The sequence below is a fragment of the Kribbella sp. NPDC056951 genome (genome assembly GCF_042674205.1).
Classification (GTDB): domain Bacteria; phylum Actinomycetota; class Actinomycetes; order Propionibacteriales; family Kribbellaceae; genus Kribbella; species Kribbella yunnanensis.
The window spans coordinates 459,990-552,570 of the sequence record NZ_JBHUQZ010000005.1; the positions used below are offsets into that span (position 1 = coordinate 459,990).

The following is a 92,581-nucleotide window of genomic DNA, read 5'->3' on the forward strand; positions in this document are numbered from 1 at the left end:
TCGGTCGCGTACTCGAGCAGGAGCGTGAGGCGGCCGGACACATCCGACTCGTCCACGAAGGTGAAGTTCAGATCGAACTTGGCCGCACCGGTCTCCATCTCGTACCACTCCGCGGGCAGCCCGAGCAGAGCGTCGGGATCACCCTCAGGACGATGGTGGTACCCGAGCATCACCTGGAAGAGCGGATTACGACCGGTGACCCGCGGCGGGTTGACCGCCTCGACGACCCGGTCGAACGGCACGTCCTGGTGCTCGAACGCGCCCAGCGAAGACTCCCGGACCCGCGCCAGCAACTCCTCGAACGTCGGTGCGCCGGACAGGTCCGTCCGCAGTACCAGGGTGTTCACGAAGAAGCCGACCAAGTCATCCAGACCGCTGTCGGTACGACCCGCGATCGGCGCACCCAGCGGAATGTCGTCCCCTGCCCCCAACCGATGCAGCAGTGCGGCGGTAGCAGCCTGCACCACCATCCACATGCTCGTGCCGGTAGTTGTGGACAGTTCGCGCAACGCACGCGCCGTCGCGACGGGGAGTTCGTAGCGGACGATGGCGCCGCGGCCACTGGGGTCGGCCGGGCGCGGGCGGTCCAGCGGCAGGGTCAGCTCGTCCGGAGCACCGCGTAGCGCCTCACTCCAGTACGCGAGCTGGCGCTCACCCAGCTGTTCGAAGAGCTCTTCCTGCCAGAGCGTGTAGTCGGAGTACTGCACCGGTAGCGCGTCCCACACCGGTTCGCCACCAGCATTGCGGGCGGCGTACGCCGTGTTGAGGTCCGCCAGGAACGGACGGTCGGACCACTCGTCGGTGGTGATGTGGTGCAGAACCACAGCCACGACATGGTCTTCCGCACCGACCCGGAACACCTCTGCCCGCAAGGGGAACTCGCGCGTCAGGTCGAAGGTACGTCGCTGCGCGGACTCGACCAGCCCAGGCAGATCGCCCTCGGCACAGTCCACAGCGCTGAACGACAGCTGTGCCTCGTCACGAATCCACTGGAACGGCACACCGTCGTGTTCACCGACCAGAGTCCGCAGCGACTCATGCCGCGCGGCCACGTCCTGCAGCGCTGTCTGCAACGCGGGTACGTCGAGTGCCCCGCGCAGGCGGAACACCAACGGGAAGTTGTACGCCGCCCCTGCGCTCTCCAGCTGCTCCACCAGCCACAGCCGTCGCTGCGCCGCGGACAACGGGACGTACTCCGGACGCTCGCCGTACGGCGTCAGAGCGGGGCGCGCGGGCTTGCCGTTGTCGGCGCGTCCCGCCAGCAGTGCCGGGGTCGGTGCCTCGAACAGGTCGCGGATGGCGAGCTCAGCACCGAGTTCGGTGCGCGCACGGCTGACCAACCGGGTGGCGAGCAGCGAGTGCCCGCCGAGATCGAAGAAGTTGTCCTCGGCCCCTACCTCGGGCAGTCCGAGCACCTCCGCGAACAGCCGGCACAGCACCTCTTCCTGCGGAGTGCGCGGACCACGCCCACCGCCCAGCGCGACCGCCGGCTCGACGTCCGGCAATGCCCGGACGTCGAGCTTGCCGTTGGAGTTCATCGGTAGACCGTCGACCGTGACGAAGGCGGCCGGCACCATGTAGTCCGGCAGCTCACGCCCCAGGTCGTCGCGCAACCGCCGTACCAGCGCACTGGCTTCCCGTGCGGCGGTCGGATCATTCGCGTACGGCGCTGTGCCCCCGCCTGCGCGGTAGAGCCCACTGGTCAGCCGGGGCACCTCCGGGACGAACACCGCGTCGTACGTTCCAGCCTCACCGCTCCACGTCGTCAGCAACTGCTGACCGAGCGCGTGCAGGTCTTCTGGGTCAACACCGTCACCGACGCGACCATCCGGGATCCCGGTGACGCGCAGAGCTCTCCCGTCGGACGGTAGTGCGTCGAGCGTGGTCCACTCGACGGTCGGTACGTCGCCGAGCTGCAGGTCCGGGTCCCCGGCGTACAGGACGACGTCGTACCGGTGTCGGCTCAGCTCGTTGTGGTGCAGCGCGCGCTTGGTGCGCAGGTCGACCTCGTAGCCCAGCGTCGTGAAGTAGTCCGGGTCGACCAGGAGTTCCTTCTCCAGCTGCAGTCCGCGCTCCACAGCGCGCTCCAGGTCGCTCTCCACTGTTCCACGGGCCTGCTGGATCTCGGTGTGGAAGGTACGGGCCAGACGGAGGTTGCGGACGTCTCCGACGAACAGTGCGCCGCCAGGAGCCAGCAGTTCCATCGCACCGTTGATGACGGTGGTCAGGTACTCGATGCTCGGGAAGTACTGGATGACCGAGTTGATGACGATTGTGTCGAAGAAGCCGGTCGGCAGCTCGGACAGGTCGTCGGCGGGTCGGCAGCGCAGCTGCACCCGGTCCGCGAGCTCCGGGTCGTGAGCACGCAGCTCGGCGCCGATCTTGCGGATGACGGGCGCGGCGAAGTCAGTGCCCCAGTACGACTCGACCGCTGGCGCGAGTCGGGACAGCAGCAGGCCGGAGCCGATACCGATCTCCAGCACCCGGTGCGGCTGCAGCGACTCGATGCGAGCCAGCGTGGACTCGCGCCACTCGTGCATCTCCTCGAACGGGATGGGCTGTCCGTCGTACGAGCTGTCCCAGCCGTCGTACTGCTCGGTGAAGACGGCCGTGCCGATCTCCTCGTACTCGTCGGAGTAGATCTCCTGCCACTCGTCGACCTGGGCAGCCTCGGCGGCCTGCCGCTCGGCGGAGTCAGCCGCAGCCGGTACGACGTAGCCCACCAGCCGTTCGTCGCGGACCACCACGGCGGCCTGGGCGACCAGCGGGTGCCGGCTGAGCACGGTCTCGATCTCACCGGGCTCGATCCGGTAGCCGCGAATCTTGACCTGATCGTCAGTGCGGCCAAGGAAGTCGAGGTTTCCGTCGGCGGTCCGGCGTACCAGGTCGCCGGTGCGGTACATGCGCTCGCCTGACACTCCGAATGGGTCAGCCACAAAGCGTTCGGCGGTCAGACCGGGCTGGTCGAGGTAGCCGCGGGCCAGACCGATACCCGCGATGTACAACTCACCAGGTACGCCGTCCGGTACCGGCCGCAGCCACGTGTCGAGGATGTGCGCGCGGGTGCCGCGGATGGGCTTACCGACGGTCGGTGTGTCGCTGTCGAACGTGCCGCCACCAAGCGTGTTGATGGTGTACTCGGTCGGCCCGTAGAGGTTGTAGCCGTAGGTCCCCTCGGTGTCGCGCAGGGCTGCCCACACCGTGTCCGACACGGCCTCACCACCGAGCAGCACCAGCGGCGGGACGTGACCCTCCAGCAGACCCTGCTCGATCAGGAGCCGCGCGTACGTCGGCGTGACGTTCACGACGTCGATGCGGTGCTGCTCGCAGTAGGCAACGAGTGCCTCGGCGTCGCGCCGCAGCTCCTCGTCGCAGACGTGCACCTCGTGGCCCTCCACCAGCCAGAGCAGCTCTTCCCACGACATGTCGAAGGCGAACGACACGGTGTGCGCGATGCGCAACCGCCGTCCACCGGCCGAGGCCACCGCCGGGTCGAAGATCTCCTTCTGGTGGTTGAGCTGCATGTTGGTCAGACCGCGGTACGGCGTGACAACGCCCTTGGGGCGACCGGTGGAACCGGACGTGTAGATGACGTACGCCGGGTGCTCAAGACTGAAGCTGCACTGGACAGGTGCGTCGGAGAGTCCAGCCAGCTCGCTCTGCACCGCTGCTTCGTCCAGCAGGACTCGACCCATGTCGCCGTCCAGCGTTTCCGACACAGCAGTCGTGCTGAGCAGCAAGAGCGGACGGGCATCGGCCAGCATCAGCGACAACCGGTCGGCCGGGTGATCGAGTTCCAGCGGCAGATAGGCCGCACCGGTTCGCAGTACGGCGAACAGCGCCACAACCATGTCCAGCGAACGCGGTAGCCCCAGTGCGACAACCTGCTCGGGACCTGCGCCCCGGTCGATCAACAGTCGAGCCATGCGGTTCACGGCCGCGTCGAGTTCGGCGTACGTCAGTGTGCGGTCGCCGAAGACCAGTGCACGAGCATCCGGCGTACGGGTCGCCTGGGTGGCCAACAGATCAGCGATGGTCTCCTCGGGGTCCGGGACCTGGCTCGCGGTCCACTCCGCTTGCAATGCGGTGTGCTCGGCGGGCAGTAGCGGGTCGAGGGAGCCGACGGGCGCGGTGAGGTCGGAGGTGAGCCGATCGACCAGCAGGGCGAACCGGTCGAGCAGCACCTGCGCGTCGTGCGTCGGGACGAGGTCGGGGCGGTGCGTCAGCGTGACAGCGATCTCGCGGCCTGGAGTGATGACGAGGTTGACCGGGTAGTGAGTCGCGTCGACGTTGGCGACGGCGGTCGCGCCGTGCTGCGTGCGCAGCAGCTCCAGCCGTTCCTCGGTGTCGTTGTTGCGCAGCACGAACAACGTGTCGAACAGCTTGCGGTGGCCGGTCTCGGCCTGCAGTACGCCGAGGCTGAGGTGCTCGTACGGCATCAGGTCCAGGCGCTCGCCCTGGATCCGCTGCAGCAGCCCGAGCACCGGTTCGGCCGCGTCGAGACGGAGGCGGGTCGGGACCGTGTTCAGGAACAGACCGATGATCTCGCCGACGTCCGGAACCTCACTCGGGCGGCCGGCGACCGTCGTACCGAAGACGACATCCGGGCGGCCAGTTGCCGAAGCAAGTGTGAGCCCCCACGCCGCATTTAGCAGAGTGTTGAGGGTCAGACCGTGCACGCGACCCACCTCGCGCAGCCGCTCGCTGAGCGCAGCAGGCAACAGTACGTCGAGCTGGTCGGGGATAACGGGTTCCAGGCCGTCGGGTGCGGTCGGGGCGAGCAGAGTGGGCTCGTCCAGACCGGAGAGCGCGGTACGCCAGGCCGCGGTGGCAAGTGTGTCGTCCTGACGCTCCAGCCAGGTCAGGTAGTCGCGGTAGCTGCCCGGCTCAGGCAGTGCGGTTCCGGTCTTGTAGAGGCCGAACAGCTCGTCGAGGAACAGCCAAGCCGACCAGCCGTCCCACAGAATCAGATGCCGGCCGATGACGAGCCGGTCGCCCTGGTCCAGCCGCACCAGCAGCAGCCGGAACAAAGGCGGTGCCGAAAGGTCGAAGCGACGGTTGCGCTCGGCATCGGTCAGCTCTCGCAGCCGTGCGTCCTGTTCAGCGACCGGGAGACCGGAGAGGTCGACTTCTTCGAGCGGGATCGCCGGGTCCTCGACAATGAACTGCACCGGCTGGTCGAGGCCCTCACTGGTGAAGCCCGCGCGCAGACCGGGGTTGCGCACCAGCAGTGTGCGAACAGCGGCTCGGAGCCGGTCAGTGTCGAGGCGCTCCGCGAAGTCGAAGGTCTCATGGACGGTGTAGACGTCCATCGCACCCTCGTAGAACGCCGAGTGGAAGAACAGTCCCTCCTGCAACGGAGCGAGCGGCCAGACATCCTCCACGACCGCAGGGGACGCAAACGAACGCACGTGGGCGAGCTGCGCATCCGTGAGTGCAAACGCGACGCTGTGGTCCGCCACTGCCTCCACAACAGCAGGGGCGGCCGCAGCGAGCGCAGCAGGAGTGCGGTGCGTGAAAACGTCGCGTGGACTCAGCTCCAGACCACCTGCGCGGGCACGTGTTGCCACTCCGATGGAGCTGATGCTGTCGCCACCGAGGTGGAAGAAGTCGTCGTCAGGACCGAGGTCCTCGATCCCAAGGACTGCCGCGAAGATATCGGTCAGCAAGCGCTCCGACGGCCCCTCCGGCTCCCGGCGGACAGAGCGCTCGACTTCCGGTGCGGGTAGGGCAGCCTGGTCCAGCTTGCCGCTGGGGCTCAGCGGCAGGTCGTCCAATACGACGTAGGCCTCGGGCACCATCGATGCTGGCAACACCTCAGCCAGCGTGGCTCGCAGCTCGGCCATATCTACTGCAGCACCAGACACCGGTACCGCGTAGGCGACCAACCGCTGCTCACGCACCACAACTGCGCCACGTGCGACAGCCGGGTGACTGGTCAGCGCAGCCTCGATCTCACCGAGCTCTACCCGGTTGCCACGGAGTTTGACCTGCCTGTCGGTGCGGCCGAGGTAGTCGATCGTCCCGTCCGGACGGCGGCGTACCAGGTCGCCGGTGCGGTACATCCGTGCGCCAGTCGCATAGGGGTCCGCAACGAAGCGGTCCGCAGTGAGCGAGGGACGCTGGTGGTAGCCACGGGCCAACTGGACGCCGGTCAGGTACAGCTCACCGGGCACACCGTCCGGCACTGGCCGCAGACACGAGTCGAGTACGCGCAGACCGGTGTTCCACACCGGTCGGCCGATCGGCACGGTCGTGTCGAACGCGCCGTCGTACTCATGGAAGGTGACGTCGACAGCCGCCTCGGTGGGTCCGTACAGGTTGTGCAGCGGTACGCCGGTCAGTTCGCGCCACCGACGGGACGCCGTACCGGACAACGCTTCGCCGCTGCTGAGAACGCGACGCAGGCTGCGTGACCACACCGGATCCGCAGTGACCTCGTCGGTCACCAGGAACGCTTCCAGCATTGACGGTACGAAGTGCATTGTCGTCACCTGCTCGGCCTGGATCAGCCGGGCCAGGTAGGCGGGGTCGCGATGACCGTCCGGTACGGCGAGCACTACGGCGGCACCTTCGCACAGCGCCCAGAAGAACTCCCAGACACTGACGTCGAAGCTGGACGGCGTCTTCTGCAGCACGCGATCGTCGGCCGTCAGACCGTACGCACCCTGCATCCAGGCCAGCCGGTTGACGATGGCGCGGTGCGTCACGACAACGCCCTTGGGCCGACCGGTCGAGCCGGACGTGTAGATCAGGTACGCCGCGTCGTCGGGCTCGGCCTGAACCACAGCCGTGTCGGCCACGACCTCCACCGCGTCGGTCGTCAGAACGTCCAGCCCATCGACAGCAGGCACCCGAGCGGCATCACGATCGGTGGTGACCACAGTCGTCGCACCTGAGTCAGCCAGCATGTAGACAAGGCGATCCGCGGGATAGTCGAGGTCCAGCGGCAGATACGCCGCACCGGCCTTCAGAACACCCAGCAGCGCCACCATCAGCTCCGCCGACCGAGACGCCGCGACAGCGACGAACTGCTCCCGGCCAACGCCCCGAGCGCGCAACCGCCGAGCCAACGCCTCAGCCCGTACGTCGAGCTCGGCGTACGTGAGCGTCTCGCCCTCAAACACCACCGCAGTGGCGTCCGGCGTCTTAGCAACCTGTACGGCGAACGCCGCGGCCAGCGTGGTCGCCGGAACCGCACGCGTCTCCCCTACCGGATGCGCCCCGGCCAGCTCGCTCGGGGTCAGCAGCTCGAGATCGGCAACCTTGCGAGAGGGGTCACCGGCCAGCGCCTCCAGCACCAGTGTGAGCCGGTCGGCGAGTGACTGGACCGCATCGGCGTCGAGACGCTGCACGTGATGCTTGAGACGCAGGTCGAGCTGGCGGCCTGGCTTGACGATCAGAGCGAGCGGGTAGTGCACAGCGTCGTGGAAAGCGTGTCCAGCAAGGGCAATCGAGCCGGTGGGATCGGTGACGCCCTCGTTGCTGGGGTAGTTCTCGAACACCACCAGCGTGTCGAAGAGTTCACCTCCGCCCGCATGTCCGGCAGCCCGCTGGATGTCAGCCAGGCCCAGGTGCTGGTGGTCGAGCAGTGCGCTCTGCTCCTCCTGCAGCCGGTCCAGCAGCTCGCCAAACGTGTCGGCCGGCGTCCAGCGCAGCCGAGTCGGCAGTGTGTTGATGAAGAGACCGATCATCGACTCAATACCGTCAACGGCCACGTCACGGCCCGAGACAGTCGTGCCGAACAGCACGTCCTGCCGACCGGTCATGCGACCGAGCAGCAGACCCCAGGCGCCCTGCACGATCGTTCCAAGCGTGACAGCGCGTTCGCGGGCTCGCGCGGTGAGCTGGGCGGTCACGCGCTCGGACAGCTCGATGCGAACCTGGGCCGGCTCAATCGGACCAGCCGGCGCGGGTGCCTCCACCAGACGGGTCGGTTCGTCCACACCCTCCAATGCGGTCCGCCACGCAGCCCGAGCCGCCTCACGATCCGCACTGGCGATCCGGCCGAGATAGGCGCGGTACGGCGCAACCGCGGGCAGCGGGACCGGGTTGTCGCCGTACAGGGCCAGGAGCTCGCGGTGGAGGACGGGGAGCGACCATCCGTCCGCGATGATGTGGTGGAACGTCAGGACCAGCTGGCTGCGTTCCGCACCGAGCCGGATCAGCGCACAGCGCATCAACGGCGGACGGGACAGGTCGAAGCGCTGCGCCCGCTCTTCCGCAGCGGCAGAGGCGTCGTCAGTCTCACGCCACGGGACTTCCACACCGGATGCGATGAGCTGGACCGGACGACCGTCGGGTAGTTGCCGGAAGCAAGCACGCAGCGGCGCGTGCCGATCCAGCAGACGCTGCGCTGCAGTGCGCAGGAGCGATCCGTCGACCGGCCCGGTCAGCTCGATGACCTGCTGGACGACGTACGCGTCGTGTTCGGTGCCATCGACCAGAGCGTGGAAGAAGAAACCCTCCTGCAGCGGTCCGAGCGGCAGGACCTCATCCACCGACAGCTCACCCTGCAGCGCAGCGAGCTCATCCGCGGTCGGCTGCTGCCACGCGAGTACATCGGCGTCGTCGGACTGAGCCGCGCGAACGACCGTGGCCAGCTCGGCGACAGTGCGGTGCCGGAACACATCCCGGGTGGTCAGCTCCAGTCCGGAACGCCGGGCCAGGATCAGTAGCTGCACAGCGATGATGCTGTCGCCGCCAAGCGCGAAGAAGTCGTCGTCGATGCTGACCGACGGCAGACCGAGCGCACGGGCGTATAGGTCGCACAGCAACTGCTCCCGGGCCGACGAAGGCGCCCGACCGGCGCTGAGCCGCGTGTAGTCGGGCACTGGCAGCGCAGCCGCGTCGAGCTTGCCGCTGGGCGTGACCGGCAGCTTGTCCACCGGAACGAACGCAGCTGGCACCATGTAGTCGGGCAGGTACTCGGACGCATGCGACCGCAGCGCAGCCATCAACGCAGTGGCGTTCCGGAACGGCGCCGGGCGGTTGGTGAGCGGGTGCCGACCACCTGCCCGGTACGGCGCAACGACGTCCTCGCGTGCGAAGACCGCGTCCAGACTGCCGTCCTCCGCGTCCCCGTTCCACGTCAGTACGGCGGTGTACCCGTGCCGAGCCGCGGTCTCGTGCAGCTCCTCCGGATCGACGCCGTACGTCGCAATGGCCGGCCGGCTGCTGTCTTCGAGGGCCTCGAGCGCAGCCAGGTCCTCAGCGAGACGGGAGTTCGGGATACCGGTGACCCGCACCGGCGCGGCCGCACCGGCCAGCAGTTCGTCGAGCGAATCAACGGCGAACCAGTCCGACTCGGCGGCCGCTGGTGCGACAACCTCGCCAGCTCGCAGCACGACGTCGTACCGGTAGCGAGTGAGCTCGTTGTGGTGCTTACCGCGCTTGACGCGAATGTCGGCGGTGAATCCGTCGAGTGCTGCGAAGTAGTCGGGGTCAACGAGCAGCTCGCCCTCCCACGCGATTGCACGGTCCACAGCCGACCGCAGCGCCTCCTTGTCGCCGTCCTGAACCCGCCGCGTCTCAATGGCCGCACTGAGTGGTAGCAACAGCCGCAGGTTCCGCACGTCACCAACGAAGAGCGCACCACCAGGTGCGAGCAGTTCGGCAGCACCCCGCAGTACGTCGGTCAGGTACTCGCCTGTTGGGAAGTACTGGATGACGGAGTTGATGACGATCGTGTCGAAGTGGCCCGTGGGCAGTCCGGACAGGTCATCGGCGGGCCGGGCCAGCAGCTTGATCTTATCGGCCAGACCCGGCACTGCGGACACCTGCGTCTCCAGTGCACGCACGGCTTCCTCGGACAGGTCTGTACCCCAGTACTCCGCACAGTCCGGAGCCAACTGGGACAGCAGCAGTCCACTGCCGACACCGATCTCCAGAACCCGGCGCGGCTGCACTGCGCGGATCCGGTCCAGCGTCGACGCCCGCCACTCGCGCATATCCGCGAGCGGGATCGGCAGGCCGTCGTACATGCTGTTCCAGCCGGCGAAGTTCTCTTCGAACGCGTCGGAACCAGCAGCGGAGTAGAGGAGTTCGTGCAGGTCCTTCCAGTCGGCGACACCGTCGTCGTCGGAACCAGCGTCGAGCGACGGTACGACGTACGCGGCGAGGCGGCGCTCGCCCGGACGGTCCTCGCGGACGACGACAGCTGCCTGGTCGACCGAGGGGTGCGCACGCAGTACCGACTCGATCTCACCTGGTTCGATCCGGAACCCGCGGATCTTCACCTGGCTGTCGACGCGCCCGTGGAACTCCAGCCGTCCATCGGCCTTCCAGCGCACCAGGTCGCCAGTCCGATACAGACGCTCGCCAGGTGCACCGAACGGGTCCGCGACGAACCGCTCTGCCGTCAGTGCGGGGCGACCGAGGTAGCCGCGGGCCAGTCCGGCGCCACCGAGATAGAGCTCTCCCGTAACACCAGCAGGGACCGGCCGCAGTCGGTCGTCGAGGACGTAGGCCCGAGTACCAGGGTCAGGTACGCCGATGGGCACGATGCTGCCGGACGGGATGTCCGGATCGCACAGGCCGAGTGTGGAGTTGGTGGTGGCCTCGGTCGGACCATAAGCGTTGAACATCATCCGGCCGCGTGCGTAGCGACTGACGAGCTCGGGTGAGACGCGCTCTGTCCCAGCCAGCAGGGTCGCTGTCGGCGGCAAGAGGACGTCGTCCGGCATCGCAGCCAGCAGAGCCGGCGGCAGAATCATGAAGGTGATGCCGTGCTCGTTCGCGTAGTCCGCGAGCGGTGCACCCGGTACCCGGCGGTCTGCAGGTACGACGACCAGCCGGCCACCGGAGAGCAGGCCGAGGCACAGGTCCCAGAACGCCACATCGAAGCTGGGTGAGGCGAACTGCAGCACCCGGCTGTGCGGCCCGATCCCGAACCGCTCCTGCTGAGTGGCGACCAGCTTCGCCACACCAGCGTGTGAAAGCACCACACCCTTCGGCCGACCAGTGGAACCAGAGGTGTAGATCACGTACGCCGCATGGTCGATCGTCAACGCGGCTGCGGGGTCCTGTGTCGGATAGCCAGCCAGCTCAGCAGCAGTCTCGGGTGCGTCCAGCAGCAGCGAGTCCGGCGGCAGGTCCGCCGCTACCTCTGCAGTGGTGACGACACAGACCGGCTGTGCATCCGCAAGCATGTAGGCGATCCGGTCGGCCGGATAGTCCGTGTCGACCGGCAGATAGGCAGCGCCCGCCTTCAGTACGGCGACCTCCGCAACAATCATGTCCGCCGAGCGCGGTACCGCGAGTGCGACAACCTTCTCGGGTCCTGCGCCGCGCGCCACCAGCGCGTGCGCCAACTGCGCTGCCCGGGCGTCCAGCTCGGCGTACGTGAGCTGAATGTCGTCATGGATCAGAGCGATCTCATGCGGACGCGCAGCGACCTGGTCAGCGAACATCCGCGGCCAGGTCAACGCCGGTACGTCGTGCTCGGTGTCGTTCCAGCCCGCCAGGATCTGGTCCCGCTCCTCGTCAGCCAGGAGCTCCAGGTCAGCGACCGCAGTATCGGGGCGGTCGAGTGCGTCAGCCAGCAGCGTGCGGTAGTGACCGAGGATGCGGTCGACTGTTGCGGCCTCGAGGAGGTCGGTGCGGTAGTCCGCTTGCACCTGCCCGTCGGAGACCGACAGTGCGAGGTCCAGCGGCCCACCGTCGTCCCAGGGTGAGTCACCGAAGCCGGTGCCACACAGCAACGCACCGCCACGGAAAGGCTCAGGAGCCAACAGCTGCAGCAACTCGGCAACCGGGAGCCGGTGTGCCTCTGCCTGCGCACGCAGGTCGGCTATTTGGGCGCGCAGCTCACCAAACGCGACGCTGCCGTCGACAGCGATCCGCACCGGGAGCCCCGCGTGGGCGACCGCCACCTCGCTGGCCGACGCGCCGCCGTACCGGTGCAGCAGGGCCGTGAAGGCGGTGAGGCACGTCTCCTCGTCTGCGGCACCTGCCAGCTCCACTGACCGGAGTGCGCGCGGCTCCGGTCCGTCCGAGCGGGACGGGCGGGGGAAGTCCAGCGGGAGCGGTACCTCCGGGACCGGGGTGCCGAAGACACCCCGCCAGAAGTCGGCAGAAGACGGAGAAGAACCCAAGTTGCCCACTGCCGAATACTAAGGGAAGGCTTACCTTAATTGAACGATCAGGGGTGTGATGTGAGATAGCCACCCATGGTGCGGAAGTACTCGGTCGCCGCGTACTCGGTTCCGTCATCGGTCCGCACCCGGCGCACCAACAGTCCCGGACAACGACCGTTGAACGCGTCGGCACCGGCCACGATGACCACGCCGTCGCCCTCCCGAATGAAGATCCGGCCGGGCGTCCCGCCGTACCGGGCCTCCGAGACGGCCGCCTCGACGATCCGCAGCCGCTCGCCGCGATGGAACGCGTAGGCATTCGGGTACGGGTCCGACTGAGCCCGCACGAGCCGCTCCAGCCGCTCCGCAGGCCACTTCCAGTCGATCCGGCTGTCCTCGAGCGACCGCTTGTGGAAGAAGCTCGCCTCGGAGCGATTTTGAGGCACCCAGGTCCCGGCGCCTGAGGCGATGAGCTCGAGCGACTCCTGGACGATCGGACCGATCAGGTCAACGGTCCGGTGAAACAGACCGGTGGCCGTATCGGTCGGCCCGATCGGCACCGACCGCTGGATCAGGACGTCGCCGGCATCGAGCTCCGCGTTCATCCGGTGCGCGGTGACGCCGACGCTCTCCTCGCCGTTGATCAGCGCCCAGATGATCGGCGAGAAACCGGCGTACTTCGGGAGCAGTGAGTCATGGATGTTCAGAGTGCCGTGCGGCGGCAGATCGAAGAGCTCCGGCGGCAGCCAAGTCCGCCAGTTGTTCGCCACGATCAGATCCGGGCGGGCGGCCGCGATAGCGTCCAGCAGCTCGGCGTCATCGGGTCGATTGCGGAGCAACACCGGTACGTCGTGCTTCTCGGCGAGCTCGGCGACGTCGTCGTCCCAGATCTTCTCGTAGGCGTGCTCGCTCTTCGGGTGCGTGATGACGAGAGCCACCTCGTGACCCGAGTCCAGCAGCGCCTGCAGCGTGCGGTGGCCCCAGGTCTGATACCCGAGCATGACGACCCTCATCTGGCCTCTTCCTTTCGACGTCCCTATAAGGCAAGCCTTACCTTATAGAGCCCGTCGCAGTTTGAGGAGAGCCGGGCACCCATAGACGCCATGGGTGCCCGGCGGGGTGTCAGCAGTAGAGGTTGTCGCCCGGCGTCACGCCGAGCAGCCCGGTGAACCGCCGGTAAGCGCTGACCCGGGCCTCGACCTGCGCCGGATTACCGCCGTTGCACTCGATCGAACCGTTGATAGTGCGAATGGTCTGACCGAAGCCCTGGTTGTTGACCATCGCATTGTGCGCAGTCATCGTGCCGGCACCGGTCTGCGTGTTCCAGAACCACAACGCGGTCTTCCACGACACAGCCGAGTCCTGCTCAACCAGCCACGGATTCGTCAGCAACGGCAGCCCGAGCGCGTCACCGGCCGCCTTGTAGTTGAAGTTGTGGCTCAACTGAATCGGCCCGCGACCGTAGTAAGCATTCGGCCCAGCCGGGCAGCCGTACGGCAACTCCGGGTGGCAGTACGTCGGATAGTTCGCCTCGTTGATCTCCTTGATGTAGACCAACCCACCGGTCTCGTGATTGACGTTCGCCAGGAACGCAGCAGCCTCACGCTTCTTGGTCGTGTCATCACCGGTATTGGCGAACCCGGGATACGCCGAGATCGCAGTGGTCAGCCCGGAGTACGTGTAGAACGAGTTCCGGTTCGGGAACATCTGATTGAACAACGACTCACTCACCGGGAACCCACTCGTACTCCCGCCATCGCAGTTGTACGGATCCCAGTACCAGGTACTCACCGTCGGCGAATACCCCGGATTGTCATGCTCGGCGATGTAGTACGAGCCCTCGAACTTCACGATGTTGCCCGTCACATACCACTGCCCTTGCACCCAGTTCGTGTAGCTACAGGCAGTCGTAGCACCCACAGCCGAACCAACCGAAACGACTCCCGGCACCAGCAGCGCGACCAGCGCCACCACAAGACTGATCAACTTCCTCACAGCGACTCCTTAGTAGGGGCGGTTACTCGGAGCGCAGACCCCGGAGGGTGTCCACCTGCTCACGGTAAGCAGCTTTCCCGACTAAAGAAAGATCTCAGCAAAAAGATTTGATCAGATACGGCAACCGCCGCGACCCCTCAGGGGTCGCGGCGGTCAGGTGGCGCTGGGTCAGCCGACCTCGGCCATGATTTCGTCGGAGACGTCGAAGTTCGCGTAGACGTTCTGGACGTCGTCGCTGTCCTCGAGGGCGTCGATGAGGCGGAAGATCTTGTTCGCACCTTCGGCGTCGAGCTCGACCGTCATCGACGGGACGAAGGAGGCGTCGGCGGACTCGTAGTCGATACCGGCGTCCTGCAGCGCGGTGCGGACCTTGACCAGGTCGCTGGACTCGCTGATCACCTCGTAGGACTCGCCGAGGTCGTTCACCTCGTCGGCGCCGGCCTCGAGGACGGCCTCCATCACGTCGTCCTCGGTGTAGGACTTGCCGTCCTGCTCCTTGTTCACCACGATGACGCCCTTGCGGTGGAACAGGTAGGCGACGCTGCCCGGGTCGGCGAGCGAGCCGCCGTTGCGGGTCATCGCGGTGCGGACGTCGGCCGCGGCGCGGTTACGGTTGTCGGTCAGGCACTCGACCAGCATCGCGACACCGTTCGGGCCGTAGCCCTCGTAGGTGATCGACTGCCAGTCCGCGCCACCGGCCTCGGCCCCGGAACCGCGCTTGACCGCGCGGTCGATGTTGTCGTTGGGGACCGACGACTTCTTCGCCTTCTGGACCGCGTCGTACAGGGTCGGGTTACCCGCGAGGTCGCCGCCGCCCGTCCGGGCGGCCACCTCGATGTTCTTGATCAGCTTCGCGAAGAGCTTGGCGCGCCTCGAGTCGATGACCGCTTTCTTGTGCTTCGTGGTGGCCCATTTGGAGTGGCCTGACATCGCGAACCCAACCCTTCTACCGCCGAACAGACTTAGAGCTCCCGGACCAGCTCGGCGAAATAGCCGTGCAGCCGCGCGTCCCCGGTCATCTCCGGATGGAACGACGTGGCCAGCAGCCGGTCGTGGCGAACCGCGACGATCCTACCCGTGGCGGGGCCCGAGCTCACCGTCGACAATACCTCGACCTGCGGTCCGACCCGTTCCACCCACGGTGCCCGGATGAACACAGCGTGGTACGGCGCCTCGAACGCGGCGAAGTCCAGATCCGCCTCGAACGAGTCCACCTGCCGCCCGAACGCGTTCCGCCGGACCGTCACATCGAGCCCGCCGAGCGTCTCCTGGCCGGCGATCCCGCCGGTGATCTCGTTCGCGAGCATGATCATCCCCGCGCAGGTCCCGAACGCCGGCATCCCGTCCGCGATCCGCTTCTGCAGCGGCTCGAACAGCTCGAACGCCCGCGCCAGCTTCTCCATCGTGGTCGACTCACCGCCGGGCAGCACCATCGCATCCACCTGCGCGAGCTCGGACGGACGCCGTACCGGCCGTGCCTCCACCCCCACCTGCGTCAGCATCTCCAGGTGCTCCCGCACATTCCCCTGCAGCGCGAACACCCCGATCACCGGCTTGCCCATGTCAGTCCACCTTCCCGGTCTTGTCCACCGAGCCACTCGCTCCGACAAGCTCGTGTTCTTTCGGCCCGACCCACACGGTCTGGTAGATCCCGGTCCGCTGCCCCGCCGGCGCCGCACCAGTCGCGGCCGCCAGATCCGGATAGACAGTCGTCCCCACGACGCTGCCTTCCTGGATGCGGTACGACTCCCGCAGTACGACGTCGCCCGGGTGCAGGTCCTCGGCCGCCGAGTCACCGCCGGCAGCACTGAGCTGGACCACCTGACCGTCGTCGAAGTGCACGTACATGTCGAACCAGAGCGCGTTCTCCTCGGCGTACTTCGCCGCCTCGGCCCGTACCGCGAACTTCCTCGGCGGCTGGTACTTGTCCGGGACGGTCTCCCAGTACACCGCTTTCACCACCGACCCCACAGTCACGTACGTCACAACGACACCCGCCGCTGCCAGTCCAGCGTGACCTCGATCCGGCCCTCGTCGAAGACGGCCGGGAGCTCGCGCTCGTTGAGCAGTGCGAGCACGTCCTCGAGCAACGGCTCCCCCGGTGCCACGTTGGCGGTATCCGGGTGCCAGACCTTCAGTTCAAGCATGCCGAAGTCCACCGCGTGCCAGACGTCGGTGTCAGTGAAGAACACCAGCCCCTGCGGATCCGCAGCAGCCTCCAGCCCCTGCCGAGCCTCGTGGTGGTCGGCGGTATACCGAACCACCACCAGCCCCAGCGCCTCCAACTCAGCCAGTACGGCGTCCAGCCGGTCCGGGTCAGTCACCTCCGGCCAGGCCTTGGCCTCCTCGGTCACGTCGATCAGCGCCTCACCGATCAGCAGCGGCACCAGCGCGGACGCGTCTATCGCAGGAGCGTCCTCCTCGACCGCCTCGGTCAGCGCAGCAGTGATCGCCGCGTGGTCCGCATACCCGGACCGCACCAGCACACGAGCCAGCCCGCGCAGCTCCCGAGCGGTCCGCTCGGGGACGGCCAACAGCCCTCCGGGAGTCGTTACATCCATGGCGCCAGCGTAGTCGACAACACCTACTGCGAGTTATCCACAGATTCACGATCGGCCCGTTCGGGAGGCACCGAAACTGGCAGGCTTCTAAGTGTCGCAAGTCAGCGGCAACAGGTTCATCGAACGAGGGGAATCGCGATGAAGACGCGAGTAGGAATCGCCATGACCACAGGGCTTCTGGTCGTGGCCGGCTGTGGCGCATCCGGGCTGGAGACGGGCGCGGGCACGGTCGAGCAGGAGACCGCGTCCGCGTTCCTGACCACCACCGAGACCGACTGGCACCAACAGGTCGATGCCGAACCCAACAAGAACGTCCGTCCTTCGGCCCGGTGCTACTACGTGACCGGTGCCGACGGCAAGCAATCCCTCGGGACGATGGCCTGCGGCCCGCTACGACGCCTCGGTACGGCGGAGCGGCAGGTCTGGGACGTCATCCGGCTCGAGACGACCGGCAGCGACAAGCCGGGATTCAAGGTGCCGGATGACGAGCAGTGGAAGAAGTCTCAGCTCCGCCCGGACAGCAGCGCCTTCTGGCGCCCCGACGACAAACAGGCCGACGGCGATGCCGATGCCCTCGCCGCCCCGCCCGCACCAGCCGCCCAGTCCGGTCTCGCCACGGTGACCGACAAGAGCGAGAAGCTCGCCCTCAAACCCGCCACCGGCAAACTCGTTGTCCCCGACGGCACGCTCACTCTCAAGGGCATCGCAACCCCGGACACGATCGGCAGCGGCGTGGACGTCAAAGCCCCTGCCAGTGGGGAGAAGTTCATCGCGGCCGAGTTCACCACCAGCCCGACAATCGATCCACTGACCGATCGCCCGGCATTCATCGGTTCCACGGGCACTGCGGCAACCAAGTGGGCCGTCAAGGTCGGCAGCGAACAACGCCCGATCGAGGCCATCTCCGATGACCCCGAAGCCACCAACGCCGCACGGACTCTGGTCGTCTCGGTCCCGAAGGACGCCTCCGACGTAACGCTGACGGCCACCAGCGGGTCCGTCGTACAGAAGCTTTCACTCACCACCGGCGAGCGGACAACGCCCGACGTCGCCGCGGCCTACTACCGCACAAGCCTCTCCGCCGACCTGAACAAATCCTTCCCGAAGACCATCCGCAACGTCGGGCAGTACTTCAAGAGCTCCTACCAACTCTCCCTCCAGAAGGCAGCACTGACCCCGTGGGACCCAACCCGCGGCTGGGCCCCAGCAGGAAAGGCCTGGGTCCGGATCCAACTGAGCTCGCAGCTCAACTGGACCGACATCCTCTACAAGACCACCTGGGCCCCGCCGTTCCTGACAGCCACCGCCGACGGCGCCGCAATCCCTGCTGTCCAAAGCAAACACAGCGACACCGTCATCGCGATCCCCGTCCCGGCGGCCACCAAGACCGTCCAGTTGAGCGCCAAGAACGAGCTGTCCTTCAGCGCCACCGACCCAGGCGCCATCCCGACTTCAGGCACAGTCACGTTCCCACCGCTCACCGCGACGGCGAACTTTCACTAACGATGCAAGGCCGCAACTGCTCGGGCGGCGATGCGCTCGTTGTGTTCGGAACGGTCGGCTGCCCACGCCGGCCAACCGGCTTCCAGGGTTGGCGTGGTCCCACCGAGCACAGCCTGCCGGTACTCGATACAGCCCAGCCACACCGGCTTGATGTCGAGCACCTGGGGAAGCCTGTCGATTTCCTCATCGGTGAGCTGGACATGCTCGGAGTAGCCACGCACAACCTCGTCAACGAGTGCCAGGTCGGCCTCTGCCGCAGTTGTCAGAAGCCAAGCCAGCGCAGGCAATCGCGGGCCGCGACCCGATCCGGCCCAGCCGACGATGACGAGATCTCCCGGCGTCCCCACCGCAGACCAGGCGTGATAGTTCCCATGCGTGAAGGCTTCCGGGAGCCCCTCGCCGTCATCAGCGTTCTCGACACGATCACGCAACCACTCGAAACTTTCCCGCCCCTCAGACCCGACGGAATCTTCAACACTGACGAGAAAGCTCATGGCCGCAGCAAGATCCTCCTTGGGCCGACCGACATGGCGACCACCCCCGGATTCGTCTGAACCGCCGGCCCGAGCCACCGCCCCCTCCCCCGGAGGAAGACTGTGCAACCGCCCCAGCAGGCTCCCGAGTTCACGCTGGATTGTCGACCCGTCGGGACGACCACCCTCGACGAACTCAGTGACGATCACACCACTCCCGTCGTACACCGACACCGGCTCCTCATGAGCCACCCGCTCGGCCGGGAAATCGTGCGCGGCCAGGAACCGCAGAATCTCCGCATCACCCTCCACCCGGCTGACCTGGTCGGCCGGCGAAGAAAAGATTCGGGCGATCCACGGCGGCCCGTCCGCTCGCTTCACCAACAGTGTGGCCGGGTAGTGCCCGGGCCACGAGTCACGCGGACGCGTCTTCGGGTCGTCGTCGATCGACGCCAACGAGGTGATCCGAATCCCGTACCGCGCCTCGAGATGCGCAGTCAGCGACTCGTGCTCGAAGGGACGGTCGTGGACGAACGCCTGCGTCTCGGCGAGCTCCAGATCAGCCCGCGCCTCGGTGTACCGCTGACCGGTCCGCTCCGCATGGCGCCGTACCGCACGCTTGAAACTGCCCTGCTTGGTCATGATGACAAGCCTCCTCGACATGTCCTCGCTCCCCAGCAGCGCGACACTCGAATCAGGCCTGGACATTCAAGCGACAGTGAGGGCAGATTCCCCTTCGCCATCACGAAGACCCGGCTGGGGCAGATCCTCAGAGGCTGGGCGTCAGTCAACGCCTCCGTCGATCCTGCTACAGCCGACACGACCACGTCAACCAGTCGAACTGAGCAGTCAGCCAAGCACCTGCGGCCCCAGGACGGACAGCAGTCGCAGCTTCTCGTAGCTCTCGCTTCCCGGGATCGCGGTGTAAACGAGCAGCAGATGCGACTGCTCCGGATCGAGGAGCGTTTGGCAGGTCAGCTCGAGGGCACCGACCTCGGGGTGGACGAAGCGCTTTGTCTCGTTGGGACGCAGACCGACTTCGTGCTCCTGCCACAACTGCCGGAACTCCGCGCTCTCGGCGAGCAGCAGGTCGACGTACTGGGCCGCCCGGGAACCACGCCCCCGCGCCGTGAACACCGCACGCAGGCCGGAGACGAACATGCGGGCGAGGAAGGCATGCTCACTGGGCGCATACAGCTGCCTGCTCGCGGGGTCGGTGAACCAGCGGTAGCCGAGGCTCCGAGCCGGACCGCTGTAGGCAGTCAGATCTCCACTGAGCGCGATGCCGAGTGGGGTCTGTCGAAGCGTCTCGCCCAGCTCGGTGACAATCTCGGCGGGCGTGTCGTGCAGGCGGTCGAAGATCCGTAGCAGACCAGGGCTGACGTGCTCGCTGTCGGCGCCACGCGCCGGCGGGTGGTGCCCGGCAAGCCGGAACAGGTGGTCGCGCTCATCGAGGGACAGGTGGAGTCCTTGCGCGATGGAGGCGATCATCTGCTCCGAAGGATGCGGTCCACGCTCCCGCTCGAGCCGCGCGTAGTAGTCGGTCGACATATGGCACAGCGCGGCCACCTCTTCACGCCTCAACCCACTGGTCCTACGGCGCTGTCCACGCGGCAGGCCGACGTCATCAGGTTGCAGCGACCCGCGGCGGCGCCGGAGGAACTCCGCCAGACCGGCTCGATCGATCTCCATGCCTCCTTTCTACCGGCCCGGGATCCCGGCAACCACGGATCGCCGATCCCCCTTTGGCCGATTTGTTGCCGCTAGCACCCTTATCGGTGGATCGGGAAGTCCTGGATAGCACTGCCGGGGTCGGTGACAGTACTAGCAACGGCACCGACGCTCAGGAGCAGAAACCATGCCACGCAAGCCCATCGACATCACCGTCCCCGACCTCTCCCACCGGCGCGCCGTCGTCACCGGAGCCAGCGACGGCATGGGACTCGGCATCGCGATGCGCCTGGCCGCCGCCGGAGCCGAAGTCGTCCTGCCGGTCCGCAACCCTCGCAAGGGCGAGGCGGCGATCGCCACGATCCGCGATCAGGTCCCGCAGGCGAACGTATCGCTGCGCACTCTCGACCTGTCCTCACTCGCCTCGGTCGCAGAACTCGGCAAAGTCCTGCTGGAGGAGGACCGACCCATCCACCTCCTGATCAACAACGCCGGCGTCATGACTCCTCCAGATCGGCAGGTCACCGCCGACGGGTTCGAGCTGCAGTTCGGCACCAACCACCTCGGCCATTTCGCCCTCGTCGCTCACCTGCTGCCGCTGCTACGCGCCGGCCGGGCACGGGTAGCCTCCCAGCTCAGCGTCGCCGCGAACCAGCACGCCATCAACTGGGACGACCTGAACTGGGAACGCAAGTACGACGGCCGCCGGGCCTACAGCCAGTCCAAGATCGCCTTCGGGCTCTTCGGCCTCGAACTCAACCGTCGCAGCCACTCCTCCGATTGGGGCATCACCAGCAACCTGTCCCACCCCGGCATCGCCCCGACAAACCTGCTCGCGTCGCGTCCAGAACTCGGGCGCGACCACGACACCCTCGGCGTACGGGTCATCCGCACCCTGTCCGCCCGCGGGATCCTGGTCGGCACCGTCCACAGCGCCCAACTCCCCGCCCTCTACGCAGCCACGTCACCCGATGCCAAGCCCGGCGCCTTCTACGGTCCGAGCGGCCCCGGCCACCTCGGTGGCCCACCCGCCCAACAGAAGCTCTACTCCCGGCTCCACAGCACCCGACAAGCCCAGCGCATCTGGCAAGTCTCCGAGGAACTCACGGGCACCATGATCAGGCCGCCTCGATCAAACGGAGGTTGATCTCCGCTTTGTTTCCACAGTAGCGCGCTGGCGGAATACGGGCGAGGGGCCTCGTGTTACCTTAACTGGAGATTGATCTCCGGTTGAGAGGATCGCCGGCCACCTGGCCGGGATCACCGTTCGAAGACAAGGAACACTGCAATGTCATCAACACGCACCCCCCTCACCTGGTTCGTCACCGGCGCATCGCGGGGCCTCGGTTCTCACTGGGTCACTGCCGCCTTGGAGCGCGGTGACAAGGTTGCCGCCACGTCGCGGAGTGCCGCAGCACTCAAGCCTCTGGTCGCCAAGTTCGGCGAGCAGGTACTGGCGCTTGAGTTCGATGTCGCCGACGCCGCGGCGGCCAAGCAGGCGATTCATGCCGCCGAGGATCACTTCGACGGGATCGACGTACTCGTCAACAATGCCGGTCAGGCTCTGCTGGGGACGGTGGAAGAGGTCTCCGAGGAACAGGCTCGAGCCCAGTACGACGTGAACTTCTTCGGTCCGCTGTGGACGACGCGAGCGGCCTTGCCCGGTATGCGGGCCCAGGGCCACGGCCGCATCATCCAGGTTTCGTCGTACGGCGGCCTGGTGTCGTACCCGACCATGGGGCTCTACCACTCATCCAAATGGGCACTGGAAGCAATGAGCCAGGCACTCGCTGCCGAGGTTGCCGGCCAGGGCATCCACGTGACCCTGATCGAGCCGCTGACGTTCGCCACCGACCTCGGCGCCAAGGCCCCGGAGGTCAAGCCGATGCCCGAGTACGACGCGGTACGCCAGGGACTCATGGCGGGCGCAGCAGACAGCCCGTTCGTCACAGGCGACCCGGCCGCCACCGCCGACGCCATCCTCGCGATCGTCGACGCTCCCGAGCCGCCACTGCGGGTGCTCTTCGGTATCAACGGCATCGAGCCGATGCGAGCGGAGTACGCGAGCAGGATCGCCGAGTTCGAGAAGTGGGATCACGTTGCTCGCCTGGCGCAAGGCGCGGCGCCCGCCGGGCAGTAGCCTATTGGAGATGATTCTCCGGTAATCACTCCGGCCGAAGGGGGACGTGCGTGCGCAGCGATGCTGCTCAGAACCGTCAGGCGCTTGTCGATGCAGCACTGACGTTGTTCAACGAGCGTGGGCTCGCGCCGACCCTCGACGACGTCGCGCGCGCGGCGGGGGTCGGTGTCGGCACCGCGTACCGCCATTTCTCGGACAAGACCGAGCTGGCGTTCGCGGCGCTGGAATCGTCGCTGGAGTCGATGCTTCAGGCTGCCGAGGCCGCAGCCTTGGTGCCGGACGGCTGGGCCGGGCTGGCCGAGTTCTTCGAGGCCACGGTCGAGCCGCAGGCAACCCAGCAGGTACTCAGGGACATTCTGGCCACCGATCCCGAGTCGGCGCCGATGCTGGAGGTGCATCGACGGATCGGCGACAGCCTGAACACGCTGCTGGCGAAGGCCAAGAAGCAGGGCTCCATCCGCGACGATGTGGTGGTTTCCGATCTCGCGGTGCTCGCAACATTGCTGGGTGAGGTCGTGCGGCTGTTCGGTCCCGTGGCGCCGGATGTCTGGCGGCGGTTCTTGCCGCTGCTGCTTGACGGACTCCGGCCGGGAGCGACGACCGCACTACCTGTCGGGCCTCTGACCAAAGAAGACTTCGTTGCCGGCATGGCAGCACAGGCTCGCGCCACAGATGCTCGCCGCCCAGGCCCAAAGCGCCGCAGCGCCAAACAGCCAGCCTCCTAACCGACAGCGCCGCGGAGTCTCCTCCGCGGCGTTCGAGCACAAGTCCCGCCGATTACCAGCCGCGCTCGGCGAGGCGGTGGGGCTGGGGGATCTCGTCGACGTTGATGCCGACCATGGCCTCGCCGAGGCCGCGGGAGACCTTGGCGATCACGTCGGGGTCGTCGTAGAAGGTGGTGGCCTTCACGATCGCTTCGGCGCGCTGGGCCGGGTTGCCGGACTTGAAGATGCCGGAGCCGACGAAGACGCCCTCGGCGCCGAGCTGCATCATCATGGCGGCGTCGGCCGGGGTCGCGATGCCGCCGGCGGTGAACAGGACCACGGGGAGCTTGCCCAGGGTTGCGACCTCCTTGACCAGCTCGTACGGCGCCTGCAGTTCCTTGGCGGCGACGTACAGCTCGTCCTCGGGGAGGTTCTGCAGCTTGCGCAGCTCCTGGCGGATCTGGCGCATGTGCGTGGTGGCGTTGGAGACGTCACCGGTGCCGGCCTCGCCCTTGGAGCGGATCATCGCCGCGCCCTCGGTGATCCGGCGCAGCGCCTCGCCCAAGTTGGTCGCGCCGCAGACGAAGGGGACGGTGAAGTTCCACTTGTCGATGTGGTTGGCGTAGTCGGCCGGGGTGAGCACCTCGGACTCGTCGATGTAGTCGACGCCGAGGCTCTGCAGGACCTGCGCCTCGACGAAGTGACCGATCCGGGCCTTGGCCATCACCGGGATCGACACGGTGTTGACGATGCTCTCGATCATGTCCGGGTCGCTCATCCGGGAGACGCCACCCTGCGCGCGGATGTCGGCCGGAACCCGCTCCAGCGCCATCACCGCGACCGCGCCGGCGTCCTCGGCGATCTTGGCCTGCTCGGCGGTGACGACGTCCATGATCACGCCGCCCTTGAGCATCTCGGCCATGCCGCGCTTGACCTTCGCGGTGCCGGTCTGCGGGTTCACGTTCTCACTCACTGCGTTCCTCCTGGTCGTGGGGCTCGTCAACCAGGCTAGGTGGCCGAAGGCACCGACCTTCAGTCCACCTTGATTCAACTGGACTGAGCCAGCGCGTCGCCGAGGCGGGCAACCACCAGGCGCAGCGTGCTCGGCGGAGCGGTGAACGGGATCCGGATATGCCGCCGATCAGTCCCGTCCGGCGTGAACAGGTCGCCGGAACCGAGCAGGAGACCGTGTTCGCGAGCTGCGTCCAGCACCCGACGGGCCCGTACGTCGGTCAGTTCCAGCCAGAGCGTCATACCGCCTGTCGGCGTGGCCCAAGTCACGCCGTCCAGCGTCTTCAGCCCGGCCTCCAGTGCATTCAGGTTGGCCCGCAGGCGAGTACGGCGCCTGCTGATCACCTTGTCGAGCTTCTGCACGATCGCCTGTGCCAGCAAGTCATCCAGCGCACTCGGCGAGGCCACACTGAGTTGTGCGGCCGTGTTGATCCGCCTCCTGAGCTGCTTACCAGTGCGGACCCAGCCAACCCGGAGTCCGCCCCACACCGTCTTCGACAACGACCCGACGCTCACTGTGCGCGGATAGCGACTCAGCGGGTCCGCCTGCTTCCCGCTAGCCAGCCATAACGGTCGCATGGTCTCGTCACTGATCAGGGCCGCGCCATAGCGCCGGGCGATCTCGACGACCGTCGTACGGCGGTCTGCCGGGAGGCTGAGGCCGGTCGGGTTGTGGTTGTCGGCCTGGAGGTAGATGACCTTCGGCCGGTGCCGTCTGCACAGATGTGCGAGCTGATCGGTGTCCCAGACCCCAGCCGGCCACCCGGCAACGTCCAGCCGGTGTTTGCGCAGCAGATCAAAGGCGGCCGGGTACGTCGGTGTTTCGGTGATCGCCACGCCCGGTCCGAGGTCCAGTCCGGCCAGTGCGGCGTTCAGACCGGCTGCTGCACCGACAGTCAGCGTGAGCTGGTCCGGCTCAGTCGGTACGCCCTCAGAGGTGAGTCGCTCGGCCAGCGCCGTACGGAGCTCGAGAGAGCCACCCGACGGCGGACCGTCACCACCCATGGCCTGTGGCAGACCGTCCTCGACCATCTGCGCCGCGGCCTCGACCACGTCATGCGGTGCTGCGGTCGTTGCGAACCGCAGATCGAGCAGCGGCTTGTCCCCTGCGCTGACAGTCGATGCCGGCGCAATCGGGTCGAGCAGCCGGTCAGTCGGCCGCACGTGCGTCCCCGAACCCCGCTTGGTCTCCAGTACGCCGTCCGCCCGCAGGTGGTCGAGAGCGCGCACGACCGTCACCCGGCTGAGCCCGAGACGCTCGGCCAGCACCCGCTCCGAGGGCAACCGCGAGCCGATCGACAACTCCCCGCGCTCGATCCGCCGCAGTACCAGGGCCTCGACCTGTTCGGTCTTGGTCCCGTCCGCCGGTTCCAGATCCCCCGTCCGCCACATAAGTCCAGTCTCTCATCATTGGCCTGATAACGGCTTTCTGTCGGTGGCAGGTGTGAGGATGCGGACATGGACGAGCGGTGGGCGATTGCGCCGGAGGAGGGTGGCGGGGCGGTGCTCGTCGCCCTGCATCCGGACGGGCAGCCTGCCGGACCGATACTGCGTGAGCCGGATCTCGCCGCCGCGGTCGGCTCGCGGCCGCAGGTGACGCGGTGGGTGTGGCGGGCGTCGGCCGAGATCTACCCGCGCCTCCTCGCGAGCGGCGTCCGCGTCGAGCGCTGCTACGACATCGAGAACAGTGAGGGCCTGTTGCTCGGTCACGCGGGCCGCCTCGGCGAACCACGCTCGGCGGCGGCCGCCTGGGCCCGGATGACCGGTGCGCCGGTCCCACCCGACCCGCCGCTGCGAGCCGTCGTACCGGGTGAGCAGTCGTCGCTCTTCGAGATCCAGGAGGAGCCGATCGCGTTCGAGGCGCTGCTCCGGGTGTACGCCGATCAGCTCCGGCGGCACGGGGATGCGGAGCACCCGGATCGCATGCGGTTGCTGACAGCGTCGGAGTCGTCCGGGATGCTGGTCGCCGCCGAGATGGATCGGGCCGGTCTCCCGTGGAGTGCGTCGGCGCACCGCGAGATGCTGACCGAGCTTCTCGGTGAGCGGTTCGGTGGGACCGGTGAGCCGCGTCGGCTGACCGAGCTGGCCGACGAGGTGTCGGCCGCGTTCGGGCGCCGGGTCCGGCCGGACCTGCCGGCCGACGTACTGAAGGCGTTCAAACAGGCCGGGTACCAGCTGAAGACCACGCGCCGCTGGGAGCTCGAGACGATCGATCATCCGGCCGTCGAGCCACTGATCGAGTACAAGAAGCTCTACCGGATCTACACGGCGAACGGGTGGTCCTGGCTCAACGACTGGGTGCACGACGGCCGCTTCCGGCCCGGGTTCGTCCCCGGCGGCACAGTCTCGGGGCGCTGGATCACCAACGGTGGTGGCGGTCTGCAGATCCCCAAGGTGATCCGGCGCGCAGTGGTTGCTGACCCCGGCTGGAGTCTGGTGGTCGCCGACGCGTCACAGCTCGAGCCGCGGATCCTCGCCGCGATCTCCCGGGACCGCGCGCTGATGGAGGTGGCCAATGATCCCGGTGACCTCTACAAAGCCGTGTCGGACCAGGCGTTCTCCGGCGACCGCGCGATGGCCAAACTCGCCGTACTGGGCGCGATCTACGGCCAGACCTCTGGTGACGGGCTGAAGAACCTCGCCATGCTCCGCAAGCGATTCCCCCAAGCGGTCGCGTACGTCGACGATGCCGCCCGCGCCGGTGAGGAGGGCAAGCTCGTCCGCACCTGGCTCGGTCGCACCTGTCCGCCGGGCGGTGCGCCACTCGACGACGCCACCCTCGAAGGCCCACCGGTCGACGAGCCGCAGACCGACTCCCGGCATGCCCGAGCCCGCGGCCGCTTCACCCGGAACTTCGTCGTCCAGGGCAGCGCGGCCGACTGGGCGTTGCTGATGCTCGCGGCGCTGCGGCAGGCGCTGGGTCCGCTGAAGGCCGAGCTCGTCTTCTTCCAGCACGACGAGGTCATCGTGCACTGTCCGACCGACGAGGCCCCTGAGGTTGCTGCGGCGATCCAGACCGCCAGCGACCTGGCCGGCACGCTCACCTTTGGTCCAACTCCGACCCGGTTCGCGTTCAGCACCGCGACCGTCAAGACCTATGCGGAGGCCAAGTAGGGCGGCAGGTCATGGAGGTCGAAGTCCGTGCGTTCGAACGCGGTCAGCTCGGCGATGAGCCCGCCCTCGATCCGGAAGACGTCCAGACCGAACGGCCGGAAGACCGTGTCGCCCGGCCCACGCAGGTAGGCGGCGAGCGTGGGCTGACGGTTGACGGAGGTGATCAGGTAGCGCCAGTGACCCCGGTACGCCGGGTCCAGGTTCACGGTGATCGTCTGCCGCGCCACCTCACGCCCTTCGAACCAGAACGGGTACGGCGGCATCGTGATCCGCACGTCCTCGTGCATGAGCGCGGTCAGCGCATCCAGGTCGCCCGAGTCCCACGCGTCGACGTACTTGCGCAGCAACGCCTGCTCCTCAGTGGTCGACGGCGTAGCGGTCCACTCGACCCGGTGCGGTGGCAGCTGGTCGCGTAGTACCGGCCGTGCGCGCTGGAGTGCCGAGTTGACCGCAGCAATGGTCAGGTCCATCACCGCTGCGGTTTCCTTGGCGGACCAGCCGAGGACATCACGGAAGATCAGTACGGCGCGCTGCCGCGGTGGCAGGTGCTGAATCGCGACCAGAAACGCCAGTTCGATCGTCTCCCGTCGTACCAGCTGGGCGTCCGGCTCTTCGGCTCGGTCCAGCAACACATCGGGGAACGGCTGCAGCCAAGGCAGGTCGTCTCGGGCCGGCAAAGCCGCGGCCGGGAACGACGCGGGCTCAAGCTGGTACGGCAGGACTCGCTGCGGCCGCCGTACTTCGTCGATGCACGCGTTGGTCGCGATGCGGTAGAGCCACGTGCGGACGCTGGACCGGCCTTCGAAGGTGTCGCGTTTGCGCCACGCTCGGAGGAAGGTCTCCTGCACCATGTCCTCGGCCTCGTCGTACGAACCGAGCAGGCGATAGCAGTGCACCCGCAGCTCATGCCTGTAGCGCTCGAGCTCAGCTTCGAAGTCCGTCACCGCCCGTCCTCCAGCTCGATGGTGCCCGGCATCGGCGCGCGCCCGGCCAGGCGGAGCCACTGGACCAGACGGCGCTGCCGAAGGTCCCGAGTGGAGACGACGACGTCGTTGTGGAAGCGCCGGGCCAGCTGGACCCGGCGCATCGCCAGCGCCAGCTCACTCGACCATGGCTCGACGTTGGTCCCGGTCGCGTTGACTGCTCGGGTCAGCGCGGACTCGCATTGCTCGCGGTCGTCAGGCGACGCAGTGCGCGCTCGGTGGGCGGCATCGAGGAGCAGGAGCGACGAGGCCGGGTCGAGGATGCCGGCTCCGGCGAGCTCTGCGACCAGTGCGGCGCGGCGGACGAGTTCCGTCTCCAGTGCGGCGCGGGAGAGCTCGACGCGATGGTGCAGGCGGTCCAGGCGGCCCGCGGTCCAGCTCGCGTAGCCGCCGAACAGCAGCAGCACGAGGCCGATCGCGAGCAGTGCCGTGGTCACCTTCACTGCAACATTGGACCACCCCTTACGGAGCGCTCACGGTCCGGCCGAATCGCGTCATCGGCGGTCCGGACGCATTTAGCGTCGGATTCATGGCTGATATCGGTGTGCTCGGTGGTTCCGGCTTCTACTCGTTCCTGACGGACGCGCGCCCCGTCGAGGTCAGTACGCCGTTCGGGCCGCCCAGCGAACCCCCGGTCGTCGGGGAGGTCGCCGGTCGCTCGGTCGCGTTCATCCCGCGGCACGGCGCCGACCACCGCTTCCCACCGCACCGCGTCAACTACCGCGCCAACCTCTGGGCCCTGCGCGCACTGGGCGTCCGCCAGGTCCTCGCCCCGTGCGCGGTCGGCTCGCTGCGCCCCGAACTGACCCCCGGCGCCTTCCTCGTCCCTGACCAGTACGTCGACCGCACGTGGGGCCGGCCGCAGACCGTGTACGACGACGCGGCCGTGCACACGTCGGCCGCCGACCCGTACTGTCCGGTCGGCCGAGCGACGATCATTGCCACCGGCAACGTCGTACCGAGCGGAACGATGGTGGTCATCAACGGTCCGCGCTTCTCGACCCGCGCCGAGTCCCTGTGGCACGCCGCCCAGGGCTGGTCGGTCGTCGGCATGACCGGCGCCCCCGAAGCAGCCGTCGCCCGCGAGCTGGGGCTCTGCTACACGTCGCTCGCCGTCGTCACCGATCACGACGCGGGCTTCCAGCAAGGCGAAGGCGTCACCGAAGTCGAGGTCTACAAGGTCTTCGCCGAAAGCATCGACCGCCTCAAATCTCTTCTCACTCAGGTAATCCCTCGTCTCCCCTCCTCCACCACCGACTGCACCTGTCACCACGCCGTGGACCACACCGACGCTGCTCCAGAGAGCGCTCACCCAGCGACCCGCTCCCCCGAGGCCAGCTCGCCAGGAGTCGCTCGTTCAGAACCGGACGCCGTCTCCACCGATGCGGGCCGGCGTGATGAGGTGGTTGTGCGATGAGGGTTCTGTTGACGGGCGGTGCTGGTTTCATCGGGCGGCATGTGCACACCCAGCTGACCGCCGAGGGACACGACGTTCTCGTGCTCGACTCGCTTCGGCCCGACGTTCACCGGACGCCTCCGACCCCGAGCGACGATCTGATGGTCGGCGATATCCGGAACGCCGAAGATCTCCAGAGAGCGCTCCCCGGTATCGACACGGTGATCCACCTGGCCGCGAAGGTCGGCCTCGGTGTCGATCTGAACGACATTGACGACTACGTCTCCAGCAACAGCCTCGGCACCGCCGTCCTGCTCCGCGAACTCGCCCGCGCCAACATCCGCCACCTCGTCTACGCCAGTTCGATGGTCGTCTACGGCGAAGGCCGCTACGACTGCGACCGGCACGGCCAAGTCGCGCCGGGTCCACGCCGGCCGGAAGATCTCGACGCCGGCCAGTTCGACCCACCCTGCCCACTCTGCGACTGCCCACTGCGCCCCGGCCTGATCGCAGAGGGCGCTCCCCCGGATCCCCGCAACGCGTACGCCGCCAGCAAACTCAACGGCGAACACCTAGCCGCGTCCTGGGCCCGCGAAACCGGCGGCCGAGTCACCGCACTCCGCTTCCACAACGTCTACGGCCCCGGCATGCCGCGCAATACGCCGTACGCCGGTGTCGCCGCCATCTTCCGCTCAGCCCTCGAACGCGGCGAACCACCGAGGGTCTACGAAGACGGTCGCCAGCGCCGCGACTTCATCCACGTGCATGACATCGCCACCGCCGTGACCACGGCCGCGAGAGCGCTCCCCCAGCAGCCGCCCTTCACGGCGTACAACGTCGGCACGGACACCGTCCGCACCATCGGCGACCTGGCCGCCGAACTAGCCCGCGCCCACGAAGGCCCAGAGCCCATCGTCACCCGCCAGTACCGCCTCGGCGACGTCCGCCACATCACGGCCTCCTCCGCCAAGCTCCGCGACGAGCTCGGCTGGAAGCCCTCTCTCGATCTCCACACCGGCCTCGCCGATCTGCTTGCCAGCGGCAACTAGTACAGGTGCCCTGCATCACATCGAGTTGCCTCTCACATTAATGTGAGGGAATAGCTTCGCTTCGTCCGGCTCGATCGGCGGGCTCGGAGCGAGGAGGAGATCTGCGATGAGCAGGGCACTGGGGTACACGGCGTTCGGCGGACCCGAGGTTCAGGAGTTCTTCGACCGAGCCGATCCGGCGCCAGGTCCGAACGAGGTGTTGATCCGAGTCGCCGCCGCGGGCGTCAATCCGCTGGATCATCACCTGCGTTCCGGACACGTCCCCGGGCTGAATGGCGAGCTGCCTTTCCCGCAGGTGCTCGGCATGGAAGCCGCCGGCACCATCATCGCTCTGGGCTCGGACGTGAGCGGCCTGGCGGTCGGCGACCGGGTCACCGGCTTCGCCCTGACCGGCGCCGGCACGTACGTCGGTACGACGCTCCTGCTCGGTACGTCGACCGCCCGCATCCCCGACGCGTTGCCGGAGACCTGGGCGGCAACGATCCCGGTCGCCGGCACGACCGCGCTCGACATTCTCGACCAGCTCGAACTGCCTGCCGGCGCATCCCTGCTCGTGAACGGGATCGGTGGTGGCGTCGGACTCGCCCTGGCGCAGCTCGCACGCAATCGCGACCTCGTGGTGACCGGCACAGCCAGTGCCGCCAAACGGGATCTCGTGGCTACCACCGGGGCGAAGTTCGTCGACTATGGATCCGGCGACGTAATCGCTCAGCTCCGAGCCCTGGCTCCCGACGGCTTCGACGCAGTCGTGGACGCGGTCGGCGGAGACTCCCTGCGCAGCATCGCCGACCTCGCGAAGAAGCCGGAACTGCTGGTCGCCGTCGGCGATCCGTCGGTCACCGAACTCGGTGGCGTCACGGTCCACCGTCGCCTCGACCGCGACAGCCTCGAACGGGTCGCCGAGCTGATGGTGTCCGGCCAACTCGATCCCAACATCACCGCCACCTACCCACTTGACCGCGCCGACGAGGCCTTGGCTCTCGTCGAATCCCGTCACGCAACAGGCAAGCTCGTCATCGACCTCCGGCTCTGACCTCAGTACCCGGTGACCACTGACAGTCTCAGGCTTCTTGCAAGCTTGGCCGCAGCCACTCGGCCAGCGCCGGGACCTGGCTGAGCTTGGCTGGGTCGGTTGCCAGCTCACTAGGCAGCAAGGGCAGCCGTACGTCGGCGGTCGGGATCCGGCCTTGGGCCGCGAGAACGGCCTTGATCACTACTGGATTCGGCTCGGCGAAGAGTGCGCGCGCCAACGGGACCAGTCGGTGAGCGCTCTCTCGGGCGTTCTCCAGCGCGCCGGTCCGCCAGGCCGCGATCAGGTCGGCGTACGCCCGTGGAGCCACGTTCGCGCTCGCGAGGATTCCCCCGCTGGCCCCGAGCGCCAGCATCGGACCGGCATAAAGATCGTCGCCGGCCAGGACACTCACGTCTGACGAGACGCGACTCAGGAAGGTGATGGTGTCCTCGTCGATCCCGCCCACCGCGTGCTTGAACCCGACGACATTCGGCAACTCCGCCAGCCTGATCAGCGTCTCCGCACTCAGCGTCCGTCCGGTCCGGTACGGAATGTTGTAGATCACCAGCGGCACCGGGCTCGCCGCGGCGAGCTGCCGGAAATGCTCGATGACTCCTTCCTCGGACGGCCGCGTGTAGTACGGAACCACGACCAGCGCTGCGCTCGCCGTACGGCCGCTCGTCCTCAGCTCCTCGATGGAAGCAGCGGTTGAGTTCGAGCCCGCGCCGACGATCAGCGGGGCATTCCGCTCAGCACAGACGGCCGAGCAGATCTCGAGAACGCGCTGGCGCTCCGGCGGTGTCAGGGTGGCCGGCTCTCCAGTGGTGCCCAGGGCAACGATGCCGGTCGCGCCTTCGTCGAGAACGCGATGAGAGAGCGCTTCCAGCGCGTCTCCGGCGAGTTCGCCGTCCTCGGAGAATGGAGTGATCAGGGGAACGAAGAGTCCTGTGAACGCCATGGTCCGACGATCACCCGGAACCACCCATCAGGTCCAGTTCACATTTCTACCCTTGAGCGTAAGCTCCCCTTATGCTCGACGTCCGCAAACTCCGCCTGCTCCGCGAACTGGCCCGCCGCGGCACCATCGCCGCCGTCGCCGAGGCCCTCGCCTACACCCCCTCCGCGGTCTCCCAGCAACTCACCGCCCTGGAACGCGAAACCGGCGTACCACTGCTCGAACGCACCGGCCGCCGAGTCACCCTGACCCCCGCCGCCCAAGGCCTCGTCGAGCACACCGAGGCAATCCTCGCGCTACTGGCGACAGCAGAAACTGCCCTGGAGAACGCAGCGAGAGCGCTCTCCGGCGTTCTCCGGATCGGTGCCTTCCCCACCGCGATCCCGGCCGTCGTCACCCCAGCGATAGTTGCCCTAAGCACCGAACACCCGAGCCTCAACCTCACCGTCATCGAACTGGACCCCGCCTCAGTCCCCGACGCCCTCCGCACCGAGGCCGTAGACATCGCCCTGGTCCAGGAATACGACCACGTCCCAGTCCAGCCCCACCCTGGCCTGCACACCGAACCTCTCCTAGAAGAAACGGTCTACCTGGCCGCCCGCCATCCCCAGCCACTAGCCAGCCTCCGCGACACCCCCTGGATCGCCGGCACCCCCGGCACCCTTTGCCACACCCTCACCATCAGAGCCTGCGAGGCCGCCGGCTTCACCCCCCAAATCCGCCACCACGCGGACGACTTCGCCACCGTCCTAGCCCTGGTAGCCGCCAACCAAGGCGCCGCCTTCGTCCCAGACCTAGCCGTCACCACCCCACCCCCCAACGTCACCCTCACCCCACTCCCAATCCACCGCCGAACCCACCTCGCCTACCGCCAAGGCACCACCAACCACCCCGCCATCACAGCCGCCCGAACCGCCCTCAAAACAGCAGCGGGGCGAGGGCGGTTAGGCGACGGACTGGTGTGATGCAGCGTCGGCGACCATGGACCTCCCGAAGATCCATCGCCCCGGCCTGATCGCACGAACCTCCAAGTCTCTGGAGACGCGCGTTAGCCGGCGTTGGCGGGGACTGGGGGGAGGTCGATTTGGAAGGCGCAGCCGCCGGCGATGTTGGTGACGCCGATCTGGCCGTCGTGGGACTCGACGACGCCGCGGGCAATTGCCAGGCCGAGGCCGCCGCCACCCGACGATGCGGCTGGGGGTTCGGCAGAGGCGGGGGCGGATGCTGGTACTGGGGTTCGCTGCTCGTCGCCGCGCCAGCCGATGTCGAAGACGCGTTCCAGGTCGTCGGCGGGGATGCCGCCGCAGCCGTCGGTTACGGCTAGGCGCACGCGGCCGTCGGGTTCGCGATCGACGGCCAGGGTGACTGTTCCGCCGCGAGTTGTGTGGCGGATCGCGTTGCCGACCAGGTTCGTGACCGCGCGGGTCAGTTCGTCCGGATCGCCTTGTACGGCGAGGCGATCGTCGCCTGATGGCGTTGACACGGTGAGCTCTACTCCCGAGGCCCGGGCGTGCTCGGCGTTTTCGCCGGCGACGTCTTCGGCCAGTTCGCGCAGGCTTACCGCGGATCGCTTTCGCGGCAGGGCGGCGGCCGACAAGCGCGATAGCTCGAACAAGTCGTCGACGAGCCCGGTCATTCGATCGACGGTGGATCGCATCTGCCGCAGTGCTCCCGGTACGTCGTCGATCACGCCGTCCTCGAGGCCTTCCGCGACCGCTCGTAATCCGGCCAGCGGCGTCCGCAGGTCGTGGGACATGAACGCGACCAACTCCCGGCGGCTCGCCTCGAGAGCGCGCTCTCTCGCGTGGGACGCGGCCAGTTTCTCGCGCGTCATCTCGAGTTCGTCGGTCAGTGCAGCCAGCTCCGCCGGTACGGCGCCAGTGTGGCGATCCGAGGGTTCGTACGTCGTACCCAGTCGCCGCAAGCGTTGTCCGACATCGCGCGATCCCGCGCTGATCCAATGTCCGAGCAGGACGGACATGCCGAGTCCGAGCAGCGCCGCGAACGCGAGTGTCCAGAGAACGACCCACGAGTCGTGTTCGGAGATGAACATCGCCCGCACGCTCTGGAGTACCGCGGCGAGGGCCGCGGCCATCGGGGCAAGGGCTGCGACGATCATCGTGACGCGTAGCGAGCGGCGCCGGAACTGGTACAGGATCACGCCGCCGACCACCGCGACCACCAGCGTCCACAAGGTGGTGAGCGCCAGGATCGTCATCGTGTCGCGGTTCATTCGGATTCTCCCGCGAACCGGTAGCCCGTGCGCGGCACGGTGAGAACGAGCTGCGGATCGGACGGGTCCGCCTCGATCTTCTCGCGGAGCCGGCGTACGTGGACGGTCACTGTCGATGAGTCGCCGAAGTCCCAGCCCCAGACACGACGCAGCAGCTCGGCCTTGGTGTACGCCTTCCCGGGATGCGACACCAAGTACGCCAGCAGGTCGAACTCGCGGTGCGTCAGCGAGAGCGCTCTCCCATCCAGCATCGCGATCCGGGCCGCGGTGTCGATCGTGATCGGGCCGGCGCTCAGCTTGGTCGGGGTCAGGTCGAGGCCGGCCAGCCGTTCCTCGCGCCGCAGCATCGCCTGCACTCGCAGTGTCAGCTCTCTCGGGCTGAACGGCTTGACCACATAGTCGTCGGCGCCGAACTCGAGGCCGACCAGCCGGTCCTCCTCCTCGCCGCGGGCGGACAGCATGATTACCGCGGCGCCGTCGTCGGCGGCGCGCATCCGGCGCAGGACCTCCAGGCCGGACATGCCGGGCAGCATCACGTCCAGGACGACGACCGAGGGTTTCCACTGCTGCCAGACCTCGACGGCAGCGGTTCCGTCCGCGACCACGCGAGCGTCGTACCCGGCCTTGGTCAGGTACGCCGAGACGACGTTGGACACGGTCGGGTCATCATCGACCACGAGTACACGAGTAGCCACGGTCAGAGCGTAGGACTTCCGGCGACCTCGGCGCTGGACCCGGACCCCGGGAGAGCGCTCACCGTAAGCGATCTGTAGCCGCCGCCGGCCACCTGGAACCCCCGATCGTCCCTACGGTCGAAGGGTGGATGTCGATCTCGTACTGCCGTGCCTCGACGAGGCCGCGGCTCTGCCCTGGGTGCTCACCCGGCTTCCGGACGGTGTCCGAGCTGTTGTCGTCGACAACGGTTCGACCGATGGTTCGGCCGAAATCGCCGAGGGGTTGGGTGCGACCGTCGTACGGTGCTCGATCCGTGGGTACGGCGCCGCGTGTCACGCCGGGCTGGAGGCGGCCGAGGCCGACGTGGTCGCGTTCATGGATGCCGACGCGTCGCTGGATCCGCGCCAGCTCGTCCGGGTGACTGCGCCGGTTCTGGCCGGGAACGTGGATCTCATGGTCGGCCGTCGGAGAGCGGTTTCTCGGGCGGTCTGGCCGTGGCATCTGCGGCTGGCGAACGCTGAGCTGTCTCGGCGGATCAGGAGACGGACCGGTGTTCTCCTGCACGATCTCGGGCCGATGCGTGCTGCTCGGCGGACCGCGCTGCTGGACCTCGCGCTGACGGATCGGCGCTCGGGCTATCCCCTCGAGACCGTCGTCCGGGCTGCCGACGCGGGCTGGCGGATCGCCGAGGTCGAGGTCGACTACCTGCCACGTTCGGGTCGCTCGAAAGTCACCGGTACGCCGATCGGTGCCGCTCGGGCAGTGCTCGACATGTCCAAGGTGCTGAAGGCATGATCCCGAACGGCACGTTGATCGTGATCGCGAAGGAACCGGTTGCGGGGCGGGTGAAGACTCGTCTGCAGAGCGAGTTCACGCCGCGGGAAGCGGCTGCGCTTGCGCGGGCTTCGCTGGTCGACACGTTGAACACGGTTCGGGCGGCTCCGGCAGCGCGGCGGGTGCTGGTTCTCGAGGGGCGGCCGGGGCCGTGGCTGCCGCCGGGGTTTGAGGTGATCCGGCAGCGTGGCGACGGTCTCGACGAACGGCTGGCGGCTGCCTTCGAGGACTCCTTCGACGGATCGCCAATGCTGCTGGTCGGCATGGACACACCTCAGTTGCCGGCCGAGCTACTGGGCTTCAATTGGCCCGGGTACGACGCCGTTCTCGGGCTGACCGAGGACGGCGGGTACTGGTGTCTCGGGCTGCGCGAACCGGATAAGCAGGCGGTGATCGGCGTACCGATGTCGACCGATCACACCGGCCGGGATCAGCTGCGGCGTCTTGAGAAACGCGGAAAGCGCGTTCTTCAGTTACCGACTCTGCGGGACATGGACACGCCGTGGGATGCCGCCGCGATCGCCGCGGAGTACCCGGCGCTGCGGATGTCGCGGTTGTTCCGGCGGCTGGAGCACACGGCGCATCCGGCGATGCTGTTCGAGCAGGCGCTCGGCGGTATGGCGCGAGTGGTTGCCACCGGCATCGATGGGCGGACGCTGCCATCGCTGTCGGAACTTGACCGCTGGCAGTCGCCGGCTGACGAGGTCGATCGGCTCGCGCTGAGCCGGTGCGAGGGACCGGTGCTGGATATCGGCTGTGGTCCGGGCCGGATCGTGACGGCGTTGGCCGAGCAGGGGATTCCGGCCCTCGGTGTCGATGTGTCGCCGCAGGCAATCTCGTTGACCACGTCGCGAGGTGCGGTCGCGCTGCAGCGGCGGGTGCAGAATCGGCTGCCGGGCGAGGGGCGCTGGGGCAGCGTGGTGTTGATGGACGGCAACATCGGTATCGGTGGTGATCCGGCTGATCTGCTGCGCCGTTGCGCCGAACTGGTGCGGCCCAATGGTCTTGTCCTGGTTGAGGTCGATCCCGACGACGACCTCGACGACACCGCCCCGATCGTGTTGCGCAGTTCCAGCGGCCGCCGGTCGACACCATTGCCGTGGGCAAGAATCGGCAGCCGCACGTTGCTCCGGCACGCGCGCGCTGCCGCCCTGCACCCGATCGAGGACTGGCGCACACCACACCGGGCCTTTCTCACCCTCCGCCGCACCGCATGACGCCCAATGAGCCGCCCGATGCGGCGCCCCTGAGGCGGCCCGAGAGGCGCACCGCAGGCTACTTGTTGGTCGCCGGTACGGCGGTTGGGACCGCCGTACTCACGATCTGGGCACACGCGATCAGCTGGTGGCCGAATCTGACGTTGGTGCTCGGGTGTCTGCTGGTGGGCGGGGCGATCTGGCGGTTCGGGCGCGGGCTCGGGGTTGCCGCGGTCGTTGTGGTTGCGGCGCTGTGTCAGGTCCCGGGGCTGACACATGCGCCGATCACGAGCACGGATTCGTACCGCTACGTGTGGGACGGGCGCGTGCAGTTGGCCGGGCATTCGCCGTACTCGCATGTTCCGTTGGATGACGCTCTGGCGGAGTTGCGGGATCCGCTGCTGTTCCCGGGGTTGTCGCCGGAGCAAAGATCGGGAGTGAGCGCTCCCCCGCGCGTTCCGACGGATCCTGCGGCGGTGTCGCCGCTTGCCGCCGATGATCCGCGGACCCGGATCAACCGGCCGCGAGTGCCGACGATCTACCCGCCGATCGCGCAGGTGTACTTCGCCGCGGTCGCGGCCGTCACACCATGGTCGGCGGGAACGCTGGGGCTGCAGATCGCGGCCGGTCTGCTTGCGGTTGCACTCGCTTGGCTACTCGCGGCAACCGGCCGGGACAGACGCTGGGCGGCGCTGTGGGGTTGGTCACCGATTGTGGTTCTCGAGGCCGGAAGCGCGGCCCATGTCGATGTTCTCGGTGCGCTGCTCATCACGGCCGCCGTGCTGGTCGCAACTCGCCGCCCCCGGCTGGCCGCGATCCTGCTCGGTGCGGCCGCGAGCGTGAAGCTGTTGCCGCTGCTGTTGCTGCCCGCGTTCCGGATCCGTCAGTCGATCGTTGCCCTCGGCACCTTCCTCACCAGCTACCTCCCATACCTGGTGGCCTCCGGTGCCCTGGTACTCGGTTTCCTGCCCGGCTACCTGACCCAGGAAGGGTTCTCCGACGGCAGCACGCGGTTCGCGATCTTCTCGCTCCTGCTGCCTCCTGAGGCTCGGCAGCTCGTCGCCGTTCTCGTCGCGGGAGCGCTCTCTGTGCTCGCGTTCTGGCGCCGCGGCCGCGAGCCACTGGCCGTCACCTGCTGCTGGCTGTACGGCGCCGCACTGCTGATCGCGACTCCCACCTACCCCTGGTACGGCGTACCGCTGATCGCGTTGGCAGCGCTCTCTCGCCGACCCGAATGGATCGCCGTACCGCTGGCGGCGTACCTGGCCTACGCGACTGTCGGTCACGACAGCCGGCAGGGCCTGATCTATCTGGCCGCCGTTGTTATCGTTACCACTGCCGCTACTTTCCGTCACCGTTCAGTCGCCGGAAAGCAGTTTGACGCGAGGCTGACCGCCAACCAACACTGAGCAGCGTGACCAAACGCATCGCGATCGCGACCTCGGCCGACTGGCCGGATCTGCTGCCGGACGAGGTTTCGCTCCTCGACGCCTTCCGCGCGGCCGGCCTCGAACCCGAACCGGTGGTCTGGACCGACCCTTCGATCGACTGGTCCGCGTACGACGCCGTGCTGCTGCGCTCGGTGTGGGACTACTACAAGCGGCAGGTCGAGTTCACCGAATGGCTCGGGCTGCTCGACAAGTCCGGCGTACTGGTCCTGAACGAGACCGACCTGGTCCGCTGGAACAGCGACAAGCGCTACCTCCTCGAACTGCGCGAACAGGGCGTCGCGATCGTCCCGTCGCAGGTCGCGGCCGGTGCGTGCCTGCGTGAGGTCGTCGCCGGGCTCGACGGTCAGCAGATCGTGATCAAGCCGACCGTGAGCGGGGCGGCATTCAACACCGTCCGCGGATTGGCCGGCTCGGCGGAGCTCGACCAGGCGATGACGGAGCTGCCCGACGACGTGTACCTGGTGCAGCCGTTCCTGCCCGAGATCCAGACCGCCGGCGAGTGGTCCCTGCTCTTCTTCGACGGCGAGTACAGCCACGCGGTGGTGAAGCGCCCGGCAGCTGGTGACTACCGGGTGCAGCACATGTTCGGTGGCGCGGTGGCGGTCGAGGAACCGACGCCCGAGATCCTCGAGAGCGCCAAGATCGCGCTCTCCGCGGCGCGTTCTCAGCCCACCTACGCCCGGGTCGACGGGGTCGTCGTCAACGGCCGGTTCCTGCTGATGGAGCTCGAACTGATCGAGCCCTATCTCTTCATCCCCGAACACCCGGCGGCGGCCGACAGCCTCGTCGCCGCCATCGCCGCCCGGCTCTGATCAACTAGCCGGCTCTGATCAACTAGCCGGCTCTGGTCAGCTGGCCGCCGACTCGGGGTGACCGCGTCGGCGGCCGTCCAGGAACGTGATCCCGGCGGCAGTGCCCGTGTACCGGGTCCGGCGCGCCCACTCGTAGCACTCGTTCAGCACCGGGCATGAGGTCAGACACAGCTCGCGCGCCTTGCGCTGCTCGAAACGGGTCGCGGTCTCGTCGTACGCACCGGCCTGCCCGCTACAGGCGGCACGATCCATCCAACGGTCGTTCGGATCGACGATCACGGTCAGCATCGGCCTCATGACAAAGACGGTAAATCCCCGAGAGCGCTCTCCGCGGCCCGTCTCAGAATACGGTCGTTTGTCGATGAACTTACTGCACTTAAGGGCCCGACGACAGCATCGGCATAGGGTCGGGCCATGCCCACACTCGAGGAGATCCGCACTGCCGCTGAGCAGTTGCGCGGTCGCATCCACCGGACGCCGATGCTCAGTTCGTCTGCGCTGGACGAACAGTTCGGTGGGGAGCTCGTGCTCAAGGCCGAGCTGTTCCAGAAGACCGGGAGCTTCAAGGTTCGCGGACTGCTCACCAAGCTGCTGCAGCTCACGCCCGAGGAGCGCGAGCGCGGGGTCGTGACCGTGTCAGCGGGGAACGCGGCCGGGGCGCTGGCCTGGGCAGCCCGGGACGCGGGGATCCCGGCGACCGTGGTGATGGCGACGACCGCCGTACCGGCGAAGGTCGATGCGGCGCACGGGTACGGCGCGAAGGTCGAACTCGTCGATGGCGATCTGCTCGCGGCCTATGAGCGGATCCGGAGAGAGCGCGATCTCACCGGGCTTCATCCGTTCGACGACGAGCAGGTGATCACGGGACACGGAAGCCTCGGGCTCGAACTCCTTGAGGACCGGCCGGATCTCGAGACTGTGCTCGTGCCGGTCGGCGGTGGTGGGCTGATCTCCGGAGTCGCGCTGGCGCTCAAGCTCCTGAAGCCCGGGATCCGGGTGATCGGGATCGAACCGGAGCAGGCCGATGTCGTGAGCCGGAGTCTCGCGGCCGGCGAACCGCAGCGGCTGCCGAGTGCACGTTCGATCGCGGACGGGCTGGCCGCGCCGATCTGCGGTACCCGCAACTTCCCGCTCATCCAGCAGTACGTCGACGACGTCGTACGGGTGAGTGAGGACGCGCTGCTCGCGGCGACGCGGCTCGTCATGTCGCGCACCAAGCTGGCACTGGAGCCGGCAGCCGCGGCGCCGTTCGCGGCGTTGCTGGAGAGCAAGATCCAGCTCGACGGCGTGACCGCTGCCGTCGTCAGCGGCGGCAACCTGGACGTCGCCAAGCTCAACCTCTGACCGCCAAGCTGATCGCGAGGCTGACCCGTCTGACCACGAGAGAGCGCCCTCTGATCACAGAGAGCGCTCTCCGCGGCGATCAGGCGGGAGCGAGCTCTCGGGGCCGAGCCTTCGAGGCCACGCCGTCGCTTGGATCGTCGACGAGATCACCCTGGCGCACCGGGTCCTTCTCTGGCAGCAGGATGTCGCGAGCGACGACCAGCATCAGCCAGAGGGTGCCGGCCATCCGCAGGATGACAGACAGCCAGTAGATGCGATCCGGGACATCCGGGTTACCAGGCTGCAGGAACTGCGCGAGATGCATCCAGACGAGCATCCAGTAGAAGCATTCGCACGCTTGCCAGATCAGCCAGTCCCGCAACCGCGGCCGGGCCAGGGCGACCAGCGGCAGCAGCCAGAGCACGTACTGTGGTGAGTAGACCTTGTTGATCAGCAGGAACGCCGCGACCACCAGGAACGCGAGCTGGGCGAAGCGTGGCGGTCTTGGCGCCATCAGGCCGAGGATCGCGATCGACAGGCACAGGCCCGCGAAGATCACGATGTTCAGCTGGTTGACGTCGGCGACCTCGTGTTTGGCCAGCTTCAGCACGTACCAGATCGAGCCGTAATCGCTCTCTCGCGCGTCATTGAACGTCCAGAACGACAGCCACTCGTTCTTCGCGAGCAAGTAGATCGGCGCGTTCACGAGACCCCAGGCGACCACGGCCGCGACCACCGCCTGGACGAACGGCCACAGTTTGCGGCCGCGCAGGCACACGATCAGCAGCGGTCCGAGCAGCAGGAACGGATAGAACTTCGCCGCGGTCCCGAGCCCGATCAGCACGCCGAACCAGATCGGTTTGCCGCGCGACCAGGCGAACATCGCCCCGGCCGTGAGGGCGACCGCGAACAGGTCCCAGTTGATCGTCGACGTCACCGCGAGCACGGGCGCGGCGGCGACGTACAGGGCATCTAGGGGCTGGCCGCGAGCGGCGCCGGGTTTGGATGCGACGCCACGTGCTGTCGCCACCGTGAGCCCGACGGTGATCAGCGCGCAGAGGAACAGCAGCGCGATGTTGACGATGAAGAACACACCGGCGGTGTCGCGCTTCTGCTCGGCGGTGAGGTCCGTCTTCGGGTCGCCGGTGACCAGCCAGGTGAGCTGCGCTGCGACCTCCATGAACGCGCCGGTGAGCACCGGGTACTCGAGGACCGGGTAGTCGCCGGTGTCCAGGAACGGCCGGTTGCCCTCGGCAAATCCGCGCTCCTGGTAGAGGAAGCCGACATCGGAGTAGCACAGCGCCTTGAACGGCCGCCAGCTCTGCCGGTCCCAGCCGGCGTCCATACACGGCGCCTTCTGCAGCACGCCGAGTGCGAACGTGATCGTGCACACGGCGAGCGCGATCCGCAGCGGCGTCCACCAGGACGAGCTGAGCCGCGAGAACCGGCCGGACCGGCCACCGAGCCCGACGGTCAGCCCCGCGACGGCCGGATCGGCCTCCGACGGCGGCAGCCGGTCATGCTTGGGCTGGCTTCCTGGTTCGGTCACGGTCGGCATCATCTCCTATCCGATCAGCCAACGACCAGGGCAGGTTACCCACCCATCGTTCGGCGCAACACCACCCCCACGCCGAAGGACGCGAGCTGGACCGGAATAGGTTCCGCGTAACCGTGCCCAGAGATCAGCCGGTGCAATGGGCGATCAGCAGCGCTGCGGTGCGCTCCGGGTCCTCCCACCAGAACAGGTGACCGGCGCCCTCGAAGAGCTCCAACTGCGCCGCGGGCAACAGATCGTGAAGGTGGAGAGCGTTCTCTACCGGGATCCCAGCGTCGGCAGTGCCGTGCAAGATCAGCGCCGGTACGTCGATCGCGCCGAGCCGGCCCGTCGTGTCGTGCGCCTGGGCCGCGGCCCACTGCATCAGCACGACGGGTACCGGAACCTTCACAGAGAGCGCTCTACGGCGGTAGATCTCGCGAGCGCCGGGTTCCTGAGCGGCGTATCGGCGGGACAGGTTTGCCTCGAAGCTCGTGCGTAGACCGTGCTCGACATCCCGGGTGGCGATCGCGTCGACCATCCGCCGCGACGTCTCCGAGATCACCCCCCGGGATCCGCCGGCCCAGGTACACCCGAGCGCGATCGACCGCACGACCCCCGGGTGCCGCAGTACCAGCTCCTGCGTCACCATCCCGCCGAGCGACGCCCCGAGGACGTGCGCGTCGGTCCACCCCACCGACTCGATCACCGCGGCCGCGTCGTCGGCCAGGTCCGCCACCGTGAACGGTTCGTCCGCCCGGTCACCACGCCCGATCCCCCGATGGTCGTACGCGACGATGTCGAACCTGGCCTCCAACGCGGAGAGCAGTTCGTCCCCCCACAACTCGTGATGCGCTGCCATGCCCTGGATCAGCAACAGCGGCGCACCCCGCCCACGCCGTACATAGTCCAGCCGGCGTTCCCCAGTCCCAGTCACGAACTCCATGCCGCACAGACTGCCCAGCACGCCTTGCAACGCACTTGCACCAGAGAGTCAGTCGTCGGCGAGCATCGCAACCATGGCGCTCCACGAGACCGGCTCGTGCGCTTCGACCGGACCCAGCTCCCGCTCCACCCACGGCTCACCGACGATGTAGAGCCCCGGTGTCTTGAGGCCCAGCCGCTCTGCATGCGTCTGTACGGCGGCCAGCAGCCGCACCGCCTCTTCCAGCGGCCGTCCGACGCGGACCAATGCCAGTGCGCCAATCCGCAACGTGTTCAGCGCATACGGGTAGTCCTCGTGCAGCAGGAACCGTGCCAGCGCAGTCCGGAGCGCAGCCAATGCCCGCTCAGCAGAGTCCGGCCGCAGCGACGGGTGCCGCAGATACAGCTCCCCCACGACCTGATTGGCCCAGCCCTTGTTCCAACCACGGCTCTGCTCCTGCAACACATCGGCGTACTCGAGCATCGCGGCACTGTCGGTCGTCTGCTTCAGCAATGCGACGGTCCGGACCGACATGGCGGCCGGGATCATCACCTCGATCCCCAACCGCTCGCAGTACTCGATCAGCTGCCCAGTCACCTCCTGTGTGACCTTCAACGGGGCAGTCAGCGCACATCCGATCGCCAGGAAGAACAGGGCCTCGGCATAGTCGCGGGGCGAAGCGTCAGCCGCGATCTGCGGAATCAGGTCGAGCACCACGTCGACCAGCTCCGCCGTACCCGCCTGGTCACCCGAGAAGTAGGTCAGCGCCGTGAGTGTGTTCAGCGCCCGAATCCGGTCAAGCACCGAGGCGTCGGGAGCAGCATCGAGCGCCGAACGCAGCATCCGGATCGCCTCACCGTGGTGAACCCCGCGGTACAGGTAGACGCCCAGCGACACCGCAGTGAGCAGCGCTGTGTCCGGGTCCGCCGACAGGTCATGGGCAAAGCCGGCCCGCAGGTTGGGCAGCTCACGGCTCATCATGCGCACGAAGGCGCCTGCCTGGGTGCCGCGAATCGAGTCCGCACAGCGCCCGGCGAGCAGCCGCACCCAGCGGGCCTGCACCAGGCGCGTCTCGGCCGGATCCGGGTCGATGCTGCGGCAGTAGGCGCGGATGCTCTCCAGCAGCACGTACCGCGTCGGCTCGGTCGACGTATCAGCCACCACCACCGACCGCGTCACCAGAGCGGACAGCGACTCCAGTACGGCGGTCTCCCGGCCCGGCCAGATCGTCTCGGCCGCCTCCAGCGTGAAGCCACCCTCGAACGCCCAGAGCTTCAGCAACAGCTCACGGTCAGCCGGATCGAGCAGATCGACGCTCCAGCCGATCGCAGCCTCCAGCGTCGTGTGCCACGCGAGTGAGCCGCGCGGCACCGGCCCCAGTACGGCGAACCTGTCGTCGAGCCGGTCCGCGATCTCGCCGAGCCCGAGCACCCGGGCCCGTGCGGCCGCCAGCTCGATGGCCAGCGGCAGACCGTCCAGCGCGGTAGCGATCCGTCGGGCAGCAACGAGCTCACCCGCGTTCGGCTCCCAGCCAGGTCGCACGGCCCGCACACGATCCACCAGCAGCTCAACAGCGGGCTCACCAGCGTCAGTGGTCCAAGGCAACGGTTGCACCGAGACAGTGATCTCACCGTCGACGCCGAGCGGCTCGCGACTCGTAGCCAAGATCCGCAGCCCCGGACAGCTCTGCGTCAGCTGATCGACCAGCTCCGCCGCAGCCGCCACCACGTGTTCGCAGTTGTCCAGCACCAGCAACGCGGACGCCGTACCGATCCCGTCCACGATCGCAGCGACCGGATCGCCAGTGACCACCACACCGACCGCATCAGCCACGGCAGCAGCGACACCGGACCCATCCGGTACGTCGGCCAGCCGGGCCGCCCAGGGATCGGCGGCCGGCCCCAGTGTGGCCAGGTACTCGACCATGAGCCGCGTCTTCCCCACGCCGGCCGGGCCAACCAGGTTCACCAGCCGATGCCGGTCCAGTCGCGACGTGAGAACCGCTAGCTCGGCAGAGCGCCCCAGGAACGTCGTCAACGGCCGCCTGATCGGTACCGGTCGTACGACGCGCATCGGCGCGGCCAACCGCAGTCGCGGGTCGTGCGCGAGCACCTGTCGTTCCAGCTCCAGCAGTTCAGGCCCTGGATCGACGCCAAGCTGTTCGGCCAGCAACGACCGCACCTTGCGCAGTGTCGCGAGCGCATCACCTTGCCGGTCGCATCGGTAGAGGCCGAGCACGAGGAGAGCCCAGCGACGTTCACGCAGTGGCTGCTCGCGAACGAGCTGCTCCAGCTGTACGACGGCCTCGGCCGCGTCCCCGGTCCCCAACCGTGAGGCCGCCAGGTCCTCCAGCGCCACCTCACGCAGTTCCGTCAACCGCCCGCGCTCTGCCCCAGCGATCTCATCCGGCAGCTCGGCGTACGGTTCACCCCGCCACAGGTCCAGTGCCTCGGTGAGCCGGGTCCGGGCCTGCTCCGGCCGGTCTCCGGCCAGTTGGCCGCGCGCAGCCTCGATCAGCTCGCCACAACGCCGTACGTCGATCTCGTCGGCGTGCAGGAAGTAGCCGGCCGGTGTGCGGCCCAGCCGATCGCGGTACGTCGTCCCGAGGGCGGACCGCAGTCTCGAGACGTACGCCTGCATCGCGGCTGCTGCTTTGGCCGGTGGTTGGTCATCCCACATCGCCTGAGCCAGCCGGTCATCGGAGACCGGTTTGCCGTCCGCCAGCGCGAGTGCAGCCAGCAACCGCCGGGGCAGCGCTCCCCCGACCTCGACCGCGGCCCCGTCAACCAGCACTCGAACGGGCCCCAGAACCCGGCACTCCAGCACCCGGCCACCATAGCGGCGCCCGACGGCCGCACGAGGCATTACCTCCAGCGCCAGGCGGCCGGACGTGGGCGTGGCGCCTGCGGTGGTGGGCCTAGCCGCCGTTCCAGCGCCACCAGGGCTGGTCCGGGATCCAGACCGAGCTGATCTGCGAGCAGCGCCCGGAAACGGCGCAGTTCGGCGGCAGCCCGCTCCGGCTGGCCTGTCTCCAGGCAGGCGAGTGCCAACAGCTCCCACCGGCGCTCCCGGTACGGGCTGTCGGCAACGAGTCGGGTCAGCGACCGCAGCGCGACCCAGGGGTTGCCGAAGGCCAGGCGGGCAGCTTCGACCTCCTCCAGGGCCAGCTCGTGCAGCTCGACCAGTCTGGTCCGTGCGCCGACCACCGACGGAGAGCCGGCCAGGTCCTGCCAGGGCTCACCCCGCCAGAGCTCCAAGGCTGCTTCCAGGTCCTGGATCGCACCGATCGCATCGCGGATCGACAACCGATACAGACCCGAGGCGACCAGGTCGGCGAACTGTTGGTGGTCGGTGCGCGCCGCGAAGCAGTACCCCGATGGCGTTCGCTCCAGGCGCTCCCCAGCTGCGCCCAGAGCGGTCCGCAACCGCCAGACCAACACCCGCAACGCCTTCCGCGCGTTCTCGGGCCAGCCGTTCGGCCAGATCAGGTCCGCCAGCTCCGGGTCGGACACCGGACGGCCTTCCGCGAGGACAAGCGCAGCCAGCAGCCGTCGTGCCTGCACGCCGTTGAGCGCCAACGCTGCGCCGTCCACCTCGAGTTCCAGCGGGCCGATCACTCGGCACGAGAGCCGCTGCTCCACGCTGACTGTCGTCATGCGAACACAGTCGTCCGCGGACCTTGCAATCCACCTGCAAACCTACGGTCGACGCCTCTCGCTGACCATCAGGATCCCGGCCAGTGCGCACAGAACAGCCAGTGCGCCGACCGCCAGGACCAGTCCGGCCTCCAGACCGCGTGGCACGTAGTTGCAGGACACCTTCCGCGCCTTGGGACCGACCGGTACGGCGATCAGCCCGGACAGAGACTCTGGTGCCTTGGCGGCCTTGCCGTCGACCGAGCACTGCCAGCCCGGTGTGTTCACGACGCCGAGGACCATGGTCCGGGCCTGTCCGGTTTTGAACCGCGCAACGACGTCATGACCGCCGACCTCGACCTCAGCCGGTTTGCTGCCCTGCAACGCGGCGACCGCTGCTTTCAGCCGCTCCGGGTCCAGACAGCCGATCGCACCGACCGGTAGTCGGGTCGGCCCGGACACCCGGATCCGAACATCGGCCACGCCGTTGGGGCGCGCCCTGCCCACCCACAGCACCGGAGCGCCGGTATAGGTACCCGGGCGCTTCGCCGAAGGCTTCAGCACCTGCCGCCAGCCGTCACCACTGATCATCACGTCGCCGACGAACTCCGGCCCGCGCAGATAGACACCGTCCCCCGGCTGGCAGGAGGCGGTCAGTCTGAGCTCCACAGGATCATCAGCACCCGGCAGCGGCCGCATACCGATGCCCCAGTCCCGCTGTGCAGCCGTAGCGCCCTTGGAGGCACGCACCTGCACCTTCGGGACGGTGTAGACGTCAGCGCCCAGGGCAGTCTCCTGTACGCCGAATGCCCCGGGATCCGTCGACTCCCACGGCTTCTCCGGCCGCAGCGTCACCAACGGACCCGCCTGCCGCTTGATCAGCGTGAACGTCCCTCGTGGCCCTTCCTGCACTCGCGCGCCGACAGCGAAGACTGAGTCGATCACCGGGTTCTTCGGATCGATTGGAGCCCGGCCGTAGGAGCTGTAGCCGAAGCCCAGGTCGACCAGTGCCTCCGACAACGACTGCTGGATCGTGCTGGTGTAGTACTCGGCGCCCTGGCCGCCGATCAGCATCGGGTCGTTCACAGTCGTGTACTGGCTCGCAGAGACGCGCTGCTGCGGCCAGTCCTCGGCAGACTGCACCAGTGCGCGAATCGACTCCTGTTTGGCGCCCCACGGCTGGTAGTCGCGCATGAACTTCGACCGAGCCTCGTCGATCGCCACCGACGACAACGTGGTCTCGACAAGCACGGCAGCGATCAGAAGCCCCGCCGCGATCCGTCGTACCCACAGATGTTTTCCCGGACGCCACCGCGTCAGCAGGAACGCCAGTAGGGCGACACCGGCAACCACCGGTACGACCTCGCGCGTGGTCGATGTGATCGTCGGCAGGTTGGACACCTGCGCGAACAGTGCACCAACCAGCACCAGCGGCACGGCCACAGCCAGGAGGTTCCGGACACCGGATGCGAGCGACATCCATCCCAGCACCACCAGCATCCCGGCCACTACGAACGCCTGCCGGTACGGACTCCCGTTCGGAGAGTCGAACCCGTGCCACACCCTGTGTGGGTACTGCAGTTGCAGACTCACCACAGTGAGCACCACACACGCAGTCCAGATGAACCGCTCCGACCCCGGCACGGCACGGTTGAACGGGAAGCTCAACGCGAGCAGGAGCATCAGTGTGCCGACAGCCAGCCCCGGTGACGTACCAACGCCCTCAGAACCCGGCAGCAAGCGCGAGAGGAACTCCATCCAGCCAAGTGGCGTGAACACCTCGTCCGGACTCGGTGTCGCCGTCTGCACCAGCCAGTACGTCGGCAACAGCAGCGGAGCGGCCAGTGCGATCCCCACGCCAACTCCCACCAGGCATCGGAACCCGCCCTCAACCCGACGGGTAAACAAACCACCGTCTGGATCGGACAGCACCCGTGCCAGCACAACCACTGCTGCGCCCAGAGTCGCCATGTAGACGGTGTAGAAGTGCGACATCCACAGCAGCGCAACGACGAACGGCGTCACCACCAGCGCTGTCAGCGACCGCTTGCTCCAGATCCACTCACACAGCAGACAGATCACCGGGAAAGCGATCAGACCGTTCAGCCACTCGGTCATGTACGCCGCATCGTCGATCGCCCAGCCACAGGTCGCGTAGGACACTCCGGCGAGCGCCGCGAGCCACAGCGGCCCGGCAGGTTTCAGCAAACGCAGGTACGCCGTCATGGCGGCCGCGGCGGCGCCGATCGCAGCAATGGCGATCACGTACATCGCCAGGTCGATGCGGTCCCGCGGGAACAGCAGCACCATCCACGACAGGCTGGTCCCGAGGTAGCCCATGAAGTCGCCGATGAACGGGACGCCGTACCCGCTGGACCAGTTCAGCAGGAAGTCACCGGGTGCCTGTCCGGTGAGCAGGTCGCGCAGATAGGCATGCATCGGGACGAACTGCTGGCCGAGGTCGTTGGTGTTCCGCGGCAGCGCACCGAACGGATACGTGCCGCGGATGATGCCCGACGCGACGAACGTCGCCGCGGCCGCCAGAGCAGCCGCCGGCACCGGGGCCCAGCGCCAGGCTCGCCACGTTCGCAAGGGCTCCCCCGTGATTCGTCGTACTCGTGGCTCGGGGCAGAGCGGCCAGTAGCAGGAGCGTAACAGAGGGTCAGGTTGTTCTGTGGGTACGAGGGTAGGGTGAAATTCGTGGATCAACTCGGAGCGGACGAGACGATCGAGCACTGGGATCGCCGGCACCGCAGACTCGGGGCGCTGCGCTCGGGCGGCGACGCCGGGTACGACGAGTTCAGCAACGAGATCTTCTACTCGGTCCGGCTCGGCCGGCTGCTCGACATCATCGGCGACCGGACCGAGTACGCGGCACCGCTGCGCATCCTGGACGCCGGTTGCGGCAAAGGCTGGTTCGCACATTCGATGGCACGCTTCGGCCATGCGGTCGACGGGATCGACGTCAGCGAGCACGCGATCGAGCTGTGCCGTGCGAACGCGACCGGCCACAGCAGCTTCCACCTGTCCCCGCTCGCGGACTGGCAGCCGCCGTACCTGTATGACGTGGTCTACAGCATCGATGTGCTCTTCCACATCATGGACGACGCGCTGTGGGAGGCCTCGGTGCTAAATCTGGCCGCACTGGTCCGACTGGGCGGACTGCTCCTGGTCGTGGACCATGAGTCCGATGTGGATCGCACCTGGTCGTTCTACCAGCGCACCCGCGCACTGCAGCGGTACCAGAGTCTGCTGGCGCCAGTGGGGCTGCGGGTGGACCGCTTCGTTCCTTACGGCTTCCGGGGCGCTCCGACCGGCTTCCTCGTCCTGCAAAGGGTGTTCTGAATGCAGCTCAACGAACTCGTCCGCTCCTGGTTGCCCGAAGGCGGGACAGTCGTCGACCGCACCGGTTCCGAGCACGCCTGGCCGCCGCTGATGGAGGTGGCCGATGTCCCGACCAAGGACGCTCTGATCGCCGTCACGGCGGATGGCGATCTGTCGGAGACCGCACCCGGTGATGTGGTGCTGCTGCTCCTGCCATGGGCGCCCCACGAGCTGCCAGTCGGCTCACTGATCCAGAAGCTCGTGACGGCCGGGCTGCAGGCTACGGAGGCGCATCCACTCGCAGACACCGCATGGGGCGCAGCCGTCATCTGCCGCCGCGTCGATGACGAGGTGGGCGAGCTGCATGCCTACCTCGACCGCTCGCGCACGTCGGGGCCGCTGACCGGCCGGACGCTGCTGCGGCTGGTCGACGAGCACATCGTCGAGGGGCTGGTCTGGCGGACGCAGGAGCAGCAGTTGGCCGCCGTGACAGCAGAACGCGACGCGCTCCGTGAGGAACGCGCCGCGCTGAAGAAGCTGCTGTCAGACGACCTGGGGTGACTCCTGCTCCGCCTCGGCCGGCACGACCGGGACGGGGAGCTCGCCAGGGGCAGCGTCGATCGTCTGCGGTGCGGGCAGCCGGAGGTAGGCCAGCCGGGCCGCCTCCTGCCGTCCGCGAGTGATCGCGTCCAGCACGTACCCGACGGCCAGTACCAGGATCGCGACGATGCCCATCGTCGAGGCCAGGATCGCGGTCGGGAACCGCGGCACCAGACCGGTGTCGACGTACTCGACGATGACGGGGACGCCGAGGATCAGCGACACCACGCCGAAGACCGCGGCCAGGATGCCGTGGAACAGCGTCGGCCGCTCCAGCCGCGTGACGCTGAGGATCCAGCGCAGGATGCGCATGCCGTCGCGGTAGGTGCGCAGCTTGCTCTCACCACCGGTCGGGCGCTCCTTGTAGCCGATCGCGAGCTCGGCCACCGGAACCCGCAGGTGCAGCGAGTGGATGGTCAGCTCGGTCTCGATCTCGAACTCCTGCGCCAGCGCGGGGAACGACTTCACGTAGCGCCGCGAGAAGACCCGGTAGCCGCTCAGCATGTCGGTGATCTGCCGGCCGAACAGCGCGCCGACGGTACCGGTGAGCACCCGGTTGCCCAGGGTGTGGCCCGGCCGGTACGCCTCCTCGTTCGTGTGCTTGCGGACACCGACGACATGGTCGTACGGCCCCTGCAGCAGCACGCGGACCAGATCGCCCGCCCGGGCGGCGTCGTACGTGTCGTCGCCGTCGATCAGCACGTAGACGTCGGCGTCGACGTCGGAGAACGCGCGGCGGACCACGTTGCCCTTGCCCTTGCGGGACTCGTGCCGCACGATCGCACCGGCGGCCCGGGCCAGCTCCGCGGTGTCATCCGTGGAGTTGTTGTCGTACACGTAGATGCTGGCCGTCGGCAGCGCGGCGCGCAGCTCGGTCACCACCTTGGTGACGGCGACGGCTTCGTTGTAGCACGGCACGATCACAGCGATGTCCACGCCGGCGAACTCCTGCAGGTCAGTCATGATTGGCTTTCTCTACTTGCTCGCGCCCGGCGTCAGCCAGGTCCCGAGAACTGCGCTGGACATGGTTCCGTCGTGCACTGCACGCACGTACTCCGGGCCGCGCGCGGCGACCGCGCGGGCCGCCTCACGGTCGGCCACGATCTGCTCGACGACCTCGCCGATGGTGGTCGGGTCGGCGTGCACGATCGGCAGGTCGCGGCCGGTCACCGAGCTGACGTGCTTGCGCACGTCCTCGTCGACGTTCACCACGACCACCCGGCCGGCGGCCATCGCCTCACACGCGGTCACGCTGTACGGGCCGAGCACGAACTGCTCCAGCACGATGTCGGCACCGGCCATCGCGGCCGGCATCTCCTCGCTCGGGATGTCGGTCAGCCGGCGGTACTCGATCAGGCCCGCGTCGTGCAGCGGCTGCATGGCCGCCTCGACGTACTCGGTGCCCTTGAAGCGCGGGTTGGTCGGTGCGTGCAGGACGATCGGACGCTCCCGCTCCAGCACCGGCTCGTCGTTGGCCCAGCGGTCCGGCTCGATGACGACCGGCAGCCACTTGGCGCCCGGTACGTCGACCAGCAGGTCCGGGGTGGACACGAAGGTCGGCCCGTCGAAGGTGTTGAACAGCGTGCCCTCGCGCTTGGCCTGTGCCTCCAGCCGGACGAAGAAGTCGTCCCGCTCGTGGAACGGCGACCACTGGTGCGTCTCGGCGTGCCGGCTCGGCAGGCGGACGTCGGAACCGTGGGCGACCAGGCCGACGTTCACACCGGCCTCCTTGAGCGTCTTCACGTCACCGACGGCGTTCCGCGCGAAGCGGGTGCCGAAGACCGGGCGACCGGCCTCGATCAGCACGTGGGTGTAGTTGCCCTTGGTCAGATACTCGACCTGGCGGTCCTGCCACACCCGGTCGTCCAGCAGCTCGCGCTCGACCTCGATATCGGCCGGGAACCGGTACGCACCACCGGCGTACTGCATGTTCTTGGCCTTGACGCCCTCGAGGTGGCGCTCGGCCGCCCGGGCCCAGGTGGTGCCCTGACCGGCGAAGTTGGCCGGGCCGACGAACAACCGGACCTCGGACTTCGGAACCTCCGGGGTCGGCGGCAGTGCGGCCTCGCGGCGCTTGCGGTCGACGTTCGCGGCCAGTGTCTTGCCACCTTCGGTCACGGCCCGCTTGCTCCGCCCGAGGATCTTGCGTGCCGGAGCCGGGAGCATCGCGAGCACCCGGCTAACAGTGGAACCCATGGTGTGAAGCTGACCTTCCTGCTGTGACTGAATGGACCGACCGGACATGAACGCAGCGGTGGTCACCCTGGAGGTTACCGGGTCTCCGGCCCAGTACTGGACCGGAATGCCGTGACGCAATGTCATGCCGCGGTCAAGATTTCCGGAACCGCGGGCACGCCTATTGTGCCGTGTCCTCGATCCGGGCCAGCCACGTGGCCAAGATCTCCTCCAGCCGAGCTGCCTCATCAGGCAGTAGGACGCCGACCAGACGCCTTTCGTTGTCCATGTGAGCAGCAAAAGCGCGGTCGATCAGCCGACGGCCCGCAGGGGTCAGCCGGACCACCCGTCCGCGCCCGTCGTCGTCACTGCGCCGCCGCACGACCAGACCGGCCGATTCGAGCCGGTCGACGCGTTTGGTGACCGCACCGGTCGTCACCATCGTGTGTACGGCGATCTCCCCCGGCGCCCGCTCGTACGGCGCTCCGGCGCGGCGCAGCGCGGCCAGTACGTCGAACTCGCCTTCGGTCAGCCCGAATCGCGAGTAGAGCAGCGTCAGCTCACCAGTCAGGTGCTGTCCGATCCGGTGCAACCGGCCGATCACGCCCTGCGGACTGGTGTCGACGTCCGGCCGTTCGAGCTGCCACTCCGCTTGAATCCGCGCCACATGGTCCACGGTTCGACTATATCTTCCCGGGAAGATAAAATGTCTTCCATGGAAAATACCTACCGGTGGGCCGCCGTGACCGCGATCGCACCGGTGGCCTGGGGCACGAACTACTTCGTCACCCACGAGTACCTGCCGGCCGGATACCCCTTGTACGGCGCTGTGTTCCGCGCACTGCCCGCCGGACTGCTCCTGCTCGCCCTGGCGCGTCGGCTGCCGCAGGGAGTGTGGTGGTGGCGCTCACTCCTGCTGGGCGTGTGCAACATGGGTGCGTTCTTCGCACTCATCTATCTGGCCGCACAACTGCTACCGGTCAGCGTGGCCGCCACCATCATGTCCGCAGCACCGATGACTATGGCGTTGTTCGCCTGGGCCCTGCTCTCCGAGCGCCCCGCAGCCGCCGTACTGATTGGTGCGGTGGCCGGCTTCGCTGGTGTCTGTCTGCTGCTGGGCGGCGGCGGTGCGATCAACTTGAGTGGAGTAGCAGCTTCGGTTGCCGCACTGACAATGTCGTCCTGCGGCTACGTCCTCGCCAAGAAGTGGGGCCGTGCCGACGGGCCACTGGCCACCACCTCCTGGCAGCTGATCGCCGGCGGACTGGTCCTCATCCCCTTCGCACTGCTCTTCGAAGGCCGACCGCCCACCCTCGACCTCCCCGCCATCGCAGGCTTCGCGTACGTCGGCCTGGTGGCGACCGCACTGGCCTTCACCGCCTGGTTCACCGGGCTACGCCATCTCGACGCAGCCACCGTCGGCCTGATCGGACTGCTCAACCCAGTGACCGGCGTACTGCTCGGACTGCTCTTCTCCGCCGAGTCCCTGACTGTGCGTCAGGTACTCGGCCTCGCCCTTGTCCTCGGCGGTATCAGCCTCAGCCAGGTTCGGATCAGGCCGAGAAGAGCAGCAGTAGGCCTCCCATCGTGTACGCGACCATGACCACCAGGAGTGGGATCTGCCCGGCCAGCGCGCGGCCACGCGGGAACAGTGCGACTGCTCGGTCGTGGGCCGAGATCACGCCGAGGAGGTGGCCGATCACAACAGCACCGACCTGGACGCAGGCGACCGCAGTGGTGTGATTGGTGATGCCTGCGTTCACACCGTTCAGGCCTGTGCCGAAGACGTTCCAGCCACGGCTGAGTGGATCGCTGAGCTGGTTGATCGTCCGCTGACCTTCCAGGACGAGCAGAGTGAAGTAGTGCGCGACCACGTAGCCCAGAACGATCGGCACCACCGAGTGCGCGAACAAACCCGGCAGTCTGGTCCGTGAGCTGTCCGACATCCGTCCTGCGAGCACAGTGGCCGCGGAGTAGGTGACGAGGACGAACACCACGAAGCCGACCAGTGCGAGCGTTCCGAGCAGAGTCTGCGAGTACCCCGAGTTCTGGGCCCAACCGATCCACCTGCTCGATCGCGAGAAGCCGTCGTACGCGGTAGAGCCGAGTAGTGCGGCCACTAGTCCGACCAGGCCCGGGCTGGGCGTCAGGCTGTCCAGGTTCTCCAGTGGACGGCGTAGGACGATCACACCGTCGCCGCGGCGTCCCCAGGGCGACAGCTTGGCCATCAGGGTCGCGTAGGCCTCGAACGGGTCCGCAGCGGCGAACCACCGGTCCCCGAACAACACAGCGCCGAACATGACATAGACGACGTACAGAGCCAGCCAGGCCTGCACCACCAGCAGCGTTGCGCGGTCCGGTGCGACCAACTCGAGCCAGGCGAACGCGAAGATGCCGACGGCGGCCGGCCAGAGCCCCACGCGCGGTGAGAGCTCCAGCAGACCGCGACGCGGGTCATGGCGGAGCACTCGGCAGGCCAGTAGGTGCAGTGTGCGGAGTGGGTTGAGAGTGCGCCACACCGGTCCGAGGAGCAGCGATACCGGCACCAGGCCGACCCAGACCAGGATGTAGACGAATCCGAAGATCGGGTTCGTCAGCCGGTCCACTCCGGCCAGCAAGGCCATCGCTGCGTACCCGAAGAGGGCGAGCCCGAACAGCCGGACCGCCCAGCGGAACCACGACGAATCGAGTGCGGTGCGCAGTCCCGCCGGGAGCGGCGTACCGCTGGCCGCACCGCGGTACTTCGGTGACCGCCAGGCGACGGCAAGGATCACGAACGACAACGCGATCGCGATCCCGGCGCCAGTCACCGCCAGCCCGAACGGAATCGGCAGGTCCTGGCGGCCACCGATCCCGTGCAGCGGCAACATCACGTCACCTGCAGTTTGAAGACGAGCTTGCCGCTCTCGTGGGTCTCGACCTCGAAGACGCCCTTGTCGTCGGCGGTGAACTCCACCGACACCGACTTGCCCGGCTTGAGGTCCAGCGTCTTGTCATAGCCGTGGACGTGGAGTGATTCGGGCACATCGCTGACGGCAGTGATGCGGACCTTCTGGCCGGTCTTGGCCTTCACCACGGCATCGGCGGTGGAGATCTTCCCGCCGGCGATCTTCACGTCGACGCTGACATCAGCAGCCGGTACGACGGGGGTCGGCGTACTGGACTGTGTCTTGGTCGGCGCGGTCGTCGGCGCAACGGTGGGCTGGGTGGTCGGCGGGGTGCTGGGGGTGCCCGCGGTTGGGGACTCGGCAGTACCGCAACCGGTCAGGACGAGGGCGAAGAGTGCAGCGGCGACTACGCCGCGAAGTGACAGCCGCATGACGGCTTCCTTCCGGACAGCACGCAGTGATGCGTGAACGAGTGAGATCAGCAGCGAAAGCAGCTGACCGTCACGTCCGCAGGATGCAGAGTCTCGTCAGGTCTGGAGCGTCTGGAACCACAGCTCGCAGCCACGGCAGGCGTCGGCCCGGTGACCGCGGCGGCACGTCACCGAACCGCTGCCGGGACAGCAGCAGCCCGAGCCCGAGGAGCAGCACAGAGCCGATCAGGAGGGCGCAGGGCACCAGCAGGTGCTGGTGATCGGAGGTGTCCACGGCCAGAGTGAGTGGCGCCACCATGGCTACCTGCTCGAGCCGCTCCACTGCATCATGCACTCCGAGCGGCACCGTGACGGCCGTCTGAGTGACCGCGGACGGCTGCGGCTGCTCACCGGGCCCGTGGAGCGCGAGCAGGCCGATCAGCGCACCCAGGATCACCAGGGAGCGCAGCAGTTGCGATCGCGTCACGTCCATCACAGGGCAGGGTAGCGGGACGGACGTTGGCGTCAGCTACGGCACGGTGCGACACTGGGCACAAGACGACGCTGTGAGCCGGGCAGGTGGGGACCTAGTGAGCTCGGTGGCACCATCCAGGGGGGACATCGTGGAGGCGGGACGCAGTCGGGCGGTCATGCCCACAGTGGTGGCAGTCGTGATCCTGGCACTGGGCGCTGCCGGGTGCTCGAATGCAGCTGGTTCGGAGTACGTCGGCGAGGACGTGCCGACCACTACAGCGCCGAAGCCGGCAACCAGCAGCAAGAAGCCCACGACGAAGCAGGCGGCCACCGACTGCTCGAAATCGACCCGTCGGCTTCCCGCGCTCACCGCAGCGGACGGGGTCCGGCTCGAGGCCGCAACCGACGCCTCCCGAACCACACTGCTACTCAAGAACACCGGCAACCTGGCAGTGATCGTCGTACCGGATGCGAAGTGGAACACGCGGGTGCTGCCTGCACCGTTCGCCAGTCCGACCGACAACGCATCCAAGACTGCACAGACCGCGGTCTCGAACAGCGGCATCCTGTCGCCACAGGTCAAGCTGCCGGGCAATGTCCCGTCCTCGCAGGCACTCATCGTGCCGCCAGGATGGGCGGTCTGCGGTCTGACCGACGACGCGAGCGAGGTGGCCGGCCTGCGCTACCTGCGGGACAAGACCGCCAGCGCGGAGTACTTCGTCCTGAAAGCCCTGGCCGACCAAGCGGTCGCTGTGAAGACACCTGCGCCCCAGACGCTGTACGCCGGGCTGTTGCGCTGCGGCAAAGCCACCAAACTGCTCCTCAAGGAGCGGGTGGACCTGCAGGACATCGAGTTCTACGCAGAGCTACTCAGAACCGGCAGTCCGTGCCAACTGGCCTTCGAGACGATGTTGCCGAGCCAAACGGCGGCCCAGCGAGCCATGGCGAAGGCCTTGAGCCGGCTGGAGCGAGTGCCGCATCTGCAGGAGAACACTCCACTCCTCGAGGCTCAGGCCTCGACCTGATCCCAGGGTGGTCTCCGGGGCCGATCAGGGTGATCTCCAACTGTCTGGAGACCCTCTGACCGTCAGACTGGTCTCAGACCAGTTCAGACTCGGAGGCAACAGAACATGATCGGCTTCATCGTCGCGGGACTCATCATCGGGGCGCTGGCGCGGCTCTTCACCCCGGGCAAGCAGCGGCTCGGCCTGCTCGCCACGCTGCTGCTCGGCCTGGCGGGTTCCGTCATCGGCGGCACGATCGCTAACATCCTCGGCACCGGTGGCATCTTCGAGCTGAACGTGCTCGGCTTCATCGCCGCCGTGATCGCCTCGGTGATGCTGGTCGGCACGGCCGAGCGGCTCGCCGCCAAGAAGTGACCTGCCAGAAGTGATCTGAAGCTTCAGCGATCCTCGCCCGCATAGGCCGGGCGAGGTTCGCGGCCGACCGGCTGGGTCGGCCGACCGAGGAGCGGGATCCGCTTGGCCAGCTGCCGGGTGACCGGCGTACCGGCTGTGACCGTGAGCTCCTCCCCCGCGTGCCGGAGGGTGATGCTGGCGTCCTCGCCGTCGCGCACCGAGTAGGTGACCGACCCCGAGTCAATGTCCACCGTCAACCTGACACCACGCCACCGGACCGAGAAGCACAGCCCGCTCAGCCCCTGCGGCAAAGCCGGATCGAACGCCAGCACACCGTCCCGGTCCCGCAGTCCGCCGAAGCCGGCGACCAGTGCGGTCCAGGCGCCGGCCAGGGACGCCATGTGCAGTCCGTCGCCCGTGTTGTTGTGCAGGTTGCGCATGTCGATCAGTGCGGCCTCGTAGGCGTAGTCGTAGGCCAGATCCAGATGACCGACCTCGGCCGCCATCACAGCCTGGACGCATGCCGACAGCGACGAGTCCCGCACCGTCAGGCGTTCGTAGTACTCGAAGTCGCGCGCCTTCTGCTCGGCAGTGAACGCGTCACCACACCAGTACGCCGCCAGAATCAGGTCGGCCTGCTTGACCACCTGCATCCGGTAGAGCTGGAAGTACGGCGCGTGCAGGAGCAGCGGGTACTTGTCCTTGTAGCCCTCGAAGTCCCAGTCGGCATAGCTGGTGAAGCCCTCGGACTGCGGGTGTACGCCGAGCTCCTCGTCGTACGGGATGTAGACCGCAGCAGCCGCGTCGCGCCAAGCTGCCTCTTCCTCACTGTCGACACCGAGTGTGCGAGCGACACCGGGGAACTGCATAGCCAGTTCAGCCGCGGCCCGGAGGTTCCGCGCGGCCATCAGGTTGGTGAAGACGTTGTCGTCGGCAACCGCGCTGTACTCGTCCGGACCGGTCACTCCGGGCAGATGCCATCGGCCATGGCGGTCGTGGTGTCCCAATGACGCCCAGAGCCGCGCAGTCTCGACCAGGAGCTCCAGCCCGACCTCTTCGACGAACTGATCGTCACCGGTGGCACGGTGATACCGCATCACCGCTTCCGCGATATCCGCGTTGATGTGGAAGGCCGCCGTACCAGCTGGCCAGTAGCCGGAGCACTCCTGACCACGGATGGTCCGCCACGGGAACGCCGAACCACGCAGACCCAGTACGTCGGCGCGGTCCTTCGCCAGGCTTAGCGTCGAGTGGCGCCAGCGCAGCGCGTCGGCTGCCGCATCCGGCATGGTGTAGGTCAGCACCGGCAACACGAAACCCTCGGTGTCCCAGAAGGTGTGGCCGTCGTACCCAGCACCGGTCAGGCCCTTGGACGGGATCGCTCGCCGCTCTGCGCGAGCACCTGCCTGCAGCACGTGGAAGAGCGCGAATCGCACCGCCTGCTGCAGTTCTGGGTGCCCTTTGACCTCGACGTCGGCACCGTCCCAGAAGTCGTCCAGGAACTCGGCCTGCTGCTTCACCAGTCCGTCCCAGCCCGAGAAGCGCGCACTGGACAGTCCGGCCGCCACCTGATCCCGGATCGCGGTCTCCGACCGCAAACTCGACCAGCCGTAGGACAGGTACTTCACCACACGCAGCTTCTCGCCGGGCTGGAGCTGACAGATCACCGTGGTCCGCGCCCAGTCCTCCCGAACGTCCTGGTCCATCGCGAACCGGGTCGGCGCCTCCACCTCGTGCACCATCGCCGCAGCCATCAACTGCCGGCTCTGCGTGGTTCGGTGAATCAGTACGACGCCGTTCTCACCACCGTCGTGGCTCACCGGCTTGAGCGGGTTGTCGAGCACCGCTGCGACCCGCGGGTCGTCGGAGAGCGTCGGCTGCGCCTCGTTGGCGACCAGCTCGGACTGGATCACGAAGCGGGCCGGCTGATCGACCGCCTCCACCGTGTACTCGATCGCTGCGACCGCACGCTGGGTCAGCGACACCATCCGCCGGCTACGCACCCGAATGCGCTTACCTGCTGGGGATGTCCAGTCCACATCCCGTTCCAACAGACCGGTCCGGAAGTCCAGCGACCGCTCGTGCCGACTCAAGAAGCCATAGCGGACATCGAACGGCGAGTCGTCGACCAGCAGCCGGATCAGCTTTCCGTTGGTGACATCCACGAGCGTCTGGCCGGACTCCGGGTAGCCGTAGCCGGCTTCGGCGTACGGAAGTGGTCGTTGCTCGTAGAACGAGTTCAGGTAGGTGCCAGGGATCGCATACGGCTCCCCCTCGTCGAGATTGCCGCGCAGACCGATGTGCCCGTTCGACAACGCGAACAGCGACTCCGACTGCGCAAGGTCGTCAAGGGCCAGCCGAGTCTCGCGCAAGCGCCATGGCTCGACAGGGTGGTGTCCGCGATCCATCATCGGTCTGCTCCGTCCAGCAGCTCGGCCAGATCCTGTACGACGACATCCGCGCCATGTGCGGCGAGTTCGGCGGCCTGCCCGACCCGGTCGACGCCAACCACCCGCCCAAAGCCCCCGGCATGTCCAGCGGCAACACCGGCCAGCGCATCCTCGAACACCGCCGCCTCGGTCGGGTCGACCCCGAACCGCCGGGCGGCCGCCAGGAATGTGTCCGGCGCCGGCTTCCCCTTCAGCCCGTCGGTGCGGATCGTGACGCCGTCCACGATCTCCTCGACGTACTGGGCGAGACCTGTCACGTCGAGAACCTCCCGCGTGTTCGCACTCGACGAGACCACCGCCCGCCGCAGTCCAGCCTGCTCAGCCGCCTGCAGGTACCGCCGCGACCCCTCGAACACGTGCACCCCGTCCGTGCGGATGCGCTGTTGCACCGCCTCGTTCTTGCGGTTCCCGAGCCCGTTCACCGTCTCGGCGTCCGGTGGATCATCCGGCGTCCCCTCGGGCAGTGTGATGCCCCGAGACGTCAGAAAGTCCCGGACACCGTCCATCCGCGGCTTGCCGTCGACATAGTCGTCGTACTCCGCCCGTGCGTCGAACGGCCGGAACGGCGCACCCTGGCGCTGCGCATAGTCGCGAAGGAACTGGTCGAACATCTCTTTCCAGGCGGCGGCGTGCACGGCCGCGGTATCGGTGAGCACCCCGTCCAGATCGAACAGACAGACCCGGATCCCCGTCGGCAGTCCCAGCATCAGCACCCTCTCGCGTCGTCGGGCCTTCCGCTCCAGACTAGTCAGACGACTCCCACAGACACGCCACCCCAGCCATGACAGGCCGATTACGTGCGCTCAGCAGATGCGGATGGACGAGTTGGTCTGGTAGGCGTCGATCGCTGCGCGGCACAGCGTCTCGGAGAGGGCCGCGCCCGCCGTACCGCCTCCTTCCATGAGTGGTAGCTCTAGCGGGAAGCCTGCGAGCGGCTCGTCGAGCACGGGGCCGTACAGGTCGGTCGCGAAGTCCAGGTTGTACCAGCTGTCCTGACCGACCAGCCGTTGCAGCCAGGCGGACTGGAACAGGAGCCGGGGCACGGAACCGAGCTGGAAGCCTTGGCCATCAGCCTTGAGCCGGACTGGCTCCGGCAGGTCGACCGGGACGAACAGGCTGTCCACGCCCGCCACCAGCAGGTGGTCGAACGTGGGGCGGAGCTCGTCCGGGAGCATCGCGTCGAGCTCGAGCAGTTCCATTAGCGGCTGCCGGTAGCCCATGTGCACAGAGCCTCCGATGCTGCGTGGCTCAGTGTGCGAGGGCAGCCCCTGCGACGCCAGGTACTCGTTCGCCACTGCGAACATCTCCAGGCTGTACTCGTACCAACTGCTGTCCTGTTCGGCGCCCGGCTCGTCGATCCCGTCCAGCGGCCCGACGTGCAGATCGAAACCCATGCGGTCAAGCTAACAAGTACGGCGCGCAGTGGCGCCGTACTTGGCAGCATCAGGTCAGGGGTAGTTCACCAGGTAGCTCTGCTGGTTGGCGGTGTTGGCGGTACCGCCGGTGTTGTTGATGACGTTCGAGATGGTGCCGACTCCGCCGAGTGAGACCGAGACCAGGTCATGGAAGCGCACTCCCGGTGTGTCCGGGACCTCGAACGAGCGGGACGCGACGATGGAGTTGTTGGGGCTGAAGAAGCAGTAGCTGCCGACGCCCCACGCCTCATGTGTCGTCACCGCGTTCGCGACCTTGTACGCCGCCCAGCCCTGGGTACCGCCGCCACTCGACCACGAGGCCTGGTCGGGGACGTCGTACGGGAACTCGTTCTGGTAGAAGTACGTGCGGCCGCCGTTGCCGTTCCACAGCGTCTCGTACTCCTGGTAGTGCTCGACGAACAGTCCGTACATCGTGACGTTGTTGCCGTTCACCACGAGTCCGTTGGCGGCGGTGTTGACGTTCCAGCCGACACCGTCGCCGTGGTCGCCGCGCCAGAGCCAGAGGTGGTCGCCGATCACGTCGTTGCTGTTCACGCGCAGGCTGACGCTGGCCTTGCCGATGTGCGCACCGCCGACGCGGGCGAACACATCGTGCAGCGAGGTCGGGTTGGCCGCGTGGCTCGCAGTCGATCCGGCCGGGCCGATCTCGATCAGCGACGGCGAGTTGACCGGGCCGGCGTCGACAAGCACTCCGGCCAGTTTGACGCCGTCCACGTCGGCGACGCTGATCGCTGCCTGCCCGGTGTCGGGGATCAGCGTGGCCAGGCCGAGCCCGAGTACGACGGTGTTCGGCCGGGTGACCCGGATCGTGTCGTTGAGGTGGTAGACGCCCGGGGTGATCAGTAGGTGCTTGCCCTGAGCGAGTGCTGCGTTGATCGTGTCGACCGACGCGCCCGGCTTGGCGACATAGAAGTCGGCCAGGCTGATCGACGTACCGGCTGCCGGTCCCTGGGACCAGCTGGTACCGGCCGAGTTGGTCCGCAGCGCCGGAACGAACACGTTGTAGTTGCCGGCAGCATCGAAGTACAGGAAAGGCTTTTCGCGGACCTTGGGGGTCTGGCCGATCGTCGTGTGCGACGGGTTCGGGAAGTGCTGCGGCGGTGCGCCGCTCGTGCCGAGGAACACCATGTTCCAGACCGAACCGGCCCAACTGCCGAACTCCGAGTTTCGCGAGAACCACTGCTGCTGCGATCCCGACACCACCCGGCCGTCGATCTTGGTGTCCGCGAACAACCCGCCGCTCGCCCAACCGTCGCCGCCGTTCCAGAGCTGCACCTCCGGCGCGTTCTTGAGATGCATCCGCCGGTACGGCGCCGCCTGCGACACCGCCCAGCGTTCGATCTGACCGGCCGGCGTCGTGACCGCCAGGTTCTCGGCGGACCGCCAGAAGTTCTGCGTCGCGTTGCCCTTGTTGTTCGGGTTGTCGCCTTGCTGCAGCCAGTCAGCCTCGACCCGGACGTGCCCGTTGAGGTTGACGTCATCGGGTGACAGTCCGAGGCCGGCCACCTGGGTGTAGAAACCGAGGTTCACGTCGGCGGTGTAGCTGCCGGGCTTGAACAGAACGGCGTACCGCTGGGTGCCGAACTGGTTCGTGTGCATCTCGGTGGCGATCTGGTTCAGCTTGTTCTGCATGTCGGTCTGCGAACTGCCCGGTCCGTAGACGAAGACGTTCGGACCGAGATCGGGGTTGCGCGGATCGGTCGGCGGGATCACCGGACCGGTGCCGTCGCTCGTGCGCACTGCGACCTCCCAGAGCGAGTATCCCCAGCCGGTCGCGCGCTGGGTGCCGGTGATCCGCAGGTAGCGCCCGCTCCCGGCGATGTCGAGCGTCTGCGCACCTCCGGTCCCGGTCGTTGTCGAGTAGACCTCGGTCCACGCGGAGGCGTTGTCGGACAACTCGATCCGGAACGCCTTCCCGTACGCCGTCTCCCAGGTCAACGCGACCTGGCAGACACTGACCTTGGATCCAAGGTCGATCTGCAACCACTGCGGATCGGAGAAAGCGCTCCCCCAGCGCGTTCCCGGGTTGCCGTCGACCGCAGCCGAGGCCGGTACGCCGGCATTCTCGGTCGAGGAGGCGGTGGCGGGGCGGTTCAGCGCGGCGTTCGCGGTACCGCAGGCGGCGAGCCGGTCCTGCTGCCGGGAGCCGGCCACGGCGTCACCAGCGCCGAGGTCGGTCGCCGCCAGGGCGAGCACGAGGAGAACCACGAGAGAGCGCGCACGCAGGCGCGACGAGACATCCATGGGCGACACCAATCAGAAAGGGCGGAAAGGGTCCGAGAGAGCGCTCTCTCAGAGAGTGGCCGCGGTCCGCGGCAGTGTCAAGGGAACGTTCCCTCAGCCTGGTTCCGGAACTTCCGGGCCCGCCGAAAGCGGTCAGGCGGAAGCAGCCAGGCCGGAACTCATCAGGCGGCAGCCGTCAGGCGGAGACGTCAGCTGGACCGGTTAGGCGGATTCGCGGACGATCAGCCGCGGGTCGAAGATGACGGACGACGGCGGCGTGTCCGGGTCGGCCAGCAGCGCCACCAGCATCGCCCCCATCTCGGCCGACATCTGCTCCACAGGCTGATAAACGGTCGTCAACCGCGGCCGAGTGAGCTGCGCAGGTTCACTGTCGTCGAACCCAATCAGCGCCACATCATCAGGAACCGAACGCCCGTGATCCCGCAGCACCCGGAGCGCACCGACCGCCATCAAGTCGTTGGCCGCGAACACCCCGTCGAGCTCCGGATCCATCGCCAGCAACTCAGCCATCGCCCGCTCGCCACTGTCGGCCGTAAAGTTGCCGCGGGCAACATGTACGTACGGAACGCCATGCCGCTCCATCGCCCGCTGGAACCCGGACAGCCGGCCGATCGCGGCCGGCAGATCGGCAGGACCGGCGATCGTTGCGATCCGGCGACAACCGCGCTCGGCCAAATGGGCAGCCGCCAGCGCCGCGCCCGCCTCATGATCCAGGTCCACGAAACTGATCGGCACCGGATCAGCCGGCCGCGCGAACAGCACCGCCGGCACCCCCGCGTCCACGAATAGCCGCGGCAGCGGATCACCAGCATGCGTCGAAACCAGGATCGCGCCGTCCGCATTACCGCGCCGGACGAAGTCGAGCGCGTCCTGGCGAGCCTGGTCGGAGTCGGCCAGCATCAACGTCGGATGCATTGCACGCTCACGCAGATACGTCACGACACCGCCGGTGATCCGGCCGAAGAACGGATCGGCGAAGACCTGCGCGGCGGAGCCGTCGGAGCCGGACATGACCAGGGCGATGGTGCCGGTACGACGGTTGACGAGCGTGCGGGCGGCCGCGTTCGGGACGTAGCCGGTGGCGTCGATCGCCTCCAGCACCCGGCGGCGCAGCCCCTCGTCGACCGTGCCCTTCTTGTTCACCACCCGGGACACCGTGGCGCGCGAAACACCCGCCGCCTCGGCCACATCCTCCAAGGTCGGGGTACGTCGGGTCGCTGCCTGCGTCATGGCACCGGATCGTATCTGGGACACGTCATTCCGCCTCAAAGTTATCCACAGGGGTACGGCGGCCCCAGGTGGTGAGCCGCCGTACCGGTCGGTGGGATCAGCGTCGGTAGATCCCGAACTCGTAGAGCGAATAGCCCCAGCCGGTTCCGCGCTGGGTCCCGGTCAGCCGGACGTAGCGCCCGGTCCCGCCGGTCGTGATGTCGTCGACGTCCCCGTTCCCGGCGGACGTGTCGTAGAGCGCTCTCCAGGCGTTCCCGTCATCCGACACCTCGACCCGGTAAGAACGGGCAAACGCTCCCTCCCAGATCAGCTGGATCCGGTCGAACGACGTCACCTGCCCGAGGTCGACCTGCACCCACTGCGGATCCGACCAGTCGCTGGCCCAGCGAGTCGCGTTGTTCCCATCCGTCACGTTCGACGGCGGGAACGGCGCTCCCGGCCCGACCTGCTGGTACGACGACGCTGTCGCCGGACGACCCCGCGCGATGTTGGTCCCCTCGACCGGCGGCGCGACCACCCGGAAGGACCGGGTCTCGATGCTGACGTGCCCACGCCCGTCCCGGACGTAGTCGTACAGCTTCCAAACCCCGAGCCGCGCAGGCACAGTCACCGTGAACGGACCGTTGCCACTCGACGGTGTCGTGACCAGAGCCCCGCTCCCGTCGATGTACTTCCCACCGACCTTGAACTCGTGAGAGAGCGCATCCCTGTCGGGATCACTGACCGCGACGTTGACCGAGACCGTGCCGCCGGCCGGGACATCCGTCGTCCGGCTCAGGGTCATGTTGGTGATCACCGGAGGTGTGTTCCCGCCACCGGGTCCACCGAACGCCTGCCGGATCGCGTACCACGCCAGGCTTTTCTCGTTGCCCGGCGTGATGTTGAACCAGACCGCGCCGAAGTCGTTCTCGCTCCAGTAGTGGAACAGCGTCGCACCCAGCGCCACCCCGGCATGCCCGGTGATGCAGTTCCACGCCTGCAAATACCCGTCGCGCTTCTGCAGATCGGTCGGCTGGTTCGGTACGCCGTTCGCGTCGTTCGGGACCTCCCACTCGCCTGCCGGTCCGCCCTCGGTGAGGATGTACGGCTTGTTGTAACCGCCGTTGATCCAGTCCTGCTTCACCTGGCAGACATGCCCGTAGGAGTTCACGGCCAGCAGATCGAGGTCCGGCGAGTACTGCTTGTAATACGGCCAGGCGCCGGTCCAGGCATCGGTCGACGTGACCGGGTGGTTCGGGTCGATCGCGTGGATCGCCTTGGCCGCGTCGTTCACGAAGGTCGCATACGCGATCCGCTGCTGCTCGAGCTCCGCGCCGGAGTAGCAGTTCTGCAGACCGAGCACGGACTCGTTGCCGACGTTCCAGATCAGGACGCCCTGGTTGTCCTTGTACTCGGTCGTCCAGCGCCGGATCTCGCCGAGCATCGTGGTCTTGTAGTTGGTGTCCGTCACGTAGTTCGCGCAACCACCGCTGCCAGGCCCACCACCAGGCTGGAGCCAGTAGCCGGCAACGACGCGCATGCCGTTCGCGGCAGCCGCGTCGAACAGCGGCTTCGAGCTCGCATCGGTCCCCCAGGTGCGGACCGTGTTGACGCCGATCGCCTTCAACTCCGGCAGCCGCTGAGCGGCCTCGGTCGGCGGCGGTCCCCAGGTCAAGCCCTTCACGACCCATGGATTGTTGTTCACCAGCAACTGCCAGTTGCCCTGACTGCCGGCGATCCGGACCGTTCCGGTTCCTGGCGCCGGGCCGCTGTCGCCCGGCGTACCGAAGACCTTGAACTCGAACAGCGAGACGCCGTACCCGTTGGCGCGGGTGGTGGCGAAGATGCGGACGTACCGGCCGCTGCCGCTGACATTCAGGGTCTCGGTACCACCCGGACCGGTCGCGGTGCTGTAGATCTGGTTCCACTGCTGGCCGTTGGCCGAGACCTCGATGCGGTAGCCGGTCGCGTACGCCGCCTCCCACTGGAGAACGACCTGTTCGACGGTGGCGGTCGCGCCGAGGTCGACCTGCAGCCACTGGTTGTCGGCCCACACGCTCGACCATCGGGTGTTCGCGTCACCGTCGACCGCGGCCGAGGCCGGCGTACCGGCGCCTTCGGAGGTCGAGGCGGTGGCCGGCTTGCCTTGGGACAACAGGGTCGCGGCCTGCGCCGGGACGGCCGACACCACCAGGTTGCCGAGCGCCACCAGGGCCACCGCGATCAGGACTGCGGTCGGCCGCGGCCGTCGCCGGGCACGCAGAGCGGGCAAAAGCTTCATCGGGCGGACTCCTTTTGCGGAGAGCTCCTTGACGGAGAGAGGGTGAGAGAGCGCTCTCTCGCGGACCGATCGTGGCCGCTGCTTTCCGGTGTTGTCAATGCCTGGGTACGCCGGATTCACGCTCAGCGTGGTTCCGGAACCACGGAGGGTTGACACCGCGAGGCGGCCGGATCATGGTTCTCCAGAGAGCGCTCTCCCGCGATCTTTCCGACCGCGGGCCACTCCGATCACCCTGCCGACCCTGACCGATCGCCGCCCCGCGGAATCCCCCCAGCAGGAGGAGTTCCGTGTTCACAACCAAGAAGAAAGTCCTGTACGCCGGCGGCACCGCCGTCGGCGTCATCGCCGCCGGACTGACCGCTCTCGCCGGCTCGTCCGCGCATGCCGCCGACGAGGTGACGCACCACGAGTTCCAGGTCAACTGCACCGTCCACCACCGCGCGCCCGACGACCCGATCGTGTTCCCGAACATGCCGGGCGCCTCCCACGACCACAGCTTCGTCGGCAACAACACCACGAACGCCGCCACCACCCTGAACAGCCTGAACGCCGCCGGTCCGTACGCGACGACCTGCCTGAACCCCGACGACCTGTCGGCGTACTGGTGGCCGACGATGTTCCGCGGCAACGATCCGGTGATCCAGACCTGGCACCAGACCATCTACTACAAGTCCGGCATCCTCGACTACACGAAGGTCCGGCCCTTCCCGCCGGGCATCCGGTACGTCGTCGGCAGCCCGACCGCGACCCAGGAGGCATTCCGGACCTCGCCCGGTGCCGTCGAGGGCTGGGAGTGCGGCGACAGCGCGCACAACTGGGACTTCCCGGCCAACTGTCCGGCGGGAACCCAGCTCAACATCCGCTACCAGGCCCCGAGCTGCTGGAACGGCCGTGACCTGGACAGCCCCGACCACAAGAGCCACATGGCCTACCCGGTCAACGGTGCCTGCCCGGCGTCGCACCCCAACCCGGTGCCGATGCTGGAGTTCAAGATCGCCTTCCCCGCGGACGGCGACGTGACCAACGTCCGGCTGGCGAGCGGACGTGGTTACTCCTGGCACTACGACTTCTTCAACGCGTGGGACCCGCCGACGCTGGCTGCCCTGGTGAGCCACTGCATCAACGGTGGCCTGCAGTGCAACTCGCGCGGGTTCGATCTCTACAAACCGCACCGCGGTCAGGTTCTCGGCGACAACTACCGGCTGCCCGGACGCCCCTGACCACTTGATCCTCCTGCGGTGCCGGGGACAGGGCAGGCCTCGGCGCCGCAGGACGGGACTATTTCCTGGGCCGGAACAACCGAGCCCAGAGCCGGTCCGGCACGAGCGGTGCGAGGTGCGCGAACACCGCCATCTGCCACGGGAAGACGATCCGCGCCTTCCGCTGTTCGATGCCGTCGGCAATGATTCTGGCGGCGACCGGCGCGGTGACCAGAAACGGCATCGGGAACTGGTTCGCCTCGGTCATCTCGGTGTCGACGAACCCCGGGCAGACCGTCACGACGTCGATGCCCTGGGGACCGAGGCCGACCCGAAGCGCCTCCAGCAGGTTGATCTGCGCCGCCTTCGTCGCGCCGTACGCCTCGGCACCGGGCAGTCCCCGCAACCCGGCGACCGACGAGATGCCGACGATGATCCCGGCACCGGCGGCCTGCATCCGCGGGATGACGGCCTCCAGACAGTTCGCCATCCCGGAAAGGTTCACGTCGAGATGCCGCTGGAACGACTCGGCGTCGAACTCGGTCAACTGCTTCCAGTAGCCGGCACTCAGTACGACGATGTCCAGGCCGCCGAGTTCGTCGACGACCTGCGCGGTTGCGCGACGTACCGCGGCCTGGTCGGTGATGTCGACGGGTACGACGGCCATCCGATCGCCGGCGAGATCTCGTAGAGCGCTCTCTCGGCGCGCGGACACGGCCACGTGTGCACCCCGGGCATCGAGAGCTGTCGCCAGGGCCGCGCCGATTCCGGAGGAAGCACCGACGATCCAGATCCGGCGTCCGGTCAGATTCATGCCCATCTCCTGGTGAGGGCGAACTGCGAGACATTCAGGTACCCGGATCGGAACCCGGCTTCGGAATACGCCAGGTAGAACTCCCACATCCGGCGGAACACCGCGTCGAAGCCGAGGCTCTCGACGATCTCGCGGTTGCTGGTGAAGCGCTCTCTCCAGAGTCGCAGCGTTCTCGCGTAGTCCGGGCCGAAGTCCCGCTGGCTGATGATCTCCAGCCCGGCCTCTCCCGAGACGGTCGTGATCGCCTCGATGGACGGGATCAGGCCGCCCGGAAAGATGTACTCGTGGATCCAGCCCTGGCTGTTGCGGGTCGCGAGGAGCCGCTCGTGCGACATGGTGATCGACTGCAGGCCGAACCGTCCGCCCGGTGCGAGTAAGCGCTCGACGGTTGCGAAGTACGTCGGCCAGTACCGCTCACCGACCGCCTCGATCATCTCGACGCTCACGATGGCGTCGTACTGTCCCTGAACGTCGCGGTAGTCGCAGAGCTCGACGTCGGCGTGCACGCCGGCCTCCGAGATCCGCCGGCACGCAAGATCACGCTGCTGCGCGGAGAGAGTGATCGTGTGGACCTCCGCGCCACGCTGAGCGGCCTGGATCGCGAGCTGTCCCCAGCCGGTACCGATCTCGAGAACGCGCGTTCCTGAAGACACACCGGCTAGATCGAGGATGTTGTCGATCTTGCGCCGCTGCGCCGCGGCCAGTGACGCTTCTCCCGGTTCGAACAGGGCGGCCGAATAGGTCATCGTCGGATCGAGGAACGTTGCGAACAGTTCGTTCGACAGGTCGTAGTGATGCGCGATGTTGGCACGTGCGCCGACCCGGTCGTTGATCCGCGCGATCGGCCGATCCACCACGCGGCGCAACCGCTGGAGCCCGGCCGGCACCAGGTCCGTGAGTTGCCGGGCGAACACCGTGAGCAGGTCGGCAAGATCGGTGCCCTCGCTCGCTCGCCACTCCCCCGCCATGTACGACTCCCCGAAGCCGAGCTTCAGGTCCTTGCCGAGCCGATCGAAGAAGCTGTCCGAAACAACCTCGAACACCGGCTTCTCCGTCCGCACCGGCAAGGCGCCGGGGAGCTGGACGCTGATGGGAAGTTGCCGGGTCGCGTTGTTGAAGACGTGGCGGGCCAGGGCTGCGCGGAGCGGATGGTGCGGCGTGCGGGCAATGCGTGGCCAGCGGGCGGAGTCGATGGTCGTGGTGCGGCCGGTGGCCTGTGAGGTGGACATCAGGCTCCTTGAGGTGGGGTGTGCGGGGGACGGTCAACGACGGGCAGGCGGCGCAACCAGAGAGCGATGCCGTGCAGCCGGATCAGCAGTGAGACCTGGTAGGTGACGAACGGCGTGCGAACCGCGACGGCCCAGCGGGTACGACGATTCGCCGGGCGCGGGCGGCCGATGAAAGTCGCGCTGAAGGCTCGGGTGTGGTGCTGGCGCAGGTTGATCGCGACCGCGACCCGGTCGGGTGCCAGGTCGAGGACCACTTCGTACGTGCCGTCGACGGTGAAGAACGGCGACGCGTAGAACGCTTTCTCGACGGCGAATCGTCCGTCCGGGTCCGGATGCGCGAGGTATGGGTGGCGCTCGCCGTAGGTGTTGTGGACCTCGAGAACGATCCAGCGCAGTGTGCCGTCGGGTGTGAAGCACCAGAACATGCTGAGCGGATCGAAGACGTGGCCGAAGCTGCGCGCGTTCGCGAGCATCAGCACCTGATCGTCGTTCTCGAGAACCTCGTTCTGGGCGGTGATGAACGCGGCGAGGTTCTCGCGCAGGGAGCGCTCTCCGGCGTTCAGATGATCAGCCGGCCGGAACGAGGCCAGTGGACGGAAGGTGGGCAGGTGGTCGATGTCGACCAGCCATTGGTACGTGCGATACCGGAAGCGATGCCGTCGCGGCAGCCGCCTGCTGTGCGCGACCCACCCAGGAACAATCGCCGGCAGCACGATCGCAGGCCGGACGATCCCAGACTGGGCGCTCGCAGGCCGGGCAATCCCGGGCCGGGCGCTCGCACGCTGAGCGGTCGCGGAACGGGAGAGAGCGCTCACCACGCAGCCCCGAACTTCGCCGCGGCCTCGACTCCCGAGCGGCACCCGTCCTCGTGGAATCCCCACCCAAGATGTGCGCCGGCGAACGCCAGCCGCGGTCCACCGGCCGAGCGCAAGGACTGCGCCGCCGCAACCGATTCCGGAGTGAAGATCGGGTGCGCGTAGGTCATCCGGGCAACTGCCGCCGACGGGTCGACCCAGCCTTCCGGATTGAGTGTCACCAGGTACTGATCGGCAGCATCAAGCCCTTGTAGGCGGTTCATCCAGTAACTCACCAGCACCTGTGGTTCGTCGGAATGACAATCACGCAGGCGGTAGTTCCACGAGGTCCGGGCGCGGGCACTGTCCGGCAGTACCGAGGTGTCGGTGTGCAGCCAGGTCGGGTTCACCGAATAGTCGAAGGCATCGAGCAAGGACTTCTCGGCCGGCGTCGCATCCACCAGCAGGTCGTGTGCGGTGTCGGCGTGCGTCGCGAGCACCACGCGATCGAACGAGAGAGCGCTATCTCGCGTCAGCACCTCGACCCCGTCGTCGTGCCGCAGTACGGCGCGTACCGGCGTGGAGAGCCGCACGTCCCCGATCTGCGCGACGACCCGATCGACGTACGTGCGGGACCCACCGACCACCGTCCGCCACTGTGGTGAGCCATTGATCGCGAGCATCCCGTGGTGATGCAGGAACTGGAACAGGTATCCCGCCGGATAACGCGCGGCATCGGACGCCCCGCTCGACCAGACACACGACACCAGCGGCAGCGCGAAATGCCGGACGAAGTACGACGACAGCCGGCGCGTCACGAGGAACTCGCCCCACGTGAGTCGGGTGTCGCCAGAACGCAGCACAGAGAGCGCTTCCCGGTGAAACCGCCGGATCTCTCCGAGCATCCGCAGAAACCGCGGATCGGCGACCCGCCGCGGCTGGGCGAAGATCGAGGCCACGCCGCGACCGCCGGCGTACTCGAGTCCACAGCCATCACAGCGGATGCTCATCGACATCTCGGTCGGCCGGGTCCGGATCCCGAGCTCGTCGAAGAGCCGAAGCAACTGCGGATAGGTCCGCTCGTTGTGCACGATGAACCCGGAGTCGACCCGATGCTCCTGGCCGAGAGTGTCGACCACGTCGTGGGTGTGCGCATGCCCACCCGGCCGGTCATCAGCCTCGAAGACCGTCACCCGGTGGGTTCGTCGCAACAGGTGGGCAGCAGTCAGTCCGGCAACCCCAGAGCCGATCACAGCAACAGCGGGACGATCGTCTCTTCTGGACACAAAGCTCCCTCGGCAGACAGTGACTGTCCGAGGTCTTCGGAGCCATCCGCCGCCGGGATGGGCCAGATCAGAGATTTCCCGGGATCAGAGTTTCCCGAGCACCTCGCGGAGCCGCCGCTCCGCATCGTCGCCCAGCTTCGCGAACTGCCGGCCCAGTAACGGCACCACCAGCCGCGCCACACCGTGGAACTCGAACTCCGCGAGGTATGTGAGCTCGGTCTCACCCGGCCCGGCCGGTCGCAGAGTGATGGTGTCGCGCGCTGTGACGGTCTTGTTCTCCCCACGGAACCGCAACTGCTCCGGCACGCTCAGCTCTTCGACCGTGTAGATCAGCTCGGTCTTCCGGCCGCCGAACCGCGAGATGTTCCGGTACGTCGTTCCCACGCCTCCACCGCCGTCCAGGCGCGTCGTCCGCACGGTGCCGGGGTCCCACTCGTTGGTGTTCTCGAAGTCCGCGAGATAAGCGAAGACGGTCTCGACGGGTCGCCCGACCGTCATCACGCGCTGGATTGTCACCATGACTGTCCTCACCGACCGGTCGTCGCGACAGGTCTGTCCGTGGCCCGGTACCCGGCCCCGAACCCTCTTCCGGGGCCTCCGGTTGCCGACCGCAACAAAGTTGTGAGAAACGTTCTGGCCCTCCAGAACGATAGGGACACTGGGAGGGGGTGATCCAGCATGTGCGAAGTGACTCGCCGGCTGCTGGCTTTGTTACGTCTGCTCGAGACGGACACGCGATCCAGTGTCGCGGAGGACGACGTCCTGCTGGACGCCAAATTCGGCCATGCCTCCGCGGAATTCCCGGTGGAGCGCTACTGACGGTCTGGCCGGTCAACCGGCCAGACCTGCTGCCAGCTGCCGGTAGCCCGCCCGAGGAAGGCGCCGTACGGCGCGGTCCGGTCCGTCCGTGAACCGGTCGAGGAGCTGAACGGCGACGTGGTCCGCTCCCGCCTGCTGATGTTCGGAGATGCGGTCCAGCACGGTGTGGACGTCACCCCACGCCACGACCGCATCGACGAGCCGGTCGCTGCCACCGCCTTGCAGGTCCTCGTCGGTGAACCCGAGACGCCGAAGATTCGCCGCATAGCCGCGCTTGGTCAGATAGAACGTCAGAGCCTGTCTCGCGATCGACCGGGCGACGGCCGGATCGGTCTCCAGCACGACCTTGAGTTCGGGTGCGAGCAGTGGTCCGTTCCCCAGCGCAGCGCGGGCCAGAGCGGTGTGTTCCGGAGTACTGAGGAACGGGTGGGCGCCCAGCGAGCGAGCTGCGGCCAGCTCGAGCATCCTCGGACCGACCGCGGCCAGCATCCGGCCATCGCTCGACAGCCCCACGTCGTCGAGTCGATCCAGGTATCGGGTCAGTTCGCGGTACGGCGAACGCGCCCACTGAGCCGGCTCCCGCGGACCGTTGCCGAGCCCGATCGTCAACCGCCCGGGAAACCGCTGCTCCGCCTGCAGGTAGGCGTCAGCGACGTCGGCGGGATCGTGAACCCAGATGTTCACGATCCCGGTGGCGATGGAGACTGCTGTGGTCGCTCCCAGCATCACAGCGGCGGTTTCGAGCATCTCCGGGCCGTTCGCCACCCAGAGGGTCCCGAATCCGAGCTCCTCCAGCTCACGCGCGGCCTCGTCGAGTTTCTCGCCTTCCTGTTTCCACAACCACCAGGGCGCCCAGATCCCGACCGCGCCGAGTGAGCGTGCCGATCCATGAACAGACATGCCGTCGACGCTAAGGGGTCAGCGGCCCCGAGACAGCGTCCACTTTCCGATCAGTGGCCTGCTCGCGAGCAGTCCGTACGGCGAGGCCGCGGGAGGACTCGGGGAAGCGGTCGAGCATGTCCTGCAGCTCGGCCGCGGTGACGTTGGCCCCGAACGCTTCGGTCCCCGGTTCCAGCTGGACGCCGTCGGCGAGCGAACCGGCGATCACCGGATCGAAGCCGAGGTCGTCGACGATCGCCGCCACCTCGGCCGCCTCCAGCGACGGACCCGCGACCGCGATCGCCTTCCGCCCGGGCGATCCGGCCGGCGAGGCGCCGTCCTCGAGGTCGTGGTAGCCCATGTGATTGAAGGCCTTCACCACGCGCGCCTCGGGCAGGAACTCCTGGACGATCTCGGACGACGAGGTCCGCGGATCGGTGAGGTCGTCGCGGATGCCGTCGACCTCCCACCAGTAGTTCATCGCGTCGATCACGAGCTTGCCGCGCAGCGCCTCGACCGGAAGCGTGCGGTGCTTGCCGAGCGGCAGCGCCAGGATCACCACATCCGCCCGCGCCGCCGCGTCGGCCGCGGTCGTCGCGACCGCACCCGGCGTGACGATCTCCACGATCAACGCAATCTTCGCCACGTCGCCCGACCCCGCGATCAGCACCGGATACCCAGCCTTGACCGCGAGCCGCGCGAGCGCAGTGCCAACCTTGCCCGCCCCGAGAATCGCGATCGTCGGCCTCCCCGCGCCGGAACCGCCCGATCCCGCGCCGCTCATGACTCCTCGGCCAGGATCTCGCGGACCATCGGGATCACCTTGCTGCCGTACAGCTCGACCGCCCGCAGCCGATCACTCCCCGGCACCGAGCCCGACGAATAGATCAGGTCGAACCGCCCGACGCCGAGCTTCTTGACCGCGCCGGCGATCCGGCGAGCCACGGTGTCCGGCGAACCGACGTACAGGGATCCGTGCGCGAGCTCGGCGTCGAACTCGGACCGCTTCACCGGCGGCCAGCCGCGGAGCGCGCCGATGCGGTCCCGCATCACCTTGTAGCGCGGGTAGTAGATCTCCTTCGCCGCCTCATCGGTGTCCGCAATGAAGCCTGGTGAGTGCATGCCGACCGGCTGCGCGACCGTGCCGAACTGCTCGGACGCCCGCTTGTACAGGTCCAGGTACGGCGCGAACCGCTCCGGCGAACCGCCGATGATCGCGAGCATCAACGGCAACCCGTAGAACGCCGTACGGACGACGGACTGCGGTGAGCCGCCGACGCCGACCCAGGTGGTCAGCCGGCCGGACTCCGTCTTCGGGTAGACATCGGCGTTGTCGAGAGCCGCGCGGACCGTGCCTTCCCAGGTCACCGGCTTCTCGTCGAGCAGCCGCGCGAACAGCTGCAGCTTCTCCTCGAACAGCACCTCGTAGTCGGCCAGGTCGTACCCGAAGAGCGGGAAGGACTCGGTGAACGAGCCGCGCCCGAGGATGACCTCGGCGCGGCCGTTGGAGAGCGCGTCCACGGTCGAGAACCGCTGGAAAACGCGCACCGGGTCGTCCGAGCTGAGCACGGTCACGCCTGAACCGAGCTTGATCCGCGACGTCTGCCCGGCGATCCCGGCCAGCACCGTCTCCGGCGAAGAGATCGAGTACTCCGGCCGGTGGTGCTCGCCGAGCGCGATCGCGTCCACGCCCAGCTCATCGGCCAGTACGGCCTCCTGCACCACCTGCCGGATCGCCGCCGCATCCGACACCAGCTCGCCGCTCGCACCCTCCGGCACATCGCCGAACGTGTCGAGACCGAACTCCAGGCCACTCATTTCCCGCTCCTGTCCACGTCACCAGTCTAGGTTGACATGTCAACGCGAGAGAACCCCGGGTTCATTCCCGGGGCATCACCACTTGTCGTAGTGGACGACGTTGTCCAGATCCCGCCGCGGCCCGGGCTTGAAGTCGGTGCCGATCGTGTGCGCGACCGGGATCAGCACGCCCTGCCGAACCTCATCCGGTACGCCGAGCAGTTCCGCGACCTCCCGCTCGTACTTCAGGTGCAGTGTGGTCCAGGTCGTCCCCAGCCCACGCGCTCGCGCGGCGAGCATGAAGTTCCAGGCGGCGGGCAGAATCGACCCCCACAGACCGGCCTGATTGCCCGACGGCAGCGAGGGCGCGGTGATGCACGCGATCACGAAGACGGGCACCTTGCCGAGGTTGTCACCCAGGTACGCCGAACTGTCGCGCACCCGCTGTTGCACCGGATCGGTCTCGGGACCGCGGGCCGCCTCGTTCGCTGCGAAGTAGGCGTGCAGCGACTCGCGGTAGTACTCCGCGATCTTCGCGCGCTTCTCCGGGTCGGTGACGACCAGCCAATGCCAACGCTGCCCGTTGCTGCCGGAGGGCGCCTGGGTCGCGATCTCGAGACACTCGCGGATCAGTTCGGGCGCAACGGGCCGCTCCAGGTCCAGGCGCTTGCGGACGGCGCGGGTCGTGGTGAGCAACTCGTCTGGGTTCAGGTCAAGGGTGTACACGCATGTCAGTGTTTCACCCGCCGAGCCCACCCCGCGACTCATCTCATGTCGCGACGCCCGCCACCGGCACAGCGACCGCCAGAGCAGGATGACGCCGTACGGCGACCGGTATGAACGCGCCCGCGATTCCGAAGAGCACGGCGGTGAGCAACCACCCGGGCCAGCCCCAGCTGACCGCGATCGTCGTCAGCACGAGCGGCGCGACGAGGTCTCCGAGCTGGTGCCCCATCGCGTACGCACCCTGGTACTGCCCCTGCGCACCCGGCGGCGCGAGTTCGAAGCTGACTCCCCAACCGCCGGCGGACTGCAGCATCTCCCCCAGCACATGCACGAGCGCAGCGACGATCAGCAGCGCGATGGTCACCGGCCCCGACGTCACGTCGGTGATCGCCAACACCCCGCACGCGGCCGCGAGCAGCAGCCCTGCCCGCCGACCGGCTCGCGCTGCGCCGGCCAGATGTTCCGTTCCGCGAGCAGTGCGGATCTGGAGCAACACGACGGCGACCGCATTGATCACGAGCAGCACCGAGATCAGCCATCGCGGCGCATCGGTCGCCGTGACGATCCACAGCGGGATCGCGAGCTGTGCCATCACGTTGTGCATGTTCAGCACCCCGTCCAGTACGACGAATACCAGGAACGGCCGATCCTTCAGCGCGGTCAGACCCGAGGGAGCGCTCTCCGACGCGATCCCGGCCACGATCGGCAGACCGAACTGGATCATCGCGGCCGTCACGCAGTAGGTGACGGCGTTGGCCAGCAGCGCACCGACGTACAGGCCGGGTTTGTCGAGCGCGAGCACGATCCCGGCGAGCGCCAGACCGACGCCCATCCCGATATTCGTGGTGACCCGCAGGACCGCGCGGGTCCGCACCCGCTGGTCGGGCTCGGACAGCCCGGCGATCAACGCGCCCTTGGCGCCACGCTGGCCCGAGTCCGCGATCGCGGTCACCGCGGCCACGGCGACGTACGCGCCGAACGAGTGCACCTGGGTGAGCGCGCTCATCGTGATCGCTTGCAGCAGGAGGAAGCCGACGTACGCGCGGTTCGGTCCGAGGCGGTCGGCGACCACGCCGAGCGGCGTACTGGTGACGAGCCCGAGTACGCCGGCGATCGTCAGCCCGACGCCGACATGGGCCACCGACAAGCCCGCGACCCGGGTCAGGTACATCGCCCCGATCGCGGCGTACACGCCGTTGCCGAGCGTGTTGACAAGCGTCGCGATGATGAGGCGGCGCACGGCCGGCGAGAAGGAGGTCACCCCGTGACTCAACCCCACAGCGTCGCCCGCCGCGATTGGACTGACGAATCCCGGCAGCCTAAGCGGGTTTGAACCGGTACTCGATCGTGTCGATCAGCGCCTCGACCTGCTTGTAGGTGTCCGAACTGAAGGCACCGATGCTTCGCTCGGCACCAAGCGCATCCCGCATGGCATCCAGGTACCGACGCTGAACAACGGCCATCTGCTCGAAGCTGTCCGGCTTAGCCGCCGGAGCCTGCCGGCTGGCCGAAACGAGCCGCGGGATGATCCGCTCCTTCATCGTCGCGACCAACTCCGGATCGAGCGGCTCGCCCTCGACCACCTGCTCCTCAAGTGGACCCATCGCGTCGATCGCCGACTCACCGATCCGCCGCAGCAGCGCCTGGGTCGCGTCCCGCTTGTCCTCCCGACTCTCGGACTGGAACTTCATCCGCGCGATCACCCACGGCAGCGTCAGACCGAAGACCACCAACGTGAACAGCGCGACCAGGAAGGCCGCAAGCACGACCGTGGCGACGTGCGGCGTACCAGCCGGAATCGTCTGTACGGCGGCCACCGTCACGACCCCGCGCATCCCGGCCCAGGCCAGCACGAGGGTTCCGCGCGAGGTCAATGGCTCCCGTTCCTCGAACTCCACATCCGCCCGCCCGCGCGCCAATCGGCGGCGCGCCCAGGCGAGACGCGTCTCCTCGCGATCGCTCTCCGGGTTCATCGCGTCCAGCGCTTCTTCGAACTGCGTCAGCCGCGACCGCTGCTGCTCATTGCGATCCCCGCGACCGAATCGGCCTGACAGCGCGGGCCAGGCGAGTCCGATGAATCGCAGTACCACCAGCAATGCAACGACGATCAGCACCAGCCCGGTGATCTCACCGACCGTGGTCTCCGCGCGGGCCGCATCCACCAGCTCGGGCAATTGGTAGCCCATGGCAAGGAAGACAGCGCTCTCCAGGACGAAGCTGATCGTGGTCCAGGTCGTCGCCTGCGTCTGCCGGTCGCGCGCGCTGAACCGCTTGCTGCCGAGTACGCCGGTCAGTAGTCCCGCCACGACCACCGCGAGTACGCCGGACGCGTGCAGCTCCTCGGCCGGAAAGTAAGCCAGGAAAGGGATTGCGAACGAGATCGTTGTGTTGAGCACCGGATCGTCGAGGCGCTGTCGCAGCAGCACGGTCAGGACGCCGATCACGGCACCGATCAGACCGCCGCCGATCACCGCCCATCCGAAGTCGAGGGCGGTGTGGCCGAGATCGAACCCACCCCCGACGACCCCGATCGCCGCAATCGCCGTCCGCAGCACCACCAACGCGGACGCGTCGTTGACCAGGCTCTCGCCCTCCAGCACGGTCATCACTCGAGGCGGCAGACCGACCCGGTGGCCGATGGCTGTCGCCGCGACCGCGTCGGTCGGACTCACCACTGCGCCGAGCGCGACGCCCAGAGCGAAGGAGATGCTCGGGAACAGGGCATGCACCACGGCCCCGATCGCCAGCGACGAGGCGATCACCATCACCACCGACAGCCAGGCGATCAGCGACAGGTTCCGCCGGATGTCGAGCACCGGCAACTGCACTGCCGACGAATACAGCAGCAGCGGCAGCACCCCGGCCAGCACGATCTCCGGTTCGAGGTGGATCGTCGGCGTACTCGGCAGGTAGCTGGCTCCGATGCCGAGCGCAACCAAGAGCAGGGGCGCCGCGACTCCGGTCCGCCGCGCGAACACCGACGCCGTGATCATGATCGCGAGCCCGGCGCCGGCGATGAGCAAGAACTGATGGTCCACGTCACAGGACTCTAGTGGGGCACACCCGGAGGTCTGAACGGGCACGGTTCGCGAAGCGGAAAGCGCACTCCGCACAATCGCTTGAATTACTTTGCTAAGGTTCCTTCGTATACTTTGGTAAGGATCCTGCGAAACTCCCGTGAACGAACAGCCGTGCCGAACTGAACCGGTTTGGCGGGCACAACCGTACTGGGGACGATTGTTCATGCCGAATACTGAGACAGACCTCTACCGCGCCGCCTCGAAGGTGCCTTACTCGAGCGCTGACGCCGATACCTACCTGGCCGCGACACCGCTGCGCGACGTGCGGAAGACCCTGCCGTTGCGGGTGCTGTCCGCCGCCGATTACGACCACTGGCAGGCCTACGGGTACACCGTGGTGAAACACGCCATTCCACACGCCCAGGAACTCCTCGATTTCGCCTGGGAATTCCAGGGGCTAGAACCAGACCAGCCCGGCAGCTGGTATCCGGAGCGGGAATTCCGTTCCGAGCTGGAACGCGACCTCTACATCTACGGATTCGTCGAGGCTTATCAGCACCAACTCATCTGGGACAGCCGGCAGGCGCAGCGCGTGTACGACGCCTTCGTCGACGTCTGGGACAGCGAGGAGCTCTGGGTCACGCTGGACCGGCTCAACCTGAACCCGCCGAACGTCGGCAACCGCGACCGCACGCTGATCCCGGCCACCGACACCGGCTTCGACATCGATCTGCACTGGGACGTCGACAGCACGCTCGACGTACTGCCGCAGCGGGTCCAGGGCATCATCGCGCTGACCGACACCACCGACGACAGCGGCGGCTTCCAGTGCTGTCCCGAACTGTTCCGTCAGTTCGAGAGCTGGCGCGCCGAGCAACCGCTGGACCGCGATCCGATCCGACCCGCCATCGATCGGAACGAGTTCCCCGTCATCCGGCCGCAGCTCGAGGCCGGTGATCTGCTCATCTGGAACGGGATGCTCGCGCACGGCGTGGCCCCGAACCGCTCCGCGAACAGCGTCCGCTCGGTGCAGTACCTGTCGATGATGCCGGCGCTGGAGACCCATCAGGAGCTCGTCCGCTCACGCATCGAGTCCTGGCGCAACCTCAGTACGCCGGAGTGGAACGCGACCCTGGTCGGCGACCCGATCAAGCACGAGTCGCTCCGGTACCCGACCGCCGATCTGACCGCTCTCGGGCGCAAGCTGCTGGGACTCGACTCATGGCACAGCGCCGGAGGGGAGACCCGGTGAGGCGCATCTGCCTGGCGCTGCCAACCGATCGAGCTTGCACTCCGATGCTGCACGAGCTGGCGGAAGAGGCGGCGTACGGGGTCTCACACTTCGACGTCGAGATCGCCGTACTGGTCCTGGACTCCAGCTCCCCCACGGACTACGCCGAACACGCTCGGGTCCTCGCCGCGCTCCCGCTGCAGCCGGGGATCGAGATCGTGCATCTCGATGAGCACGCGCAGCGGGTGTTTCTGCAGCAGGTGATCAAGGACGCGGCGCTCAACGAACCCGAGCGGATCCTCGACCTGATGCTGCCCGGCCGACGCTCGTACGGCGCCTGCACGAACCGGGCCTTCGTCATCGCGGCCGCGCTCGGGTGCGAATCCGTGCACCGGCGCGACTCCGACTGCACCTACCAGGAGCTGGACGGCGCGAAGATCTTCCCGATCCATCACGAGCTCACCATCGGTACGACGGCCGCGGCGGCCCGCGAGCGAGTGTCGGCCGTCGACCTCGCGCCGGGTAGCGACGACCTGCCGGTGGTGATGGCAGGCGCGTCGTTCATCGGCGACATGTCCGTGGACATCGACGACATCCGGCAGCGTGATCCCGAGATCTACTACGAAGTGGTCAGTCTGTGGGCACCCGGCGACGCACCCGAGGCCGAAAAGCGTGCCCTGGTTGCGGAATCCTTCACAGGGGCAGGCACCACGCCGTTCCGTGCCGACGAGTCGGTGCTGACCGTGGTCGACCCGATGCGTGTCGACATGTCGAACATCGCGTTCCACCGGGTCCAGGAACAGGTTCCGTTGCCGCCAGCAACCGACACGATCGGCAGCGACTACTTCCTGATGCATCTCGTGCACGATGCCGGTCTGCCCGGCGTCCAGCACAACCGGCACATCGTGAACCTGCACACCGGTGAACGGAAGACCGATGCGGGGTTCGCGTCGTACCAGCTGGCGCTGACCAAGTTCTTCCTGTCGATGCTCTATCTGCACTTCGTCTACGAGCGGATGGGAGTCGCGGGGAGCGCTCTCCGTGACGCTCACGGAGATGTCGACGCGGCAGCGGTGGCGGGGATTGTCCGGCAGAGCATCCAGCTGCCCGTCAACGAGAACGTCGATCGGCTGGACAAGCTCGGCTCGGCCTACCGCCGGCTGGGTGGGCGGCACGCTGACTTCGCCGAGACTCTGGTGGTCCGGCGCTCGGCTTTGCTCGACGAGGCCCGCCAGGACATGGACGACTTCGCCGTACTGATCGACGGCTGGCAGTCGTTGATCAGGGCAAGCATCTCGGCAGGAGCAGGTCTGCGCACATGAACACAGTGCTGAGTGATCGGCTGCGAACCGCCTTGGAGCTCGCAGACCACGATCAGATCATCTTCGATCTGGGCGGGATCGAAGCTGCGTACGGCGCTCTGACCGCGGAACTGCCGGAGACCGCGATCCGGTTCGCGATCAAGTCCTGTCCCGTGGACGGCGTTCTCGAGACGCTGGCCGGCCGCGGCTCGGGCTTCGATGCCGCGAGCCCACAGGAGATCGTCCAGGCGCTCGCGACCGGGGTCGCTGCGGAAGACGTTCACTACGGGAACACGGTCAAGTCGGATCAGAACATCGCCGAGGCCTATCGGCTCGGGATCCGGGACTTCGCTACCGACAGCGTTCCGGATCTGGTCGCGATCGCGGCGAGTGCACCGGGTTCGCGGGTGTTCTGCCGGCTGGGGACCACAGGTGAAGGTGCGTTGTGGGGCCTCAATCGCAAGGCCGGCTGTTCGGTGCGGGACGCGTTGATCGTGCTGTCGATCGCGCGGGCCCAGGGTCTCGTTCCTTCGGGGCTGTCGATCCACGTCGGATCGCAGCAGATGACCACCGCCGCATGGGAATCCGCCTTCAGCCAGCTGGCCGAGGCGATGACCGAGCTCGCGGATCTGGACATCCACATCAACCGGATCAACCTCGGCGGCGGCCTTCCCGCACTGGGCTATCTCGACCGGGCCGGTACGGCGCTCGATCCGTCGCTGGCCGAGATCTTCGGCACGATCCGGTCGGGGATGCAGCGGTTGCGCGAGATCGCCCCGGTGGAGTTCGTCATGGAGCCGGGGCGGCATCTTGTCGCCGACCACGGTGCGATCCGGGCCCACGTCGTACGGCTGTCGTCTCGGCAGCAGCCGGACGGTGCGCGGGAGCGGTGGCTGTATCTGAGCTGCGGCAAGTTCAACGGGTTGTACGAGGTCGACCAGGTGCGGTACCGGATGGTGTTCCCGCGGCATCCGGAGGGACTCCGGGTACCGGCGGTCGTCGCCGGGCCGACCTGCGACAGCGACGACGTCTTCGGTCAGGAACCGTCACCGGCCCGGGTACCGGCCACGATCGGCTCCGGTGATCCGGTTTGGATCCTGTCCTGCGGCGCCTACTCCACCAGCTATACAACGCAACGCTTCAACGGCTTCGAGCCACTACCGGTGAACGTGCTACCGGTGGAGATCCATGCTTGAGACGGTTCGCGTGCGGCCGATCATCGACACCGATTGGCCGCACATCGCCGAGCTGGAACAGGCGGCGTACGGACCACTCGGGCTCTCCGAGGGCGAGAACGCGCTGAGATCATGGAGAGCGCTCTCTCCGGACACGTGCTTCGTTCTCGGAGAGCCCGGCGCGGTGCGTGGCTACGTCCTCGCGCTGCCCTTCCCGTACGGCGGTTATCCGCAACTCGGGTTGTCGGCGGGCGCGTTGGCGGGTTCGCCGAACCTGCATCTGCACGATCTCGCGGTCGCCCCGGCCTTCCGTCGTACCGGTCTGGGGCGCTCGCTCGTGACTCACCTGGACGCGGTTGCCGGCGATCTCGGGTATCGCAGGATCTCGCTGATCGCGCTCTCCGGCACGTTTCCGTTCTGGTCGTCCAACGGCTTCCGCCCCGATCCGGCCGTCCCCGCCCCCACCGGTTACGGCGACAACGCTCGCTACCTGACCAAGGTCCTCTAGAAAGGGCTCTCCGCATGCGCGACGAGTTCCGCCGTTCGCAGCTGGCCATCGCAGCACTCTTCGGCTTCCTCGGTTTCCAGTACTCGACCTGGGCTGCCAGGATCCCGATGCTGAAGAGCTCACTGGATCTTTCGAACGCGCAAGTCGGGCTGCTGCTCCTGGCGACTGGCATCGGTGCGGCCATCGCGTTCCCGATCGTCACGTTTCTGATGCGGCGACTGGGTTCCCGCCGGCTCGCGCTCGTCGCGTGTGTCGGGCTGACTCTCGTGCTGCTGGGATTGGCCGTCGTACCGAATCAGCCGGTTGCGCTCGCGGTGATGCTCATCGACGGCGTGCTGGTTGCGTGCCTCAACGTCGCGATGAACGCCCAAGGCACAGCGCTGGAAGTGAAGTACGAACGCAACACCATGGCCAAACTGCACGCAGCCTTCAGCGGCGGCATCTTCACCGCAGCCCTCATCGCCTCCGCCGTCACCGCCGCCACCACGAACCTGCTGACCCACTTCACCCTCGGCGCAGCAATCCTCGCCGCCCTCGCGACCTTCGCCTCGCGGTCTCTTCTCCCCACCGATCTCCCCACAACCGAGAAGGCCAAGGGCAAACTCACCATCCCGTCCCGAACCATCGCCTGGCTGGCAGTCGCCATGGTCTTCGTCACCGTCGTCGAAGGCGCCATGAACGACTGGTCCGCCCTCTACCTCAAAGAGATCATCGGCGCCCCGCCCGCAGTCCTCCCCCTAGGCATCGCCGTAGTCTCCGCCACCATGCTCCTCACCCGCCTCTTCGCCGACTCCCGCCGAGCCGCCTGGGGCGACCGCCAAGTAGTCCTAGCCGGCGCCACCATCGCCGGCACCGCACTATCGGCAGCCCTCCTCATCAGCGGCCTCATCCCCACCCTCATCGGCTTCGCCTGCGTAGGCCTAGGCATGGCCGCCGCCACCCCCTGCCTCTACGCAGCCGCCGCCAAACAAGGCCCCAACGCCCTAACCCTGGTAGCCACCATGGGCACCCTCGGCCTCCTAGCCGGCCCACCAGCCATCGGCGCCCTCACCAACGCCACCACCCTCCTCTACGGCATGGCAGCCGTAGCCCTCTCCGCCCTCCTAGTAACCGCCTGCACCACCCAAATCACCTGGACCCCCACCCGAACCCCAGAACCAGCCCCCACCGACTAACCCGCCGTACGCTGGAGCTCTGGAGGAAGCAGAGCCATGAGCGAGCCCGAAGACAAGTGGCACACCACACCCGCGGAGCGGGCCACCCTCGATGCGCTGTACGACTGCTTCAAAGCCCATCCCGATCCCAACGCCGGGAGCTTCCGCAGGTCACCCGATCGTGCGTCGGTCATCGTCTACTGGCACGGACCTCCGCCGACCGGGCTGCTAGAGCTGGCGGGACAGCAGCCCGTTCCCATCACCTTCGAGTCAACGCGGTATCGGCTCGACGAGCTGATGCCGGTGGCGAAGCAGCTTGTGACCGACCATCACGATGTCATCTGCTCGGCCGGCCCCAGCAAGGACTTCTCCGGGGTCGGCGTGATGCTGTGGTCCGATCCAGCCACCGACCACGAGGAGCTGACTGCGGCGCTCGGCGAGGAGGTCGGCGTACCGGTTGTGTTCGAGCGGTACGTCGAACGCGGGTGATCCTGGAAGTCCAGTGCCTCAAGGGGCAAATGGTTCGCGGCGGGTGAATTGGCGAAGTTACGCTCAACAGATGGGTGAGCTCGAGTCGAAGCGTGCGCAGGTGGCGCGGATTCGTCGGACGGCGGTGCGGGCGGTTGCGGATTATGCGATCGACGCGCCGCGGCTGACGTTCATTGCGCACGGGGAGAATACGACGTTTCGCGTCGACTCCCCCGGTGGGCGTTACCTGATGCGGGTGCACCGGAAGAACCGGCACGGTCCGGGGGTCGACTCGCGGTTGGCGGTCGGTTCGGAGTTTGAGTGGTTGGCGGCACTGCAGGCTGACACCGATCTCGACGTACCGACGCCGATTCGCACCCGCGCCGGCCAATGGACGACCGTCAGCGATGACCTGGTGTGCTCGGTCCTCGGCTGGCAGGGCGGGCGGATGCAGGCGAATCATCCGCACCCCGTGCACTTCCGGCGACTCGGCGGCGTACTCGCTCGTCTGCACAACCACACCGCAGCGTGGACCCCACCCACCAAGCTCACCCGCATGCGCTGGGACTGGGAGACTTTCTTCGGCAACACCATGGAGTACGGCGGTGTCTCCGCCGCCGACTGCTGGGATCTCCTACCGCCGCCGGTGCGCGCGCAGTTCGACGAGATCGCCCGTCGGATGCGCATCACGATGAAAGACCTCGGCACCACCCCGGACGCCTTCGGCCTCATCCACGCGGACCTCCACCTGGAGAACGCTCTCTTCAACGGCGACGCCGTTCACATCATCGACTTCGACGACTGCGGCTTCGGCTACTGGCTCTACGACATCGCCGTCCCCCTCTGGGACAATCGGTACCGCGACGAGTACCCCGCACTGCGCACCGCCCTCCTCGAGGGCTACGGCGAACACCGCGAGCTCCCCGACCTCGCCCGCCTCGACAACTTCATCGCGACCCGAGACGTTGCCTTCGGCCTCTGGTTCGCCGGCATGGCCCAAGTCAACCCAGCGTTCGCCACCGACCTCGACCGAACCATGAACTACATCAACCGTTCCCTCGACAAACTCCTCTGACCATCAAGCCGAGGGGCCATGATGGGGGCATGACACAGGTCGAGCCCAGTACTGCGTGGCGTGAAGTTGTCGGATCGGACGAGAAGGCGCGACACCAGCGGCAGGCGGAGGGGTTCGTCGCCATGCAGCAACGCAAGTCCGGGAAGTACGGCGTGGGGCGCGCGTTGCACCGCCGACAGGTGGCTGCCTTGCGGGCGCGCGTCGACGTAGCGGAGGGTCTGCCGGACTATGCGCGACAGGGATTGTTCGCCCAGCCAGCCTCATTCGAGGCCTGGCTACGAGTCTCGAACGGTGGATTCAACGTCGCGGCGGACAAGACGCCGGACGTTCGCGGCTTCTCGATCAAGATCCTCGGGGTGACCGGGCAGGCGGCGCTCGGCGGTGAGGCGAAGAGCCAGGACTTTGCCCTGATCAACCATGAACACTTCAGCTCGGCGACCAGCAAGGATTTCAGCGGGGTCGTTCTCACCACCGGCAGTACGCCGGGCGCCGCGATCCGCCGGCTCATCACGTCCCCGTCGTTGTTGCCGAAGGTGCGCGAGGTGGTTACCGCGATCCGCACGCCGTTCACCGGCTTCGCCACCCAGGACTTCTTCAGCGCCGCACCCGTTGCCTTCGGCCCGTACGCCGTTCGCGTGCGACTCGCGGCCGCGTCCGACCAGGTGGATCCGGCGGCCCCGCAGGACTGGGGTGCCGACCTCTTCCGCCGACTCGCAGTCGCGCCACTCGTCTACGAACTGCAGGTCCAGTTCTTCCAGGACGAGGCGAGCACACCAATCGAAGACGCCTCCGCAACCTGGTCCACGCCGTACCAGACTGTCGCCACACTGACCGTCCCGCAGCAAGAACCCGACGACGAGTTCACCAAGACCGTGGAGTCAGCCCGCTTCGACCCCTGGAACGCGCTGGTCGAACATCGCCCCCTCGGCGAGGTCATGCGCGCCCGCAAAGTCGCCTACTACGCAAGCCAACAAGCCCGCTCAGCCAACTAGCCCAACTCAGGTCAGGCGTCGACCCGGCGCTGCGGTTGTCAGCGCAGCCCGATGCGGTGCAGCCAATCGGTGACTTGCGGCCGGGCTTGGCCGGCTTGTTCGCCGCGGACCGCCAGGCCTTCACCCAGGGTGGCGCCGGGGCAACTTCGGGCGTAGTCGCGTTCGGTCGTGCCCAGCCCGGACATCGCGTACGTCGTGAAGGGGTGAATGGTCTTGCCTGCGAAGTCGAGCTTCTCGGTGAAGGTCGACATGATCATCGGGGCGCGCACGTTCCAGATCGGGCTGCCCAGCAGGACGACGTCGTACTGGCCGATGCGTGGAAGCGGACTGGCGATCACCGGGCGGCCGTCGGTGTCCTGCTCCCGAACGTTGCGGGCCACGGTGTCGTCGTAGTCGTCGGAGTAGGGCTCGGCGGCCTCGATCCGGTAGACATCACACGGAACGAGGTCGGCGATCATGCCGGCCACTACCTCGGTGTTGCCCACCTGCAGCCAGGTGCGGCCGCCGTTGTCATAGTTCTCACCGGCGCGCGAGAAATAGGCGACCAAGATCTTCGGCACGGGTGCCTTTCCAGAAGCGGTCGACGGTTGCGCGGTGGGTCTTCCCTCGTTGCAGCCGCAGAGTCCAGCTACGGCCAAGGTGCCGGTGAGCGCGGCACCGAGCAATCGTCGGCGCGGCAGCGCGCGGCGTGGCTGTTGATGCATGGGCGTCAGTTGATCCGGCGGCTGCCGAGGGCGCTGACCATGGCGGGGTCGCGGTGGTCGAAGAAGAGGCTGTCGCCGGTGTCGAGGGTCGCGACTTGCTGGAGTTCGTCGTCGGTCAGGGTGAAGTCGAAGATGGCGAGGTTCTGGGCCATCCGGTCCGGGCGAACGGACTTGGGGATGACGACGATGTTGCGCTGGACGAGCCAGCGGAGTACTACCTGGGCGACCGACTTGCCGTGGGCTTCGCCGATCGTGGTCAGGACGGGGTCGGTGAACAGGTTGTTGCGGCCTTCGGCGAACGGGCCCCACGACTCGATCTGGACACCGTGCCCGGCCATCAGTTCCTGGTCGGCGACGCGCTGGTGGAAGGGGTGGGTCTCGATCTGGTTGATGGCGGGCGTGATCTCGTTGTGCTCGATGAGGTCGACGAGCCGGTCGGGGTGGAAGTTGGAGACTCCGATCGCCCGGGTGCGACCTTCGGCGTACAGGCGTTGCATGGCTCGCCATTCGGCGTAGTAGTCGCCGAGCGGCTGGTGGATCAGGTACAGGTCGAGGTGGTCCAGGCCGAGGCGGCGCAGCGAGGTGTCGAACGCGCGCACGGTGTCGTCCTCGACGCTGCCGCTCGGCGCATGCTGGATCCACAGCTTCGTGGTCACGAACAACTCGTCGCGGGCGATGCCGCTGGCGGCGATCGCAGCGCCGACAGCCTCCTCATTGCCGTACGACGCTGCCGTGTCGAGGTGGCGGTATCCGGCCTCGAGTGCGGCTTCGACGGCGGCCTGGGTCTGGTCGTCAGGGATCTGGAAGACGCCGAATCCGAGGATCGGCATCTCGACGCCGTTGTTCAAAGTGACAGTCTGCATGGTTCCAGGAAACAAGCACTCGGGTCGCGAGTGAGAGTCTCTGCTGTACCAGGTACCACCAGACCCTCCCAGGCCGGACAGACAACGCCGTACCGTGGTCACTGTGAGCAACAAAGACGACGTACGGGAGTTCCTGACCAGCCGGCGAGCCAACGTGACGCCGGAACAGGCCGGGCTGCCGACGTTCGGCGACAAGCGCCGCGTCGCGGGCCTCCGCCGCGAGGAGGTCGCGTTGCTCGCAGGTGTCAGCGCCGACTACTACATCCGGCTCGAGCGCGGCAATCTGTCCGGCGTCTCGGAACAGGTCCTGGACGCCCTCGCCCGGGCTCTGCAACTGGACGACGCCGAACGAGCCCACCTGTTCGACCTGGCCAAGGCCGCGACCGGCCCGGTCCGCGGCTCACGTCGTACCGCCGTGTCGAAGGTCCGCCCCGGCATCCACCGGATTCTGGAATCGCTGAGCACCCCGGCGTACGTGCGCAACGCCCGCACCGACATCCTCGCCGCCAACGACCTCGCGTTCGCCCTGTACGGCGACATCCTCGATCGCGAGCGCTTGCCGCTGAATCTGGCGAGGTTCCTGTTCCTCGACCAGCGGGCGCCCGTGTTCTTCCTCGACTGGGAAAGGGTGGCTGACGACTCAATTGCCGCTCTGCGGGTCGAGGCCGGGCACAATCCGCAGGACAAGAGCCTCACCGAACTCGTCGGCGAACTGGCCACGCGCAGTGAAGAGTTCCGCGTTCGATGGGCCCGGCACAACGTCAAGCACCACCGCACCGCCGCCAAACGCCTGCACAGCGCGCTGGTCGGCGACATCGAACTCACCGGCGAAGCCATGGAACTCCCCGGCGACGGCCTCGTCATCATCACCTACACCGCCGAACCCGGCAGCCCTGCCGCAGAAGCCCTCCGCTTCCTGTCCAGCTGGGCCAGCGACACCGATTCGCTCAGGCGGTGAGTTTGGCGAGCTCGGCCATCTCGGTGGGTGGGTCGACTACCGGCTGAATGACGAGCTCGTCGACGTCGGCCGCCTCGAGGGCGGCGATGCGGCGGAGGAGGTCGTCGCGGGTACCGACCAAGGCGAGCTTGTCGATCAGCGACGGCAGGATCAGGTCCCGCTCGATTGGGTCGATGCGCCCTAAGTAGTTGCTGTAGAGCTGGCGATAGCGGTCAGGCGCGGTGCCGGTGGTGCCGCGCTGGTCAAGGAAGCGCCGCACAGCCTCGCGCTCTTCGGGGCCCAGTACCTCGGCGAAGGACGGCTTGTCGGCGGCGAAAACCAAGAACGACAGGACGGTATGGCCGGTCGCATCGCGTACCGCGTCGCCGTACGCGTCCTCTCCCTCACCAAGCACGTAGAGCGAGGTCGTCAGGTAGGAGTCGCCGACGACAGGTTGGTTCGCGGCTTGTGCAGCCTCTGCGCGAGCGCCTTGGAATGCGTGCCAGGCCTCGGGGTCCAGGATGGCGAAGGACAGGAGGCCAGTACCGCGGCGGCCGGCGATGGCCGCGGACTTCAAGCCTTGGGCAGCGACCACGAACTCAAGAGGATCGGTCGTCTGTTCGACGTGCAGGAACTGGATGTCACGGACGCGGTCGCCCTCGCGGTAGCTGATCGGGCGGCCGGCGCTCAGGTCCTGTAGTGAGGCAGTGAAAGTCTCGAGCTCGGCGCTCTTGGTCGGTGGCATTCCCAGCGTGCGTCGGGCGGAGTTCCCGGTGCCGACGCCGCAGATGATCCGGCCCGGTGCCAGCGCATTGAGGCTGGCGAACCCACTCGCGGCCGCGGGAATCGACCGCAAGGCCGGCGACGTCACGCCGACACCGAGTTTGATGTGGCTGGTGGCCTTCGCGCACAAGGCGAGCGCGGCGAACGGATCGCCGTGGACCATGGGGGTGTCGTAGACCCAGAAGCTACTCAGGCCGAGCTCCTCAGCCTGTACGGCGAGGTCCTCCACACCGGGGGTTGCCGCGACGACGACGCCTGTACGCAAGGTGCCTCCTGACCGAGGGACTGCCGTACATATGTTAAGGGCCACCCCTTGCGGGGTGGCCCTTAACAGTGTGAAAGTCCGGCGGCGTCCTACTCTCCCACGACCTCCCGGTCGCAGTACCATCGGCGCTGAAGGGCTTAACTTCCAGGTTCGGAATGGAGACTGGGTGTTTCCCCGACGCTATGACCACCGAAACATCTATTCAGATATACAAACAACCAACCCTGCTGATCACAACCCCGTGGTGCTTGGTTCGGGGTTGGTGCTGGGGGTCCTGTTCATATTCTGGGAACCGTACAGTGAACGCGAACATCGTTACATAACGCAGCCTTTTGCCGTTGCCAACCAGATGGTTGGTGTGTGACAAGCCCTCGGCCTATTAGTACCAGTCAGCTCCACACCTTACGATGCTTCCACTTCTGGCCTATCAACCCAGTGGTCTACTGGGGGC

78 protein-coding genes and 2 rRNA genes (1 of these 80 running past the window's edge) are annotated in these 92,581 nt (G+C 67.5%); 30 read left to right on the top strand and 50 right to left on the bottom strand.

What is annotated here, in order from left to right:
- The 7 genes from ACFTSF_RS22825 to ACFTSF_RS22855 form a co-directional block, all read right to left on the bottom strand.
- Positions 1-12,104 carry the 5' portion of an amino acid adenylation domain-containing protein gene (locus ACFTSF_RS22825; RefSeq protein WP_380155697.1) on the bottom strand. It extends 6,361 nt beyond the left edge of the window, so only the first 12,104 of its 18,465 coding nucleotides appear in the window; the start codon lies at positions 12,102-12,104; the stop codon falls past the left edge of the window.
- A gap of 38 nt (positions 12,105-12,142) precedes the next feature.
- Positions 12,143-13,090, bottom strand: coding sequence for a methionyl-tRNA formyltransferase (locus tag ACFTSF_RS22830; RefSeq protein WP_380155698.1), 948 nt, complete (start codon positions 13,088-13,090; stop codon positions 12,143-12,145).
- A gap of 109 nt (positions 13,091-13,199) precedes the next feature.
- The gene (locus ACFTSF_RS22835) at positions 13,200-14,072 is read right to left on the bottom strand and encodes a chitinase (RefSeq protein ID WP_380155699.1); all 873 of its coding nucleotides are present in this window, start codon (positions 14,070-14,072) and stop codon (positions 13,200-13,202) included.
- A 168-nt stretch (positions 14,073-14,240) separates the two neighbouring features.
- Positions 14,241-15,002 (bottom strand): YebC/PmpR family DNA-binding transcriptional regulator, encoded by a 762-nt coding sequence (locus ACFTSF_RS22840; protein ID WP_344146527.1) that lies wholly within the window; start codon positions 15,000-15,002, stop codon positions 14,241-14,243.
- Between the two features lie 32 nt (positions 15,003-15,034).
- Positions 15,035-15,634, bottom strand: a complete 600-nt coding sequence (gene pdxT, locus ACFTSF_RS22845; protein ID WP_380155700.1) for a pyridoxal 5'-phosphate synthase glutaminase subunit PdxT — start codon at positions 15,632-15,634, stop codon at positions 15,035-15,037.
- 1 nt (position 15,635) lies between these two features.
- Positions 15,636-16,058, bottom strand: a complete 423-nt coding sequence (locus ACFTSF_RS22850) for a hypothetical protein (protein WP_380155701.1) — start codon at positions 16,056-16,058, stop codon at positions 15,636-15,638.
- Positions 16,055-16,633, bottom strand: a complete 579-nt coding sequence (locus ACFTSF_RS22855; protein ID WP_380155702.1) for a DUF6891 domain-containing protein — start codon at positions 16,631-16,633, stop codon at positions 16,055-16,057. The genes ACFTSF_RS22850 and ACFTSF_RS22855 overlap by 4 nt, the downstream gene beginning before the upstream one ends.
- Positions 16,634-16,795: 162 nt before the next feature.
- On the opposite strand from ACFTSF_RS22855, the gene ACFTSF_RS22860 reads away from it, so the two are divergent.
- Entirely contained in the window at positions 16,796-18,136 is a 1,341-nt protein-coding gene (locus ACFTSF_RS22860) for a hypothetical protein (protein WP_380155703.1), read from the top strand.
- Here ACFTSF_RS22860 and ACFTSF_RS22865 read toward each other — a convergent pair.
- Together ACFTSF_RS22865 and ACFTSF_RS22870 are read right to left on the bottom strand one after the other, a co-directional pair.
- A complete protein-coding gene (locus ACFTSF_RS22865) occupies positions 18,133-19,317 on the bottom strand; it encodes an aminoglycoside phosphotransferase (RefSeq protein ID WP_380155704.1) in 1,185 nt (394 codons plus the stop codon). The genes ACFTSF_RS22860 and ACFTSF_RS22865 overlap by 4 nt on opposite strands.
- 141 nt (positions 19,318-19,458) lie before the next feature.
- Positions 19,459-20,301, bottom strand: coding sequence for a helix-turn-helix transcriptional regulator (locus ACFTSF_RS22870; protein WP_380155705.1), 843 nt, complete (start codon positions 20,299-20,301; stop codon positions 19,459-19,461).
- A 166-nt stretch (positions 20,302-20,467) separates the two neighbouring features.
- On the opposite strand from ACFTSF_RS22870, the gene ACFTSF_RS22875 reads away from it, so the two are divergent.
- From ACFTSF_RS22875 to ACFTSF_RS22885, 3 genes are all read left to right on the top strand, one after another.
- Positions 20,468-21,427 carry an SDR family oxidoreductase gene (locus ACFTSF_RS22875; RefSeq protein WP_380155706.1) on the top strand — a complete coding sequence of 320 codons (960 nt, stop codon included), beginning with the start codon at positions 20,468-20,470 and terminating at the stop codon, positions 21,425-21,427.
- Positions 21,428-21,568: 141 nt separating this feature from the next.
- The gene (locus ACFTSF_RS22880; RefSeq protein ID WP_380155707.1) at positions 21,569-22,420 is read left to right on the top strand and encodes an SDR family NAD(P)-dependent oxidoreductase; all 852 of its coding nucleotides are present in this window, start codon (positions 21,569-21,571) and stop codon (positions 22,418-22,420) included.
- A 50-nt stretch (positions 22,421-22,470) separates the two neighbouring features.
- Positions 22,471-23,145, top strand: coding sequence for a TetR/AcrR family transcriptional regulator (locus ACFTSF_RS22885; protein ID WP_380155708.1), 675 nt, complete (start codon positions 22,471-22,473; stop codon positions 23,143-23,145).
- 52 nt (positions 23,146-23,197) lie between these two features.
- Here the strand turns inward: ACFTSF_RS22885 and pdxS are convergent, their stop codons facing one another.
- Together pdxS and ACFTSF_RS22895 are read right to left on the bottom strand one after the other, a co-directional pair.
- Positions 23,198-24,097, bottom strand: coding sequence for a pyridoxal 5'-phosphate synthase lyase subunit PdxS (gene pdxS, locus ACFTSF_RS22890; RefSeq protein ID WP_344146585.1), 900 nt, complete (start codon positions 24,095-24,097; stop codon positions 23,198-23,200).
- Between the two features lie 74 nt (positions 24,098-24,171).
- Positions 24,172-25,527: a PLP-dependent aminotransferase family protein gene (locus tag ACFTSF_RS22895; RefSeq protein WP_344146588.1), complete on the bottom strand. Its 1,356-nt coding sequence runs from the start codon at positions 25,525-25,527 to the stop codon at positions 24,172-24,174.
- A 66-nt stretch (positions 25,528-25,593) separates the two neighbouring features.
- Here ACFTSF_RS22895 and ACFTSF_RS22900 point away from each other — a divergent pair, with 66 nt between their 5' ends.
- Positions 25,594-27,249 (top strand): bifunctional 3'-5' exonuclease/DNA polymerase, encoded by a 1,656-nt coding sequence (locus tag ACFTSF_RS22900; RefSeq protein ID WP_380155709.1) that lies wholly within the window; start codon positions 25,594-25,596, stop codon positions 27,247-27,249.
- Here the strand turns inward: ACFTSF_RS22900 and ACFTSF_RS22905 are convergent.
- Both ACFTSF_RS22905 and ACFTSF_RS22910 read right to left on the bottom strand, forming a co-directional pair.
- Complete coding sequence (locus tag ACFTSF_RS22905; protein ID WP_380155710.1) at positions 27,231-28,193, bottom strand: sigma-70 family RNA polymerase sigma factor; 963 nt, start codon at positions 28,191-28,193, stop codon at positions 27,231-27,233. The two genes, ACFTSF_RS22900 and ACFTSF_RS22905, sit on opposite strands and share 19 nt — an antisense overlap.
- A complete protein-coding gene (locus tag ACFTSF_RS22910; protein WP_380155711.1) occupies positions 28,190-28,675 on the bottom strand; it encodes a hypothetical protein in 486 nt (161 codons plus the stop codon). Before ACFTSF_RS22910 ends, ACFTSF_RS22905 begins: the two co-directional genes overlap by 4 nt.
- Positions 28,676-28,761: 86 nt before the next feature.
- On the opposite strand from ACFTSF_RS22910, the gene ACFTSF_RS22915 reads away from it, so the two are divergent.
- The 3 genes from ACFTSF_RS22915 to ACFTSF_RS22925 all read left to right on the top strand — a co-directional run bounded on the left by ACFTSF_RS22915 (position 28,762) and on the right by ACFTSF_RS22925 (position 31,710).
- A complete protein-coding gene (locus ACFTSF_RS22915; RefSeq protein WP_380155712.1) occupies positions 28,762-29,649 on the top strand; it encodes an S-methyl-5'-thioadenosine phosphorylase in 888 nt (295 codons plus the stop codon).
- Positions 29,646-30,677: an NAD-dependent epimerase/dehydratase family protein gene (locus ACFTSF_RS22920; RefSeq protein WP_380155713.1), complete on the top strand. Its 1,032-nt coding sequence runs from the start codon at positions 29,646-29,648 to the stop codon at positions 30,675-30,677. Before ACFTSF_RS22915 ends, ACFTSF_RS22920 begins: the two co-directional genes overlap by 4 nt.
- A gap of 106 nt (positions 30,678-30,783) precedes the next feature.
- Positions 30,784-31,710, top strand: a complete 927-nt coding sequence (locus ACFTSF_RS22925) for an NADP-dependent oxidoreductase (RefSeq protein ID WP_380155714.1) — start codon at positions 30,784-30,786, stop codon at positions 31,708-31,710.
- Positions 31,711-31,738: 28 nt separating this feature from the next.
- Here the strand turns inward: ACFTSF_RS22925 and dapA are convergent, their stop codons facing one another.
- Positions 31,739-32,647, bottom strand: a complete 909-nt coding sequence (gene dapA / locus ACFTSF_RS22930; RefSeq protein ID WP_380155715.1) for a 4-hydroxy-tetrahydrodipicolinate synthase — start codon at positions 32,645-32,647, stop codon at positions 31,739-31,741.
- Between the two features lie 71 nt (positions 32,648-32,718).
- Here dapA and ACFTSF_RS22935 point away from each other — a divergent pair, with 71 nt between their 5' ends.
- Positions 32,719-33,609 (top strand): LysR family transcriptional regulator, encoded by an 891-nt coding sequence (locus tag ACFTSF_RS22935; RefSeq protein ID WP_380155716.1) that lies wholly within the window; start codon positions 32,719-32,721, stop codon positions 33,607-33,609.
- Between the two features lie 83 nt (positions 33,610-33,692).
- Here ACFTSF_RS22935 and ACFTSF_RS22940 read toward each other — a convergent pair whose 3' ends face one another.
- Both ACFTSF_RS22940 and ACFTSF_RS22945 read right to left on the bottom strand, forming a co-directional pair.
- On the bottom strand, positions 33,693-34,877 hold the full coding sequence (locus tag ACFTSF_RS22940) for a sensor histidine kinase (RefSeq protein WP_380155717.1): 1,185 nt from the start codon (positions 34,875-34,877) through the stop codon (positions 33,693-33,695).
- On the bottom strand, positions 34,874-35,572 hold the full coding sequence (locus ACFTSF_RS22945; RefSeq protein ID WP_376040538.1) for a response regulator transcription factor: 699 nt from the start codon (positions 35,570-35,572) through the stop codon (positions 34,874-34,876). Before ACFTSF_RS22945 ends, ACFTSF_RS22940 begins: the two co-directional genes overlap by 4 nt.
- Positions 35,573-35,696: 124 nt before the next feature.
- On the opposite strand from ACFTSF_RS22945, the gene ACFTSF_RS22950 reads away from it, so the two are divergent.
- The 4 genes from ACFTSF_RS22950 to ACFTSF_RS22965 are packed head-to-tail and all read left to right on the top strand — an operon-like array spanning position 35,697 to position 39,845.
- A complete protein-coding gene (locus ACFTSF_RS22950; RefSeq protein WP_380155718.1) occupies positions 35,697-36,347 on the top strand; it encodes a glycosyltransferase family 2 protein in 651 nt (216 codons plus the stop codon).
- Positions 36,344-37,603, top strand: a complete 1,260-nt coding sequence (locus ACFTSF_RS22955) for a DUF2064 domain-containing protein (protein WP_380155719.1) — start codon at positions 36,344-36,346, stop codon at positions 37,601-37,603. Before ACFTSF_RS22950 ends, ACFTSF_RS22955 begins: the two co-directional genes overlap by 4 nt.
- Entirely contained in the window at positions 37,600-38,991 is a 1,392-nt protein-coding gene (locus ACFTSF_RS22960; RefSeq protein WP_380155720.1) for a glycosyltransferase 87 family protein, read from the top strand. The genes ACFTSF_RS22955 and ACFTSF_RS22960 overlap by 4 nt, the downstream gene beginning before the upstream one ends.
- A 5-nt stretch (positions 38,992-38,996) precedes the next feature.
- Positions 38,997-39,845: a RimK family alpha-L-glutamate ligase gene (locus tag ACFTSF_RS22965; RefSeq protein ID WP_380155721.1), complete on the top strand. Its 849-nt coding sequence runs from the start codon at positions 38,997-38,999 to the stop codon at positions 39,843-39,845.
- Positions 39,846-39,881: 36 nt separating this feature from the next.
- On the opposite strand, the gene ACFTSF_RS22970 is transcribed toward ACFTSF_RS22965, so the two are convergent.
- A complete protein-coding gene (locus ACFTSF_RS22970) occupies positions 39,882-40,142 on the bottom strand; it encodes a WhiB family transcriptional regulator (RefSeq protein ID WP_344146630.1) in 261 nt (86 codons plus the stop codon).
- Between the two features lie 117 nt (positions 40,143-40,259).
- Between ACFTSF_RS22970 and ACFTSF_RS22975 the strand changes: the two genes are divergently transcribed.
- Positions 40,260-41,189, top strand: coding sequence for a threonine/serine dehydratase (locus ACFTSF_RS22975; RefSeq protein WP_380155722.1), 930 nt, complete (start codon positions 40,260-40,262; stop codon positions 41,187-41,189).
- Positions 41,190-41,268: 79 nt separating this feature from the next.
- Here the strand turns inward: ACFTSF_RS22975 and ACFTSF_RS22980 are convergent, their stop codons facing one another.
- The 5 genes from ACFTSF_RS22980 to ACFTSF_RS23000 form a co-directional block, all read right to left on the bottom strand.
- Positions 41,269-42,726, bottom strand: coding sequence for a glycosyltransferase family 87 protein (locus ACFTSF_RS22980; RefSeq protein WP_380155765.1), 1,458 nt, complete (start codon positions 42,724-42,726; stop codon positions 41,269-41,271).
- Positions 42,727-42,850: 124 nt separating this feature from the next.
- A complete protein-coding gene (locus ACFTSF_RS22985; protein WP_380155723.1) occupies positions 42,851-43,648 on the bottom strand; it encodes an alpha/beta fold hydrolase in 798 nt (265 codons plus the stop codon).
- Positions 43,649-43,696: 48 nt separating this feature from the next.
- A complete protein-coding gene (locus ACFTSF_RS22990; RefSeq protein WP_380155724.1) occupies positions 43,697-46,420 on the bottom strand; it encodes an ATP-binding protein in 2,724 nt (907 codons plus the stop codon).
- A gap of 71 nt (positions 46,421-46,491) precedes the next feature.
- Positions 46,492-47,283 carry a BTAD domain-containing putative transcriptional regulator gene (locus ACFTSF_RS22995; protein WP_380155725.1) on the bottom strand — a complete coding sequence of 264 codons (792 nt, stop codon included), beginning with the start codon at positions 47,281-47,283 and terminating at the stop codon, positions 46,492-46,494.
- Positions 47,284-47,325: 42 nt separating this feature from the next.
- The gene (locus ACFTSF_RS23000; protein WP_380155726.1) at positions 47,326-49,854 is read right to left on the bottom strand and encodes a YfhO family protein; all 2,529 of its coding nucleotides are present in this window, start codon (positions 49,852-49,854) and stop codon (positions 47,326-47,328) included.
- 108 nt (positions 49,855-49,962) lie between these two features.
- Here ACFTSF_RS23000 and ACFTSF_RS23005 point away from each other — a divergent pair, with 108 nt between their 5' ends.
- Together ACFTSF_RS23005 and ACFTSF_RS23010 are read left to right on the top strand one after the other, a co-directional pair.
- A complete protein-coding gene (locus ACFTSF_RS23005) occupies positions 49,963-50,607 on the top strand; it encodes a class I SAM-dependent methyltransferase (RefSeq protein ID WP_380155727.1) in 645 nt (214 codons plus the stop codon).
- Complete coding sequence (locus ACFTSF_RS23010; protein ID WP_380155728.1) at positions 50,608-51,147, top strand: hypothetical protein; 540 nt, start codon at positions 50,608-50,610, stop codon at positions 51,145-51,147.
- Here ACFTSF_RS23010 and ACFTSF_RS23015 read toward each other — a convergent pair.
- The 3 genes from ACFTSF_RS23015 to ACFTSF_RS23025 form a co-directional block, all read right to left on the bottom strand.
- Complete coding sequence (locus tag ACFTSF_RS23015; RefSeq protein ID WP_344146657.1) at positions 51,130-52,149, bottom strand: glycosyltransferase; 1,020 nt, start codon at positions 52,147-52,149, stop codon at positions 51,130-51,132. The two genes, ACFTSF_RS23010 and ACFTSF_RS23015, sit on opposite strands and share 18 nt — an antisense overlap.
- A 12-nt stretch (positions 52,150-52,161) precedes the next feature.
- Positions 52,162-53,382 carry a hypothetical protein gene (locus tag ACFTSF_RS23020; protein ID WP_344146660.1) on the bottom strand — a complete coding sequence of 407 codons (1,221 nt, stop codon included), beginning with the start codon at positions 53,380-53,382 and terminating at the stop codon, positions 52,162-52,164.
- A gap of 160 nt (positions 53,383-53,542) precedes the next feature.
- On the bottom strand, positions 53,543-54,037 hold the full coding sequence (locus ACFTSF_RS23025; protein WP_380155729.1) for a MarR family winged helix-turn-helix transcriptional regulator: 495 nt from the start codon (positions 54,035-54,037) through the stop codon (positions 53,543-53,545).
- Between the two features lie 39 nt (positions 54,038-54,076).
- Here ACFTSF_RS23025 and ACFTSF_RS23030 point away from each other — a divergent pair, with 39 nt between their 5' ends.
- Entirely contained in the window at positions 54,077-54,964 is an 888-nt protein-coding gene (locus ACFTSF_RS23030) for a DMT family transporter (protein ID WP_380155730.1), read from the top strand.
- On the opposite strand, the gene ACFTSF_RS23035 is transcribed toward ACFTSF_RS23030, so the two are convergent.
- From ACFTSF_RS23035 to ACFTSF_RS23045, 3 genes are all read right to left on the bottom strand, one after another.
- Positions 54,915-56,231 carry a hypothetical protein gene (locus tag ACFTSF_RS23035; RefSeq protein ID WP_380155731.1) on the bottom strand — a complete coding sequence of 439 codons (1,317 nt, stop codon included), beginning with the start codon at positions 56,229-56,231 and terminating at the stop codon, positions 54,915-54,917. The two genes, ACFTSF_RS23030 and ACFTSF_RS23035, sit on opposite strands and share 50 nt — an antisense overlap.
- Positions 56,231-56,680, bottom strand: a complete 450-nt coding sequence (locus ACFTSF_RS23040; RefSeq protein WP_344146672.1) for a hypothetical protein — start codon at positions 56,678-56,680, stop codon at positions 56,231-56,233. Before ACFTSF_RS23040 ends, ACFTSF_RS23035 begins: the two co-directional genes overlap by 1 nt.
- Positions 56,681-56,750: 70 nt before the next feature.
- Positions 56,751-57,152, bottom strand: a complete 402-nt coding sequence (locus ACFTSF_RS23045) for a hypothetical protein (protein ID WP_380155732.1) — start codon at positions 57,150-57,152, stop codon at positions 56,751-56,753.
- Between the two features lie 157 nt (positions 57,153-57,309).
- Between ACFTSF_RS23045 and ACFTSF_RS23050 the strand changes: the two genes are divergently transcribed.
- Both ACFTSF_RS23050 and ACFTSF_RS23055 read left to right on the top strand, forming a co-directional pair.
- Positions 57,310-58,158, top strand: coding sequence for a hypothetical protein (locus ACFTSF_RS23050; protein WP_380155733.1), 849 nt, complete (start codon positions 57,310-57,312; stop codon positions 58,156-58,158).
- Positions 58,159-58,263: 105 nt separating this feature from the next.
- Positions 58,264-58,512, top strand: a complete 249-nt coding sequence (locus tag ACFTSF_RS23055) for a hypothetical protein (protein WP_344146680.1) — start codon at positions 58,264-58,266, stop codon at positions 58,510-58,512.
- Between the two features lie 23 nt (positions 58,513-58,535).
- Here ACFTSF_RS23055 and ACFTSF_RS23060 read toward each other — a convergent pair whose 3' ends face one another.
- The 6 genes from ACFTSF_RS23060 to ACFTSF_RS23085 all read right to left on the bottom strand — a co-directional run bounded on the left by ACFTSF_RS23060 (position 58,536) and on the right by ACFTSF_RS23085 (position 68,111).
- Positions 58,536-60,902 (bottom strand): glycoside hydrolase family 65 protein, encoded by a 2,367-nt coding sequence (locus ACFTSF_RS23060; RefSeq protein ID WP_344146682.1) that lies wholly within the window; start codon positions 60,900-60,902, stop codon positions 58,536-58,538.
- Complete coding sequence (locus ACFTSF_RS23065) at positions 60,899-61,648, bottom strand: beta-phosphoglucomutase family hydrolase (RefSeq protein ID WP_380155734.1); 750 nt, start codon at positions 61,646-61,648, stop codon at positions 60,899-60,901. The genes ACFTSF_RS23060 and ACFTSF_RS23065 overlap by 4 nt, the downstream gene beginning before the upstream one ends.
- Positions 61,649-61,744: 96 nt before the next feature.
- On the bottom strand, positions 61,745-62,335 hold the full coding sequence (locus ACFTSF_RS23070) for a hypothetical protein (RefSeq protein ID WP_344146686.1): 591 nt from the start codon (positions 62,333-62,335) through the stop codon (positions 61,745-61,747).
- Between the two features lie 54 nt (positions 62,336-62,389).
- On the bottom strand, positions 62,390-64,621 hold the full coding sequence (locus ACFTSF_RS23075; protein ID WP_380155735.1) for a discoidin domain-containing protein: 2,232 nt from the start codon (positions 64,619-64,621) through the stop codon (positions 62,390-62,392).
- 201 nt (positions 64,622-64,822) lie between these two features.
- Complete coding sequence (locus ACFTSF_RS23080) at positions 64,823-65,851, bottom strand: LacI family DNA-binding transcriptional regulator (RefSeq protein WP_344146692.1); 1,029 nt, start codon at positions 65,849-65,851, stop codon at positions 64,823-64,825.
- 97 nt (positions 65,852-65,948) lie between these two features.
- Complete coding sequence (locus ACFTSF_RS23085; RefSeq protein WP_380155736.1) at positions 65,949-68,111, bottom strand: discoidin domain-containing protein; 2,163 nt, start codon at positions 68,109-68,111, stop codon at positions 65,949-65,951.
- Positions 68,112-68,398: 287 nt separating this feature from the next.
- Between ACFTSF_RS23085 and ACFTSF_RS23090 the strand changes: the two genes are divergently transcribed.
- Positions 68,399-69,331, top strand: a complete 933-nt coding sequence (locus tag ACFTSF_RS23090) for a DUF1996 domain-containing protein (protein ID WP_380155737.1) — start codon at positions 68,399-68,401, stop codon at positions 69,329-69,331.
- 58 nt (positions 69,332-69,389) lie between these two features.
- Here the strand turns inward: ACFTSF_RS23090 and ACFTSF_RS23095 are convergent, their stop codons facing one another.
- The 5 genes from ACFTSF_RS23095 to ACFTSF_RS23115 form a co-directional block, all read right to left on the bottom strand.
- Positions 69,390-70,124 (bottom strand): SDR family NAD(P)-dependent oxidoreductase, encoded by a 735-nt coding sequence (locus ACFTSF_RS23095; RefSeq protein WP_380155738.1) that lies wholly within the window; start codon positions 70,122-70,124, stop codon positions 69,390-69,392.
- The gene (locus tag ACFTSF_RS23100; RefSeq protein WP_380155739.1) at positions 70,121-71,353 is read right to left on the bottom strand and encodes a class I SAM-dependent methyltransferase; all 1,233 of its coding nucleotides are present in this window, start codon (positions 71,351-71,353) and stop codon (positions 70,121-70,123) included. The genes ACFTSF_RS23095 and ACFTSF_RS23100 overlap by 4 nt, the downstream gene beginning before the upstream one ends.
- Positions 71,353-72,168, bottom strand: a complete 816-nt coding sequence (locus ACFTSF_RS23105) for a DUF1365 domain-containing protein (RefSeq protein WP_380155740.1) — start codon at positions 72,166-72,168, stop codon at positions 71,353-71,355. Before ACFTSF_RS23105 ends, ACFTSF_RS23100 begins: the two co-directional genes overlap by 1 nt.
- Positions 72,165-73,433, bottom strand: a complete 1,269-nt coding sequence (locus ACFTSF_RS23110; protein ID WP_380155741.1) for an NAD(P)/FAD-dependent oxidoreductase — start codon at positions 73,431-73,433, stop codon at positions 72,165-72,167. The genes ACFTSF_RS23105 and ACFTSF_RS23110 overlap by 4 nt, the downstream gene beginning before the upstream one ends.
- Before the next feature lie 84 nt (positions 73,434-73,517).
- Complete coding sequence (locus ACFTSF_RS23115) at positions 73,518-73,952, bottom strand: SRPBCC family protein (protein WP_380155742.1); 435 nt, start codon at positions 73,950-73,952, stop codon at positions 73,518-73,520.
- Between the two features lie 159 nt (positions 73,953-74,111).
- Here ACFTSF_RS23115 and ACFTSF_RS23120 point away from each other — a divergent pair, with 159 nt between their 5' ends.
- The gene (locus tag ACFTSF_RS23120; RefSeq protein WP_380155743.1) at positions 74,112-74,252 is read left to right on the top strand and encodes a hypothetical protein; all 141 of its coding nucleotides are present in this window, start codon (positions 74,112-74,114) and stop codon (positions 74,250-74,252) included.
- Between the two features lie 12 nt (positions 74,253-74,264).
- Here the strand turns inward: ACFTSF_RS23120 and ACFTSF_RS23125 are convergent, their stop codons facing one another.
- From ACFTSF_RS23125 to ACFTSF_RS23150, 6 genes are all read right to left on the bottom strand, one after another.
- A complete protein-coding gene (locus ACFTSF_RS23125) occupies positions 74,265-75,152 on the bottom strand; it encodes a TIGR03620 family F420-dependent LLM class oxidoreductase (protein ID WP_380155744.1) in 888 nt (295 codons plus the stop codon).
- A gap of 10 nt (positions 75,153-75,162) precedes the next feature.
- Positions 75,163-75,915 (bottom strand): NADPH-dependent F420 reductase, encoded by a 753-nt coding sequence (locus ACFTSF_RS23130; protein WP_380155745.1) that lies wholly within the window; start codon positions 75,913-75,915, stop codon positions 75,163-75,165.
- Entirely contained in the window at positions 75,912-76,949 is a 1,038-nt protein-coding gene (locus tag ACFTSF_RS23135; protein ID WP_380155746.1) for an LLM class flavin-dependent oxidoreductase, read from the bottom strand. The genes ACFTSF_RS23130 and ACFTSF_RS23135 overlap by 4 nt, the downstream gene beginning before the upstream one ends.
- 75 nt (positions 76,950-77,024) lie before the next feature.
- Positions 77,025-77,654, bottom strand: coding sequence for a nitroreductase family protein (locus tag ACFTSF_RS23140; RefSeq protein WP_380155747.1), 630 nt, complete (start codon positions 77,652-77,654; stop codon positions 77,025-77,027).
- 43 nt (positions 77,655-77,697) lie between these two features.
- Positions 77,698-78,915: an MFS transporter gene (locus ACFTSF_RS23145; RefSeq protein ID WP_380155748.1), complete on the bottom strand. Its 1,218-nt coding sequence runs from the start codon at positions 78,913-78,915 to the stop codon at positions 77,698-77,700.
- A 58-nt stretch (positions 78,916-78,973) separates the two neighbouring features.
- The gene (locus ACFTSF_RS23150; RefSeq protein WP_380155749.1) at positions 78,974-80,692 is read right to left on the bottom strand and encodes a cation:proton antiporter; all 1,719 of its coding nucleotides are present in this window, start codon (positions 80,690-80,692) and stop codon (positions 78,974-78,976) included.
- Between the two features lie 205 nt (positions 80,693-80,897).
- Between ACFTSF_RS23150 and ACFTSF_RS23155 the strand changes: the two genes are divergently transcribed.
- The 8 genes from ACFTSF_RS23155 (at position 80,898) to ACFTSF_RS23190 (ending at position 88,578) form a co-directional block, all read left to right on the top strand.
- Positions 80,898-81,926, top strand: coding sequence for a phytanoyl-CoA dioxygenase family protein (locus ACFTSF_RS23155; protein WP_380155750.1), 1,029 nt, complete (start codon positions 80,898-80,900; stop codon positions 81,924-81,926).
- Complete coding sequence (locus ACFTSF_RS23160; protein WP_380155751.1) at positions 81,896-83,227, top strand: DUF6271 family protein; 1,332 nt, start codon at positions 81,896-81,898, stop codon at positions 83,225-83,227. Before ACFTSF_RS23155 ends, ACFTSF_RS23160 begins: the two co-directional genes overlap by 31 nt.
- Positions 83,224-84,402: a type III PLP-dependent enzyme gene (locus ACFTSF_RS23165; protein ID WP_380155752.1), complete on the top strand. Its 1,179-nt coding sequence runs from the start codon at positions 83,224-83,226 to the stop codon at positions 84,400-84,402. The genes ACFTSF_RS23160 and ACFTSF_RS23165 overlap by 4 nt, the downstream gene beginning before the upstream one ends.
- On the top strand, positions 84,395-84,889 hold the full coding sequence (locus tag ACFTSF_RS23170; protein WP_380155753.1) for a GNAT family N-acetyltransferase: 495 nt from the start codon (positions 84,395-84,397) through the stop codon (positions 84,887-84,889). The genes ACFTSF_RS23165 and ACFTSF_RS23170 overlap by 8 nt, the downstream gene beginning before the upstream one ends.
- Positions 84,799-86,064, top strand: coding sequence for an MFS transporter (locus ACFTSF_RS23175; protein WP_380155766.1), 1,266 nt, complete (start codon positions 84,799-84,801; stop codon positions 86,062-86,064). Before ACFTSF_RS23170 ends, ACFTSF_RS23175 begins: the two co-directional genes overlap by 91 nt.
- Before the next feature lie 36 nt (positions 86,065-86,100).
- A complete protein-coding gene (locus ACFTSF_RS23180; protein ID WP_380155754.1) occupies positions 86,101-86,532 on the top strand; it encodes a hypothetical protein in 432 nt (143 codons plus the stop codon).
- A 70-nt stretch (positions 86,533-86,602) separates the two neighbouring features.
- Positions 86,603-87,586 (top strand): phosphotransferase enzyme family protein, encoded by a 984-nt coding sequence (locus tag ACFTSF_RS23185; RefSeq protein ID WP_380155755.1) that lies wholly within the window; start codon positions 86,603-86,605, stop codon positions 87,584-87,586.
- Between the two features lie 29 nt (positions 87,587-87,615).
- A complete protein-coding gene (locus ACFTSF_RS23190; protein WP_380155756.1) occupies positions 87,616-88,578 on the top strand; it encodes a hypothetical protein in 963 nt (320 codons plus the stop codon).
- Positions 88,579-88,616: 38 nt separating this feature from the next.
- On the opposite strand, the gene ACFTSF_RS23195 is transcribed toward ACFTSF_RS23190, so the two are convergent.
- Together ACFTSF_RS23195 and ACFTSF_RS23200 are read right to left on the bottom strand one after the other, a co-directional pair.
- Positions 88,617-89,138: a flavodoxin gene (locus ACFTSF_RS23195; protein ID WP_380155757.1), complete on the bottom strand. Its 522-nt coding sequence runs from the start codon at positions 89,136-89,138 to the stop codon at positions 88,617-88,619.
- A gap of 149 nt (positions 89,139-89,287) precedes the next feature.
- Positions 89,288-90,145 carry an aldo/keto reductase gene (locus tag ACFTSF_RS23200; protein WP_380155758.1) on the bottom strand — a complete coding sequence of 286 codons (858 nt, stop codon included), beginning with the start codon at positions 90,143-90,145 and terminating at the stop codon, positions 89,288-89,290.
- Between the two features lie 103 nt (positions 90,146-90,248).
- Between ACFTSF_RS23200 and ACFTSF_RS23205 the strand changes: the two genes are divergently transcribed.
- Complete coding sequence (locus tag ACFTSF_RS23205; RefSeq protein WP_380155759.1) at positions 90,249-91,103, top strand: helix-turn-helix transcriptional regulator; 855 nt, start codon at positions 90,249-90,251, stop codon at positions 91,101-91,103.
- On the opposite strand, the gene ACFTSF_RS23210 is transcribed toward ACFTSF_RS23205, so the two are convergent.
- The 3 genes from ACFTSF_RS23210 to ACFTSF_RS23220 all read right to left on the bottom strand — a co-directional run.
- Positions 91,093-92,130: an LLM class flavin-dependent oxidoreductase gene (locus ACFTSF_RS23210; RefSeq protein ID WP_380155760.1), complete on the bottom strand. Its 1,038-nt coding sequence runs from the start codon at positions 92,128-92,130 to the stop codon at positions 91,093-91,095. The genes ACFTSF_RS23205 and ACFTSF_RS23210 overlap by 11 nt on opposite strands.
- Positions 92,131-92,206: 76 nt before the next feature.
- Positions 92,207-92,324: ribosomal RNA gene (rrf, locus tag ACFTSF_RS23215) — 5S ribosomal RNA — on the bottom strand.
- A 165-nt stretch (positions 92,325-92,489) separates the two neighbouring features.
- Positions 92,490-92,581 (bottom strand): 23S ribosomal RNA (locus tag ACFTSF_RS23220); the annotation flags it as partial.

What these genes read in the sequence shown, in the direction of transcription:
- ACFTSF_RS22975 (WP_380155722.1), top strand. Translation starts at nt 40,260, where the DNA reads ATGCCCACACTCGAGGAGATCCGCACTGCCGCTGAGCAGTTGCGCGGT.
- ACFTSF_RS22980 (WP_380155765.1), bottom strand. Translation starts at nt 42,726, where the DNA reads ATGCCGACCGTGACCGAACCAGGAAGCCAGCCCAAGCATGACCGGCTG.
- ACFTSF_RS22925 (WP_380155714.1), top strand. Translation starts at nt 30,784, where the DNA reads ATGAGCAGGGCACTGGGGTACACGGCGTTCGGCGGACCCGAGGTTCAG.
- ACFTSF_RS22840 (WP_344146527.1), bottom strand. Translation starts at nt 15,002, where the DNA reads ATGTCAGGCCACTCCAAATGGGCCACCACGAAGCACAAGAAAGCGGTC.
- ACFTSF_RS22940 (WP_380155717.1), bottom strand. Translation starts at nt 34,877, where the DNA reads ATGAACCGCGACACGATGACGATCCTGGCGCTCACCACCTTGTGGACG.
- ACFTSF_RS22855 (WP_380155702.1), bottom strand. Translation starts at nt 16,633, where the DNA reads ATGGATGTAACGACTCCCGGAGGGCTGTTGGCCGTCCCCGAGCGGACC.
- ACFTSF_RS23075 (WP_380155735.1), bottom strand. Translation starts at nt 64,621, where the DNA reads ATGGATGTCTCGTCGCGCCTGCGTGCGCGCTCTCTCGTGGTTCTCCTC.
- ACFTSF_RS22995 (WP_380155725.1), bottom strand. Translation starts at nt 47,283, where the DNA reads ATGACGACAGTCAGCGTGGAGCAGCGGCTCTCGTGCCGAGTGATCGGC.
- ACFTSF_RS23135 (WP_380155746.1), bottom strand. Translation starts at nt 76,949, where the DNA reads ATGAGTGGCCTGGAGTTCGGTCTCGACACGTTCGGCGATGTGCCGGAG.
- ACFTSF_RS23040 (WP_344146672.1), bottom strand. Translation starts at nt 56,680, where the DNA reads ATGCGGCTGTCACTTCGCGGCGTAGTCGCCGCTGCACTCTTCGCCCTC.
- ACFTSF_RS22830 (WP_380155698.1), bottom strand. Translation starts at nt 13,090, where the DNA reads ATGAGGGTCGTCATGCTCGGGTATCAGACCTGGGGCCACCGCACGCTG.
- ACFTSF_RS23055 (WP_344146680.1), top strand. Translation starts at nt 58,264, where the DNA reads ATGATCGGCTTCATCGTCGCGGGACTCATCATCGGGGCGCTGGCGCGG.
- ACFTSF_RS22960 (WP_380155720.1), top strand. Translation starts at nt 37,600, where the DNA reads ATGACGCCCAATGAGCCGCCCGATGCGGCGCCCCTGAGGCGGCCCGAG.
- ACFTSF_RS22915 (WP_380155712.1), top strand. Translation starts at nt 28,762, where the DNA reads ATGGCTGATATCGGTGTGCTCGGTGGTTCCGGCTTCTACTCGTTCCTG.
- ACFTSF_RS22865 (WP_380155704.1), bottom strand. Translation starts at nt 19,317, where the DNA reads ATGTCCAGGCCTGATTCGAGTGTCGCGCTGCTGGGGAGCGAGGACATG.
- pdxT (WP_380155700.1), bottom strand. Translation starts at nt 15,634, where the DNA reads ATGGGCAAGCCGGTGATCGGGGTGTTCGCGCTGCAGGGGAATGTGCGG.
- ACFTSF_RS23010 (WP_380155728.1), top strand. Translation starts at nt 50,608, where the DNA reads ATGCAGCTCAACGAACTCGTCCGCTCCTGGTTGCCCGAAGGCGGGACA.
- ACFTSF_RS23100 (WP_380155739.1), bottom strand. Translation starts at nt 71,353, where the DNA reads ATGTCCACCTCACAGGCCACCGGCCGCACCACGACCATCGACTCCGCC.
- ACFTSF_RS23070 (WP_344146686.1), bottom strand. Translation starts at nt 62,335, where the DNA reads ATGGGTTTCGATCTGCACGTCGGGCCGCTGGACGGGATCGACGAGCCG.
- ACFTSF_RS23200 (WP_380155758.1), bottom strand. Translation starts at nt 90,145, where the DNA reads ATGCAGACTGTCACTTTGAACAACGGCGTCGAGATGCCGATCCTCGGA.
- ACFTSF_RS23095 (WP_380155738.1), bottom strand. Translation starts at nt 70,124, where the DNA reads ATGAATCTGACCGGACGCCGGATCTGGATCGTCGGTGCTTCCTCCGGA.
- ACFTSF_RS23085 (WP_380155736.1), bottom strand. Translation starts at nt 68,111, where the DNA reads ATGAAGCTTTTGCCCGCTCTGCGTGCCCGGCGACGGCCGCGGCCGACC.
- ACFTSF_RS22875 (WP_380155706.1), top strand. Translation starts at nt 20,468, where the DNA reads ATGCCACGCAAGCCCATCGACATCACCGTCCCCGACCTCTCCCACCGG.
- ACFTSF_RS23060 (WP_344146682.1), bottom strand. Translation starts at nt 60,902, where the DNA reads ATGATGGATCGCGGACACCACCCTGTCGAGCCATGGCGCTTGCGCGAG.
- ACFTSF_RS23170 (WP_380155753.1), top strand. Translation starts at nt 84,395, where the DNA reads ATGCTTGAGACGGTTCGCGTGCGGCCGATCATCGACACCGATTGGCCG.
- ACFTSF_RS23160 (WP_380155751.1), top strand. Translation starts at nt 81,896, where the DNA reads ATGGCACAGCGCCGGAGGGGAGACCCGGTGAGGCGCATCTGCCTGGCG.
- ACFTSF_RS23045 (WP_380155732.1), bottom strand. Translation starts at nt 57,152, where the DNA reads ATGGACGTGACGCGATCGCAACTGCTGCGCTCCCTGGTGATCCTGGGT.
- ACFTSF_RS22970 (WP_344146630.1), bottom strand. Translation starts at nt 40,142, where the DNA reads ATGAGGCCGATGCTGACCGTGATCGTCGATCCGAACGACCGTTGGATG.
- ACFTSF_RS23155 (WP_380155750.1), top strand. Translation starts at nt 80,898, where the DNA reads ATGCCGAATACTGAGACAGACCTCTACCGCGCCGCCTCGAAGGTGCCT.
- ACFTSF_RS23125 (WP_380155744.1), bottom strand. Translation starts at nt 75,152, where the DNA reads ATGTCTGTTCATGGATCGGCACGCTCACTCGGCGCGGTCGGGATCTGG.
- ACFTSF_RS22935 (WP_380155716.1), top strand. Translation starts at nt 32,719, where the DNA reads ATGCTCGACGTCCGCAAACTCCGCCTGCTCCGCGAACTGGCCCGCCGC.
- ACFTSF_RS22985 (WP_380155723.1), bottom strand. Translation starts at nt 43,648, where the DNA reads ATGGAGTTCGTGACTGGGACTGGGGAACGCCGGCTGGACTATGTACGG.
- ACFTSF_RS22920 (WP_380155713.1), top strand. Translation starts at nt 29,646, where the DNA reads ATGAGGGTTCTGTTGACGGGCGGTGCTGGTTTCATCGGGCGGCATGTG.
- ACFTSF_RS23015 (WP_344146657.1), bottom strand. Translation starts at nt 52,149, where the DNA reads ATGACTGACCTGCAGGAGTTCGCCGGCGTGGACATCGCTGTGATCGTG.
- ACFTSF_RS23165 (WP_380155752.1), top strand. Translation starts at nt 83,224, where the DNA reads ATGAACACAGTGCTGAGTGATCGGCTGCGAACCGCCTTGGAGCTCGCA.
- ACFTSF_RS23035 (WP_380155731.1), bottom strand. Translation starts at nt 56,231, where the DNA reads ATGTTGCCGCTGCACGGGATCGGTGGCCGCCAGGACCTGCCGATTCCG.
- ACFTSF_RS22870 (WP_380155705.1), bottom strand. Translation starts at nt 20,301, where the DNA reads ATGGAGATCGATCGAGCCGGTCTGGCGGAGTTCCTCCGGCGCCGCCGC.
- ACFTSF_RS23130 (WP_380155745.1), bottom strand. Translation starts at nt 75,915, where the DNA reads ATGAGCGGCGCGGGATCGGGCGGTTCCGGCGCGGGGAGGCCGACGATC.
- ACFTSF_RS22900 (WP_380155709.1), top strand. Translation starts at nt 25,594, where the DNA reads ATGGACGAGCGGTGGGCGATTGCGCCGGAGGAGGGTGGCGGGGCGGTG.
- ACFTSF_RS22860 (WP_380155703.1), top strand. Translation starts at nt 16,796, where the DNA reads ATGACCACAGGGCTTCTGGTCGTGGCCGGCTGTGGCGCATCCGGGCTG.
- ACFTSF_RS23050 (WP_380155733.1), top strand. Translation starts at nt 57,310, where the DNA reads ATGCCCACAGTGGTGGCAGTCGTGATCCTGGCACTGGGCGCTGCCGGG.
- ACFTSF_RS22955 (WP_380155719.1), top strand. Translation starts at nt 36,344, where the DNA reads ATGATCCCGAACGGCACGTTGATCGTGATCGCGAAGGAACCGGTTGCG.
- ACFTSF_RS23185 (WP_380155755.1), top strand. Translation starts at nt 86,603, where the DNA reads ATGGGTGAGCTCGAGTCGAAGCGTGCGCAGGTGGCGCGGATTCGTCGG.
- ACFTSF_RS23120 (WP_380155743.1), top strand. Translation starts at nt 74,112, where the DNA reads ATGTGCGAAGTGACTCGCCGGCTGCTGGCTTTGTTACGTCTGCTCGAG.
- ACFTSF_RS23065 (WP_380155734.1), bottom strand. Translation starts at nt 61,648, where the DNA reads ATGCTGGGACTGCCGACGGGGATCCGGGTCTGTCTGTTCGATCTGGAC.
- ACFTSF_RS23080 (WP_344146692.1), bottom strand. Translation starts at nt 65,851, where the DNA reads ATGACGCAGGCAGCGACCCGACGTACCCCGACCTTGGAGGATGTGGCC.
- ACFTSF_RS23180 (WP_380155754.1), top strand. Translation starts at nt 86,101, where the DNA reads ATGAGCGAGCCCGAAGACAAGTGGCACACCACACCCGCGGAGCGGGCC.
- ACFTSF_RS23030 (WP_380155730.1), top strand. Translation starts at nt 54,077, where the DNA reads ATGGAAAATACCTACCGGTGGGCCGCCGTGACCGCGATCGCACCGGTG.
- ACFTSF_RS23115 (WP_380155742.1), bottom strand. Translation starts at nt 73,952, where the DNA reads ATGGTGACAATCCAGCGCGTGATGACGGTCGGGCGACCCGTCGAGACC.
- ACFTSF_RS22895 (WP_344146588.1), bottom strand. Translation starts at nt 25,527, where the DNA reads ATGTGGCGGACGGGGGATCTGGAACCGGCGGACGGGACCAAGACCGAA.
- ACFTSF_RS23190 (WP_380155756.1), top strand. Translation starts at nt 87,616, where the DNA reads ATGACACAGGTCGAGCCCAGTACTGCGTGGCGTGAAGTTGTCGGATCG.
- ACFTSF_RS23020 (WP_344146660.1), bottom strand. Translation starts at nt 53,382, where the DNA reads ATGGGTTCCACTGTTAGCCGGGTGCTCGCGATGCTCCCGGCTCCGGCA.
- dapA (WP_380155715.1), bottom strand. Translation starts at nt 32,647, where the DNA reads ATGGCGTTCACAGGACTCTTCGTTCCCCTGATCACTCCATTCTCCGAG.
- ACFTSF_RS22880 (WP_380155707.1), top strand. Translation starts at nt 21,569, where the DNA reads ATGTCATCAACACGCACCCCCCTCACCTGGTTCGTCACCGGCGCATCG.